This is a genomic window from Streptomyces sp. NPDC052107, from assembly GCF_040680215.1.
Lineage (GTDB): Bacteria > Actinomycetota > Actinomycetes > Streptomycetales > Streptomycetaceae > Streptomyces.
Genome location: NZ_JBFAWG010000013.1, coordinates 1 through 115,343, shown reverse-complemented (window position 1 = coordinate 115,343; position 115,343 = coordinate 1). Strand labels below are relative to the sequence as shown.

Annotated in this window: 96 protein-coding genes, 3 pseudogenes and 1 riboswitch (1 of these 100 running past the window's edge); of the genes and pseudogenes, 59 read left to right on the top strand and 40 right to left on the bottom strand. The window is 70.7% G+C overall.

What is annotated here, in order from left to right:
- Window positions 1-349 carry the start of an SWIM zinc finger family protein gene (locus tag AB0M27_RS17375; protein WP_365722537.1) on the bottom strand. It extends 1,007 nt beyond the left edge of the window, so the window shows 349 of its 1,356 coding nt (coding positions 1-349); it begins with the start codon at window positions 347-349; its stop codon lies beyond the left edge, outside the window.
- Window positions 350-481: 132 nt separating this feature from the next.
- On the opposite strand from AB0M27_RS17375, the gene AB0M27_RS17370 reads away from it, so the two are divergent.
- The 7 genes from AB0M27_RS17370 to sucD all read left to right on the top strand — a co-directional run bounded on the left by AB0M27_RS17370 (window position 482) and on the right by sucD (window position 11,303).
- Complete coding sequence (locus AB0M27_RS17370; protein WP_365722535.1) at window positions 482-1,654, top strand: AAA family ATPase; 1,173 nt, start codon at window positions 482-484, stop codon at window positions 1,652-1,654.
- On the top strand, window positions 1,651-4,467 hold the full coding sequence (locus AB0M27_RS17365; protein WP_365722533.1) for a DUF5682 family protein: 2,817 nt from the start codon (window positions 1,651-1,653) through the stop codon (window positions 4,465-4,467). The genes AB0M27_RS17370 and AB0M27_RS17365 overlap by 4 nt, the downstream gene beginning before the upstream one ends.
- Window positions 4,464-5,642: a VWA domain-containing protein gene (locus tag AB0M27_RS17360; protein ID WP_365722531.1), complete on the top strand. Its 1,179-nt coding sequence runs from the start codon at window positions 4,464-4,466 to the stop codon at window positions 5,640-5,642. Before AB0M27_RS17365 ends, AB0M27_RS17360 begins: the two co-directional genes overlap by 4 nt.
- Before the next feature lie 130 nt (window positions 5,643-5,772).
- On the top strand, window positions 5,773-6,636 hold the full coding sequence (locus AB0M27_RS17355) for a hypothetical protein (protein WP_365722529.1): 864 nt from the start codon (window positions 5,773-5,775) through the stop codon (window positions 6,634-6,636).
- Between the two features lie 206 nt (window positions 6,637-6,842).
- Window positions 6,843-8,684 (top strand): hypothetical protein, encoded by a 1,842-nt coding sequence (locus tag AB0M27_RS17350; RefSeq protein WP_365722528.1) that lies wholly within the window; start codon window positions 6,843-6,845, stop codon window positions 8,682-8,684.
- Window positions 8,685-9,208: 524 nt separating this feature from the next.
- Window positions 9,209-10,390: an ADP-forming succinate--CoA ligase subunit beta gene (gene sucC / locus AB0M27_RS17345; RefSeq protein WP_365722526.1), complete on the top strand. Its 1,182-nt coding sequence runs from the start codon at window positions 9,209-9,211 to the stop codon at window positions 10,388-10,390.
- A gap of 28 nt (window positions 10,391-10,418) precedes the next feature.
- On the top strand, window positions 10,419-11,303 hold the full coding sequence (gene sucD / locus AB0M27_RS17340; RefSeq protein WP_356302048.1) for a succinate--CoA ligase subunit alpha: 885 nt from the start codon (window positions 10,419-10,421) through the stop codon (window positions 11,301-11,303).
- A gap of 185 nt (window positions 11,304-11,488) precedes the next feature.
- Here the strand turns inward: sucD and AB0M27_RS17335 are convergent, their stop codons facing one another.
- The gene (locus AB0M27_RS17335) at window positions 11,489-12,613 is read right to left on the bottom strand and encodes a sigma factor-like helix-turn-helix DNA-binding protein (protein WP_365722524.1); all 1,125 of its coding nucleotides are present in this window, start codon (window positions 12,611-12,613) and stop codon (window positions 11,489-11,491) included.
- 96 nt (window positions 12,614-12,709) lie between these two features.
- Here AB0M27_RS17335 and AB0M27_RS17330 point away from each other — a divergent pair, with 96 nt between their 5' ends.
- Window positions 12,710-14,560 (top strand): DUF6350 family protein, encoded by a 1,851-nt coding sequence (locus tag AB0M27_RS17330; RefSeq protein ID WP_365722522.1) that lies wholly within the window; start codon window positions 12,710-12,712, stop codon window positions 14,558-14,560.
- Window positions 14,561-14,633: 73 nt separating this feature from the next.
- On the opposite strand, the gene AB0M27_RS17325 is transcribed toward AB0M27_RS17330, so the two are convergent.
- Window positions 14,634-15,500 carry a hypothetical protein gene (locus AB0M27_RS17325; RefSeq protein ID WP_365722520.1) on the bottom strand — a complete coding sequence of 289 codons (867 nt, stop codon included), beginning with the start codon at window positions 15,498-15,500 and terminating at the stop codon, window positions 14,634-14,636.
- 268 nt (window positions 15,501-15,768) lie between these two features.
- Here AB0M27_RS17325 and purN point away from each other — a divergent pair, with 268 nt between their 5' ends.
- Window positions 15,769-16,458 carry a phosphoribosylglycinamide formyltransferase gene (gene purN, locus AB0M27_RS17320; RefSeq protein WP_365722518.1) on the top strand — a complete coding sequence of 230 codons (690 nt, stop codon included), beginning with the start codon at window positions 15,769-15,771 and terminating at the stop codon, window positions 16,456-16,458.
- Window positions 16,455-18,023, top strand: a complete 1,569-nt coding sequence (purH, locus tag AB0M27_RS17315) for a bifunctional phosphoribosylaminoimidazolecarboxamide formyltransferase/IMP cyclohydrolase (RefSeq protein WP_365722516.1) — start codon at window positions 16,455-16,457, stop codon at window positions 18,021-18,023. The genes purN and purH overlap by 4 nt, the downstream gene beginning before the upstream one ends.
- Window positions 18,024-18,094: 71 nt before the next feature.
- Here purH and AB0M27_RS17310 read toward each other — a convergent pair whose 3' ends face one another.
- From AB0M27_RS17310 to AB0M27_RS17295, 4 genes are all read right to left on the bottom strand, one after another.
- Entirely contained in the window at window positions 18,095-18,577 is a 483-nt protein-coding gene (locus AB0M27_RS17310) for a hypothetical protein (RefSeq protein WP_365722514.1), read from the bottom strand.
- A 97-nt stretch (window positions 18,578-18,674) separates the two neighbouring features.
- The gene (locus AB0M27_RS17305; protein ID WP_365722512.1) at window positions 18,675-20,216 is read right to left on the bottom strand and encodes a protein kinase; all 1,542 of its coding nucleotides are present in this window, start codon (window positions 20,214-20,216) and stop codon (window positions 18,675-18,677) included.
- Window positions 20,213-20,959, bottom strand: coding sequence for an FHA domain-containing protein (locus AB0M27_RS17300; protein WP_365722510.1), 747 nt, complete (start codon window positions 20,957-20,959; stop codon window positions 20,213-20,215). Before AB0M27_RS17300 ends, AB0M27_RS17305 begins: the two co-directional genes overlap by 4 nt.
- Before the next feature lie 150 nt (window positions 20,960-21,109).
- Window positions 21,110-21,703 (bottom strand): hypothetical protein, encoded by a 594-nt coding sequence (locus tag AB0M27_RS17295; RefSeq protein ID WP_365722508.1) that lies wholly within the window; start codon window positions 21,701-21,703, stop codon window positions 21,110-21,112.
- 259 nt (window positions 21,704-21,962) lie between these two features.
- Between AB0M27_RS17295 and AB0M27_RS17290 the strand changes: the two genes are divergently transcribed.
- From AB0M27_RS17290 to AB0M27_RS17270, 5 genes are all read left to right on the top strand, one after another.
- A complete protein-coding gene (locus AB0M27_RS17290; protein WP_365722506.1) occupies window positions 21,963-22,817 on the top strand; it encodes a bifunctional methylenetetrahydrofolate dehydrogenase/methenyltetrahydrofolate cyclohydrolase in 855 nt (284 codons plus the stop codon).
- The gene (locus tag AB0M27_RS17285; protein ID WP_365722504.1) at window positions 22,807-23,268 is read left to right on the top strand and encodes a DUF3017 domain-containing protein; all 462 of its coding nucleotides are present in this window, start codon (window positions 22,807-22,809) and stop codon (window positions 23,266-23,268) included. Before AB0M27_RS17290 ends, AB0M27_RS17285 begins: the two co-directional genes overlap by 11 nt.
- Before the next feature lie 181 nt (window positions 23,269-23,449).
- A complete protein-coding gene (locus AB0M27_RS17280; RefSeq protein WP_365722502.1) occupies window positions 23,450-23,680 on the top strand; it encodes a hypothetical protein in 231 nt (76 codons plus the stop codon).
- Between the two features lie 325 nt (window positions 23,681-24,005).
- Window positions 24,006-25,355: a DUF2690 domain-containing protein gene (locus tag AB0M27_RS17275; protein ID WP_365722500.1), complete on the top strand. Its 1,350-nt coding sequence runs from the start codon at window positions 24,006-24,008 to the stop codon at window positions 25,353-25,355.
- 633 nt (window positions 25,356-25,988) lie between these two features.
- On the top strand, window positions 25,989-26,978 hold the full coding sequence (locus AB0M27_RS17270) for a malate dehydrogenase (protein WP_365722498.1): 990 nt from the start codon (window positions 25,989-25,991) through the stop codon (window positions 26,976-26,978).
- A gap of 74 nt (window positions 26,979-27,052) precedes the next feature.
- Here the strand turns inward: AB0M27_RS17270 and AB0M27_RS17265 are convergent, their stop codons facing one another.
- The 4 genes and pseudogenes from AB0M27_RS17265 to AB0M27_RS17250 form a co-directional block, all read right to left on the bottom strand.
- The gene (locus AB0M27_RS17265; RefSeq protein ID WP_365722496.1) at window positions 27,053-27,823 is read right to left on the bottom strand and encodes a hypothetical protein; all 771 of its coding nucleotides are present in this window, start codon (window positions 27,821-27,823) and stop codon (window positions 27,053-27,055) included.
- 41 nt (window positions 27,824-27,864) lie between these two features.
- A pseudogene (locus tag AB0M27_RS17260) lies at window positions 27,865-29,060 on the bottom strand (MFS transporter); the annotation flags it as partial.
- Window positions 29,061-29,214: 154 nt separating this feature from the next.
- Window positions 29,215-29,829 carry a DUF2637 domain-containing protein gene (locus AB0M27_RS17255; protein WP_365722494.1) on the bottom strand — a complete coding sequence of 205 codons (615 nt, stop codon included), beginning with the start codon at window positions 29,827-29,829 and terminating at the stop codon, window positions 29,215-29,217.
- A 22-nt stretch (window positions 29,830-29,851) separates the two neighbouring features.
- Window positions 29,852-30,031 (bottom strand): hypothetical protein, encoded by a 180-nt coding sequence (locus AB0M27_RS17250; RefSeq protein WP_365722492.1) that lies wholly within the window; start codon window positions 30,029-30,031, stop codon window positions 29,852-29,854.
- Between the two features lie 306 nt (window positions 30,032-30,337).
- Between AB0M27_RS17250 and AB0M27_RS17245 the strand changes: the two genes are divergently transcribed.
- Genes AB0M27_RS17245 through AB0M27_RS17225 form a run of 5 tightly spaced genes read left to right on the top strand, consistent with a single transcriptional unit; the run spans window position 30,338 to window position 37,411 of the window.
- The gene (locus tag AB0M27_RS17245; protein ID WP_365722490.1) at window positions 30,338-31,858 is read left to right on the top strand and encodes an aldehyde dehydrogenase family protein; all 1,521 of its coding nucleotides are present in this window, start codon (window positions 30,338-30,340) and stop codon (window positions 31,856-31,858) included.
- Between the two features lie 37 nt (window positions 31,859-31,895).
- Complete coding sequence (locus AB0M27_RS17240; protein WP_365722488.1) at window positions 31,896-33,428, top strand: GMC oxidoreductase; 1,533 nt, start codon at window positions 31,896-31,898, stop codon at window positions 33,426-33,428.
- Window positions 33,425-34,525, top strand: a complete 1,101-nt coding sequence (locus tag AB0M27_RS17235) for a glycine betaine/L-proline ABC transporter ATP-binding protein (protein ID WP_365722486.1) — start codon at window positions 33,425-33,427, stop codon at window positions 34,523-34,525. The genes AB0M27_RS17240 and AB0M27_RS17235 overlap by 4 nt, the downstream gene beginning before the upstream one ends.
- Window positions 34,525-36,450: an ABC transporter permease subunit gene (locus AB0M27_RS17230; RefSeq protein ID WP_365722484.1), complete on the top strand. Its 1,926-nt coding sequence runs from the start codon at window positions 34,525-34,527 to the stop codon at window positions 36,448-36,450. Before AB0M27_RS17235 ends, AB0M27_RS17230 begins: the two co-directional genes overlap by 1 nt.
- A 1-nt stretch (window position 36,451) precedes the next feature.
- A complete protein-coding gene (locus AB0M27_RS17225; RefSeq protein ID WP_365722482.1) occupies window positions 36,452-37,411 on the top strand; it encodes an ABC transporter substrate-binding protein in 960 nt (319 codons plus the stop codon).
- A 6-nt stretch (window positions 37,412-37,417) separates the two neighbouring features.
- Here AB0M27_RS17225 and AB0M27_RS17220 read toward each other — a convergent pair whose 3' ends face one another.
- The 3 genes from AB0M27_RS17220 to AB0M27_RS17210 all read right to left on the bottom strand — a co-directional run bounded on the left by AB0M27_RS17220 (window position 37,418) and on the right by AB0M27_RS17210 (window position 39,150).
- Window positions 37,418-38,140, bottom strand: a complete 723-nt coding sequence (locus AB0M27_RS17220) for an isocitrate lyase/phosphoenolpyruvate mutase family protein (RefSeq protein ID WP_365722480.1) — start codon at window positions 38,138-38,140, stop codon at window positions 37,418-37,420.
- A 72-nt stretch (window positions 38,141-38,212) separates the two neighbouring features.
- Complete coding sequence (locus AB0M27_RS17215; RefSeq protein WP_365722478.1) at window positions 38,213-38,656, bottom strand: carboxymuconolactone decarboxylase family protein; 444 nt, start codon at window positions 38,654-38,656, stop codon at window positions 38,213-38,215.
- On the bottom strand, window positions 38,653-39,150 hold the full coding sequence (locus AB0M27_RS17210) for a carboxymuconolactone decarboxylase family protein (protein ID WP_365722476.1): 498 nt from the start codon (window positions 39,148-39,150) through the stop codon (window positions 38,653-38,655). The genes AB0M27_RS17215 and AB0M27_RS17210 overlap by 4 nt, the downstream gene beginning before the upstream one ends.
- 47 nt (window positions 39,151-39,197) lie before the next feature.
- Between AB0M27_RS17210 and AB0M27_RS17205 the strand changes: the two genes are divergently transcribed.
- Window positions 39,198-40,619 (top strand): PLP-dependent aminotransferase family protein, encoded by a 1,422-nt coding sequence (locus AB0M27_RS17205; RefSeq protein WP_365722474.1) that lies wholly within the window; start codon window positions 39,198-39,200, stop codon window positions 40,617-40,619.
- Window positions 40,620-40,623: 4 nt separating this feature from the next.
- Here AB0M27_RS17205 and AB0M27_RS17200 read toward each other — a convergent pair whose 3' ends face one another.
- Entirely contained in the window at window positions 40,624-41,151 is a 528-nt protein-coding gene (locus tag AB0M27_RS17200; protein WP_365722472.1) for a hypothetical protein, read from the bottom strand.
- 185 nt (window positions 41,152-41,336) lie between these two features.
- Between AB0M27_RS17200 and AB0M27_RS17195 the strand changes: the two genes are divergently transcribed.
- Complete coding sequence (locus tag AB0M27_RS17195) at window positions 41,337-43,757, top strand: hypothetical protein (RefSeq protein ID WP_365722470.1); 2,421 nt, start codon at window positions 41,337-41,339, stop codon at window positions 43,755-43,757.
- 147 nt (window positions 43,758-43,904) lie between these two features.
- Here the strand turns inward: AB0M27_RS17195 and AB0M27_RS17190 are convergent, their stop codons facing one another.
- On the bottom strand, window positions 43,905-44,735 hold the full coding sequence (locus AB0M27_RS17190; protein WP_365722706.1) for a DMT family transporter: 831 nt from the start codon (window positions 44,733-44,735) through the stop codon (window positions 43,905-43,907).
- A gap of 158 nt (window positions 44,736-44,893) precedes the next feature.
- On the opposite strand from AB0M27_RS17190, the gene AB0M27_RS17185 reads away from it, so the two are divergent.
- Both AB0M27_RS17185 and AB0M27_RS17180 read left to right on the top strand, forming a co-directional pair.
- Window positions 44,894-45,241, top strand: a complete 348-nt coding sequence (locus tag AB0M27_RS17185) for a hypothetical protein (protein ID WP_365722468.1) — start codon at window positions 44,894-44,896, stop codon at window positions 45,239-45,241.
- 12 nt (window positions 45,242-45,253) lie between these two features.
- Window positions 45,254-46,438, top strand: coding sequence for a glutathionylspermidine synthase family protein (locus AB0M27_RS17180; RefSeq protein ID WP_365722466.1), 1,185 nt, complete (start codon window positions 45,254-45,256; stop codon window positions 46,436-46,438).
- Between the two features lie 11 nt (window positions 46,439-46,449).
- Here the strand turns inward: AB0M27_RS17180 and rocD are convergent, their stop codons facing one another.
- On the bottom strand, window positions 46,450-47,655 hold the full coding sequence (rocD, locus tag AB0M27_RS17175; RefSeq protein ID WP_365722464.1) for an ornithine--oxo-acid transaminase: 1,206 nt from the start codon (window positions 47,653-47,655) through the stop codon (window positions 46,450-46,452).
- A gap of 114 nt (window positions 47,656-47,769) precedes the next feature.
- A riboswitch (ZMP/ZTP riboswitch) is annotated at window positions 47,770-47,858 on the top strand.
- Window positions 47,859-47,890: 32 nt separating this feature from the next.
- On the opposite strand from rocD, the gene AB0M27_RS17170 reads away from it, so the two are divergent.
- Complete coding sequence (locus AB0M27_RS17170) at window positions 47,891-49,342, top strand: glycine hydroxymethyltransferase (protein ID WP_365722462.1); 1,452 nt, start codon at window positions 47,891-47,893, stop codon at window positions 49,340-49,342.
- Between the two features lie 45 nt (window positions 49,343-49,387).
- Here the strand turns inward: AB0M27_RS17170 and AB0M27_RS17165 are convergent, their stop codons facing one another.
- The 3 genes from AB0M27_RS17165 to AB0M27_RS17155 form a co-directional block, all read right to left on the bottom strand.
- The gene (locus AB0M27_RS17165; protein ID WP_365722460.1) at window positions 49,388-50,164 is read right to left on the bottom strand and encodes a hypothetical protein; all 777 of its coding nucleotides are present in this window, start codon (window positions 50,162-50,164) and stop codon (window positions 49,388-49,390) included.
- Between the two features lie 207 nt (window positions 50,165-50,371).
- Window positions 50,372-51,244 (bottom strand): hypothetical protein, encoded by an 873-nt coding sequence (locus tag AB0M27_RS17160; RefSeq protein WP_365722704.1) that lies wholly within the window; start codon window positions 51,242-51,244, stop codon window positions 50,372-50,374.
- A 211-nt stretch (window positions 51,245-51,455) separates the two neighbouring features.
- Window positions 51,456-52,016 carry an RNA polymerase sigma factor gene (locus AB0M27_RS17155; RefSeq protein ID WP_365722458.1) on the bottom strand — a complete coding sequence of 187 codons (561 nt, stop codon included), beginning with the start codon at window positions 52,014-52,016 and terminating at the stop codon, window positions 51,456-51,458.
- A 199-nt stretch (window positions 52,017-52,215) separates the two neighbouring features.
- Between AB0M27_RS17155 and trpS the strand changes: the two genes are divergently transcribed.
- Complete coding sequence (trpS, locus tag AB0M27_RS17150; RefSeq protein WP_365722702.1) at window positions 52,216-53,226, top strand: tryptophan--tRNA ligase; 1,011 nt, start codon at window positions 52,216-52,218, stop codon at window positions 53,224-53,226.
- A gap of 202 nt (window positions 53,227-53,428) precedes the next feature.
- Window positions 53,429-54,010, top strand: a complete 582-nt coding sequence (locus AB0M27_RS17145; RefSeq protein ID WP_365722456.1) for a 2'-5' RNA ligase family protein — start codon at window positions 53,429-53,431, stop codon at window positions 54,008-54,010.
- Window positions 54,011-54,053: 43 nt separating this feature from the next.
- Here AB0M27_RS17145 and AB0M27_RS17140 read toward each other — a convergent pair whose 3' ends face one another.
- Window positions 54,054-54,788: a decaprenylphospho-beta-D-erythro-pentofuranosid-2-ulose 2-reductase gene (locus AB0M27_RS17140; protein ID WP_365722454.1), complete on the bottom strand. Its 735-nt coding sequence runs from the start codon at window positions 54,786-54,788 to the stop codon at window positions 54,054-54,056.
- Window positions 54,789-55,106: 318 nt separating this feature from the next.
- On the opposite strand from AB0M27_RS17140, the gene AB0M27_RS17135 reads away from it, so the two are divergent.
- Window positions 55,107-56,027 carry a YihY/virulence factor BrkB family protein gene (locus AB0M27_RS17135; RefSeq protein WP_365722452.1) on the top strand — a complete coding sequence of 307 codons (921 nt, stop codon included), beginning with the start codon at window positions 55,107-55,109 and terminating at the stop codon, window positions 56,025-56,027.
- On the opposite strand, the gene AB0M27_RS17130 is transcribed toward AB0M27_RS17135, so the two are convergent.
- The gene (locus AB0M27_RS17130) at window positions 55,975-57,186 is read right to left on the bottom strand and encodes a D-alanyl-D-alanine carboxypeptidase (RefSeq protein WP_365722450.1); all 1,212 of its coding nucleotides are present in this window, start codon (window positions 57,184-57,186) and stop codon (window positions 55,975-55,977) included. The genes AB0M27_RS17135 and AB0M27_RS17130 overlap by 53 nt on opposite strands.
- 91 nt (window positions 57,187-57,277) lie before the next feature.
- Here AB0M27_RS17130 and AB0M27_RS17125 point away from each other — a divergent pair, with 91 nt between their 5' ends.
- The 3 genes from AB0M27_RS17125 (at window position 57,278) to AB0M27_RS17115 (ending at window position 60,757) form a co-directional block, all read left to right on the top strand.
- Window positions 57,278-57,517 (top strand): hypothetical protein, encoded by a 240-nt coding sequence (locus AB0M27_RS17125; RefSeq protein ID WP_365722448.1) that lies wholly within the window; start codon window positions 57,278-57,280, stop codon window positions 57,515-57,517.
- A gap of 105 nt (window positions 57,518-57,622) precedes the next feature.
- Window positions 57,623-58,951, top strand: coding sequence for a metallophosphoesterase (locus AB0M27_RS17120; protein ID WP_365722446.1), 1,329 nt, complete (start codon window positions 57,623-57,625; stop codon window positions 58,949-58,951).
- A gap of 261 nt (window positions 58,952-59,212) precedes the next feature.
- Window positions 59,213-60,757, top strand: coding sequence for an ABC transporter substrate-binding protein (locus AB0M27_RS17115; protein WP_365722444.1), 1,545 nt, complete (start codon window positions 59,213-59,215; stop codon window positions 60,755-60,757).
- Here AB0M27_RS17115 and AB0M27_RS17110 read toward each other — a convergent pair whose 3' ends face one another.
- The 9 genes and pseudogenes from AB0M27_RS17110 to AB0M27_RS17070 all read right to left on the bottom strand — a co-directional run bounded on the left by AB0M27_RS17110 (window position 60,758) and on the right by AB0M27_RS17070 (window position 67,278).
- Window positions 60,758-61,519: a TetR family transcriptional regulator gene (locus AB0M27_RS17110; RefSeq protein ID WP_365722442.1), complete on the bottom strand. Its 762-nt coding sequence runs from the start codon at window positions 61,517-61,519 to the stop codon at window positions 60,758-60,760.
- A 33-nt stretch (window positions 61,520-61,552) separates the two neighbouring features.
- Entirely contained in the window at window positions 61,553-62,062 is a 510-nt protein-coding gene (locus AB0M27_RS17105) for a DUF393 domain-containing protein (RefSeq protein WP_365722700.1), read from the bottom strand.
- A 5-nt stretch (window positions 62,063-62,067) separates the two neighbouring features.
- Window positions 62,068-62,474: pseudogene (locus AB0M27_RS17100) on the bottom strand (hypothetical protein).
- 84 nt (window positions 62,475-62,558) lie between these two features.
- The gene (locus AB0M27_RS17095) at window positions 62,559-62,969 is read right to left on the bottom strand and encodes a VOC family protein (RefSeq protein WP_365722440.1); all 411 of its coding nucleotides are present in this window, start codon (window positions 62,967-62,969) and stop codon (window positions 62,559-62,561) included.
- Window positions 62,970-63,092: 123 nt separating this feature from the next.
- Entirely contained in the window at window positions 63,093-63,872 is a 780-nt protein-coding gene (locus AB0M27_RS17090; RefSeq protein WP_365722438.1) for a succinate dehydrogenase iron-sulfur subunit, read from the bottom strand.
- Entirely contained in the window at window positions 63,872-65,626 is a 1,755-nt protein-coding gene (sdhA, locus tag AB0M27_RS17085) for a succinate dehydrogenase flavoprotein subunit (protein ID WP_365722436.1), read from the bottom strand. Before sdhA ends, AB0M27_RS17090 begins: the two co-directional genes overlap by 1 nt.
- Window positions 65,627-65,645: 19 nt before the next feature.
- Window positions 65,646-66,128: a succinate dehydrogenase hydrophobic membrane anchor subunit gene (locus AB0M27_RS17080; protein WP_365722434.1), complete on the bottom strand. Its 483-nt coding sequence runs from the start codon at window positions 66,126-66,128 to the stop codon at window positions 65,646-65,648.
- A 5-nt stretch (window positions 66,129-66,133) separates the two neighbouring features.
- The gene (gene sdhC, locus AB0M27_RS17075) at window positions 66,134-66,514 is read right to left on the bottom strand and encodes a succinate dehydrogenase, cytochrome b556 subunit (protein ID WP_076087831.1); all 381 of its coding nucleotides are present in this window, start codon (window positions 66,512-66,514) and stop codon (window positions 66,134-66,136) included.
- A gap of 191 nt (window positions 66,515-66,705) precedes the next feature.
- Window positions 66,706-67,278, bottom strand: a complete 573-nt coding sequence (locus AB0M27_RS17070; protein WP_365722432.1) for a 2-oxo-4-hydroxy-4-carboxy-5-ureidoimidazoline decarboxylase — start codon at window positions 67,276-67,278, stop codon at window positions 66,706-66,708.
- Window positions 67,279-67,486: 208 nt separating this feature from the next.
- Here AB0M27_RS17070 and AB0M27_RS17065 point away from each other — a divergent pair, with 208 nt between their 5' ends.
- From AB0M27_RS17065 to AB0M27_RS17055, 3 genes are all read left to right on the top strand, one after another.
- Entirely contained in the window at window positions 67,487-69,085 is a 1,599-nt protein-coding gene (locus AB0M27_RS17065; protein ID WP_365722698.1) for a glycoside hydrolase family 20 protein, read from the top strand.
- A 101-nt stretch (window positions 69,086-69,186) separates the two neighbouring features.
- A complete protein-coding gene (locus tag AB0M27_RS17060; RefSeq protein ID WP_365722430.1) occupies window positions 69,187-69,741 on the top strand; it encodes a hypothetical protein in 555 nt (184 codons plus the stop codon).
- Between the two features lie 145 nt (window positions 69,742-69,886).
- Window positions 69,887-70,273: a hypothetical protein gene (locus tag AB0M27_RS17055; RefSeq protein WP_365722428.1), complete on the top strand. Its 387-nt coding sequence runs from the start codon at window positions 69,887-69,889 to the stop codon at window positions 70,271-70,273.
- Window positions 70,274-70,315: 42 nt separating this feature from the next.
- On the opposite strand, the gene AB0M27_RS17050 is transcribed toward AB0M27_RS17055, so the two are convergent.
- Together AB0M27_RS17050 and AB0M27_RS17045 are read right to left on the bottom strand one after the other, a co-directional pair.
- Window positions 70,316-72,898 carry an FG-GAP-like repeat-containing protein gene (locus AB0M27_RS17050; RefSeq protein WP_365722426.1) on the bottom strand — a complete coding sequence of 861 codons (2,583 nt, stop codon included), beginning with the start codon at window positions 72,896-72,898 and terminating at the stop codon, window positions 70,316-70,318.
- A 172-nt stretch (window positions 72,899-73,070) separates the two neighbouring features.
- Window positions 73,071-73,598, bottom strand: coding sequence for a hypothetical protein (locus AB0M27_RS17045; protein ID WP_365722424.1), 528 nt, complete (start codon window positions 73,596-73,598; stop codon window positions 73,071-73,073).
- A gap of 333 nt (window positions 73,599-73,931) precedes the next feature.
- On the opposite strand from AB0M27_RS17045, the gene AB0M27_RS17040 reads away from it, so the two are divergent.
- The 10 genes from AB0M27_RS17040 (at window position 73,932) to AB0M27_RS16995 (ending at window position 90,218) form a co-directional block, all read left to right on the top strand.
- Entirely contained in the window at window positions 73,932-82,553 is an 8,622-nt protein-coding gene (locus tag AB0M27_RS17040; RefSeq protein WP_365722422.1) for a DNRLRE domain-containing protein, read from the top strand.
- A gap of 138 nt (window positions 82,554-82,691) precedes the next feature.
- Window positions 82,692-83,636, top strand: a complete 945-nt coding sequence (locus AB0M27_RS17035; RefSeq protein ID WP_365722420.1) for a hypothetical protein — start codon at window positions 82,692-82,694, stop codon at window positions 83,634-83,636.
- 70 nt (window positions 83,637-83,706) lie between these two features.
- Complete coding sequence (locus tag AB0M27_RS17030; RefSeq protein ID WP_365722418.1) at window positions 83,707-84,261, top strand: hypothetical protein; 555 nt, start codon at window positions 83,707-83,709, stop codon at window positions 84,259-84,261.
- Between the two features lie 265 nt (window positions 84,262-84,526).
- Window positions 84,527-85,408, top strand: coding sequence for a hypothetical protein (locus tag AB0M27_RS17025; protein ID WP_365722416.1), 882 nt, complete (start codon window positions 84,527-84,529; stop codon window positions 85,406-85,408).
- Between the two features lie 165 nt (window positions 85,409-85,573).
- Window positions 85,574-86,002: a hypothetical protein gene (locus AB0M27_RS17020; RefSeq protein ID WP_365722414.1), complete on the top strand. Its 429-nt coding sequence runs from the start codon at window positions 85,574-85,576 to the stop codon at window positions 86,000-86,002.
- A complete protein-coding gene (locus AB0M27_RS17015) occupies window positions 86,002-86,538 on the top strand; it encodes a hypothetical protein (protein WP_365722412.1) in 537 nt (178 codons plus the stop codon). The genes AB0M27_RS17020 and AB0M27_RS17015 overlap by 1 nt, the downstream gene beginning before the upstream one ends.
- A 124-nt stretch (window positions 86,539-86,662) precedes the next feature.
- Window positions 86,663-87,256, top strand: a complete 594-nt coding sequence (locus AB0M27_RS17010; RefSeq protein ID WP_365722410.1) for a sigma-70 family RNA polymerase sigma factor — start codon at window positions 86,663-86,665, stop codon at window positions 87,254-87,256.
- Window positions 87,257-87,405: 149 nt separating this feature from the next.
- Complete coding sequence (locus tag AB0M27_RS17005; protein ID WP_365722408.1) at window positions 87,406-88,200, top strand: hypothetical protein; 795 nt, start codon at window positions 87,406-87,408, stop codon at window positions 88,198-88,200.
- Window positions 88,201-88,479: 279 nt separating this feature from the next.
- Window positions 88,480-89,142: an RNA polymerase sigma factor gene (locus AB0M27_RS17000; protein ID WP_365722406.1), complete on the top strand. Its 663-nt coding sequence runs from the start codon at window positions 88,480-88,482 to the stop codon at window positions 89,140-89,142.
- Window positions 89,142-90,218: a hypothetical protein gene (locus tag AB0M27_RS16995; RefSeq protein WP_365722404.1), complete on the top strand. Its 1,077-nt coding sequence runs from the start codon at window positions 89,142-89,144 to the stop codon at window positions 90,216-90,218. The genes AB0M27_RS17000 and AB0M27_RS16995 overlap by 1 nt, the downstream gene beginning before the upstream one ends.
- Window positions 90,219-90,484: 266 nt before the next feature.
- On the opposite strand, the gene AB0M27_RS16990 is transcribed toward AB0M27_RS16995, so the two are convergent.
- Window positions 90,485-91,345 carry a L,D-transpeptidase family protein gene (locus AB0M27_RS16990; RefSeq protein ID WP_365722402.1) on the bottom strand — a complete coding sequence of 287 codons (861 nt, stop codon included), beginning with the start codon at window positions 91,343-91,345 and terminating at the stop codon, window positions 90,485-90,487.
- 80 nt (window positions 91,346-91,425) lie between these two features.
- Between AB0M27_RS16990 and AB0M27_RS16985 the strand changes: the two genes are divergently transcribed.
- Together AB0M27_RS16985 and leuE are read left to right on the top strand one after the other, a co-directional pair.
- Window positions 91,426-93,006: a methylmalonyl-CoA mutase family protein gene (locus AB0M27_RS16985; RefSeq protein WP_365722400.1), complete on the top strand. Its 1,581-nt coding sequence runs from the start codon at window positions 91,426-91,428 to the stop codon at window positions 93,004-93,006.
- A gap of 45 nt (window positions 93,007-93,051) precedes the next feature.
- Window positions 93,052-93,705, top strand: a complete 654-nt coding sequence (gene leuE, locus AB0M27_RS16980; protein WP_365722398.1) for a leucine efflux protein LeuE — start codon at window positions 93,052-93,054, stop codon at window positions 93,703-93,705.
- A gap of 24 nt (window positions 93,706-93,729) precedes the next feature.
- On the opposite strand, the gene AB0M27_RS16975 is transcribed toward leuE, so the two are convergent.
- Window positions 93,730-93,873 (bottom strand): hypothetical protein, encoded by a 144-nt coding sequence (locus AB0M27_RS16975; RefSeq protein WP_365722396.1) that lies wholly within the window; start codon window positions 93,871-93,873, stop codon window positions 93,730-93,732.
- An 81-nt stretch (window positions 93,874-93,954) separates the two neighbouring features.
- Between AB0M27_RS16975 and AB0M27_RS16970 the strand changes: the two genes are divergently transcribed.
- Window positions 93,955-94,605, top strand: a complete 651-nt coding sequence (locus AB0M27_RS16970) for a TetR/AcrR family transcriptional regulator C-terminal domain-containing protein (protein ID WP_365722394.1) — start codon at window positions 93,955-93,957, stop codon at window positions 94,603-94,605.
- Window positions 94,606-94,609: 4 nt separating this feature from the next.
- Here AB0M27_RS16970 and AB0M27_RS16965 read toward each other — a convergent pair whose 3' ends face one another.
- The 4 genes from AB0M27_RS16965 to AB0M27_RS16950 form a co-directional block, all read right to left on the bottom strand.
- The gene (locus AB0M27_RS16965) at window positions 94,610-95,548 is read right to left on the bottom strand and encodes a class I SAM-dependent methyltransferase (protein WP_365722392.1); all 939 of its coding nucleotides are present in this window, start codon (window positions 95,546-95,548) and stop codon (window positions 94,610-94,612) included.
- A 102-nt stretch (window positions 95,549-95,650) separates the two neighbouring features.
- Complete coding sequence (locus tag AB0M27_RS16960; RefSeq protein WP_365722390.1) at window positions 95,651-96,793, bottom strand: acyltransferase; 1,143 nt, start codon at window positions 96,791-96,793, stop codon at window positions 95,651-95,653.
- Between the two features lie 132 nt (window positions 96,794-96,925).
- The gene (locus AB0M27_RS16955; RefSeq protein ID WP_365722388.1) at window positions 96,926-98,260 is read right to left on the bottom strand and encodes an alpha-2,8-polysialyltransferase family protein; all 1,335 of its coding nucleotides are present in this window, start codon (window positions 98,258-98,260) and stop codon (window positions 96,926-96,928) included.
- On the bottom strand, window positions 98,257-99,231 hold the full coding sequence (locus tag AB0M27_RS16950; protein ID WP_365722386.1) for a glycosyltransferase family 2 protein: 975 nt from the start codon (window positions 99,229-99,231) through the stop codon (window positions 98,257-98,259). The genes AB0M27_RS16955 and AB0M27_RS16950 overlap by 4 nt, the downstream gene beginning before the upstream one ends.
- Window positions 99,232-99,429: 198 nt before the next feature.
- On the opposite strand from AB0M27_RS16950, the gene AB0M27_RS16945 reads away from it, so the two are divergent.
- Genes AB0M27_RS16945 through AB0M27_RS16930 form a run of 4 tightly spaced genes read left to right on the top strand, consistent with a single transcriptional unit; the run spans window position 99,430 to window position 104,138 of the window.
- Window positions 99,430-100,743, top strand: a complete 1,314-nt coding sequence (locus tag AB0M27_RS16945; RefSeq protein WP_365722384.1) for a DUF6716 putative glycosyltransferase — start codon at window positions 99,430-99,432, stop codon at window positions 100,741-100,743.
- 17 nt (window positions 100,744-100,760) lie between these two features.
- The gene (locus AB0M27_RS16940; RefSeq protein ID WP_365722382.1) at window positions 100,761-101,990 is read left to right on the top strand and encodes an N-acylneuraminate cytidylyltransferase; all 1,230 of its coding nucleotides are present in this window, start codon (window positions 100,761-100,763) and stop codon (window positions 101,988-101,990) included.
- A 13-nt stretch (window positions 101,991-102,003) separates the two neighbouring features.
- Window positions 102,004-102,942 carry an N-acetylneuraminate synthase family protein gene (locus AB0M27_RS16935; protein WP_365722380.1) on the top strand — a complete coding sequence of 313 codons (939 nt, stop codon included), beginning with the start codon at window positions 102,004-102,006 and terminating at the stop codon, window positions 102,940-102,942.
- 44 nt (window positions 102,943-102,986) lie between these two features.
- Window positions 102,987-104,138 carry a hypothetical protein gene (locus AB0M27_RS16930; RefSeq protein WP_365722378.1) on the top strand — a complete coding sequence of 384 codons (1,152 nt, stop codon included), beginning with the start codon at window positions 102,987-102,989 and terminating at the stop codon, window positions 104,136-104,138.
- Window positions 104,139-104,658: 520 nt separating this feature from the next.
- Here AB0M27_RS16930 and AB0M27_RS16925 read toward each other — a convergent pair.
- A complete protein-coding gene (locus AB0M27_RS16925) occupies window positions 104,659-105,324 on the bottom strand; it encodes a class I SAM-dependent methyltransferase (RefSeq protein ID WP_365722376.1) in 666 nt (221 codons plus the stop codon).
- A gap of 234 nt (window positions 105,325-105,558) precedes the next feature.
- On the opposite strand from AB0M27_RS16925, the gene AB0M27_RS16920 reads away from it, so the two are divergent.
- From AB0M27_RS16920 to AB0M27_RS16885, 8 genes and pseudogenes are all read left to right on the top strand, one after another.
- Window positions 105,559-106,794 (top strand): amidohydrolase, encoded by a 1,236-nt coding sequence (locus AB0M27_RS16920; protein ID WP_365722374.1) that lies wholly within the window; start codon window positions 105,559-105,561, stop codon window positions 106,792-106,794.
- Window positions 106,795-107,095: 301 nt separating this feature from the next.
- Window positions 107,096-108,151, top strand: a complete 1,056-nt coding sequence (locus tag AB0M27_RS16915; RefSeq protein WP_365722370.1) for a BMP family ABC transporter substrate-binding protein — start codon at window positions 107,096-107,098, stop codon at window positions 108,149-108,151.
- A gap of 235 nt (window positions 108,152-108,386) precedes the next feature.
- Entirely contained in the window at window positions 108,387-109,913 is a 1,527-nt protein-coding gene (locus AB0M27_RS16910) for an ABC transporter ATP-binding protein (protein ID WP_365722696.1), read from the top strand.
- Complete coding sequence (locus tag AB0M27_RS16905) at window positions 109,910-111,037, top strand: ABC transporter permease (protein WP_365722368.1); 1,128 nt, start codon at window positions 109,910-109,912, stop codon at window positions 111,035-111,037. Before AB0M27_RS16910 ends, AB0M27_RS16905 begins: the two co-directional genes overlap by 4 nt.
- The gene (locus AB0M27_RS16900; protein ID WP_365722366.1) at window positions 111,037-112,323 is read left to right on the top strand and encodes an ABC transporter permease; all 1,287 of its coding nucleotides are present in this window, start codon (window positions 111,037-111,039) and stop codon (window positions 112,321-112,323) included. The genes AB0M27_RS16905 and AB0M27_RS16900 overlap by 1 nt, the downstream gene beginning before the upstream one ends.
- Complete coding sequence (locus AB0M27_RS16895; RefSeq protein WP_365722364.1) at window positions 112,320-112,724, top strand: cytidine deaminase; 405 nt, start codon at window positions 112,320-112,322, stop codon at window positions 112,722-112,724. The genes AB0M27_RS16900 and AB0M27_RS16895 overlap by 4 nt, the downstream gene beginning before the upstream one ends.
- Before the next feature lie 74 nt (window positions 112,725-112,798).
- Window positions 112,799-114,082, top strand: coding sequence for a thymidine phosphorylase (locus tag AB0M27_RS16890; RefSeq protein ID WP_365722362.1), 1,284 nt, complete (start codon window positions 112,799-112,801; stop codon window positions 114,080-114,082).
- A gap of 741 nt (window positions 114,083-114,823) precedes the next feature.
- Window positions 114,824-115,257: pseudogene (locus AB0M27_RS16885) on the top strand (reverse transcriptase N-terminal domain-containing protein); the annotation flags it as partial.
- Window positions 115,258-115,343 lie beyond the last annotated feature (86 nt).

Sequence of the window (115,343 nt, the reverse complement as noted above, 5' to 3'; positions counted from 1 at the left end):
GTCTGCCCGCGAGCCACTGCTCGGCCCAGTCCGGCGGCGCCGCGGCCGCCGGCACCGAGCCGTCGCCACCCGCCCACAGCAGAAGCAGTCCGAGCGCGTGCTTGCACGGGAACTTGCGGCTTGGACAACTGCACTTGTAGGCCGGACCGGCCGCGTCGGCGAGATCGACCACCGTCTGGTACGGCCTGCTGCCACTGCCCTTGCACAGCCCCCACACCGTCCCCTCTCCACTCCCCGCCTCGGACCACGGACCGGCCGTGCCGAGCCTGCCTCCCGCTTTGCGTGACGCCGCGTCAGGCGCCAGTGACAGCACCTGCTCCGTGGTCCAGCGCACCCCCTGCTCAGTCATGTCTCCGACGGTAGGTCCCGCCACTGACAATCCGTCCGGCGCGGGCTTTTGTGCAGGTCAGAGCGATTGTCAGTGGCGTGGTGCACGGTGGATGCCAGATCCGAACCGGCCGAGCTGGAGGGGGCCTCAGCCATGTCAGCCATGCCTGCGTCTGCCACGTCCGCGTCTGCGTCCGTGCGACCGACGACCGCCGAACCGACCGATGGAGAGGGCGCGTCCGAGAGTGCTCAGGCGCTGCGCCCGCACGCCGAGCACGCCTTCGCCGCCGAACTCGCCGCACTCGCCGCGCAGGACGACCGCCCGCGCCCGGCCCGCTGGAAGATGTCGCCGTGGGCGGTGGCGACGTACCTGCTCGGCGGCACCCTGCCGGACGGCACGGTGATCACGCCCAAGTACGTGGGCCCGCGCCGGATCGTCGAGGTCGCCGTCACCACGCTCGCCACCGACCGCGCCCTGCTCCTGCTCGGCGTGCCCGGCACCGCCAAGACCTGGGTGTCGGAGCACCTGGCCGCCGCGGTCAGCGGGGACTCCACCCTGCTGGTGCAGGGCACTGCCGGCACCCCGGAGGAGGCGATCCGCTACGGCTGGAACTACGCGCAGCTGCTCGCGCACGGACCGAGCCGTGACGCCCTCGTGCCCAGCCCCGTCATGCGCGCCATGGCCGAAGGCATGACGGCCCGCGTGGAGGAGCTGACCCGTATCCCGGCCGACGTGCAGGACACGCTGATCACGATCCTGTCCGAGAAGACCCTGCCCATCCCGGAGCTGGGCCAGGAGGTCCAGGCGGTCCGCGGGTTCAACCTCATCGCCACCGCCAACGACCGGGACAGAGGGGTCAACGACCTCTCCAGCGCGCTGCGCCGCCGCTTCAACACCGTGGTGCTGCCGCTGCCGGAGAACGCCGACGCCGAGGTCGACATCGTCACGCGCCGGGTGGAGCAGATCGGCCGCTCCCTCGACCTGCCGGCCGCGCCCGACGGCATCGAGGAGATCCGCCGGGTCGTGACCGTCTTCCGCGAGCTGCGCGACGGCATCACCGCCGACGGCCGCACCAAGCTGAAGTCGCCCAGCGGCACACTGTCCACAGCCGAGGCGATCTCCGTCGTCACCAACGGCCTCGCCTTGTCCGCCCACTTCGGCGACGGCGTGCTGCGCCCGGGCGATGTCGCCGCCGGCATTCTCGGCGCCGTGGTGCGCGACCCGGCGGCCGACCGGGTCGTCTGGCAGGAGTACCTGGAGACGGTCGTCCGCGAGCGCGAGGGCTGGACGGACTTCTACCGCGCGTGCCGGGAGGTCAGTGCATGACCGACGACACCCGCTGGCCGAAGGCCCACGGCTCCGGACCGCTCCTGCTGGGCGTGCGGCACCATGGCCCCGGCTCCGCCCGCGCGGTGCGCAGCGCCCTGGACGCCGCCCGGCCCGCCGCCGTCCTGATCGAGGGCCCGCCGGAGGCCGACGCGCTGATCCCACTGGCCGCCGACCCGGACCTGCGGCCCCCGGTCGCCCTGCTCGCCCATGCCGTGGACGAGCCAGGCCGCTCGGCGTTCTGGCCGTTCGCCGAGTTCAGCCCCGAATGGGTGGCGATCCGCTGGGCCCTGGAACACGGAGTCCCGGCCCACTTCATCGACCTGCCGGCCGCGCACACGCTCGCGTGGGAGGAGGAGGGGGAGGAGAAGAGGGGCGTTCGTGCCGAGCCCGGCTCGACCGCCGGACCCGGCTCCGAGGGGACCGTGGCGGACGCGCAGCATGCCAATGCCCGCGCGGACGGCGAGGAGAGCCGGGACGCCGACGCCGGCAGGGAGGACGTCGCCGGCCGGGACGGCCATGAGAGCCGGGACGCCGATGACAACTGGGGAAGCGGCGTGCAGGTCCGGGTCGACCCGCTCGCCGTGCTCGCCGAGGCCGCCGGATACGACGACCCCGAACGCTGGTGGGAGGACGTGGTCGAGCACCGGGGCCCGGGGGAGCGGGACGCCTTCGCCCCCTTCGCCGCGCTGGAGGAGGCGATGGGCGCACTCCGCGAGCGGTACGGCGCCGGCGGGCACTCCCGGGACCTGGTCCGCGAGGCGCACATGCGACTCCGGCTGCGCGCCGCGCGCAAGGAGTTCGCCGACGAGGTGGCCGTGGTCTGCGGAGCCTGGCATGTGCCCGCGCTGCGCGAGAAGACCACGGTCACCGCCGACCGGTCCCTGCTGAAGGGGCTGCCCAAGGTCAAGGCGGACCTGACCTGGGTGCCCTGGACCCACCGCAGGCTGGCCCGGTCCAGCGGGTACGGCGCGGGCATCGACTCGCCGGGCTGGTACGGCCATCTGTTCCACGCCCCCGACCGGCCGGTCGAGCGGTGGCTGACCAAGGTGGCGCGGCTGCTGCGCGAGGAGGACCGGATCGTGTCCTCCGCCCACGTCATCGAGGCCGTCCGGCTCGCCGAGACCCTGGCGGCACTGCGCGGGCGCCCGCTGCCGGGGCTGGGCGAGACCACCGACGCGGTGCGCGCGGTGATGGGCGACGGCTCGGACGTGCCGCTGGCGCTGGTGCACGACCGGCTGGTGGTCGGGGACGTCCTCGGAGAAGTCCCGGAGTCGGCGCCCGCGGTACCGCTGCAGCGCGACCTGGCCCGGCATCAGCGTTCGCTCCGGCTCAAACCCGAGGCGCTGGAGCGCGAACTGGAGCTGGACCTGCGCGGTGACACCGACGCAGGCCGCAGCAGGTTGCTGCACCGGCTCCGGCTGCTCGGCGTCGGCTGGGGCGAGCCGGCGCGGTCACGGGGGAGCACGGGCACGTTCCGGGAGACGTGGCGGCTGCGCTGGGAGCCGGAGCTGTCCGTGCGGGTCGCGGAGGCGGGCGTGTGGGGGACGACCGTACTGGACGCGGCGCAGGCCAAGGCGGAGGCGGACGCGACGGCCGCGCGCACCCTCGCCGACGTGACCGCGCTCGCCGAGCAGTGCCTGCTCGCCGGGCTGCCGGACGCTCTCCCCGTCGTCATGCGGGTCCTCGCCGACCGGGCCGCGCTCGACGCCGACGCGGGTCATCTCGCCCAGGCCCTGCCCGCCCTGGTCCGCTCCCTGCGCTACGGCGATGTGCGCGGCACCGACACCGGCGCACTGACCGACGTCGCCGCGGGCCTTGCCGAACGCATCTTCGTCGGCCTGCCCCCGGCGTGCGCCGCGCTCGACACGGATGCGGCGGAGGAGATGCGCGGGCATGTGGACTCCGTACATACGGCGGTGGGGTTGCTGGCGGAGACGGTGGCCGCGGGGGGTGGTGGGGGCGCGGGTTCGGGCGCGGGCGGGCGTGCCGGTGTGGATGCGCGCGGTGGTGCCGATGGGGATGGCGGCGCTGTTCCTGCTGCCGGACACGGAGATCTGCGCGGCCGTTGGCGAGCGGTGCTGCGGACCTTGTCGTTGCGCGACAGCGTGCCCGGTGTGCTGCGGGGGCGGGCGGTGCGGTTGCTGTTGGACGACGGTGAGTTGGGGGCCGATGAGGCGGCACGGCTGATGGGGCTCGCGCTGTCCCCGGGGACTCCGCCGGCCGACGCCGCCGCCTGGATCGAGGGCTTCGTCGGCGGCGGGGACGGGCTGCTGCTGGTGCACGACGAGCGGCTGCTCGGTCTGGTGGACGACTGGCTGACCGGGGTCTCGGTGGAGGCGTTCACGGACGTACTGCCGCTGCTGCGCCGCACGTTCGGGGCGTACGAGCCCGGGGTGCGCAGAACGCTCGGCGAACTGGTCCGGCGCGGACCGGGAGACCCGACGGCCGCCCGGGCCGCCCACGGGGCCATGACACCCGGCTTCGCCGCCGAACCGGACACCGAGCGCGCCGACGCCGTCCTGCCGGTGCTGCGCCTGCTGCTCGGCCTGGCCGACCCGGCAGAGGGAGATCAGGCCGAGCGAGATCCGGCCGAGCCAGACCGGGCCCAGCGCGAACCGGATGAGCGGGGTGCGGCGCAGGCCGGTCCAGCGCAGGGTGACCCGGCCCCGGCCGAGCGCGAGGCGGCCGAGCGCGATACGGCGGCCCGGGGGACGGCTGGGTGGGAGATGCCCGAGTCGGGGCCGGCCGAGCCGGTCTCGGCCGGTGGGGACGCGAGCGATGACAACAGCCTTGCGGGGGTGGGGGCATGACGAGTGAGGTGATCGCGATGGCTGGCGGCGATCCGGCGCGGGAGCGGTTGCGGCGGTGGCGGTTGGTGCTCGGCGGGGACCAGGCCGACGGCACCGGATGCGCGCTGTCCGGCCAGGACGCGGCGATGGACGGCACGCTCGCCGCGCTCTACGGCAAGGGGGACAAGCCGCAGGCGGGACGGGACCGTTCGGCGGGGCTCGGTGCCTCGGCGCCGTCGGTGGCGCGCTGGCTCGGGGACATCCGCACGTACTTCCCGTCCTCCGTCGTCCAGGTCATGCAGCGCGACGCCATCGACCGGCTCGGCCTCGCCGCCCTGCTGTTGGAGCCGGAGATGCTCGAAGCGGTGGAGGCGGATGTGCACCTGGTCGGCACGCTGCTCTCGCTGAACAAGGCGATGCCGGAGACCACGAAGGAGACGGCTCGCGCGGTCGTGAGCAAGGTCGTCGAGGACCTGGAGAAGCGGCTCGCGAACCGTACGCGGGCCACCCTCACCGGCGCCCTCGACCGCAGCGCGCGGATCAGCCGCCCGCGCCACCACGACATCGACTGGAACCGCACCATCGCGGCCAACCTCAAGCACTATCTGCCCGAGTACCGCACGGTCGTGCCGGAACGGCTCGTCGGATACGGGCGGGCCGCGCAGTCCGTGAAGAAAGAGGTCGTCCTCTGCATCGACCAGTCCGGGTCGATGGCCGCGTCCGTGGTCTACGCGTCCGTGTTCGGTGCGGTCCTCGCCTCGATGCGGTCGATCAGCACCCGGCTGGTCGTCTTCGACACGGCGGTCGTCGATCTCACCGACCAGCTGGACGACCCGGTCGACGTCCTCTTCGGCACCCAGCTCGGCGGTGGCACGGACATCAACCGGGCGCTGGCCTATTGCCAGTCACAGATCACCCGGCCCGCCGAGACCGTGGTCGTGCTGATCAGCGACCTGTACGAGGGCGGCATCCGCGACGAGATGCTCAAGCGGGTGGCGGCGATGAAGGCGTCCGGGGTGCAGTTCGTGGCACTGCTCGCGCTGTCGGACGAGGGTGCGCCCGCCTACGACCGGGAGCACGCGGCGGCGCTCGCCGCGCTCGGCGCACCGGCCTTCGCCTGCACGCCCGATCTGTTCCCCGAGGTGATGGCCGCCGCACTGGAGAAGCGGCCGCTGCCGATACCGGACACCGTGTGACGCCGGACACGAAAGGGGCGAGAAAAGGGACATGACTACCCATCGGTAACAGGGGACTTGCGCGACTTCGGGCGTGCCGTGCAAGGATCGGCGGAGCCCGTGTCGTGCCGAGCCGAGGATGTCCAGCTCCTTGACCTTCCCAGCAGCCCTCCTTGGTCCCACCGTGCGCGCGCTGCGTACGGCGGCCGGGCGGCGTGCGCTCCAACTGGCGCTGCTGGTGGGCGGATTGTTCGCGCTGGGGTTCCTCTGCGGAGAACAGGCGCACGCGGCCGACGGCACCCCGGTGCCGGCGCGGGCGACACCGGTGCGGTCCGTGGGGGCCGCCGGGCACGAGGACGTTGTACGGGCGGTCCGCACGGCCACCGAGCGGGTTGCCACCCAGGCCCACACCGCCGGCGAACAGGCCGTCACCCCCGTACGCGACGTACTCACCACTGTTACGCGGACCGCCGAGTCCGTCGAGACCGTCGAGGCCACGGCAGCCCAAGCCGTGGTCGACAAGCCCCGGACCCCGGCGCCCTCCCTGCCCCTGCCCGACCTCCCTCACGGCACGGACGTCCCCGTCGATCTGACGCCGGAGCCGAAGTCCACTGCGCCCCGCCCGCAGCGGTCCAGCGGTACGGCGGCGCCCGTGCCGGCGGAGCGTCAGAAGCAGCGGCACGCCCGCGCCCAGGGCCGCACCGCCGTCGGCGCACCGGCGACGGCCGTCGTGTACGGCCCGGAGGCCGCCCCCGTGCCGCGACCCGTGGCGCTCACCGTCGCGCGCCACGGGGCCGCTGCCCTGGGCGTGCCCGGCCGGCCCGTGCCCACCGGAGACTTCGACGGCGTGCTCGATAAGCAAGCCGCCGACGGCAGCGCGTCCCGCCACGGCGACGCGCACGCCGTCACCCTCGACGACCTGGCGCCCCTGCGGCTCGTGCCCGGCGCCGCCGCGCGCGTCGACGCGCCCCGCACCCGGGACCGGCACCGGGACATCCCCGTCTTCCCCGGCTAGACAGCGGGGCCGACCTCCCCGCCACAGATCTGTCGCGCGGGGCGGAACAGGTCTGCCCGCCCGTCCGGACCCTTCCAGCGATCGTCGCTGTCAGCCGTCGAAGCTTTCACCGCGACCGGCGTCCAGAGGTCTCCGGACGGCATTCTCAGCCGCTTCCAGCCGTTTCCGGCCATTTCCGGGCCATTTCAAAGGACTTGACGCACGCAATGAACAAGAACATCCGCCGTTCGATCGTGATAGCCGCCGGTGTCACCGGGGCGTGGGCGCTCGGCTCGGCCGTCGCCAGCGCCGACGAACTGTCCTCCACATCCCTCTCCGTGCCGGACGCGGGCACCGAGGCCGCCGGCGCCACCGACAGCGTCGCCGGGACGGTCGACGGCGTTCTCACCGGCGTCCACGACACCGTCTCCGGCGTCCAGAACACCGTCTCCGACCTGACCGGCACAGCCACCGCCGGCCCCGCCGCGTCCTCCACCTCGCTCACCTCGACGGCGTCCACCGCCACCGGCACCGCCGACCCGGCCCGCCGCTACGTCGACGCCGAGGTCCCGACCGCCACGAGGATCCGCGGTGCCGAGGCCGTCAAGGGCGCCCAGGCGGCCCGCACGGCGCAGGGGCACGTCCAGGCCCACGTCCGGGCGGACGCCACGCAGGTCGCCGGCCACGCCACCCATGCGGCCGCGCACGCCGCCCCGACCGCCTCCCGGGCCATCCCGCACGCCAAGCCGCAGGACGAGATCGACTACCTCTTCGGCCCGCTCTCCTCCTTCGCACCCGAGGTGGAGGAGGCCCTGGCCGCCGCCCAGACCAGGCTCCAGGCCACGCAGGCGGCGGCCCGCCTGAAGGCGCAGGGTGTCGAGGGCGCGGTACGGACGACGGCGCGGCGGACCGTCGCGGGCGCGCAGGGGCGGACCGCCGGTGCCGCGGCCGCCGTGCGCGGTGCGGCCGCCGAGGCGACGGGCGTGGCGGAGGCCTCCGTCGCGGGTGTGCCCGCGCATGTCACCGGTACGGCCATGGGCGCCGAGCAGCGGGTCGTCGGCACGGTCCGGGCCGTGCCCGGCGTGGTCACGCCGGTGGTGGACGAGACGACCGCCGCCGCCGTCCCGCCGGTGGCCTCCGCGGCGGTGAACGGCGCCGTGCCGGTCACCGGCCAGACCGTGACGGGCGTCGTTTCCGCCGTGCACGGGGTCTCCGGGGCGCTGGGCGTCGCCGAGGGTGCCGTGACGGGTGTGTACGGGACCGCTGAGGGCGCCGTGTCCGGGGTCCACGGGGTCGCCGCGGGCGCCCTGGGCGACGTACAGCCGGTGGCGGCAGGGGTGACGGCGTACGCCGGCGGCATTCGGCCGTCCGGGCAGGTCTCGCACGACGCCACCGACGCCGTGCTGCCGCCGGTGGCCGCCGGTGCCGTGCACGGGGTCGTGCCGGTCGCCGGGCATGCCGTCGCGGACGCGGGCGCCCTCGGCCACGGCGTGGCCGGTGACGTCCGGCCCTTCGTGGGCGGTGTCGCCGGCGCCGTACCCCGGCTCGCACACGGTGTGACCACGCGGACCGGAGCCTTCGCCGAGGCCGTCACCGCCCAGGTGCCCCACTTCACGGCCGGGGTCACCGGCGCGACGGCACCGCTCACCGACGCCGCAACGTCCACGCTCACTCAGACTGCGGGCACCGCCACAGGGGCCGCGCACCAGGCGGCCGGGACCGCGCACCAGGCGGCCAGGACCGTTACGGAGGCGGTGTCGCCCGTGGCCGGCCAGGCCACCGGGACCGTGCTGCCCGGCACCGCCGGTCTGGCCCATGGCCTCGCGGGCGAGGCCGGGCCCTTCGCGGCCGGGGTCGCCGGGTCCGCGGCCGCGCCGGTCGTGCGGCAGGCCGGAGGGTTCGCCCACGACCTCCACGGCACGGTCCGGGACGCCGGCGGCGCGTTCGCCGGGCACGCCGTCGTCGGGGCCGACGAGGTCGCCCGTACGGCCGTACCGACGTATCTGCGGGACTTCCAGGAGGGGCACGGCGTGCAGGACATCACATCGGGCATCCAGTACCAGGGCTGAGTGCCCCGAACCGCTCCGCGGGGTGTCCGGCCCCGGACGGCCGAATGCCGTCGGCGTGTCCGGCCGGGGCCCCGCGGCCCGGGCGGGTGGTCCCCATTGGGGTGGGGATCAACCGCCCCGGCCCCGGCACCACCGGGGCCGCCCCAGAGGCCTCACCGGGTCAACCCCAGCCCGGTGAGGCCTCGCACATGCCCCGAAGCCACGGATCCCCCGCCGATCCGCCCCCGATCCGCCGAAGTCACGGATCCACCACCCATCCACCACCGACCCGCCGAAGCCACGCATCCGCCCCCATCCGTCGGCACGCCGTGCCAGGAAACCCGGCATCATGTGACAGGTATCACCGCTCGGGTGTGACCCTCGATTTAGGGACCCCCCGCAAGCGGCGATAACCTGCGAGACGGACATGCCGCGCGCTCGGTCACCGTGTGCGCCCCCCTTGTGACAAGCGGACGTCACGTTGCCCTTCGCGGCACGCCCACGCATCCAACGAACCGCGAGATCACTGATAGGGACGGAAGCGCGTGGACCTGTTCGAGTACCAGGCGAGGGACCTCTTCGCCAAGCACGATGTACCGGTGCTGGCCGGTGAAGTCATCGACACGCCTGAGGCGGCGCGCGAGATCACCGAGCGTCTGGGCGGCAAGTCCGTCGTCAAGGCGCAGGTGAAGGTCGGTGGTCGCGGCAAGGCCGGTGGCGTGAAGCTGGCCGCCTCCGCGGACGAGGCCGTCGCCCGCGCGACGGACATTCTCGGCATGGACATCAAGGGCCACACGGTCCACAAGGTCATGATCGCCGAGACCGCTCCGGAGATCCTCGAGGAGTACTACGTCTCCTTCCTCCTCGACCGTGCCAACCGCACCTTCCTCTCCATCGCCTCCGTCGAGGGCGGCGTGGAGATCGAGGAGGTGGCGGCCACCCGTCCGGAGGCCGTCGCCAAGACGCCGATCGACCCGATCGACGGTGTGGACGAGGCCAAGGCCCGCGAGATCGTCGCGGCCGCCAAGTTCCCGGCCGAGGTCGCGGACAAGGTCGTGAACGTCCTCGTCCGCCTGTGGGACACCTTCATCAAGGAGGACGCCCTCCTGGTCGAGGTCAACCCGCTGGCCAAGGTCGCCTCCGGCGAGGTCATCGCCCTCGACGGCAAGGTGTCGCTCGACGACAACGCCGAGTTCCGTCACCCCGACTTCGAGGAACTCCACGACAAGGCCGCGGCCAACCCGCTCGAGGCCGCCGCCAAGGAGAAGAACCTCAACTACGTCAAGCTCGACGGCGAGGTCGGCATCATCGGCAACGGCGCCGGTCTCGTCATGAGCACCCTGGACGTCGTCGCGTACGCCGGTGAGAAGCACGGCAACGTCAAGCCCGCCAACTTCCTGGACATCGGCGGTGGCGCCTCCGCCCAGGTGATGGCGAACGGCCTGGAGATCATCCTGGGCGACCCGGACGTCAAGTCCGTGTTCGTGAACGTCTTCGGTGGCATCACCGCCTGCGACGAGGTCGCCAACGGCATCGTGCAGGCCCTGAAGCTCCTGGAGGACCGCGGCGAGAAGGTCGAGAAGCCGCTCGTCGTCCGCCTCGACGGCAACAACGCCGAGCTGGGCCGGCAGATCCTCACCGACGCCAACCACCCGCTGGTGCAGCGCGTCGACACCATGGACGGCGCGGCCGACAAGGCCGCCGAGCTGGCCCACGCAGCCAAGTAAGCACTCAGGACGAGGACACCAACACACCATGGCTATCTGGCTCAACAAGGACAGCAAGGTCATCGTCCAGGGCATGACCGGCTCCACCGGCATGAAGCACACCAAGCTCATGCTCGGTGACGGCACCAACGTCGTGGGCGGCGTGAACCCGCGCAAGGCGGGTCAGACCGTGGACTTCGACGGCACCGAGGTACCCGTCTTCGGCACCGTCAAGGAGGCCATCGACAAGACCGGCGCCAACGTCTCCGTCATCTTCGTGCCGGAGAAGTTCACCAAGGACGCGGTCGTCGAGGCCATCGACGCCGAGATCCCGCTGGCCGTCGTCATCACCGAGGGCATCGCCGTGCACGACACGGCGTCCTTCTGGGCGTACGCCGGCAAGAAGGGCAACAAGACCCGCATCATCGGCCCGAACTGCCCCGGCATCATCACCCCGGGCCAGTCGAACGTCGGCATCATCCCGGGCGACATCACCAAGCCGGGCCGCATCGGCCTGGTGTCGAAGTCCGGCACGCTGACCTACCAGATGATGTACGAGCTGCGTGACATCGGCTTCTCGACCGCCGTCGGCATCGGTGGCGACCCGATCATCGGCTCCACCCACATCGACGCCCTGGCCGCGTTCCAGGACGACCCGGAGACCGAGCTCATCGTGATGATCGGTGAGATCGGCGGCGACGCCGAGGAGCGCGCGGCCGCGTTCATCAAGGAGAACGTGACCAAGCCGGTCGTCGGCTACGTCGCGGGCTTCACCGCGCCCGAGGGCAAGACCATGGGTCACGCCGGCGCCATCGTCTCCGGCTCCTCCGGCACCGCACAGGCCAAGAAGGAGGCCCTGGAGGCCGCGGGCGTCAAGGTCGGCAAGACCCCGACCGAGACGGCGAAGCTCGCCCGCGAGATCCTGGGCGGCTGAGCTTCTCAGCTGACCGTTGGTAGGCCCGTCCCGTCAGCCGGGGCGGGCCTGCCGGCGTTTCGCTTACCGCACTGCGGCTCCCCAGGGGCGCGGGGAACCGCGTGACCAGCCACCACGCACCCGCACCCGCAACGGCGAGGCACTCCCCACGGCGGGTGGCCCTGTCGCGCCCACCGGCGGTAGCCCTATCGCGCCTCCGGAACCAGCCGATCCGGCCCCTTCGCGGCAGCGCCCCGCAACTTCGCCCGCAGCGCCTGCTCCTCCCGCGACAGCGGCCCCATCACCCCCACCGGCGGAACCCCCTGCACCGCCTGTGCCGGAGCGATCGGCGCCTCATAGTGCGTCGGCGCCGACCGCATCGTGAGCGCCGTCGCGCCGATGATCGTCACCGTGAACGCGATCGCCGCCCGCGTCCAGAACGCGTTGCGGCGTTCGCCCGCCCGCCGCACCGGTTCCGGATCGGCCGCGCGCAGTCCCTCGTTCGAGGCCGGTGCCCGCAGCCGGCTATGCAGCTCGGCGGGGTCGGCCAGGGCCGGCACCTGCGCGGCCAGCGCCTCGCGGGCGTGGGTCAGCCGGTTCGCGGCGGCCGGTGTGCTCGCCTCCGTCTCCGCCGCCGTCTCCGGCAGGTCGAGGCCCACACCGTCGTACAGGACGAGCGTGCGCCGGTACGCCGGTGGCAGTGTCAGCAGGGCGCCCAGCAGCGCCCGGTCGGCCGGATCGGCGGACGGCGGCTCCGGGTGCCGGTACCGGGGCCGGAAGCCGTGCCAGGGCGAGAGCGCGTAGTCGTGTGCCACCGCCCGCACCCAGCCGCCCGGATCCCGGTCCCGGGCCACCTCGGGCCAGCGCTGCCAGGCCAGCTGGAAGGCCCGCTCCACGGCCTCGCGGGCCAGCTCGCGGCGCCCGGTGAGCAGATAGGTCTGGCGTACGAGGGCGGGGGCGCAGAACGCGTACAGCGCGTCGAAGGCCTGAGCGGGCGTCAGGGGGTCGGGGATGACGGCCGGAGGAGTCTCCCGGCCCGCCTCGGCAGCTGTCGCCCCGTCGACCACCGGCGACCCGTCGATCGTCGTCGACCCCTCGACCGCTGTCGTTCCCTCGACCACATCCTGGAGGGCGAACGTCGTCAGCAGCCTGGTGTACGTCTCGCCCTCGCTCCCGTGCGGAACGAGGCGGCCGGACTCCCACGCGCACAGTGTCGAGGGGCCGATGCCGACCTGCGCGGCGAGCTGAGCGTGCGTCAGCGACCGGGACTGGCGCAGGCGTCGGCGTTCCGTCGGCGGTGGCAGCTGACCGGCGGTGTTCTGCGGCGTCACCGTACGCCCTTCCGTACGAAAAAGCACATAAATGTATATTGAGCGACACTACGGAGGTTCGCCTGTTACGACGGGAAAGAGCGTGTCGTTGGGAGCATGGCGTGTGTGATCCAGATGACCGCTCGCCGACCGTCGATCTCGCCCTTGCTGACCCGGATGCGCAACCGCGAGCCCGGACTCGCCGCCAGCCTGCTCGGCGGCGCCGTCGCGGCCGGACTCGGATTCGGCTCGTTCGCCGTGCTGGTGATGGTCCTGTGGGTCAGCTCGCCGTATCCCGACAGCGGTCCGGGCGGCGCGCTGCACGTCGCCGGCGCGCTGTGGCTGCTGGCCCACGGTGTCGAACTGGTCCGCACCGACACGCTCTCCGGCGCGTCCATGCCGGTGGGGGTGACCCCGCTGCTGCTGCTCGTGCTGCCCGTGTGGCTGGTGTACCGGGCGGCCAGGGTCGCGGTGGACGCGCCCGCCGACGCCGACGGTCCGCCGCCGGTACCGGCGCACACGGTGTGGACGGGGGTCGTCCTCGGCTACCTCGGCGTCGGCGGCCCGGTCGCGCTGTACTGCTCGGGCGCGGAACTGCGGCCCGAGTGGCTCTGGGTGACGGTGTGTCTGCCGCTGGTGGCGGCGGGGTCGGCGGCGGCCGGGGTGTGGTCGGCGTACGGCTGTCCGCGCGAGCCGGTACTGAGCGCGCTGGCGGTGCTGCCGGGGCCGCTGCGGCGGCTGCTGTTCGGCGCGGACGAACGCGCCCGGCTGGGTACGGCCGTCCGGGCCTCCGGTGCCGCCACGGCGGTGTTCTTCGGCGGCGGGGCGCTGCTGGTCGGGGTGTCACTGGTGTGGCACGGCGGCGAGGCTCGTGCCTCCTTCTTCCAGCTGACGGAGGGATGGACGGGACGGTTCGCCGTACTGCTGCTCGGCGTCGCGCTGATCCCCAACGCGGCGTTCTGGGCCGCGTCCTACGCCCTCGGCCCCGGCTTCCTCCTCGGCGTCGGGCATCTGGTGCAACCCTTCGCCTCCGACCCGGCGCCTCTGCTGCCGCCGTTCCCCCTGCTGGCGGCGGTGCCGGACGCCGGTGCCGGGACGCCGCCGAACTGGGCGGCGGGACTGGTGCCGGTGGCGGCCGGGGTGACGGCGGGGTGGTTCGTGGCGCGCGGGGCCGTAAGACGCCCGGAGCCGGGCGCACCGGCATCGGCCCACTGGTCGGCCGGCCGCACCGCCGGGACGGTGCTGCTGACGGCGACGCTCTGTGCGGCGGCCCTCGCCCTGCTCGCCGACCTGGCCGGTGGCCCGCTGGGGGTGTCCGCGCTGGCTCGCTTCGGACCGGTGTGGTGGCAGACCGGGGGAGCGGCGGGGGTGTGGACGGCGTTGCTCGGGATGCCGGTGGCGCTGATCGTACGGGCGTGGCGGCTGTGGGGCCGGCGCACAGGTGACGGGGAGATCCCGATGCAGGGGACGGGCGTGGGGACGGGGAGCTCCGAGGCCGAGGCCAAGCTCGCGGTCAAGGGCAAGGGACCGATCAAGGGAAAGGAGTCAGCCACAGGGAAGGAACCGGGCAGGGCCAAGGAGCCGGGCAAGGGCAGGACCCCCACACCCCCATGGGCGGAGCTCGTCCCCGACGAAGAGGAGATGTACGACTTCCTCCCGGCCGACGACCCGTTCCCCGGGGACTGGCACGACGACCTGGCCCGCGCCTCACGCTGGGCGGCCCTGCGCGCGGCAGCCGCTCCCCGCGACCTGCCCGCCCCCTGGACAAGCCCCGCAGTCACTTCAGCGCCCCCGGCGGAGTCGACGCCTCCGGCGGAGTCAACAGCCCAGTCGGGGTCGACGCCCCAGAGGAAGTCAACGCCCCAGACAGAGTCGGCGCCCCCGGCAGCGCCTCGCCCGGACCTCACCGACCCGTCGCCCGGCAACCCCGGAACAACGGAACCCCCTGACACGGCAATGGCACACTGAGCCGCCGACCAGGCACCGGCACCCCACCGGACCCACCGGCGTGCCCCTGAGCCCCGGGGCGCCAGGGGGAGCCTCAGCCGTTCTTGCCCCCCAGAACCCCGCGCAGCTCCTGAGGCAGCAGTTGGTCGCAGGACTGTTTCGCCTCGTGGGTGAGGGCGTCGTTCACGCACGTGTAGTAGTCGCGGTAGACGAACTGGACCGTGAACGTCGAGGCCACCAGGGCCAGGGCCAGGGCTGCCGTGACCAGGCCGCCGATGGCCGCCGTCGCCTGGGGCCGGCCCGCCCCCGGCGGAGGCGTCGGGGTGTCCGGGTTCGCCCCGCGGGGCTTGGCGCGCAGGGCGCTGATGCCCCAGTACAGGGCCAGCACGCCCAGCAGCAGGGCCACGTACGTCCAGCTGAACAGGGCGAAGAAGACGGCCCACATGCCGGACAGCAGGGCGTAGCGCGCACGGCGCTGGGCGGGGTCGGTCGGGTCCCAGCGCATGCCGCCGGGGCCGCCCGTTCCACCGGGGCCCTGGGGGCCGCCGCCGGGCCGCTCGCCGAAGCCGCCGGGGGAGCGCCCGGGCTGGCGGTCGCTCCACTGGTCGCCCCACGGGGAGCCGCCCCCGTGACCATTCCCGTGACCGGAGCCCTGAGAGCCCTCGGGATGTCGGGGCTGCCAGGGCCGGTCCGGAGTGCCCTCGGGCGGCGGCGCGAAGGGGTTGTCGTCCTGCCGCCCGCCGCGTCCGTCACCGCCGCGACCACCGGGACCCGCAGTCCCGCCCGGACCGGCATGCCCGCCGGGACCCGCAGGCCCGTCCTGACCACCTGCACTACCGCCATGCCCACCCCGGGGAGCCTCCGGCGGCGAGGCCGGCCGCTCTCGCAGCACGGTGCCACGCTCGCCTCCCTGGGCCGGGCTCGGAGGGAACGTGAGGAGTCGCAGGCTGCGAGCGGGCATCAAAAGAGCGTCTTCCCCTAGGCGTATACGTCTGTGCATTCGGCGGTGCGTACGGCTGTGAACACGGCTGGCCGATATGAGCTTCCTCCCCCGACAACGCACCGCACGACCGCCGCGTTCCCGAGGCTGCCCTCCGTGATTCCTTGCGAACGCTACCTTCCGGCCACGCCCCCGTCCCGTGGGGGCCTTCCCGTGTGCCGGTATCGTTGCTGACGGTCGGCCGCTTCGTAGACTTCCCTGTATCGAGGGGCGTAAAGCATTCGTGCGAATGTACAAAGCTCCGGCCGGTACCGTCGCCACCCCGAGAAAGGGCCCCATCGTGGCCGCCACCCCCGCTGGCCCAGCGGTCAAGCGCCTCGTCGTGCTGGTCTCCGGATCCGGCACCAATCTGCAGGCGCTCCTGGACGAGATCGAGCGCACCGGAGCCGAGCGGTACGGCGCCCGGATCGTCGCCGTGGGGGCCGACCGCGCCGGCATCGAGGGGCTCGCCCGCGCCGAGCGGGCCGGGCTGCCGACCTTCGTGTGCAAGGTCAAGGACCACGCGAGCCGCGAGGAGTGGGATGCCGCCCTCGCCGAGGCCGTGGCCGCGTACGAGCCGGACCTCGTGGTCTCCGCCGGGTTCATGAAGATCGTCGGCAAGGAGTTCCTCGCCCGGTTCGGCGGGCGGTTCGTGAACACGCACCCCGCCCTGCTGCCCAGTTTTCCCGGAGCCCACGGCGTCCGTGACGCGCTCGCGTACGGCGCCAAGGTCACCGGCTGCACCGTCCACTTCGTCGACGACGGCGTCGACACCGGCCCGATCATCGCTCAGGGCGTGGTCGAGGTCCGGGACGAGGACGACGAGAGCGCGCTGCACGAGCGCATCAAGGAAGTCGAGCGAAGGCTGCTCGTCGAGGTCGTGGGGCGGCTCGCCCGCAACGGCCATCGCATTGAGGGACGAAAGGTAGTTATCCAGTGACCGCCACCGCCGAGAGCACCAAGCGGCCCATTCGCCGGGCGCTCGTCAGCGTCTACGACAAGACCGGGCTGGAAGACCTCGCGCGCGGGCTGCACGAGGCCGGTGTCGAGCTCGTCTCCACCGGGTCCACGGCCGGCCGGATCGCCGCCGCCGGCGTCCCCGTCACCAAGGTCGAGGAGCTGACCGGCTTCCCCGAGTGCCTGGACGGCCGGGTGAAGACCCTGCACCCGAAGGTGCACGCGGGCATCCTCGCCGACCTGCGGCTGGAGAGCCACCGGCAGCAGCTCGCCGAGCTCGGCGTGGAGCCGTTCGACCTCGTCGTCGTCAACCTCTACCCCTTCCGCGAGACGGTTGCCTCCGGCGCCTCGGACGACGAGTGCGTGGAGCAGATCGACATCGGCGGCCCGTCGATGGTCCGCGCCGCCGCCAAGAACCACCCGTCGGTCGCCGTGGTCACCAGCCCCGAGCGGTACGCCGACGTGCTCGCCGCCGTCAAGGACGGCGGCTTCGACCTCGCCGCCCGCAAGCGCCTGGCCGCCGAGGCCTTCCAGCACACGGCCGCCTACGACGTGGCCGTCGCCTCCTGGTTCGCCTCCGCCTACGCCCCGGTGGACGAGTCGCGGTTCCCCGACTTCCTCGGCGCCACCTTCGAGCGCAAGAACACCCTGCGCTACGGCGAGAACCCGCACCAGCCGGCCGCCCTGTACGTCGACGGCAGCGGCGGGCTCGCGGACGCCGAGCAGCTGCACGGCAAGGAGATGTCGTACAACAACTACACGGACACGGACGCCGCCCGCCGTGCCGCGTACGACCACGACGAGCCGTGCGTCGCGATCATCAAGCACGCCAACCCCTGCGGTATCGCGGTGGGTTCGGACGTCGCCGAGGCGCACCGCAAGGCGCACGCCTGCGACCCGGTCTCCGCGTACGGCGGTGTCATCGCCGTCAACCGGCCGGTGAGCCGGGAGATGGCCGAGCAGGTCGCGGAGATCTTCACCGAGGTCATCGTCGCCCCGGACTACGAGGGGGGGGCCCTGGAGGCCCTCGCCAAGAAGAAGAACATCCGGGTCCTGAAGGCCTCGGGCGCGCCCTGCAACCGGGTCGAGGCCAAACAGGTCGACGGCGGTGTCCTGCTCCAGGTCACCGACCGGCTCCAGGCCGACGGCGACGACCCGGCGAACTGGACGCTGGCCAGCGGCGAGGCGCTCTCCCGCGAGGAGCTCAAGGAGCTCGCCTTCGCCTGGAAGGCGTGCCGCGCGGTGAAGTCCAACGCGATCCTGCTCGCCAAGGACGGCGCCTCGGTCGGCGTCGGCATGGGCCAGGTCAACCGGGTCGACTCCTGCAAGCTGGCCGTCGAGCGGGCCGGTGAGGAGCGGGCGCGCGGCTCCTACGCCGCCTCGGACGCGTTCTTCCCCTTCCCCGACGGCCCGCAGATCCTCATCGACGCCGGTGTCCGGGCGATCGTCCAGCCGGGCGGCTCGATCCGTGACGAGCAGGTCGTGGAGGCCGCCAAGAAGGCGGGCGTGACGATGTACTTCACGGGCACGCGCCACTTCTTCCACTGACACCGCCTCGTGGACAGGCCGACGGCCTCCGGCTCTCCCCCGAGGGAGCCGGAGACCGTCGGCCTTGCCAGTCAGCAGGGGCGCAGCGACCAGATCGGGTCCCAGGTCGCCGTGCCGGCCTGGTAGGCCGTCGAGGTCCAGCGGACGCTGCCGTCCTGGTTGAAGAACCTGGCGACCGTGCCAGGCGTCTGGTTGTTGGTGAACGGGCCGTCCCCGGTCCAGTTGTTCACGGTCCAGGTCTGGCACTTGTAGAAGTCGAACTTGGTGCCCTTGACGATCATGCACAGGTGGCCGTAGGCGCAGTCCAGGTCCCTGGCGGCGACTTTGCCCTGCGGGGCCTTGGTGAGGGTCAGGCCGTCGTAGCGGACCTTGTCGGCGGAGGACGAAAGAGGCTTCGGGTGGCCCGCGAGGACCTGGTCGGCGACCTGCTGGACGCCGGTGACCCGGGTGCCGTCCGGGGCGGCGGCGGTGGCCGCGACCGTGGAGCCGGCGAGCAGGGCGGTGGCCGCGACGAGCAGTGCGGCGGGCTTGGCGATGTTCACGTGTTCCCCCATGTGAACGAACGGCGTGGTCGCTCCGCCGTGACGCTCTGGCGGAGTGGTCCCACCGTCGCAGCCGTGTCCCTGTCCCGGTACCTCGGACGTCTGAGGGTCACTTCTTACCCGGGGGCGTGTACTCCTTGAGGTAGTGGGCGACACGGGCGCAGTACTCGCGGTACTTCGGGGGAACCCCGTTCGCGGCGTTCACTTTCTTGTACGACGTCCGGTACGCGGCGGAGAGCAGCACCCGCTTGTCGCCGGGAAGGCCGGCCTTCAGATTGGGCGCCATGAAGCAGAGGTAGCGGCCCATGGCCGGGATGGAGACGGAGGGGGTGAGGGGCGGGGTGGGCGTGGCCGATGCGGGAATGCCGTCGTCGCGCATGTACCAGCGCAGGACGGCGGGGGTCCAGCGGGCGATGCCGAACTCGTGCTTGGCCGGGTCGGAGAGGTTCGGGTCGAAATCGCTCTCGGCCTTCAGCATCGCCGCCATGAGCGCGGGGGTCACGTCGGGCTCGGGACAGGCGTGGGCGGAGTCGACGATGAGCTTCCGGTACTGCACCGGGACGCCCCTGTCCGTGCGGAGTTCGGAGGCGCCGTAGGCGGCCGGGGCCTTGTCGTCCGTGCCGCCGGCGCCGTCGCCCGCCCAGGTGCTGATGCCGTAGCCGAGGGCCGCGACGGCGACGGTCGCGGCGGCCGCGCCCGCGATGGCCGCCCGCCGGCGTCCGCGGCGCGGGAACAGCCGGCGGGGCAGGCGCGGTGAACGGCCGGTGCCGGCGGCCGCCTCGACGCGGCGCAGCAGCGCCTCGGTGCCGATGCGTGCCTCGTGCGTCCGGGCCAGGCAGTCCCGCACGATCTCCCGCCAGGCGTCCGGGAGTTGGGGCGACAGGCGCAGTTCGTCGATGCCGCGCGCATAGGCGGCGGCCGCGTCCCGGCGGGCCGTCGGGGTGGCGCCGGACAGCGGGAAGGAGTCGGTGAGGACGAGATGGGCGAGCACGCCGAAGGCCCAGACGTCGGCGGACGGCCGGATCCGTCGGCCGCGTTCGCCGATCTCCGCCCACAGCAGCTCGGGCGGGGTGTAGTCGGGGGTGGAGAAGGCCGGGGTGTAGGCGTGGGTGCCCTCCAGTTCAGCGGCCATGTTGAAGTCGGCGAGCCGCGCCGAACCGTCCGCCATCAGCAGCACATTGGCCGGTTTCAGATCCCCGTGCACCCAGCCCGCCCGGTGCAACTGGGCCAGCCCCTCGCAGGTCTGGGTGAGCAGGGCGGGCCCGGCGGCCGGACGCGGCGTGTCGGCGAGCAGGGCGGACAGGGAGCCCTCGGCCCGCTCCAGGACCAGGACGGTGGCGCCGTCGAGTTCGGGGCGGTCCGGGTCGTCGACGACGAGCGACTCGTACATCCGGATCAGCCGCGGCCGTCTGAGCCGCCGGTGCAGGTCGACCTCGCGCTCGATGAGGTCGCGCAGATGGGCCAGCTGACGCGGAGTTCCGGTGCCGGTGGGCAGGAACTTCAGCGCGGCGGCAGCGGGAAGCTCCGCCGAACCGCCGGTGCGCCGGCCCGCGTAGACGCTGCCGAAGGCGCCCGTCGCGATCGGCTCGCGCACCTCCCAGGTGCCGACCCGGTAACCCAGCGGCACCGGCACGGCGTACGGCTCGGTCACCGGGCCGTACGGCTCGCGTCGGCGGCGGACAGGACGACCAGGTCGTCCTCCCGTACGAGGTCGAAGCGGAGCGCCAGGGACACCAGGGACTCCTTCTTGCCGTTGAGGCGCGGACCGGTGTCCGCGGTCTCCGGGCCGGGCTTGAGCCGCAGCTTCACCGCCAGGTAGTCGATGTTCCACTGCACCGAGGTGCGCGAGGCGGCCGGCCAGGCGGGGCGCAGCCGGTCGACGACCTGGTCGACGGTGGGCAGCGGGGCGTGCGGGTCGCCGCGCAGCCGCGGTTCGCACAGGGCGGCAAGGACGGCGAAGTAGCGCTTGGTGCGGTCGACGGAGAAGGCGGGGGCGGTGGTGTCCCCGTCCGGCCCGGCCCCCTCCGGCAGATAGTCGTGGCGCGGCGCCCACACCTCGATCGTCAGCAGGTCCCCGGCGGCGGGCAGCACGATCCGCGAGAACTCGAACGGGATGGGCGCGTCCAGCCGGCCCGGGCCGACCTTGATGTGCTCGCCGGCGCCCTCCGGGTTCTCCACCACGTACGTCTGACGCGCGGACAGGTTGCTCAGTATCCAGAACGCGCCCTGGGCGCTGAGTTCGCCGGCCCGGCGGGAGACCCCGTCGTGCGGGATCGTCAGACCGTTGCCGGACGCCCGCCCGAAGGTGAGGCGCTCGCCCGGGGCGAGCCGGATCCCGGTGCTCGGCTGCCGGTCCTCCGGGGTCGGCGGAGGTACGACGATGATGCTGTACAAGGTGCGTCTCCCCGTGCCGACGGCCACCCCGGCCGCAGCGGCCGACCCAGTCAGCCTAGGGGGACACACCAGGGCCGTGCCTCCCCTGGACGGGTGAGACACGGCCCTTGGTGTGGAAATGGCGTGAACTGTACTGCCGTGCGGGCGGGTTCAGTAGCGGGGGCGGTTGAACCAGTAGCTGCCGCCCTTGTTGGCGCAGAAGACGATGATCAGGATGCTGAGCACCAGGCTCACCAGAGCGAAGATGTTACCGCTGAGCAGGCTGAGCACGCTGAGCAGAATGACGACCGAGCCGTACACGATCGCGGAGACGCGCGCGCCCCCGCCGCCGTTCGCGAACTTGGAGCCGGTGAAGATCGCCCAGAACGCGAATCCCAGGACGATGACGCCGAGGAAGATCATCACGCCGACGCCGATGCTGGCGGCCTTGTCCGCGTCGCTCGACGAGACGGTGCTGTCCGAGGACACGATGTCCCTGATCCGGTCGGCGAACCAGGAACTGGCCACGACCATCAGCAGACCGCCGAGCGCCTGGAAGCCGCCCAGGATGTACAGGAACACCCGCGCGGCCTTCACACCGCCCGGCATCTGCGCGGGCATGGCCGGGTAGCCGTAGCCGGGCTGCTGGACCGGAGGGGCGGCCGGGTAGCCGTAGCCGGGCTGCTGGGGCTGGGACGGGTAGCCGTAGCCGGGCTGCTGGCCCTGCGGCGGGCCGTAGGGGTTGTTCGGGTCGCCGAAGCTCATGGCGGTCTTCCTCCGTTGATCCAAGTGCGGGGACGACGCGCGGCACGGTTCGGAGGAGAGTTCTACAGATGCGGTCCGTCCCCCCGGCACTGCCCGCGGCACTGTCTGCCCATCGTTCTTTAGGCGGGTCTTACTTGTCCAGACGGAATCGTGAGGTGTTGTGCAAGTGCAACATCGCTGATCATGCTGTGACATAGCGGGGAGGGCCGTGGGGCACCCGGATTGGAACCGGGGGCGGGTCATCCGCGAGGATGGGGGTATGACCGCCCAGATTCTCGATGGCAAGGCCACCGCAGCCGCGATCAAGTCCGATCTGACCGCCCGCGTGGCGGCGCTGAGGGAGAAGGGCGTCACGCCCGGCCTCGGCACGATCCTGGTCGGGGACGACCCCGGCAGCCAGAAGTACGTCGCCGGCAAACACCGCGACTGCGCGCAGGTCGGCATCGCCTCCATCCAGCGCGAGCTGCCGGCCACCGCCACCCAGGAGGAGATCGAGGCGGTCGTACGCGAGCTGAACGAGGACCCGGCCTGCACCGGCTACATCGTCCAGCTGCCGCTGCCCAAGGGCATCGACGAGAACCGCGTCCTGGAGCTGATGGACCCGGCCAAGGACGCCGACGGTCTGCACCCGATGAACCTCGGCCGGCTGGTGCTGAACGAGCCGGCCCCGCTGCCCTGCACCCCGAACGGCATCCTGACGCTGCTGCGCCGCCACGGTGTGGAGATCAAGGGCGCCGAGGTCGTGGTCGTCGGCCGCGGTGTCACCATCGGCCGGCCCATGCCGCTGCTGCTCACCCGGCGCAGCGAGAACGCCACCGTGACCCAGTGCCACACCGGCACCCGCGATCTCGCCGCGCACCTGAAGCGGGCCGACATCGTCATCGCCGCGGCCGGCTCCCCGCACCTGATCCGCGCCGAGGACGTCAAGCCGGGCGCCGCCGTCCTGGACGTCGGTGTCTCCCGCACCGCCGAGGGCAAGATCGTCGGCGATGTGCACCCGGACGTGGCCGAGGTGGCGGCCTGGATCTCCCCGAACCCCGGTGGTGTGGGCCCGATGACCCGGGCGCTGCTGCTGGTCAACGTGGTCGAGGCGGCGGAGCGCAGTGCCGGCTGAGGGCGCCCGCGCGGGGGCGGTCACCCGCGGCACGCAGAGCGCAGGGGAAGGTCCCGGGCGGAAGACCACGCACCGCTTTCCCCGCATCACCAGGGACACCGCGCGGCCCGAGGGCGGCGGCCGGGCCGCGTCCGGTGACGCCCCGGCCCCGGCGCGGCAGTGGCCCATGCTCGTGGTGCTCGGCGGGGTCGCGCTCGGCCTGCTGCTGACCGCCCTCGACATGTTCCGCGCCGGCACCCTGCTGATCGGCGCGGCCCTGCTGGCCGGCGCGGTCATGCGCTGGATACTTCCGAGCGTCGGCATGCTCGCCGTCCGCTCCCGCTTCACCGACATCGCCACCTACGGCGTGCTCGGCCTCGCGATCGTCCTGCTGGCGATGATGGCCCAGCCCCACCCGTGGCTGCAGATCCCGTTCCTCAAGGGCATCCTGCACTTCACGCTCAACCAGTAAGGGTGTTCGTGACGCCGGTGGCCCGCGCCTCCCCCGGGACGCGGGCCACCGGCGTACCCCCGTGCCCCGACGGTACGGCCGCCCACCCGGGCCCCGCCTCCACCGGCGGGCTGAACTCCCGTACCGCCTCGGGTGGTAGCCCGCGGGTCCCTGCAACTTCCGCCGTATCCCCCGCCCGCTCGTGGTGGACACGCTGATCGCGGTCGCCATGGCCGTGGTCGCCGTCCTGCTGGGGCAGGAGTCGCGGTCGCAGGGCCGGCCGGAACTCGACGCCCGCGCCTATGTCCTGGTCGCCCTCGCCCACCTGCCGGTCGCCCTGCGCGTCAAGACCCACCTCAACCGCACGATGAGCAAGCTCGACCTGGGCAGCGGGCCCAGGCGGTCGTGCTGGCGCACGAGACGGGAATGGTGACGCCGGGCGGCTGAACGGCGGCCCGCCCCCTCCCCCGATGAGGGGCGGGCCGCCGTCACAACTCAGCCTTCCCTGCCGGGAACTGCCTGTTCAACGCCTGTCCGTGCGCTGTGGCACGGAAGTGACCGTTCCGCTACCGTGTCCACGCACTGCCACATGTGTCCTCACCGTGTCGATGTCTCGACAGTTCGGGATACGTTGGGGCATGACCGGCGGCAGTGGTGCTCCCGTGCGCCCCCGGTCGGGGAACTGGGATCCCGAGTCGGCGCATCCTTGTGGGTAGCCAGGACGGGGAAATGCCGGGGGAAAGCAAGAGGGGGAAGCGATGCCTCGCTGGAAAGATCTGCCCGAGGACCTGGACCCGCAGATCAAGGAGTTCACCCAGCAGGTGCGGCGGCTCGTGGACCGCAGCGGCCTGAGCGTCGCGGCGCTCGCCGACCGCACGGGCTACAGCAAGACGTCCTGGGAGCGTTACCTGGGCGGCCGGCTGCTCGCGCCCAAGGGGGCGATCGTCGCGCTCGCCGAGGTCACGGGCACCAACCTCGTGCATCTGACCACGATGTGGGAGCTGGCCGAACGCGCCTGGAGCCGGGCCGAGATGAGGCACGACCGCACGATGGAGGCGATCCGCATCTCCCAGGCGCGCGCCGCGCTGGGGGAGTTCGGGGCGGCGGACGCGACCGGCGGCCCGTCCGGCCGCAAGGGCGGCGCCGGCGCGGCCACGGGCATCGCCGGCCCGGCCGGCGTCTCCCCGACGATCCCCACCCAGCCGACGGCCCCCGACGCCGACGCCCGGGAGGGGGCGGCGCGGGGCCGGGGGGACGGTCGTGATCGGGGCGACGGTTCCGGTCCTGGCCCAGCCGGGGGAGCGGGGCCGGGATCGGGCGACGGTGCGGCCGACGGCGCGGGCCCGGGTACGGCCGACGAAGCAGCCGTGGGTACGGCTGGCCTCGACGGCGCCGGGCGTGGCGGGACCGCGACCTCGGGCGGCAACTCCTGGGGCCTGGCCGGGTATCAGGGACCGTCCAAGGCCGGCGCCCACCCTGGCGCCGGCGCCACTGCCGCGAACGGTGTGCGGTCCGCCGGCTCGCCCGAGGGTCCCGGCTGGACCCCGACCACGCCGAACGCGTACGACGGCGGGCCACAGGAGCCCCGGCCCGCCGGCAGCGCCCCGGCCTCGGGGAACGCTGGCCAGCAGCGGGTGATCATGTTCCTGGCGGGGCTCGTCGGCGTGCTCGTCGTCATCGGCGCCGCCTTCTTCTTCACCAACCGGAACGGCGCGAAGCACGAGAACGCCGCCAAGCCGTCCCCGAGCGCCACCACGCACACGACCCCGCCGCCCGGGGTCAAGTGCACTGGCTCCGCCTGCGACGGCAAGGACGCCGAGGCCATGGGGTGCAGCGGCGACCTGGTGACCACCGCGAAGACCGCCACCATCGGCACCACCACCCTGGAGGTCCGCTACAGCAAGGCCTGCGGCACCGCCTGGGGCCGCATCACCGGGGCCGCCGAGGGCGACAAGGTCCAGGTCTCCGCCGGGAAGGCCCAGCAGACCGGCGAGACCTCCGGCGTCGGCGACACCATCGCCTACACCCCGATGGTCGCCGTGAAGAACGCGGCAGAGGCCAAGGCCTGCGCGACGCTGGCGTCCGGGCTGACGGGGTGCACCAAGTAGTACGGGTGGGTGTGCTGGACAGGGCGCGGTAAGTAGGTGGGCAGGGCGCTTCGTACGGGGGCCGGGGTGAAGGCCATGGCACCCAGAGGCGCGTCCTCCCGTCACTGTCGGCGCGGCGATTGCGTGAGGGTGGCCAGGAGCCGACGGCCGGCGCCGCGTGATCCGGCGGTGTCTGGGGCGGTCGGGCGGTGGCGGGCGTACCGGACGGCGCGGTCGAGGTAGGGCGAGTCGGGCGACGGGGTACCCCGAGCAGGGCAGACGGGACGCGGCACATCGGGCGGACGGTACCCGGCACATCGGGTGGACGGCGGGCGGAGAATCGGGAGGAGGAAATTCCGAAGGCGGGTGCATGGTGGAACGGATTCTGGGCAGGGGGCCCAGTACCCCCACGGGAGTCCGGCGATCCGGTACCCCCACCTGGCGGCCGCCTCCGTCCTCTCCCCCTCTCCCGGACGGGCGGCCGCCCCTTCGTTCATCATGTGTCCGACTTGTGGGGTGAGCCACACGGCCCTGTACGTCTCGCATACCGGATGCGCGATAGCCTGACCGCTGGATCGATCTCTTGACGCCAAGAGATCGATCATCCGCCCGGGGCAGGGACGCCCCACCGCCAGCTGTCATACGGAGAACGCCATGACCCGCACTCCCGTGAACGTCACCGTCACCGGCGCGGCCGGCCAGATCGGTTACGCCCTGCTCTTCCGCATCGCCTCCGGCCAGCTGCTCGGCGCGGACGTTCCGGTCAAGCTGCGCCTCCTGGAGATCACGCCCGCGCTCAAGGCCGCCGAGGGCACGGCCATGGAGCTGGACGACTGCGCCTTCCCGCTGCTCCAGGGCATCGACATCACCGACGACCCGAACGTCGCCTTCGACGGCGCCAACGTAGCCCTCCTGGTCGGCGCCCGCCCGCGCACCAAGGGCATGGAGCGCGGTGACCTGCTCGAGGCCAACGGCGGCATCTTCAAGCCGCAGGGCAAGGCCATCAACGACCACGCCGCGGACGACATCAAGGTCCTGGTCGTCGGCAACCCGGCCAACACCAACGCGCTCATCGCGCAGGCCGCCGCGCCGGACGTCCCGGCCGAGCGCTTCACCGCGATGACCCGCCTGGACCACAACCGCGCGCTCACGCAGCTCGCGAAGAAGACGGGTTCGACGGTCGCCGACATCAAGCGCCTGACCATCTGGGGCAACCACTCCGCCACCCAGTACCCGGACATCTTCCACGCCACGGTCGCCGGCAAGAACGCCGCCGAGGTCGTGAACGACGAGAAGTGGCTGGCCGAGGACTTCATTCCGACCGTCGCCAAGCGCGGTGCCGCGATCATCGAGGCCCGGGGTGCCTCGTCGGCCGCCTCCGCCGCCAACGCCGCCATCGACCACGTGTACACCTGGGTCAACGGCACCGCCGAGGGCGACTGGGCCTCCATGGGCATCCCGTCGGACGGCTCCTACGGCGTCCCGGAGGGCCTGATCTCCTCCTTCCCGGTCACCACCAAGGACGGCAAGTACGAGATCGTCCAGGGCCTGGACATCAACGAGTTCTCCCGCGCCCGCATCGACGCCTCCGTCAAGGAGCTCGAGGAGGAGCGCGAGGCGGTTCGCTCCCTGGGCCTCATCTGAGCCTGGTGCCCCCGCGCCTTCGAGCCCGCACGGTCCTGCCGTGCGGGCTCGCGTACATCTTGTCGCCCTCGCCGTCAGCCGCTCAGCATCCAGTCCAGCGCCGACGTGTCCACCGACGCGTTCGGGGACGGGGTGGCCGAGGGTACCGGCTTGTCCCAGTCCGTGAGGAGGGACACCCAGGCGACGCCCTTGCCCTTCTCGGTGAGCTTGATCGGGTAGGGCTTGCCCTGCGTCGCGACGTACTCCGCGAGTGCGGTGCCGTGCGCGTCCCGGCCGGTGAGCCGCACGGCCTTCATGCCGTTGACGGTCGTCGTGCCGTCCTTCCGCTCGTCGAGCACCTTCTGGTTGCTCTGGACCCGCTGGTAGACCTTCAGGTCGCACACCCGGGAGAAGTCGCCGAACAGTTTCACGAGCACCGGGTCGTCGTTCGTGCCGTGGACGTAGCGGTTGTTCACGAGGTGTGCCGCCCTGGTCCCCGCGTTGCCCGGGAACTGGGACTTCCAGTACGTCGCGTCGGGCTTCACCCACACCTGGTCGCCCCGCCTGACCAACTGCACGCTGCCCTTGCGGCCGAGGGCGCCGGAGCCGGTGCAGTTGGCGTCCCGGTCGAGGCGCAGGTCCAGGGCACTGACGGCGTCGCCCTCCGAGGCGGCCGGTCCGGAGTCCTTGAGTATCAGATGTACGGAATGGGCGGAGCGGTAGGCCTGGATCGCCAGGTGCGCGATCTCTCGCGGGGACTTCTTCTCGACGCCGTTGTCGCCGTCACTGCCCGAGGCCCAGGTGGACGCGGCGCACAGCAACACGACGCTTGTTCCCACCGCGGTCACGAAGAGTCTTCTGGTCATCGCCGCCTCCACGGACCCAGAGAACTCAGGTATCCCACTTGTCACCCTATCTTCTGGAATTTCTCCTCGCGCGTGGTGGCGGAGTGGCGCCTGGCAAGGTCCCGCTGAGCGGATCGGCTGCCACCGTCGTAGCCCGCGACCACCAGCGCCGTCACCGCCAGCACCACCAGGGCGACCGTGCGCAGCGCCGGCCCCATGCCATGGAGCAGGTCCGCGTGGCCGGACAGCACCGTGCCGGTGACGGGGTGACGACGCCGATGGTCAGGGCCGGCATGGACAGTCCGGCGCCAGCCGAGATGACCAGGAGCCAGCAGACGAACAGCGCGTACGGCGTGCCCGCGTCGGCCGTGGACGCGCCGAGCGGACCCAGGCCGATGAGGGCGAGACCGGCGCCGATGACCGCGTGGGGGCGGTCCGCCCAGTGGGTGGCCAGCTTCTGGGCGACGGCCGTCCCGAACACCAGCGGCATGATCGCCACACCGGTGACGGCCGGGCCGAAGCCCTTCACGTCCTGCAGGTACTGCGAGTTGACGAAGAACAGGGCGAAGAGACCGAAGAAGCCGGTGGCCGTGCCGAGGGACGCCGACCGCAGTCGCGCGGAGTGGAAGACACGCGGGTCGAAAAGCGGGGCCGCCGACCGGAGGGCGTGCACCGTGAAGCCGGCGATCAGCAGCGCGCCCGCTGCGAAGGCGCCGAGGATGCGGGCGGAGATCCAGCCGTAGGCCGGGCCCTCGATGATGCCGAACAGGAGCGCGACCAGGCCCGCGGTGAGCAGCAGGGTGCCGAGCGGGTCGGGGTTGCCGTGGGCGGGGCGTTCGGTGCGCGGGACGGTCACCGCGACGGCCGCTGTCAGCACGGCCGCCAGCGGGACCATGACCGCGAACAGGGCGCGCCAGGTGAGGAACTGGCCGGCCAGGCCGCCGCCCAGGTTGCCCGCCGCGCCCCCGAGGCCGATCGACAGCGTCCAGGCGCCCATCGGGCGGGCCCGGTGCTCGGGCGTGGACAGCTGCATGAGGATCGACAGGGTGGCCGGTGTGATCAGCGCGGCTCCGGCGCCGGACAGGCCTCGCCCGGCTATCAGGACGGCCGGGCCGGCCGCGAGCGCGCTGGTGGCGGCGCCCGTCGCGAACAGTGCGAGCCCGGTGAGCAGGGCGCCCTTGCGGCCGTACCGGTCGCCGAGCGCGCCGGCCGGGATGAGCAGGCCCGCGAAGACGATGACGTAGGCGTCGACCGTCCAGAAACCGGTTGAAGCGGCGGAAGGCGGCCACGTCCTCGGCCGGGACCCGGGTTCTTTGACTCCGGTCAAAGGTTTCCATTCTTTGACCGGAGTCAGAGACCTCTGCCGCGTCCATGGCACCGCCGATGTGCGTTCATGGCACCGCGAGCCGGCTTCATGGTGCGGAGTTCGGCGGATCGTTGTGGTCGGCGTGCCGGGGGCGGCTCCTGGTCGAGATCTGGCCGACGAGCTCCCAGAAGCACACCAGAGCGGTGACCGGCGGGATCCCGAAGATCACTAACGACAGCAGCGCGTGGGACGAGTGGCTGACGCACAGCGCCACGGCCATCGCGGATGCGGCCAGCACCACGCACCAGGAGCGCCGCGCACTCCGGCGCTGAGCGGTGGCCCGTACGACGGAGAGGGCGGCCACGAACCATGGCCCGTACACCATCAGCGGCCAGCACTGCGCCAATCTCGTCGGCAGCACCGACGAGGCGATCCCGCGCAGCTGCCCGTAGGAATAGCAGACGGACCAGCCCAGCATGCACACCGCGCACAGCGAGACCGTCGCGATCAGCAGCGTGATGTGGGTGACGCGTCGGCCGCCGTCGAGCAGATGGGACTCCTGACGGAGCCGTCGGCGGCTGCTCCTGCGCGGGGACGGAATGTCCAGCGGGGTGGTGACCGGGCTCACGCTGGTCGGCGCGGACAGTATCTGGGCCAGTTCTTCGACCGGGTCCCAGTCGTTCGACGCGATGTCCGGTTCCGGGACGCTCCAGGTGTCCATCGATTTACCTCCTTACCTCGCCTCAGGAAGCCCGGTACAAATCTGCCATCGTCCGCCGATATTCATTTTCCATGGTGTTGATTCTCTTCAGGAAATCATCAAGCAGGTCCGAGCATGACGTGAGGTCCACATCACCGCTCCAGCGGAGCGCGGTCGTCGGATGATCCTCTGCTGTGTGCCAGTCCAATCGCGTCACGGTCACCTAACGAGGGTCACCGGAGGCGGGCTTTGGGGCATTCGGGCGAATACGCATGACCTGAAGGGGGGTCTTTTAAGTGCGTGTTGACGCACGCTTGAAGGAGTTGTGAATACGCAGGAAATTACATTCCGTGAATTCTGGAATTAAATGATCTCTGCTCGCCTTGTGGTGGTTCCGGTGTGATGCCGCGCACTTTCGGCCATTGATTGCGCATGCGATGTGTGAGTCCTGGGCAGGCGGCGACGGTCCCCGAGCGTGACATGCGTGTGACACAGGGGCACGGATCAGGAACGGAAGGCAACACCGATCATGGCGGACAGAACGGCACGACAGGCCCAGGCGACCATCCACGCGGGAGGCGAGTGGCTGGAAGCGATCTCCGGCGCGACGCGCGAGGTCCTCGACCCCGCGGACGCCCGGCCGTTCGACGTGGTCGCGGAGGGCGACGAGAAGGACGCCGAGCGCGCGGTGGCCGCGGCCCGGCAGGCCTTCGACCACGGACCCTGGCCGCAGACCCCGGTCGCCGAACGCGCCGCCCTGCTGCGCCGCGTCGCCGGCCTCCTCGTGCAGGGCCGCGAGGCACTCGGCCTGCTGGAGAGCCGGGACGCGGGCAAGACCGTCGAGGAGGGCCGGATCGACATCGACTGTGTCGCCGACGCCTTCCGCTACTTCGCCGACCTGGTGGCCTCCGAGGCGCCGGGCCGGGTCGTGGACGCGGGTTCCCGCGACATCCACAGCGTCGTCGTGCACGAGCCGGTCGGCGTCTGTGCGCTGATCACCCCCTGGAACTACCCGCTCCTCCAGGCCAGTTGGAAGATCGCCCCGGCGCTCGCCGCCGGCAACACCTTCGTGATCAAACCCAGCGAGATCACCCCGATGACCACCGTCGCGCTGATCGAGCTGCTGGCGGAGGCCGGTCTGCCCGCCGGGGTGGCCAACATCGTCACCGGCCCCGGCCACACCGTCGGCGCCCGGCTCGCCGAGCACCCAGACGTCGACCTGGTCTCCTTCACCGGTGGCCTGGTCAGCGGCACCAAGGTGGCCCAGGCCGCCGCCCCGACCGTGAAGAAGGTCGCCCTCGAACTCGGCGGCAAGAACCCCAACGTCGTCTTCGCCGACGCCTGCGCCACCGAGGAAGGCTTCGACACCGCCGTCGACCAGGCCCTCAACGCCGCCTTCATCCACAGCGGCCAGGTCTGCTCGGCCGGCGCCCGGCTCATCGTCGAGGAATCCATCAGGGACCGCTTCGTCGGTGAACTCGCCCGGCGCGCACAGAAGATCAGACTCGGCCGCGGCACCGAGAACGGCGTCGAGTGCGGCCCGCTCGTCTCCGAGCAGCAGCGCGCCAAGGTCGAGGCGTACGTCGCCTCCGCGCTCGCCGAGGGCGCCGTACTGCGCTGCGGGGGCAAGCGGCCGAAGCCGTCACCGCAGCGCCCCGAGGCCGGCTACTTCTACGAGCCGACCGTCCTCGACGCCTGCCACCGCGAGATGCGGGTCGTCCGCGAGGAGGTCTTCGGCCCGGTCCTCACCGTCGAGACCTTCCGCACCGAGGAGGAGGCCGTCTTCCTCGCCAACGACACCGAGTACGGCCTCGCCGGCGCCGTTTGGACCACCGACGCGGGCCGGGCCCGCCGCGTCGCCGGCCGGCTGCGCCACGGCACCGTCTGGATCAACGACTTCCACCCCTACCTGCCACAGGCGGAGTGGGGTGGCTTCGGCAAGAGCGGCACCGGCCGCGAGCTGGGGCCCGCCGGACTCGCCGAGTACCGGGAGACCAAGCACGTCTACCAGAACCTCGCGCCGAGGCCGGTGCGCTGGTTCGCAGGCTGAGTCCCTCTTTTTCCGCACCCCCTGGAGTAGTACCCCCATGTCCCCCACCCCCCACGTCTACGACTACGTCGTCATCGGCGGCGGCACGGCGGGCTCCGTCATCGCCTCCCGCCTCACCGAGAACCCGGACGTCACCGTCGCCGTCATCGAGGGCGGCCCGAGCGACGTCGGCCGCGACGACGTCCTCACGCTGCGCCGCTGGATGGGCCTGCTCGGCGGCGACCTCGACTACGACTACCCGACGGTGGAGCAGCCCCGCGGCAACTCCCACATCCGGCACAGCCGCGCGCGCGTCCTCGGCGGCTGCTCCTCCCACAACACCCTCATCTCCTTCAAGCCGCTGCCGTCCGACTGGGACGAGTGGGAGGAGGCCGGCGCCAAGGGTTGGGGCGCCGTCCCCATGGAGGCCTACTGCGCCCGCCTGAAGAACAACATCGTCTCCGTCGACGAGAAGGACCGGAACGCCATCGCCCGCGACTTCGTCGACGCCGCCCAGGCCGCGCTCGGCGTTCCCCGCGTCGAGGGCTTCAACAAGAAGCCGTTCACCGAGGGCGTCGGTTTCTTCGACCTCGCCTACCACCCGGAGGACAACAAGCGTTCCTCGGCGTCGGTGGCGTACCTGCACCCGGTGATGGACGAGCGCCCGAACCTGACGATTCTGCTGGAGACCTGGGCGTACGAGCTGGAGCTCACCGGGGGCCGGGCCGAGGGCGTGCACGTGCGCACCGAAGACGGTGATGAGCTGCTGATCCGCGCCCGCAACGAGGTGATTCTTTGCGCCGGCGCCGTGGACTCGCCCCGCCTGCTGCTGCACTCGGGCATCGGCCCCCGCAAGGACCTGGAAGAGCTGGGCATCCCCGTCGTCCACGACCTGCCGGGCGTCGGCGAGAACCTGCTGGACCACCCCGAGTCGGTCATCGTCTGGGAGACCCACGGCCCGATCCCGGAGAACTCCGCGATGGACTCCGACGCGGGCCTGTTCGTGCGCCGCGACCCCGAACACGCGGGCCCGGACCTGATGTTCCACTTCTACCAGATCCCGTTCACGGACAACCCGGAGCGGCTCGGCTACGAGCGCCCCTCGTACGGCGTCTCGATGACCCCGAACATCCCCAAGCCGAAGAGCCGCGGCCGCCTCTACCTCACCAGCGCCGACCCGTCCGTCAAGCCCGCCCTCGACTTCCGCTACTTCACCGACGAGGACGACTACGACGGCCGGACCCTCGTCGACGGCATCCGCGTCGCCCGTGAGATCGCCAGGACCGAGCCGCTCGCGAGCTGGCTCAAGCGTGAGGTGTGCCCCGGCCCCGAGATCCAGGACGACGCCGAACTCGGCGAGTACGCCCGCAAGGTCGCGCACACCGTCTACCACCCGGCCGGCACCTGCAAGATGGGCGCCGCCGACGACGAACTCGCCGTAGTGGACCCGGAGCTGAGGATCCGCGGCCTCGACGGCATCCGCATCGCCGACGCGTCCGTCTTCCCCACCATGACCGCCGTGAACCCGATGATTGGGGTGCTCATGGTCGGGGAGAGGGCCGTCGACCTGATCGGAGGTGACGCCCGATGACCCCCACCGTCCCCACCCGCAAGCCGCCCACCGCCGATACCCCCGTCTTCTCCGTCTCCGGCCTGTGGAAGGTCTTCGGCCCCAAGCCGCAGCGGATCCCCGGCGACCCCGAACTCGGCGCCCTCGACCCCGCCGACCTGCGCGCCCGCACGGGCTGTACGGCGGCCGTCCGCGACGTCTCCTTCGACGTCCGCAAGGGCGAGGTCTTCGTGGTCATGGGCCTGTCGGGCTCCGGCAAGTCCACGCTCGTCCGCTGCCTGACCCGCCTGATCGAACCGACGGCGGGCACGATCTCCATCGACGGCGAGGACGTCCGCGCGATGGACAGGACCCGCCTGCGCGAACTGCGCCGGCACCGGGCCGCCATGGTCTTCCAGCACTTCGGCCTGCTCCCGCACCGCACGGTCCTGGACAACGTGGCGTACGGCCTGGAGATCCAGGGCGTCGGCAAGGCCGAGCGGCGCGAACGGGCCGCCGAGGTCGTCGCCAAGGTCGGCCTCGAAGGCATGGAACACCGCCGCCCCGCCCAGCTCTCCGGCGGCCAGCGCCAGCGCGTGGGTCTCGCACGGGCACTGGCGGTCGACCCCGAGGTGCTGCTGTTCGACGAGCCGTTCAGCGCCCTCGACCCGCTCATCCGCCGCGACATGCAGGACGAGGTGGCCCGCCTGCACCGCGAGGAGGGCCGCACGATGGTCTTCATCACCCACGACCTGTCCGAGGCCCTCAAGCTGGGCGACCGCATCGCCCTGATGCGTGACGGCAAGGTCGTCCAACTGGGCACCCCGGAGCAGATCGTGGGCTCCCCGGCCGACGACTACGTCCGCGAGTTCGTCCGCGATGTGCCGCGCGAGCAGGTGATGACGGTGCGTACGGCCATGAAGCCGGGTGCCTGCGGCGGCCCGGAGCACCCGGGCGCCCTCACCCCGGACGCAGTGGTGGCGGACGCGATCAGGACCGTGGCCGAGCTCGGCACACCGGCGTGCGTGCTGGAGAACGGCACCTGCATCGGGACCGTGGACCACGAGCTGCTGCTGGACGTCGTAGCCGGCATGGACGTGTGCATACCCGGTCCCCGCACCAGCCCGGAGGCCGTCTGATGGCAACGCTCAGTCTCCCGACCTTCAGTACCGCCGAACCCCGCCTCCTGAAGAGCCGTACCGCGGGCAAACTCCTCGTGCTCGCGCTCGTCACCGCCGTACTCCTGCCCCTGCTCCACGGCGGATCATGGCCTCACCACCTGACCGTCGGCCTGGACAAACCCCTCACCAGCGCCAGCAACTGGGTGGTGGACAACCGGGACAGCCACCCCCTGTTCCTCTACTTCTTCGGCTACATCAGCAACGCGGTCGTCCTCTCCGTACGCGCCGTCTACCTCACCCTGCTCGCCGCGGGCTGGACCGGCGTCACCGCGTTCGGCGCGCTGATCGCCTGGCGCGTCGCCGGCCCCCGCCTGGCCGCCGGCACGGCACTCGCCTTCCTCGGCTGCGGCGCCCTCGGCATGTGGGTGCCGACCATGCAGACCCTCGCACTCATGGTCGTAGCCGTCCTCGCCTCCGTGGTCGTCGGCGCGCTCCTCGGCCTCGCCGCCGGCCTGTCCGACCGCCTGGACCGCGCCCTGCGCCCGGTCCTGGACACCATGCAGGTGCTCCCGGCCTTCGCCTACCTCCTCCCCGTCGTCCTGGTCTTCGGCATCGGCGTCCCCGCGGCCGTGCTCGCCACCGTCGTGTACGCGGCCCCGCCGATGGCCCGCCTCACCGCGCTCGGCCTGCACGGCGCCGACCCCGAAGTCCTGGAGGCCGTGGAGTCGCTCGGCGCGACCCGCCGCCAGCGGCTGCTGACCGCCCGGATCCCGCTGGCCCGGGGCGAACTCCTCCTCGGCCTCAACCAGACGATCATGATGGCGCTGTCCATGGCCGTCATCGCCTCGGTCATCGGCGCCGGCGGCCTCGGTGACCGCGTCTACCAAGCGCTCGGATCCGTCGACGTCGGCCAGGCCCTCGCCGCCGGTATCCCGATCGTGCTGCTGGCGATCGTCCTGGACCGCGTGACCGCGGCGGCAGGCGCCGGCACCACGCGCCCGAAGACCATCGGCTGGGTCTACGCCCTCGCCGGCACCGTGGCCGTCGCCCTGGCCGCCCGGCTCCTCGGCCGCCTCGACTGGCCCGCCGGCTGGACCCTGAACATCGCCGAACCGGTCAACCGCGCCGTCGACTGGATGACCAACCACCTCTACTCCGGCATCCCGGTCATCGGCGGTACGGCCGACTGGGCGGGCCACTTCACCACCTGGATCCTGGACCCCGTACGCGGCGGACTGCAGTGGCTGCCCTGGTGGTCGGTGCTGCTGATCGTCGCCGCCCTGGCCTGGTCGATCGGCACCTGGCGCACTGCCCTGACCGCCGTCCTCGCCATGGCCGCGATCGGCGTCCTCGGGGTCTGGCAGCCGGCCCTCGACACGCTCTCCCAGGTGCTCGCGGCCGTCGCCGTCACCCTGGTCCTCGGGTTCGCCACCGGCATCGCCGCCGCCCGCAGCGACCGCGTCGAACGCGCCCTGCGCCCGCTCCTGGACGTGTTCCAGACCATGCCCCAGTTCGTGTACCTGATCCCGGTCGTCGCCCTGTTCGGCGTCGGCCGCGCCCCCGCCGTCGCCGCGGCCGTCGTCTACGCGCTGCCCGCCGTCGTCCGGATCACCGCGCAGGGCCTGCGCCAGGTCGATCCGGCCGCGCTGGAGTCCGCGCGCTCGCTCGGCGCGACCGGCCGGCAGCAGCTGTGGCAGGTCCAGCTCCCGCTCGCCAAGCGGTCGCTGCTGCTCGCCGTCAACCAGGGCGTGGTCCTGGTCCTCGCCGTCGTCATCATCGGCGGCCTGGTCGGCGGTGGCGCCCTCGGCTACAACGTCGCCTTCGGCCTCGCCCAGGGCGACCTGGCGACCGGCCTGGTGGCCGGTGCCGCGATCGTCTGCCTGGGCCTGATGCTCGACCGGGTGACCCAGCCGACCGAGCGACGCACGAAGAAGGGAGCGTGACATGCGACTCCGTACGACCCTCACGGTGACCGCCGGGGCGTCCGCGCTCGCACTGCTCACCGGCTGCGGCGCCGCCGACATGACCAAGCAGGCCAGCCCGTTCGCGAACGCCCGGGGTTCGAAGACCGTCACCCTGTCCGTGCAGTCCTGGGTGGGCGCGCAGTCCAACGTCGCCGTCGCCCAGTACCTCCTGGAGCACAAGCTGGGCTACCGCGTCGACACCGTCCAGGTCGACGAGGTGCCCGCCTGGGACGCGCTCAGCCAGGGCAGGGTCGACGCCATCCTGGAGGACTGGGGCCACCCGGACCAGGAGAAGCGGTACGTCGAGGACAAGAAGACGATCGCGCGGGGCGGCGGCCTCGGGGTGACCGGTCACATCGGCTGGTTCGTGCCGACGTACCTGGCCAAGCAGCACCCCGACATCACCGACTGGAAGAACCTCAACAAGTACGCCTCCCTCTTCCGCACCGCGGAGAGCGGCGGCAAGGGCCAGCTGATGGACGGCTCCCCGTCGTACGTCACCAACGACAAAGCCCTGGTGAACAACCTGAAGCTGGACTACCAGGTCGTCTTCGCCGGCTCCGAGGCCGCCCAGATCACCCAGATGAAACAGTTCGCCAAGGCGAAGAAGCCCTTCCTGACCTACTGGTACGCCCCCCAGTGGCTGTTCAAGAAGGTCCCCATGACGGAGGTGAAGCTGCCGCCGTACAAGGACGGCTGCGACGCGGACACGACGAAGGTCGCCTGCGCCTACCCGCACACCCCGCTGCAGAAGTACCTCAACGCCGGTTTCGCCAAGTCGGGCGGAGAGGCGGCGGCCTTCCTGAAGAAGTTCCGGTGGACGACCGAGGACCAGAACGAGGTCTCCCTGATGATCGCCGACCAGAAGCTGTCGCCCCAGGACGCGGCCAAGAAGTGGGTGGACAGCCATCCCGACGTGTGGAAAAGGTGGCTGTCCTGAACCCCTTCAGCCCTTGAGGGTGACGGCGATGTCCCGGACCGCCGCGATGGCCCGCCGCTGCAGTCCCGATCCGAACGTGACGCGGTTGGCCCCGAGTTCGCCGAGTGCGGCGGGCGTGGGGCCCTCGCCGTCCAGCCGGGCCAGCGCGTTCAGCGGGCCCTGGATCCCGGCCCGCAGCAGGGGCAGTACGCCTGCGGGGGCGAGGATCGGATAGATGCAGTCCGCGCCCGCCGCGACGTACAACGCGGCCCGCTCGATGGCCCGGTCGGGGTCCTTGTCGCCGTGCACGAAGGTGTCGACGCGGGCGTTGACGAACAGCCGGTCGGCGGCGGCCGAGCGGACCTCGGCGAGGAACTCGGCGTGCTCGTGCCGGTCCTTCAGGACACCGTTTTGCGAGTCCTCGAGGTTGCAGCCGACGGCACCGGCTTCCAGCAGCCGCTCCACGATCTCCTTGGGCGCGAGCCCGTACCCGCTCTCGATGTCCGCCGACACCGGCACGTCCACCGCCCGCGCGATCCGGGCGACCGCGGCGAACATCTCGTCGGCCGGAGTGGCCCCGTCCGCGTACCCGAGCGCGGCGGCCACCCCGGCGCTCGGCGTGGCCAGCGCCGGGAACCCGGCCTCCACCAAGGCCCGCGCACTGGCCGCGTCCCAGGGGCCGGGCAGGACCAGCGGATCACCCTGGGCACGCCGCAGATGCAGCGTGCGGAACACGTCCACCTTGCTCACGACCGGTAGCCTCCCGTTTTTTTCACGACCGGTCCCCCGTCTTGTTCACGGCTGATGACCTCCGGTCCAGTTCTACGGCTGATAACCCCCGGGAGGGACACGGCGACCGACCATCAGCCGGTTCCAGCCGTTGATGACGGTGACCAGGCCGATGAGATGGGCGAGTTCGGCCTCGGCGAAGTGCTTGGCGGCCGTCTCGTACACCTCGGCCGGCACAAAACCCTCGGTCAGCACGGTGACCGCCTCGGTCAGCGCGAGCGCGGCCCGCTCCCGCTCGCTGTAGAGGTCCTCGGTCTCCTCCCAGGCGTTCAGGAGCTGGATCCGGTCCTCCGACTCGCCGTTCTTCCGGGCTGCCCGGAGGTGCATGTCGATGCAGAACGCGCAGTGGTTGATCTGCGAGGCGCGGATCATCACCAGCTCGGCGAGGACCGGATCACCGAGCCCCTGCTTCGCGGCCGCGCCGAGCGCGGACATCGCCCGGCCGACGTTGGGGTCCAGCAGCTGGGTACGGCTCACTTGTGCTGCCCCGGCTGGTAGTGGCCGGGCACCGCGCGGGTGGTGACACCGAACCGGTTCCACGCGTTGATCACCGTGATCGCGGCGATCAGCTGGGCCAGCTCGGCCTCCTCGAAGTGCTTGGCCGCCTTCTCGTACACGTCGTCCGGCACGAAGCCCTCGGTCAGCACGGTGATCGCCTCGGTCAGCTCGATCGCCGCCAGTTCCTTCGCGGTGTAGAAGTGTTTCGACTCCTCCCACGCGCTGAGCTGCACGATCCGCTGGACGCTCTCGCCGGCCGCCAGCGCGTCCTTGGTGTGCATGTCCAGGCACAGGGCGCAGTGGTTGATCTGCGAGGCGCGGATCTTCACCAGCTCATACAGCGTGGGGTCCAGGCCCTGCCTGGCCGCCGCGTCGAGCCGGATCATGGCCTTGTAGACGTCGGGCGCCAGCTGGGCCCAATGCATCCGGGGTGCGTGTTCGGGGACGTACTCAACGGTTTCCTCAGTGCTCATGTCCTCGACCCTAGAAGTCAGGCAGCCCAGGAGTATGGTCCATTTCCATGGAGGAATCCTGGGCCACTCTGGGCGTCGATCTGCACCTCGAACCGGCCGGCTCCGGCGGGCTGCGCCGGGGCCTGACCGACGCCCTGCGCGAGGCCGTCCGCACCGGCCGCCTCGGCCCCGGCACCCGGCTGCCCTCCTCCCGCTCCCTCGCCGCCGACCTCGGCATCGCCCGCAACACCGTCGCCGAGGCCTACGCGGACCTGGTGGCGGAGGGCTGGCTCACCGCCCGGCAGGGCTCGGGCACCCGGGTGGCGGAAGGGGCCGCGGCCGTCCCGCCGTCCGGTACGACCCCGACGGGGATGCCCGGCAGGACGGTGGCCCCGCGCCGCGGGGAGCCGGCCCGTCCGGCGTACAGCCTCGTCCCCGGCATCCCCGACCTCGCCGCCTTCCCTCGCGCCGCATGGCTCAAGGCCGCCCGCCGCGCCCTCACCACCGCCCCGTACCACGCCCTCGGCTACGGCGACCCGCGAGGCCACGCCGAACTGCGCACCGCCCTGGCCGGCTATCTCGCCCGGGTACGCGGTGTCCGCACCCACCCGGAGCGGGTGCTGATCACCTCCGGTTTCGCCCACGCGCTGCGCCTCACCGGCACCCTGCTGCGGGCACGCGGGGTGCGGACGGTGGCGGTCGAGTCGTACGGCCTCGACGTGTACCGGGGCCTGCTCCAGCGGTCCGCACTGGCCACACCGGCCCTTCCGTACGACGAACTAGGCACCGACACAAGGGCGTTGAGCGGAGAGGGCGCGGTCCTGCTGACCCCGGCCCACCAGTTCCCCATGGGCACGCCCCTGCACCCCGACCGGCGGGCCGCCGTGATCGACTGGGCGCGGCGCACCGGCGGCCTGATCCTGGAGGACGACTACGACGGCGAGTTCCGCTACGACCGCCAGCCCGTCGGCGCCCTCCAGGGCCTCGACCCCGACCGCGTGATCTACTTCGGCACCGCCAGCAAGGCCCTCGCCCCCGGACTGCGACTGGGCTGGATGGTGCTGCCACCGTCCCTGGCGGAGGAGGCGGTCTCGGCCAAGGGCGGCACCGACACCGTGGGGGTGCTCGAACAGCTCACCCTCGCCGAGTTCATCACGTCCGGCGCGTACGACCGCCACATCCGCTCCTCCCGCCTGCGCTACCGGCGCCGTCGTGACGCCCTCGCCGCCGCCGTCTCCGCCCGCGCCCCCGAGGTGACGGTCACCGGCGTCGCCGCCGGCCTGCACGCGGTGCTGCGCTTGCCGGCAGGCATGGAACAGTCCGTGATCGAGGCCGCGACCTGGCAGGGCCTGGCCCTGCACGGCCTCGCCTTCCACCGCCATCCGGAGGCTGTCGCCGAGCCGTTGGACGCGCTGGTCGTGGGGTACGCGACACCGCCGGACAGTGCGTGGGCGGGGGCGCTGGAGGCGTTGTGCCGGGTCTTGCCGTAGCAGGTCAGGTGTCCGAGGGAAGCCAGGGACCGAGGTCGTCGCGCCATCCCTCGAAGTGCTCCAGGGCGACGCTCAGATGGGAGTTCTCCGCCCGGTAGAGGGCGCCGATGATCTGGTGCGGATCGACGGTCGGGAGAAGGGACTCGCCCTCCTCTTCCGACGCGGCGACGGCTTCGGTCTCCTGCTCGGTGAGCCGGTCGTACGGGTAGGTCAGGGACGGGCACGACCGTTCCCGGCTGGGGCAGGGAGTGTCGGGCGGCCACACCCAGACCGCGTCGTGCTGCCGTACGAGGACTTCGCCCAGATACCAGGCAACCGCCCGCAGGAACGGGCCTCGCCGGTCGTCGTACTGCTCCTCCCAGGTGGCGTAGCGGTCCAGGACGAGGCGTTCGAGGCGGGGGAGGGAGGCTGGGGAGACGTCCCACCGGCCGCCGGTCCGTTCGGCTAGGGCCATGAAATCGGCGCGGGCGGTGTCCAGCCAGGCGTTCAGATGTGGGTTGTTCCGGTAGGAAGGGGCGTCGATGGGGCGCATGCCCGGCACTCTACGACCGGCGGGTGCGGCAAGTTGTGGTGATCCTGTGTGCGGGGCGAGTTGACGGGGGCGTGTCAACCGGCCCGGTGCGTAGGGTGAGCGCTCCTGCGGCGCCACACATGCAACGGGGGCCCCTGGCGCCGTACGAGAACCCACATCGCGTGGGCTCCCAGTGGAGAAGTCTCGTGACTCAACAGATACTTGCGCCCCATCGGCGGGTGTGGGCGCGCGCCGTACTGGCCTTAACCGCGGCCGGTGTTCTGACCCTGACCGGACTGCCCGGCCTGCCAGGCGATGCCGCGTACGCGGCCAAGGGCAAGCGCTGCGACAGCCTGCCCGATGTCACCGCGACGAAGCCGGGCACGAACAACCTGCCGTGGGACCGCGACATCCACGTCCGCGCCCCGGGCGACTGGGACTCCTACCCCTTCGACGCCCCGCGGCAGACCTTCGACGGCCTGACGCTGCCAGGGGATGCGGAGAACCCGACCGAGGAGCAGATCAAGCAACGCGACGCGTTCCTCGACAAGTTCGACAAGCCCTACACGAAGTACCCGGAGAACAGCGAGGAGCGTGCCTTCGCCCGCTACAAGAAGTACCTCGCCGACAATCAGGGCAAGACGCCGAAGTACTCGACGTTCTCGAAGTGGCTCTCGGACGGCTACATCCTGCCGCACAACAACAACAAGCGCGGCGCCGCGTTCGAGACGAAGGTGATCAACGATCTCGGCCTGGTCGGCGAGGACTGGCTGTGCCAGGAAGAGATCGAGATCAAGGACAAGGACGGCAAGACCGTCATGGTCAAGGACCCCAAGACCGGCCGGATGAAGCCGCTGGTCCGCAAGTTCGATGCCGTCAACTACAAGACGGGCCAGTTCCTGGAGTTCAAGGCGGGCCCGGGACGTGACACCGGGCAGGACTTCGCGAACCAGAAGTTCCTGGAGGACCCCCGCTTCAACAACGGGAAGATCGCCTACGTCAACGGCCAGTCCAAGGACTCCGCCACCACCAAGTACCTCGGCCGCATGGCCGACGCCTACAAGGACGCGAGCGGCCAGTCCCGCGTGCGGGCGTACGAGCACCTGTCCACCGACATCCCCAGGTACAAGTCCGTCAGCTACAAGAACGTGTCGGGCTCGACGCTTCCGGACCCGAACTTCGCCGCGAACGGCGACAACCGGGCCGCCGGCGGAGCCTCCCGCACCATCGGCCGGTCGCCGGCCACCCCGCTCGACATGGAGAAGCAGCTCCAGCGCATCGGGAAGAACGGAGCTTCCAACTTCGGCGTGCGCGGGCCGGGCGGAGTGGACTTCTCCACCCTCGACCTCTCTTACGTCGGCAAGCCCGTCAAGGGCAAGGGCCTGCCCTACGCCTTCTCCGCGAACAGGATCCAGGACGAGAGCAAGGACTACGGCTGGGGAGGCAAGGCCAAGGCCCAGCTGATCTCCGACTCCTTCTTCACCTGGCTCGCACTCACCCCGGACAAGTTCTGGGTCAACCTCAACCCGGACCAGCCCGACACGATCATGGACAGGACGTTCGGCAAGACCGACGCCGGTCGCGTCCTGCTGGAGGCCGACCTCCAGATGAAGCACGACTACGCCAAGGACGTCGACCCTCGCAAGGACCCGGGCAAGAAGTACTGGGACGCCATGCAGGCCGCCGGGCTCGACTGCGGCGACACCATCCGCCTGTGGATCACGCCCAAGACCGCCAAGGTCCGCGCCGACGACGACGGCCTCTACATCCTCGACACGCCGCTGAAGGTCAACGTCGCCCACATCGAGCGCAAGACCCCCGACCCCAACGGCACGTGCACCCTGACCAAGGCCCAGCAGACCACTGCGAACAACCTGCTCAAGCAGTACATCATCCCCGGCGTCGAGGAGAAGGTGAACACCGCCACCCAGTACGCCGACCTGCGCCGCGTCTACAGCGCCCGCGTCGCCGCCGAGTACGTCCGTCAGCAGGACGCGCAGAAGGCCACCGACTACCACTCCGTCATCAACAGCGGCAACGTCACCCGGTGGCCGCTGCGCGCACCCAACGCCAAGTGGACGCCGAAGAAGACCTGGGACGAGTACATGGTCTCCTTCACCAAGGGCGACTACTCCTACCCCTGCCAGTTCGGCGGCCAGCAGAAGATGTGTGTCATGGGCGGCGTCGACTTCGGCAAGGCCCCCCGCCGCAACGTCACCCGCGTCGAGTTCCAGGTCGAGCATCCGCACCTGAAGAAGACGACCGAGATCGCCACTCAGGCCCAGGCGGAAAGCGCCGACAACCCGAAGCTGGCCCTCCTCGGCGGCGGCACCGAGTCCACCGGCACCGGCGGCGGGGACAACCCGACCCCGGCCCCCACGCACACCAGCACGCCCACCCACCAGCCCACCACGCCCCCAACCGGCCGCAGCCCGGCCCCGGGATACTCCACCCCCGCGGGAGGACACACACCGCCCGCCTCCCCGCCCACCGATGACGACAAGGGCGGCGGCCTCGCCAGCACCGGAACCCGGGTGCTCGGCGTCGCCGGGATCGCCGCCGCACTCCTCGCGGCCGGAACCGGCCTGCTCTGGTTCAAGCGCCGCCGTACCACCGGCGAGAGGTAAGGCCCCGAGCCGACCGGCCCGGCACCCGCGAGGCCCCCACCCGGAGGATTTCTCCGGGTGGGGGCCTCGCCCATCTCGCCGCAAGGGCTAACAGGAGGTCATGTCCGGCCCGGTCTTCGGAGAGGAACCTGCCCGAGGGAGGCGACCTCAGCCTTCCTCGGCCACCACCGGCGCCTCCCCGAACCGCGCCAGCGCCATCGCCCCCACCACGGCCACCACGAACCCCAGGACCGCCAGCCAGGTCAGCCCCTCCCGCGTACGGTCTCCCAGCCACACCACCCCCACCGCCGCGGGCCCGATCGTCTCCCCGATCACCATCCCGGCGGTCGCGCTGGTCACCGAGCCCCGCTGAAGAGCCGACGTCAGCAACATGAACGCGGCGCCGCCCCCGATCAGCAGCGCGTAGGTCGCCGGGTTGGTCAACAGATCCAGAGGCGCCAGGCTATCGATCAGCCGGACCGATACCTCCACCACCCCGAACCCGAACCCGGCCCCGAGCCCGAGCGCCAGCGCCCGCCCCGGACCGGACAGCCGCCCGCCCACGAGGGCGAGCAGCAGCATCCCGACCGCCACGGCGAGCATCACGTACCCCAACGCGTCGGAGCCGCTCTCCTTGCCCTCCGGACCGGACGACAGCCCGAGCATCGCCAGCCCGGCACACACCACGGCCACCGCGCTCCACTCCGTGCCGCTCAGCCTCACCCCCAGCAGGCGCGCCGCCACCACCGCGGTCACCGCCAGACTCGACGCCAGGGCCGCGCTGACCGCATAGATCGGCAGGGACCGCAGCGCCGCGATCTGGAACAGGAAACCGAGCCCGTCCAGCGCCAGTCCGGCCAGATACCGCCACTGTCTGAGCGCCCGCAGCAGCAGGGCCGCCTCGCCGCCGGCCCCGTCCGTGCCCGCCGCCCGCGCGGCCACCGCCTGCAACACCGTCGCGGTGCCGAAGCAAACCGCCGCGCCAAGGGCGCACACCATTCCAAAGACCACAAAGGGACTCTAGGAGACGGCCGATCCGGCCACCCCCTGTAGCCTGCGCTCTTACCGTTCTCTAGGCTGACCGCCGGCATCAGGCACATGGAGACGTCCACGGACACGTTTGTGGGCACACTCACGGACACGGGGGATACACCAACATGGCTGACACCCGGCGACGGTTGCGCTCCGGCACGGTCGTCCTCGGCGGCATGGGCCTGCTGGCCGCCGCCCTCACCGCCTGCTCCTCCGACCCGGACAAGCGCTGCGTCGACCGCGACAGCTACAACTACGCCAAGGGCTACAAGGTCGTCTCCGGCAAGAACTGCAAGACCTCCTCCCTCAAGACCTCGGTGAACGGCGGCTGGTACTACGGCGGCAAGAAGAAGGGCTCCTGGGTGAGCGGCGGCTCCTTCACCAAGCCCCACAAGAGCTCCGGCGGCTCCTCCGGCGGAACCGGAGTCCACCGTGGCGGCTTCGGCGGCGGCCACCACAGCTCCGGCGGCTGACCGGCACCGACCATGGAACGCCGTACCACCATCCCCCGCCCCGGCTGGCAGCAGACCGTCGAGGAGCAGGGGCTCGTCTACCCCCTCACCCGCCACGCCGACGGCTCCCTGCGCCCCTACTGGGACGAGAGCGCCTACTACGTCTTCACCCTGGACGAGATCGAGGCGCTGGAGGAGACCGTCGAGGAACTGCACCACATGTGCCTCGCGGCCGCCGAGCACATCGTGGCGAAGGACCGGCTCGCCGGCCTCGGCATCACCGACCCCGGCGTCGCCGCCGCCGTCACCGAGGCCTGGCGTCGCCGCATCGAACTCCCCTCCGTCTACGGCCGGTTCGACCTCCGCTACGACGGCACCGGCCCGGCCAAGCTGCTGGAGTACAACGCCGACACCCCGACCTCACTGGTGGAGGCCGCCTCGCCCCAGTGGTTCTGGATGGAGGACCGCTTCCCCGGCGCCGACCAGTGGAACTCCCTGCACGAACGCCTCGTCGAGGCCTGGCGGACCCAGGCCGCACTCCTGCCTCCCGGCAGCCCGCTGCACTTCGCGCACTCCTCGGCCGACGAGCTCGGGGAGGACCTGATGACGGTCGCCTATCTGAAGGAGACCGCCGAGCAGGCCGGCCTCGACACCGACTGGCTGTCCATGGAGGAGATCGGCTGGGACACCCTCTCCGGCCGCTTCGTCGACAACCAACTCCGTTTCATCCGCAGCATCTTCAAGCTCTACCCCTGGGAGTGGCTCACCACCGACGCCTTCGGCGGGCACGTCCTGGACACCCTCGACAACGGCGGGGGCACCGGCAGCACCCTGTGGATCGAACCCGCCTGGAAGATGCTGCTCAGCAACAAGGCCCTGCTGGCGATCCTCTGGGAGCTGTACCCCGGCCACCCCAACCTCCTTCCCGCCTACCTCGACGGCCCCCATGAGCTGGCCTCCGCACCCGGCTACGTCGCCAAACCCCTGCTCGGCCGCGAGGGCGAGGGCGTCACCGTGCACCAGCCGGGGGCCCCGGCCGTACTCCGCGACGAGCCCTGCTGCTACCAGCAGCTCGCCCCGCTGCCTGCCTTCGACGGCAACCATGTCGTCCTCGGCGCCTGGGTCGTCCAGAACGAGCCGGCCGGCCTCGGCATCCGTGAGTCCTCCGGTCTGATCACCGACGAGTACGCCCGCTTCCTGCCCCATGTGATCCTCTAGCGCGCCTCCTCTCAGCCGCTCAGCACCGCCCGGAACTGCTCCAGCCCCCAGTCCAGGTCCTCCTCGCTGATCACCAACGGCGGAGCGATCCGTACGGTGGCGCTGTGGGTGTCCTTCACCAGCACCCCGCGGTCCATCAGCCGCTCCGAGACCTCCCTCGCCGTGCCGGCCTTCCGCGCGATGTCCACGCCCGCCCACAGCCCACGCCCGCGCACCGCCGTCACCGCGCCCGTGTCCGGCAACGCCCCAAGTGCCCGGTGCATCCGCTCGCCCAGCTCGGCCGCCCGGGCCTGGAACTCGCCCGTGCGCAGCATCGCGATCACCTCCAGCGCCACCGCGCAGGCCAGCGGATTCCCGCCGAACGTCGAGCCGTGCTCGTTCGGCCGGAACACCCCGAGCACCTCCGCGCTCGACACCACCGCCGACACCGGCACGATCCCGCCGCCCAGCGCCTTGCCCAGCACATACATGTCCGGGACCACCCCCTCGTGCTCGCACGCGAAGGTCCGCCCGGTGCGGCCGAGACCCGACTGGACCTCGTCGGCGACGAAGAGCACGTTCCGCTCGCGGGTCAGCTCCCGGACAGCGGGGAGATAGCCGGCGGGCGGCACGATCACCCCGTTCTCGCCCTGGATCGGCTCCAGCAGCACCGCCACGGTGTTCTCCGTCAGCGCCTGACGCATCGCCGTCAGATCGCCGTACGGCACGATCTCGAAGCCAGGCGTGTAGGGCCCGAAGTCCGCCCGGGCCTCCGGGTCGGTGGAGAAGCTGATGATCGTCGTCGTACGCCCGTGGAAGTTGCCGCCCGCGACCACGATCTTCGCCATCTCCCCGGGCACCCCCTTCACCCGGTACCCCCACTTCCGGGCCGTCTTCACCGCGCTCTCCACCGCCTCCGCGCCGGTGTTCACGGGCAGCACCATCTCCATCCCGCACAGCTCGGCCAGCTCCGTGCAGAACGCCGCGAACCGGTCGTGCAGAAAGGCGCGGGACGTCAGCGTCACCCGCTCCAGCTGAGCCTTCGCCGCCTCGATCAGCCGCCGGTTGCCGTGCCCGAAGTTCAGCGCCGAGTAACCGGCCAGCAGATCCAGATACCGCCGCCCTTCCACATCCGTCATCCACGCCCCCTCCGCCGTGGCCACGACGACCGGCAGCGGACGGTAGGTGGGGGCACAGTGCGCCTCGGCGGCGCTGATGAGGTCTTCTGCAGTGGTCATGGCCTCTCCCGGATCCGACGAGAACACTTCGGGAACACGACGGTGACCTCCTTCCTATCGTCGCTCGCATGGTGGACGCGGGACCTGCGCCGTCCGGCTCGCCCGGTAGGCTGATCAGCGGGCCGTGACTGGCGCGCTTGGGATGGGACGGACCATCGGGGAGCGGCCCCAACGGGAAAGTGCCGTGCGCCTGGGCCGAACGTGAACGCTGTACGCACACCGTCCGGAGGTCCTCATGCCAGAGCAGCAGCCCCTCTCCACCGAGTCCACCGCCTTCCGAGCCGCCCTCGATGTCATCCGCGCCGTCGAACCGCGTGTCGCCGACGCGATCGGCCAGGAGGTCGCCGACCAGCGCGAGATGCTCAAGCTGATCGCCTCCGAGAACTACGCCTCCCCGGCCACCCTGCTGGCGATGGGCAACTGGTTCAGCGACAAGTACGCCGAGGGCACCGTCGGCCGTCGCTTCTACGCCGGCTGCCGCAACGTCGACACCGTGGAGGCCCTGGCCGCCGAGCACGCCCGCGAGCTCTTCGGCGCCCGCCACGCCTACGTCCAGCCGCACTCCGGCATCGACGCCAACCTCGTCGCCTTCTGGGCCGTCCTCGCCGACCGGGTCGAAGCCCCCTTCCTGGAGAAGACCGGCGCCCGCCAGGTCAACGACCTCTCCGAGGCCGACTGGGCCGAGCTGCGCCAGGCCTTCGGCAACCAGCGCATGCTCGGCATGTCCCTGGACGCCGGCGGCCACCTCACCCACGGCTTCCGCCCGAACATCTCCGGCAAGATGTTCGACCAGCGCTCCTACGGCACCGACCCGGCCACCGGCCTCATCGACTACGAGGCCCTGCGCGCCCAGGCCCGCGAGTTCAAGCCGCTGATCATCGTCGCCGGCTACTCTGCCTACCCGCGGCTGGTGAACTTCCGGATCATGCGCGAGATCGCCGACGAGGTCGGGGCGACCCTGATGGTGGACATGGCCCACTTCGCGGGCCTCGTCGCCGGCAAGGTCCTCACCGGCGACTTCGACCCGGTCCCGCACGCCCAGATCGTCACCACCACCACCCACAAGTCGCTGCGCGGCCCGCGCGGCGGCATGGTGCTGTGCGACGACTCCCTCAAGGACCAGGTCGACCGCGGCTGCCCGATGGTCCTCGGTGGCCCGCTGCCGCACGTCATGGCCGCCAAGGCCGTCGCCCTCGCCGAGGCGCGGCAGCCCGCCTTCCAGGGCTACGCCCAGCGCATCGTCGACAACTCCCGCGCCCTGGCCGAAGGCCTCATGCGGCGCGGCGCCACCCTGGTGACCGGCGGCACGGACAACCACCTCAACCTGATCGATGTCGCCACCTCCTACGGTCTCACCGGCCGCCAGGCCGAGGCCGCCCTGCTGGATTCCGGCATCGTCACCAACCGCAACGCCATCCCGGCCGACCCCAACGGCGCCTGGTACACCTCCGGCATCCGCATCGGCACCCCCGCCCTGACCACCCGGGGTCTGGGCACCGCCGAGATGGACGAGGTCGCCGGCCTCATCGACCGCGTCCTCACCACCACCGAGCCGGGCACCACCAAGTCGGGTGCCCCCTCCAAGGCGGCCCACGTCCTCGACCCCAAGATCGCGGACGAGATCTCCCACCGGGCGACCGACCTCGTGGCCGGCTTCCCGCTCTACCCCGAGATCGACCTCGGCTGACCGCTCCGGCGGGGGCTCACCCGGCGGGGGCTCACCCGATGAGGCTCACAGATCGATCAGCTCCTGACGAGGCTCCTCTCGCGGCGGCCCGGCACTGCGCCGAGCCGCCGCGCGGCGTATGAGGACACCGCCCGGCCCCAAGACGAGCGCCAGTACCGCCCCGGCCGCCGCACCCGGCCCCGCCCACCACCAGCCACTGCCCACGCCCCCACTCGCCGCCTCGACCCCACTGTGCCCCGGCCGTCCCGCGCCCGGTGTCTGCGCCGCCGGACCTGCCGTGACCACCGAGCCCGCCGTGCTGCCTGCCGCGCCCGGCATGACCGACTGCCACGGCGCCGGGAACAGGCCCGCGTAGCCGGTGTCGGTGGTGCGGGGTCCCATCACGCCCAACTTCTTCAGCAGAGCGCGCAGTTGCGAGGGATGGCCGGCGCGGTGCCAGAAACCGTTCAGGGAATCGGGGACGTCGGCCGCCGTGTGGATCCAGACGTCCCGTGGCCGTGAGTCGATGACGAAGACCCGGTCCACCCGCCAGGGCGCTATGTCGTGCACGAGCCAGGTGATATTGATCTGCCGGGCACTGTCCACGTCCGCCTCCGGCGGCTTCTCCGGTGTGCCCTTGTTCTCCGGGCCGAGCAGACGCTGCAACGTGTCGTACTCCTTGTCGGTGAAATACAGCGCGTGGGTCTCCCCGCTCTCCGGCGAGGCCACCAGCACGCTGGTCGGCCCACCTGCCATCGCCGTCGGTGCTCCCCACAGCAGGAGCGCGAACATCGCCACCAACATCCCGGCCAGCACGGCCAGTTCCCCGCGGCCGCCCCTCATCACCCGAACCATCTGCCACCCCCGGCTGTCCGAACCCCGTGCGGCCCGCCCGCGAGCCGCGTGTCACTTCTGGTACACCGCCCGGGCCGCCGGGGTTCCCACTCCGCGCACGATTTCCAGCGATTGGCGGTTGCGTTCCACCAACTCCCGGAGAACCCCCAGGTCAACGCGGTGCAGAGGCCCAGGCAGGTGGAACATGTCTGCCAATCACCTGGTGCATGAGGGGCGTTCAGTGGGGGTGGCCGACTTCGAGCCCGTCCCGGCCGGCGACCGTGCGATCCGTACCGCCTCCGCCCTCGACAACAGCCCCTCCAGCCGCAGTGTCACCCGGCCGGCGACGGTCCCGTGGGTCCACAGCAGCGTCGGCCCGGCCGTCCGCCCTTGCTCGGTGAAGGTGTGTCCGGCCGCGTCCACCAGCCGCACGCTCAGCCGGTGCGGGCGCGCGAACCACAGGGCGTACTCGACCTGTCCGTCCGCCGACGGCTGTTCGCCCAGCGGCACCCACTGCGGCTGCTCACGCACCGTCTTCACGAACGTGGGATCCAGCTCCGCCCGGAACTCGTCCAGCCGGACCGTGCGCCCGCGCTTCCGCCAGCACAGCCCGAGCACCGCACGCTCCCGCTGCTCCCCGGACGCCGTGACCGCGTCCGGCACCCCCAGCGCGGCCGGCACGAGCGGCTCGAACCCGGCCCGGTCCGCCGCCTGCGCAAGGGACAGCGAAGGCCCGCAGCCCGGCACCCGCGCACCCGGCGACGGCACCGCCGAGGGGTCGTAACGCACCTCGACCCCGCCGAAGTCGAACCAGTCGACGACCGTCGCCCGCACCGGTGGGGTGAGCGCGAGCACGGCCAGCAGACCGCACAGGGCCGCCGTCAGCGACCGCCGGCGCAGCCGCGCCCAGCGCCGCAGCGCCCGCAGCCGGTCGGCCGCACCGGGCGGCTCGGGCACCGGGACCGGCACCCGCTCGGCCAGTATCTGCCCCAGTACCCGCTCGACCATCGTCTCCGCGCCCAGCTCGTCACCGGCCCCACCCCCGGACACCTCCAGGGCCCGGCCCAGCGCCCGCAACTCCTCCGGCAACCGAGCACCGACGCTCCGGCTGCCGCCCCCGTCGCACCGCTCGCCCCGGCCCCGCCGACGCGACCCCCCGAAGCCCGCACCGCCCCGGCCCCCGGCACCCTCGTCCACCTCTCGCTCTCGGCGCTCGAATTCCTGCCGCTCTCGGCCCTGGCCTTCCTCTCGCTCCCGGCCCTCACCGTCCCCCTCGTACCGCTCATCAGGAGAACCTTGTTCACTCACGGTCATCACCCCCTCCCCGGGGCTGGAAATCGGGTAGGAGACGGCTCAGCTTGCGTAGGGCGCGGTTCAGGCGGGACTTGATCGTGCCTCGCGGCCAGCCCAGGGCCTGGGCGGTCTCGGACTCGTCCATCTCCAGGAGATAGCGGTAGGTGACGACCAGACGGTGCTCCTCGCTCAGCTGCTCCAGGGCGGACAGGAGTGCCGCGCGGCGTTCCGTCTCCAGCGTGGCCACCGCCGGGTCCGCCGATTCCGGTATCAGCGGCTCCGCCTCGGCGAAGGCCGCCTCCCGGCCGGCGAGCGTCCGCTGCCGTGCCGCCGTACGCACCGTGTTCCTCGTCTCATTGGCCACGATCGCCAGCAGCCACGGCCTGAACGACGCGCCGTCCCGGAACCGGCCCAGCGAGCAGTACGCCTTGACGAAGGCCTGCTGCACCACGTCCTCCGCGTCCGCCCCCGCGCCGAGCGCGGCGGCCGCCCTGAGCGCGATGCCCGTGTGGGCCCGCACCAGCTCCGCGTACGCCTCCGGCTCTCCGGCGCGCACGCGAGCGATCACCGCGGCCTCATCGACGATGCGGCCCCCCTCCCGCGTTCTCACATCTCTGTTACACCGCGCGAGACGATTCGGTTCCCACCTGTTTCCGACCTGTCGGCGACCCGTTCCGGATCGGCGCCCCGGACCTGAGAGAATGGTGCACATGGCCAACGACCGCCCGCCCGTCGCCCAGCACCACCCTCAAGGGAATGGCTTCGCCATGCCGAGCAGTCTGCGCGTGCTCTCCGGCATCCAGCCCACCGCCGGCTCGTTCCACCTCGGCAACTACCTCGGCGCCGTCCGTCAGTGGGTGGCCCTGCAGGAGTCCCACGACGCGTTCTACATGGTCGTCGACCTGCACGCGATCACGGTCCCGCAGGACCCGAAGGAGCTGCTGGCCAACACCCGGCTCGCCGCCGCGCAGCTGCTGGCCGCCGGCCTGGACCCGGACCGCTGCACCCTCTTCGTCCAGAGCCATGTCCCCGAGCACGCCCAGCTCGCCTGGATCATGAACTGCCTCACCGGCTTCGGTGAGGCCAGCCGCATGACCCAGTTCAAGGACAAGTCCGCCAAGCAGGGCGCCGACCGCGCCTCCGTCGGCCTGTTCACGTACCCGATCCTCCAGGTCGCCGACATCCTGCTGTACCAGGCGAACGAGGTGCCGGTCGGCGAGGACCAGCGCCAGCACATCGAGCTGACCCGCGACCTGGCCGAGCGCTTCAACGGTCGCTTCGGGCAGACGTTCACGATCCCGTCGCCGTACATCCTCAAGGAGACGGCGAAGATCTACGACCTGCAGGACCCGTCGATCAAGATGAGCAAGTCGGCGTCCACGCCGAAGGGCCTCATCAACCTCCTCGACGAGCCGAAGACCACCGCCAAGAAGGTCAAGAGCGCCGTCACCGACACCGACACCGTGATCCGCTACGACGCGGAGAACAAGCCGGGCGTGTCGAACCTCCTCACCATCTACTCCACGCTCACCGGCAAGTCGATCGCCGAGCTGGAGCGGGAGTACGAGGGCAAGATGTACGGCGCCCTCAAGACCGATCTCGCCGAGGTCATGGTCGAGTTCGTGACGCCGTTCCGGGAGCGCACGCAGCAGTACCTCGACGACTCCGAGACGCTCGACTCGATCCTGGCCAAGGGTGCGGAGAAGGCGCGCGCGGTCGCCGCGGAGACGCTCGCGCAGGCCTACGAGCGGGTGGGTTTCCTGCCGGCGAAGCACTGACACGCGTCGGCGGAGCACTGAGAAGCACGGACCGGCGCTGCGGCGCACGACCGTACACACGTCCGAGTGGGCAGAGCGCTGCACATCACTTCTGCTGCGCCTGCCCACAGGACATCCATAGCCGTACAGTCGATAGCCGACGGCCCGAACGTGACGAAACGGGACGGCCGAGAAAACGACAGACGCGACGACAGGAGACGACGTGGGGACCGTAACGATCGGCGTGTCGATCGCGGTCCCGGAGCCTCTCGGCAGCCTGCTCCAGGAGCGGCGCGCGGGCTTCGGCGACGCCGCGGCTCACGGCATCCCCACGCACGTCACCCTGCTGCCGCCGACCGAGATCGACGAGAGCGAGCTGCCGGCGGTCGAGGCGCACCTCACCGAGGTGGCCGCGGGCGGGAGGCCGTTCCCGATGCGGCTGTCCGGCACGGGCACGTTCCGTCCGCTGTCCCCGGTGGTCTACGTCCGTGTCGTCCAGGGCGCCGAGGACTGCAACCTGCTGCAGCAGCGGGTGCGGGACGCCTCGGGGCCGGTGGCCCGCGAGTTGCAGTTCCCGTACCACCCGCATGTCACCGTCGCGCACGGCATCGACGAGGCGGCGATGGACCGCGCCTTCGAGGAACTGGCCGGTTTCGACGCGCAGTGGCCCTGTACGGGGTTCGCGCTCTATGAGCAGGGCGCGGACGGAGTGTGGCGCAAGTTGCGGGAGTACACGTTCGGGGGATCCGTGGTGCCGTCGCAGGCCGGTGCGCTCCGTGGGGTGGGCCGTAGCGCGGTGTCGTAGCGGTGAGGTCTGTCGTCCGGCGGCCGCGGCCGCATCGTGGTCGCTAAAGAGGCAGCCGTCGGAACAGTGCCCTCGGCGTGTGCCGCAGCGCCGACATCACCAGCCGTAGCGCGCCCGGCACCCACACCACCTCCGAGCGTCTGCGCAACCCCAGTTCGATCGCCGTCGCCACCGCCTCCTGGGTCGTCGAAAGCGGTCCCTCGCCTCGGACGTAACCGGGCCGTACGACCATGACGTGCACGCCCGTGCCGTGCAGCGCGTCGCCGAGGCCCTGGGCGAAGGTGTCGAGGCCGGCCTTGCTGGAGCCGTAGATGAAGTCGGTGCGGCGGGCCCGCTCGCCGGCGACGGAGGACAGGATCACGAGGGAGCCGTGTCCCTGGGTCTGCAGGGCGCGGCCGGCGACCAGGCCGGCGGAGACGGCTCCGGTGTAGTTGGTCTGGGCTACCTGGACGGCGCGTACCGGCTCCCGTTCGTCGTGGGCCTGGTCGCCGAGGATGCCGAAGGCGAGCAGCACCAGGTCGATGTCGTCCTCGGCGAAGACCTTGCCGAGGACGGTCTCGTGGGACGCGGGGTCGAGGGCGTCGAAGGCGACGGTGCGGACGTCCGCGCCGAGTGCGCGCAGGCTCTCGGCGGCCTGTTCCAGGGCCGGTGAGGGACGGCCGGCCAGCCACACCGTGCGGGTGCGGCGGGCGATCAGCCGGCGCGCCGTGGCCAGCGCGATCTCGGACGTGCCACCGAGGACGAGCAGGGACCGGGGGAGACCGAAGGCGTCCTTCACGTCAGCTCCTGTGGATCCAGAGGGAGATCTAGAGGTCGGGTCGGCAGGAGAGATCGGAGACGACCCCTCCGCCCGGGCGCCGCCACGCACGCGTACCCGCGCTGAGGGCGTTGCGCGGGGTGTGCGTGACGTACGCCGTTTTCACTGGAAGCAGCTCCTGGTTCGGCCGCGGGCGGAGGACGGAAACCGTGTCTCCAGGCATGTCGGTGACCGTATCGTCCCTATATGAGGGATTAGTTACTGAACATTCGCCCGCTCCACACAATGGGTGATTAGTGGGATGTCTTACGAGCGCGCAGTCACGGGCAGGAGTGGATCATGGACTGGCTGAAGAGACTCCCCGGCATCGGACCGCTCGTGGTGCGGCTGATGCAGACGCACGCGTGGCACTGCTACGAACGGCTGGACCGGGTGAAGTGGACGCGGCTGGCCGCCGCCATGACGTTCATCAGCTTCGTGGCGCTGTTCCCGCTGCTCACCCTGGTCGCGGCGGTCAGCGCCGCCACGCTCAGCCCGGCCCGGCAGAAGACCGTCGAGCACAAGATCGCCGAGCAGTTTCCCGGCGTCCTCTCCAGCCGGCTGGATCTCACCTCGCTCGTCCACAACGCCGGCACCGTCGGTGTCATCGCGGGCGCCGTGCTGCTGTTCATCGGCATCGGATGGGTCGGCCAGACGCGGGACTGTCTGCGCGCGGTGTGGGAGCTGCCGGACCAGGAGCAGAATCCGGTGGTGGCCAAGGCCAAGGACGCCGGCATCCTTCTCGGCCTCGGCGGGGCCCTGCTGATCACGCTCGCCGCGTCCACGCTCGCCTCGGCCGCCGTCGGAGTCGTGTCGCGCAACCTCGGCCTGGCCGAGCACGGTTGGGGCAGTGCGCTGCTGCGGATCGCCGCGTTCGTCGTCGCCGTGCTCGCCGCCTTCCTCGTCCTGCTCTACGTCCTGACCCTGCTGCCCGGTGTCGAGCCGCCGCGCCGTCGCCTGGTGGTGGCGGCACTGCTCGGCGCGGTCGGCTTCGAACTGCTGAAACTGCTGCTCAGCAGCTATATCCAGGGAGTCGCCGCGAAGAGCATGTACGGCGCGTTCGGCGTCCCGGTCGCGCTGCTGCTGTGGATCAACTTCACTGCGAAACTCGTGCTGTTCTGCGCCTCCTGGACGGCGACGAACAGTTCGGAGGCCGAAGCCGCCGAGGTCACGGACGCGACCGACGGCGCATCAGGTCCGGCAGCGGCCACCGGCGATTGATCAGGAACGCGGCGCCCGCGAGTACCACCAGTGCGCCGCCCGCGATGGCCGCGGCGGTGCCGATGCCGGAGCCGGAGTCGGCGGTGGCACCGGCCACCGGCTTCACGCCGGATCCGGCCTTCCCCGCGGAGGCGCTGGGTTCCGGGCTCGGCAGCGCACTCTTCGGCGGCACCAGCTCACCCACCGGCTTGACCTTGCCGGCCGCCTGGAAGCCCCAGTCGAACAGCTTGGCCGTCTCCTTGTAGACCTCGTTGTGCTCGGGCTTCTCCGGATGCATCACCGTGACGAGCAGCACCCGGCCCTTGCGCTCGGCGACTCCGGTGAAGGTGGCACCCGCGTTGGTGGTGTTGCCGTTCTTCACACCCGCGATGCCCTGGTAGACGGGCACGTCGGTGTCACCGCTCAGCAGCCGGTTGGTGTTGCGGATCTCGCCCGACTCGAACTTGGCGCTGACGGTCGAGCAGTACTCGCGGAAGTCCTTCTTCTGCAGTCCGGACCGGGCGAACAGCGCGAGGTCGTACGCCGACGACAGCTGGCCGGGCTCGTCGTAGCCGTCGGGCGAGACCACGTGCGTGTCCTGGGCCTGCAGTTCGTCGGCGTGGTCCTGCATGTCCTTGACGGTCTGCGGGACGCCCTCGTTCATCGCGGACAGCACGTGCACGGCGTCGTTGCCCGAGCGCAGGAAGACCCCGAGCCACAGGTCGTGGACCGAGTAGGTGTGTCCCTCCTTTATCCCGACGACGCTGGAGCCGATGCCCATGCCCGCGAGGTCGGACGGCACCACCTTGTGCTTCTCCTCCTTCGGGAAGCGGGGCAGCAGGGTGTCCGCGAACAGCATCTTCAGCGTGCTCGCCGGGGGCAGCCGCCAGTGTGCGTTGTGCGCGGCGAGCACCTCGCCGGACTCGGCGTCGGTGACGATCCAGGAGCGCGCGGTGAGGTCCTTCGGCAGGACCGGGACACCCGGCGCGAGATTGACCTGAGTGCCGGGCTGCCCCAGCCGGGCGCCGCCCACGGCCGACATGCGGGCCGGGGGCGTGGCCGTCGGGCTCGCCGACGGGCCGGGGGCGGCGAGCGCGGCGGGGGCGGTGACGGACAGGGACAACAGGGTGGCGGAGGTGACCAGCAGCGATCGCCCGCCGATCTTCTTCGGTGCAGACACGGTCTTGAACGTACCTTTTGTCGGCTGTGAAATCCCATGACCCACCTCACCCCGGACACGGAACCGGTCGGCGAACGGCAATACTGGTCGCATGAAGCTCAGCCGCCCGGTCTCCTGGTTCCTGCTCGCCTTCGGGGTGTGGTCCTGGGTCATCTGGGTCACTTTCGTCAAGAACCTGGTCAAGGACAGCAGCGGGCTCGCCTTCGACGACGGTCACCCGACCGCGTACTTCTGGGTGCACCTGCTGCTGGCGGTCGTTTCCTTCGTATTGGGGACGGTCATCGGGGTCATCGGGTTGCGCGGACTGCGCGCACTGCGCCGCGCGTCATAGCGGCCCGCACCCTAGCGGTCAGCACGCCACAGCCGCTCGCACAGCCGCTCGTACGTCATAGCCGTCCGCGTCACAGCCGTACGTCACGACAGGGGTCCGGTCGGGTTGGTCATCGTCCTCGCGCTCGTCGCCGTCGCCGTCCTGGCCGTCGTGGCGGGCCTGCACTGGTACGTCTGGCGGCGCCTGGTCCGCGACACCACGCGCGGTCCCGGCCCGGCCCGCCGCGTCGGCACGGTGCTCTTCGTCGCCGGCCCGGTCCTGATGGTCGCGGCCCTGGTCACGGAGCGCTCCGGCGCCCCCTTCTGGCTCCAGCGCACCCTGGCCTGGCCCGGCTTCCTGTGGATGGTCCTCGCCCTGTACCTGCTGCTGGCGGTCCTGGTGGGAGAGGCGGTACGCCCCCTGCTCCGCCGCCCCCTGCACCGCCGGCGCCAACCGAGCGCGAACCCCGTGGAGCCACCCCTCAGCCGACCGAGCGAGAACCCCGTCGGGTCACTTCTCGGCCGACCGAGTCGGGTGGTGGCTGAGCGAAGTCCGGGGTACCAAGGGGCGGAGCCCCCTGGTACGGCCACCGCGGCGCTGGACACTCGAGAGGTACCGGACACCGAAGAACCCACCCGCCGCCTCTTCGTATCCAGAGTCGTGGCCGGCGCGGCCGCAACCGCCGCCGCGGCGACCGTCGGCTACGGAACCTACGGAGTACTCCGCGGCCCGCGTGTGAAACACGTCACCGTCCCCCTGGCCAAGCTCCCCCGAGCAGCGCACGGTTTCCGTGTCGCGGTCGTCAGCGACATCCACCTGGGGCCGATCCTCGGCCGTGACTTCGCGCAGAAGGTCGTCGACACCGTCAACGCCACCCAGCCCGACCTGATCGCGGTCGTCGGCGACCTGGTGGACGGCAGCGTCAAGGACCTCGGCCCGGCCGCCGCGCCCCTCGCCCGGCTCAGGGCGCGGCACGGCGCCTACTTCGTCACCGGCAACCACGAGTACTTCTCCGGCGCCGAGCAGTGGGTGGCCGAAGTGCGAGCCCTCGGCCTGCACCCGCTGGAGAACGCCCGCACCGAGCTGCCGTACTTCGACCTGGCCGGAGTGAACGACCTCCAGGGCGAGAGCGAGGGTCACGGCCCGGACTTCGGCAAGGCCCTCGGCGACCGGGACACGGCACGCGCGTGCGTGCTGCTCGCCCACCAGCCGGTGCAGATCCACGAGGCCGTCCGGTACGGCGTCGATCTCCAGCTCTCCGGTCACACCCACGGCGGCCAGCTCTGGCCCGGCAACCTCCTCGCGGCCGCCGCCAACCCGACCGTCGCAGGCCTCGACCGCTACGGCGACACCCAGCTGTACGTCACCCGGGGCGCCGGCGCCTGGGGCCCGCCCACCCGCGTGGGGGCGCCATCGGACGTGACGGTGATCGAACTGGCCGCCACGCGCGCGTAAGCCGCACCCACACCCGAACCACCCATGCCCGAGCCGCACCACCCCCTGACCGGAACCGCTCCCACGCCTGTGAAGACGCTGTGAAATCCGGGGGAAACAACGCCTCGGTAAGTTCTTTCCCCAATGGTCAGAAAGCCCTTCCCCCAGGCGAAACCCGTGTGATTAGGTGAGCCGCGCCACTAGGGGAGTGGCGAATTCGTGCTGGCCAGGGGTAGGGCCTTTGAAGGGCCTGGGGAGGGCACCACCATGCGATCTGCTCGCATGCGCGTTCTCGTGACACTGCTCGTGCTCGCGATCGTGGGAATCGGCGGCTGGCAACTTCTGCCGTCGCAGGGAAACAAGAACAAGACCATCGCGGTCGGTACGACGGACGCCGTCACGGACCTCGATCCGGCGGGCGCCTACGACGCCGGGTCCTGGGCCCTGTTCAGCAATGTCTTCCAGTCGCTGCTGACATTCGAGCCGGGCGGCGTCGAGCCGGTCCCGGACGCGGCGAAGAGCTGCGCCTTCCAGGGCAGCGGCCTGCGGACGTACCAGTGCACGCTGCGCTCCGGGATCACCTTCCCGAGCGGGCGCACGATGACGGCCGAGGACGTGAAGTACTCCTTCGACCGGGTCAAGAAGATCAACTCCGATGTCGGCCCGTCGTCGCTGTTCTCCACGCTCGCCTCGGTGACCGCCGACAGCGCGACGACCGTCACCTTCCATCTGTCGTCCGCGGACGCCACCTGGCCGCTGAAGGTCGCCACGGGCGCCGGGGCGATCGTGGACAAGGACAAGTACCCGGCCGACTCCCTGCGCGGCGGCACCGCCGTCGACGGCACCGGCCCGTACACCCTGACGTCGTACACCAAGAACCAGATGGCCGTACTCCAGCCCAACGGCCACTACCAGGGCTACCTCAGCGGTGCCGGCCGCCCGATCGAGCTGCGCTACTACGCGGACTCCGCGAAGCTCGACAGCGCCTGGAAGGCGGGGCAGGTCGACGTCGCCACCCGGGAGCTGCCGCCGGGCGTGCTCTCCGCGCTGAACCCGAGCGACCCCAACAAGCGGGTCACCGAGTCCGACAGCGCCGAGACCCGCAACCTGTACCTCAACACCCGCGCCAACTCTCCTCTGCACGACGTGCGGGTGCGCCGCGCGATGGCCTGGCTGGTCAACCGCGAGCAGCTCGCCTCGGCGGTCTACGAGGGCACGGTGGACCCGCTGTACTCGCTGATCCCGACCGGCATCACCGGCCACACCACGTCGTTCTTCGACGACTACCCGACGCAGAGCGCGAAGAAGGCGCGGGCGCTGCTCACCCAGGCCGGGGTGAGGCTGCCCGTCCGGTTCACCTTCGGCTACGGCAAGAACCGGGGCGTGGGTGAGCAGGAGGCCGCGGCGCTGAAGCAGCAGCTGGAGGCCGGCGGCCTGTTCAAGGTGGACGTCCAGGGGTACGAGTGGACCGACTTCCAGAAGCGCTGGGCCACCGGGAAGATGGACGCGTGGGCGGTCGGCTGGGTGCCCGACTATCCCGACCCGGACACCTTCGGCGCCGCGCTCGTCGGCACCGGCTCCACGATGAGCACCGGATACAGCAACAAGCTGGTCGACCATCTCATCCTGGACAGCCAGCAGTACTCCGACCGCAGCCGGGCCGCGAACGACTTCAAGGACATCCAGGCGGACGTCGCCCAGGACGTCCCGCTGATCCCGCTGTGGCAGCGCAAGGAGTATGTGGTCAGCATCGAGGACGTGGGCGGCAGCCAGTATCTGGACGACGGCACGGGCGTCTTCCGCCTGTGGCGTCTGAACTGGATCTGATCAGCCGGCCTTCTCGTCGCGCCCCTTGGTTCCCCTGGTCCGGGGATCCGGCAGTGCCTTCGTCATGCCGGGCAGGAAGTCCGTGAACAGCTCATGGACCTCCAGGACCAGGGGGCGCAGCACGCGTAAGCGGGCGAGCGCCACCCCGCGGGCGGTCAGCCGGGCCCCGCGCCGGGCCAGCCGGTAACTGCGCTCGCGCCCTTCCGTCCGGTCGAAGATCCAGTACAGGACCAGCCCCATCTGGGAGAGCCACATCAACTCCGGGAGCACGTCCCGCAGTTCGGGGGCGACCTTGGACTTCGAGCCCGCCAGCACCTCGCGGTGGACGGCGATGGCCTGCTCGCGGGCGTGCTCGCTCTCCGGGGAGAAGGGGCTGAGCGGGCTGTCGGGGTCGGCGGCGTTCTTGAAGAACTGCACGGCGAACTCGTGGTAGGGCCGGGCGATGTCGAGCCAGACGGTCAGCACGCCCGCGAGTCGTGCCTCCAGGTCGGTCTCCCGGTCCAGGACCTCGCGGACCGCTCTCTGGTGCTCGGCGGCGATCCGGTCGTAGAAGCCCTGGATCAGGTGTTCCTTGCCCTCGAAGTAGTAGTAGGCGTTGCCGACAGAGACCCCGGCCTCCTTGGCGATGGCCCGCATGGTGGTCTTGTCGTACCCGCGCTCCTGGAACAACCGCATCGCGGTCTCCAGGATCAGCGCGCGGGTCTGCTCGGACTTGCTGCTGGGGGAGCCGGCCGTCTCGGGGCCGTCGTTCTTCGCGGGCACGGTAGAAGAGCCTAACGAGTACGACCCAAGGGTCTAACCGGTGGCGCAGGTCCCGCCGGAGCAGGAGGGCGGCTCGTGGCTCCAGCCGGTGTCCTGTCGGTAGACCCACCCGTCCTGCCGCCGGTAGACCGTCCCGCCCCAGTTCCAGCCGGCGTCGCGCCGCTGCGCACCCCGCCACTTCGCCGCCGCCAGCACCGCACCGCGGGCGAGCCGGGCGCCGGAGGGGGTGCTCAGCCGGTGGGCGAGGGGCCGGTGCTCGCGCAGGGCCCACAGGACGACGATCCAGGCGCGGGAGCCCCGGTAGACCTGGCCGGAGTCGCCGACGACGGTCACCTCGTCGAGCGTGGCGGCGTGGTCGAGCCCGGGGAAGCGGGTGCGGGCCCGGTCCGAGCCGGCCGGCACCAGTTCCAGCGGCACCAGCTGCGGCTGCCGTACCAGCCAGCCGCGCAGATGGGTGCACAGTCCGCACTCGGCGTCGTACAGGACGGTGAGCCGGCGGACCGGGACGCCCCCCGTGACGCCCCGGTCCTGAGTGGTGGTCACGGCGGTCACGCCCCGGCCACCGGGGCGATCCACTCCTGCGGGTCGACCGGGGGCCGCTCCTCGCGCTCCATGATCCCGCGCCGGCGGATCCGGTTGAGCACGTACACGTTGCCAGGTGCATCACGCCGAGCACCAGCAGGACCACGCCCAGCTTGGTCGACAGGGCCTCGAAGATGCCACGGGTGTCCTCGATCGTCTCGTCCCCGCTCAGGTACAGCGCCACGAAGCCGAGGTTGACCAGGTAGAAGCCGACGACCAGAAGGTGGTTGACGGCGTCCGCGAGCTTCTCGTTGCCGCGCAGTACGTCGGCCAGGAAGATCCGGCCGTTGCGGCTGAGCGTGCGGGCCACCCAGATGGTCAGCGCGATGCTGACGACCAGGTAGATGACGTAGGCGATGACCGTGCGGTCCATGCCTCCACCCCTTCTTGAACGCGTTCAAAACGCTGACAGGGGTGACTGTAGACCTGTTTTTGAACATGTTCAACTCAACGGCGCTCAGGTTCTGCGCCCCAGCTCCGGGCGTTTGCTGTAGTCCGTGAACCCGAGGACGTTGCCCCACGGGTCGGCGATCTCCACGGTCCAGCCGGTGGCCACCGGGAGCACCTCGTCCAGCGGCGTGATACCGGCGGCGGCCAGCTCCCGCGCCGCCGCCCGCGCGTCCGGCACCTCCAGCCAGATGCGCGGCGAGGGCCACGGCGGCGACCGGTGCCCCAGCGTCTCCTCGGCGCGCAGCAGGATCCCGGGGGTCTCCTTGCCGACCTTCAGCAGGGCGATCCCGCCCTCGTCGAACCGGAACTCGACACTGAAGCCGGCCCGCTCGTAGAACCCGACGGCCTCGCCGAGGTCGCCGACGGGGAGCAGCACGTTGTCGAAACCGAGCAGTTCGTACGACTCATCGTCTGACATGTCGTCACATTAGAACCGTCGAGCGGCGAAATGCGACAAAAACGCCCGAGGGTCCTACTTCCAAACGCTCGGAAGCAGGGCCCTCGGGCCGATTCGGCGGAGCCGGGAGGACCGGCGGACGGATCAGTAGCGACGCGTGATCAGCGCGCGCTTCACTTCCTGGATCGCCTTGGTGACCTCGATACCGCGAGGGCAGGCGTCGGTGCAGTTGAAGGTCGTACGGCAACGCCACACGCCGTCACGGTCGTTCAGGATCTCCAGGCGCTGCTCGCCCGCCTCGTCACGGCTGTCGAAGATGAAGCGGTGGGCGTTCACGATCGCGGCCGGACCGAAGTACTGGCCGTCGTTCCAGAACACCGGGCAGGACGACGTGCACGCGGCGCACAGGATGCACTTGGTGGTGTCGTCGAAGCGCTCGCGGTCCTCGGGGGACTGCAGCCGCTCACGGGTCGGCTCGTTCGTGTCCTTGGTGACCAGGAACGGCATGACGTCCCGGTACGCCTGGAAGAACGGCTCCATGTCCACGACCAGGTCCTTCAGGACCGTCAGGCCCTTGATGGGCTCGATCGTGATCGGCTTCTCGGGGTTGATGTCCTTGATCAGCGTCTTGCAGGCAAGGCGGTTCTTGCCGTTGATCCGCATCGCGTCCGAGCCGCAGATGCCGTGCGCGCACGAGCGGCGGAAGGTGAGGGTGCCGTCGATGTCCCACTTGATCTTGTGGAGGCCGTCGAGGACACGCTCCTTCGGGTCGATCTCCAGCTGGAAGTCTTCCCAGGCCGCCTCGGCCGAGACCTCCGGGTTGAACCGGCGGACCCGGAAGGTGACCGTGATGTAGGGGGAGTCGGCGAAACCGGGCTCGGGCTTGCCGGCCGCCTCTTCCTTGTCCAGAACAGGGGTAGCCATCAGTACTTACGCTCCATCGGCTGGTAGCGGGTCTGGACGACCGGCTTGTAGTCGAGACGGACGGTTTCCGAGCCGTCGGCGCCGACCTCGCGGTACGCCATGGTGTGGCGCATGAAGTTGACGTCGTCGCGGTTCGGGTAGTCCTCGCGGTAGTGACCGCCGCGGGACTCCTTGCGGGCCAGCGCCGAGACGGCCATGACCTCGGCCAGGTCCAGCAGGTTGCCCAGCTCGATGGCCTCCAGCAGGTCGGTGTTGAACCGCTTGCCCTTGTCCTGGATCGCCACGTTCTTGTAGCGCTCGCGCAGCTCGGCGATCTTCTCGACGGCCGTCTTGATCGTCTGCTCGGTGCGGAACACCATGACGTTGGCGTCCATGGTCTCCTGCAGCTCGCGGCGCAGGGTGCCCACGCGCTCGTTTCCGGTGGAGTTGCGCAGCCGCTCGATCTGCTCGACGACGAGGGACTCCGGGTTCTCCGGCAGCTCGACGTACTCCGCCGTGTGGGCGTACTCGGCGGCGGCGATGCCCGCGCGGCGGCCGAAGACGTTGATGTCCAGCAGCGAGTTGGTGCCGAGGCGGTTGGCGCCGTGCACGGAGACACAGGCGACCTCGCCGGCCGCGTACAGACCCGGGACGACGGTGGTGTTGTCCGCCAGGACCTCACCCTCGACGTTGGTCGGGATGCCGCCCATCGCGTAGTGCGCGGTCGGCTGGATCGGGATCGGGTCCGTGTACGGCTCGATACCGAGGTAGGTGCGCGCGAACTCGGTGATGTCCGGGAGCTTGGCGTCCAGCTGCTCCGGCGGCAGGTGGGTCAGGTCGAGGTAGACGTGGTCGCCCTCGGGACCACAGCCGCGGCCCTCGCGGATCTCCGTGTAGATGGAGCGGGACACGACGTCACGGGACGCCAGGTCCTTCATGACGGGAGCGTACTTCTCCATGAAGCGCTCGCCGTCCTTGTTGCGCAGGATGCCGCCCTCACCACGGGCGCCCTCGGTGAGCAGGATGCCCATGCGCCAGATGCCGGTCGGGTGGAACTGGAAGAACTCCATGTCCTCCAGCGGCAGACCGCGGCGGTAGACGGCGGCCTGGCCGTCACCGGTGAGGGTGTGCGCGTTGGAGGTCACCTTGAAGAACTTGCCGCAGCCGCCGGAGGCGTAGATGACGGCCTTCGCCTGGAAGATGTGGATCTCGCCGGTCGCCAGCTCGTAGGCCACCACACCGGCGGACCTCTTGACGCCGTCGACCTCGGTGATCAGCTGGTCCAGGACGTAGAACTCGTTGAAGAACTCCACGCCTTCCTTGACGCAGTTCTGGTACAGCGTCTGGAGGATCATGTGGCCGGTGCGGTCCGCGGCGTAGCAGGACCGGCGGACCGGCGCCTCGCCGTGGTTGCGGGAGTGACCGCCGAAGCGGCGCTGGTCGATCGTCCCGCCCGGCGTCCGGTTGAACGGCAGGCCCATCTTCTCCAGGTCGAGGACGGCGTCGATGGCCTCCTTCGCCAGGATCTCGGCGGCGTCCTGGTCGACCAGGTAGTCACCGCCCTTGACCGTGTCGAAGGTGTGCCACTCCCAGTTGTCCTCCTCCACGTTGGCGAGCGCGGCGGCCATACCGCCCTGCGCGGCGCCCGTGTGGGAGCGGGTGGGGTAGAGCTTGGTCAGCACGGCGGTGCGGCTGCGCTTCGTCGCCTCGATGGCGGCGCGCATGCCCGCGCCACCGGCGCCGACGATGACGGTGTCGTACTTGTGGATCTTCATGATTCTCGCAGCCCCGTGCCTAGCGGATGTTCGGGTCGAAGGTGAAGATCACCAGCGTGCCCAGCAGGATGGTCCACACCGTGGCGGTGTACAGCAGGGCCTTCAGCCACATGCGGGAGGCCGGACGCTCGGCGTAGTCGTTGATGACCATGCGCAGGCCGTTGGCGCCGTGCAGCATCGCGAGCCACAGCATCAGCAGGTCCCAGACCTGCCACCAGGGGGAGGCCCAGCGGCCGGCCACGAAGGCGAAGCCGATCTTGGAGACGCCGCCGTCCAGCACGAGCTGGATGAGCAGGTGGCCGATGACCAGGATGACCAGCACGACGCCGGACAGGCGCATGAACAGCCAGGCCGCCAGCTCGAAGTTGCCCCGGGTCGACTTGGGGGACTTCTTGGTGCGCTTGCGCGGCGCCTCGATCAGCGGGGCCGGGTTGTCGACGTTGTAGACGGGGGCACCCTCGACGGGGCCGACGCCGGGCGCGGTGGTTTCAGTCGTGGACATCGGCGTCAGCTCCCAAACAGAACGCGGGCGGCGTGGCCGAGGACCGGGTAGATCGCGCCGGCCATCAGGACGACCCAGACACCCATCACGGTCCAGAACATCTGCTTCTGGTAGCGCGGGCCCTTCGACCAGAAGTCGACGGCGATGACGCGCAGGCCGTTGAGCGCGTGGAAGAGGATGGCGGCGACGAGGCCGTACTCCAGCAGCGCGACGATCGGCGTCTTGTACGTGGCTACGACCTTGTCGTAGTCCTCGGGGGAGACACGCACGAGAGCGGTGTCCAGTACGTGAACGAACAGGAAGAAGAAAATGAGGACGCCGGTGACTCGGTGAGCCACCCAGGACCACATTCCTTCCCGGCCGCGGTACAGCGTTCCAGCCGGCACGGAAGAACCCTCCGGGAGCGGGGACTAGGGCCGCGCCGGCTTCACTGTCGGTCGGGCCCGGCCGGGTACGGTCCACCGGCCCTCTGCATCGTAGCGAGACGCTGCGCCGTGCTTTACGGGGGGCCTACCTTGTGTGATCAAATTGGCACCGGATGGGGGAGCGGAAGCGGCTACTGGGGTAGTGTGTACCCCTATTTGCCGTGGGCGGGTGCGTTGTGGCTGGTCGCGCCCCGCGGCGGAGCCGCTGATCGATGTGGCCTCGCGCCCCTCAGGAGGACCAGCAGCCGTTCGCTCGCAAGGCGCCGCAGTTCGTCCGCCGCTATCACCCGTTCCTCCTCGGGATCGTTTGTCAATCGTGATCGCATCGCCTCGAGGATCCGGTCGAGGGATTCGTCCGGGTGGGTGTCGCCCAAGTAGATGACGAACGCATGCCCGAACCTCGCCTCGTAGGCCGCGTGGGCCGCGCTCAGGGCCATGTGGGCGGCCGAGTACGCGTCCTCGGGCAGGTCGGGAAGGGTTTCTCCCGCCAGGGCCTCCGACAGGTCGCTCGGTGACAGGTCGTACGCCGCCTCGTCCGCCGCGGCCAGGAGGGAGTCCAGGTCGGGGTAGGGGCGGTGGTCCGCGACGCGGTGGGACCAGCGCGGGCTGTGCAGGCAGTGGAGCAGCAGCGCGCGTGCCTCGTCGGCGGGTGCCGCGTTGAAGGCGTCGAGGGGCTTGGGGAGATACGGGAGGCGGTGGGCGGGCAGCGTGGGTCCTCGCGTCACATGTGGCGTGGCAGGGGATGCTGTGAAAGGTGTGTCGTCAGGTTATCGAGAGTGGTCACTGTGTGTCCGCGTGGTACCTGAAATTCACCCGGACGGGAGAGTTTCGGAGCGTCTCGATGACGAGCGGCGTGCCAATCGGTCGTACGTTGGCAGAGTGACCCAGCACAAGCACCGGGCTCCGGCGCAGCAGGTGATACGGAAGCGGGCGATGGTGGCCGCCGCGGTCGTCGGGACCGTCGCGCTCGGCACGGGTGTCGGCGTGTGGGCCTCGTCGGGCGGGGGCGGCGGGAGCCAGGAAGGGGGCGCGCGGCAGCCGTCGTCCGGCCGGGCGGCCGGCAGCGGGACGGCCACGCCCTCGGCGAGTCCGACGCCCAGCCGGGCCTATCCGCTGTCCCAGGCGCCGCGCACGATCCCCGCGGTGCGCTCCCACACCCCGGCGAGCGGGCCGGGCTGGAAGCCGCAGAAGGCGGACCGGGTGGTGATCAGCGACGGGGAACTGGCCGACGAGGGCCGGCTGATCGCCGGGGAGCTGGGGCTGACCTACGCCGGGGAGAAGGACGACGTGCGGGCGGGGGACGTCCGGCTGGCGCTCGGTGGCGGGGGCGGGAACCAGGAGTCGTACACCATGACCGTCCGCTCGGGGCGGGTCGACATCAGCGGCCCCGGCGAGGCAGGCGTCTTCTACGGCACCCGGACCCTCAAGCAGGAGGTCCACGGCGGAGGTACGGCCCCGGAGGGGGTCGTACGGGACGAGCCGGCCAAGCCGGTGCGCGGGTTCAATCTGGACATCGCGCGCAAGCCGTACTCGGAGTCCTGGATCGAGGACCGGATCCGGGAGCTGGGGGACCTGAAGTTCAACGAGCTGGGGCTGCACATCTCCGACGACCAGGCGTTCCGGATCGAGTCCAGCACCCACCCCGAGATCGTCGCCACGGACCATCTGACCAAGGCGCAGGTCCAGCGGATCGTGGACCTGGCGAACAGCCGGTACATCACCGTCGTGCCCGAGATCGACTCGCCGGGGCATCTGGGCGCCGTCCTCGCCGCCCACCCCGACCTCCAGCTGCGCAACGCGAGCGGCATCGCCACCAAGGGCGCGATCGACATCTCCAAGCCCGCCTCCGCGAAGCTCGTGGACGATCTGCTGAACGAGTACGCGGGGCTGTTCACCGGTAACCAGTGGCACCTGGGCGGCGACGAGTACCAGGCGCTGACCGTGAAGGACCCGCAGGCCTCCTATCCGCAGCTCGCGGCCGCCGCCCGGCAGAAGTACGGCTCCGGCGGCACGGTCGCCGACCTCACCACCGGCTGGCTCAACGACCGCGCCGACACCGTCCGCGCGCACGACAAGACCATGCGGGCCTGGAACGACGGCTTCTATCGCGGTACGTCGGTGCAGGCGGCCAAGGACCTGCAGGTCGCCTACTGGACCGGCAAGGAGATCGGTGCCCGGCAGCCCGTGGAGTATCTGAGCGCGGGCCGCAAGGTGATCAACTACAACGACGAGTTCCTCTACTACGTCCTCGGCCAGCCGCAGACCTTCGTCTATCCGACCGGACAGCGGATCTACGAGCAGTGGAACCCGCGGGTGCTGCGCGGCACGACCGCCGTACCGGCGAGGTACGACGGCCAGATCCTCGGCGGGTCGTTCGCGGTCTGGGGCGACTTCCCGAACGCGCAGACCGAGGCCCAGGTCGCGGCCGGCATCCGGATGCCCCTGCGGGCCACCGCCCAGAAGCTGTGGGACCCGCGCACGCCCGCGATGTCCTGGACCGACTTCCGCGATCTGGCGAACCGGCTGGGCTGACTTGGCCGAAAACCTCTGCTGTGACACTCCCGCGCCGTATCACGCAGTAAAGGGAAGTGCGGGCTCCGTAACGGTCGGCGCCCCGGCGAGGGAGACATTTCATGAGCCTGGTGGAACGGATCGCACAGGCCGACGAACGCGGACTGGCCGCCAGCGGGCTGGCTTGTTTGGATCGGTGCCTGCCCCTGCTCGGCGCCGACGACGAACTGCTGCGGCCGCTGTGGGCGAGTCTTGCCGACGGCTCCGGCTGGGGTGCGGGCCTGGAGAAGGCGCGGGCGGCGCTCGGTGCCGGGCAGCCGGAGGACGAGGCCGCGCTGCTCGTCCGGCGCATGCTGGACGCGGCCCCGGCCGAGCGCACCGCCGACGCGCTACGCCCCTGGGCCGACGCCTGCTCGGTCGCCGCCCTGCGCATCCACCGGCTGCTGGACCCGGCGGCGGACGGTACGCCGGCCGCCGAGGGGCTCGACGCCGGGCGGGCGGGGGACACGGCGGATCTGCCTCCGCTGGTCGCGGCGGAGCTGCGGCGGCAGGCGGCGGTGCTGGATCTCCTGGCCGAGCACGGTTCCCATGGCCTGCGCCGTGCACTGGATCTGTCGATCGAGGGGCGGCGCGTGCTGCGCGCGGTGGTGTCGCGACGGGCGCGCACCGGGGCCTGAGAGGCCCAAACCCCCTTGTGTGCGCGAGTCCTGTGAGTGTCCCGGGGTGGACGTGGGGTAGTCTTGCGACGGTTGCCGAAACGTTTCGAAATGCGGTGACGGTCGCCTCGTCCCGCTCGCTATTCCCTATGTGACAGCCCAGTACGTGACAGCACATCAGGAGACCAGGCCGCACGCCGCGGCGAAGCCCGTGCGGTGGGCCTCGGACGCCGTGGCGACCATGCGCGAGGGCGCCCGGGTCCGGCTCGACTACTCGGCGCAGAGTCTGTGGCGGGTGGACCGGATGATCGAGGACATCCGGTGCGAGGGACCGCCGTACGCCGCCGTCGAGAGCGTGCTGCGCGGCTTCGGCGCCTACGCCGGTGAGGTGATCGTCCGGCAGAGCGGCGCCGAGTGGTGGGCGACCGGGGGCGAGCACTGGGTGCGCACCCCCGACGGCCGGCTCTGGGACCCCATCGAGGAGGCCCGGCGCGCCTACGACGGCAACGGCTCGCTGCGCCTGCTGTGCCGGGACGCGACCGGCTCCCGCTGACCGGCCGGGGCCCGCACGCGCGGCGGGCCCCGGCCGGGAGCGTCACGGCGTCAGGTTCGTGCCCAGGGCCGCGTCCGTCGGCGTACCGAGGGCGGACTTGCTGAGCACCGCAGTCTGGGAGTAGCCGAGGCCCGTGCTGTTGCTCGGCAGGTACATCAGGATGCCGTCGCCGCCGTCCTCGCCGCCCACGCCGAACGTCAGGTCGGCTCGCCCGTACCCGGACAGGTCGGTGAGCGACACCGCCGTACCGAGCTGGTCGCCGCTCTCGGTGGAGCCGGGGACGCCCGAGGTGTCCTGCGAGACCGCGATCGCGCCGGTCCCGGTGATGCCGGTGGAGCTGCCCTTGAGGAGGATCGCCTGGCCGGCGTTGGAGCGGTTCACGGCGTCGCGGGTGATGTCCTCGTTGGGCACGCCGGTCAGCACGTCGGGGTAGCCGTCGCCGTTGTAGTCGCCGGCGGAGACCGACCAGCCCATGGCGTCGCCGTCCTCTGCGGCACCCGGCACCCCGGTGGTGTCCTGGGTGATCGTCCTCATGCCGGTGGTGGTGAAGCCGGTGGAGGAGCCGAGCAGCATGGTCACCTGGCCGCCCTTGTAGGCGCCGGACTCCGAGGTGTACGGCTGGCCGATGACGATGTCGTCGTAGCCGTCGGCGTTGAAGTCGGCCGAGGCGATGGACCGGCCGCCCTTGACGCTGAGCACGCCCGCCTTGGTCAGCCCGCTCGCCGAGCCCGCGAACCGGACAACCCGCGAAACGCCGCCCGTGTCACGGTAGTTGAGGGCGACATCGGTGTATCCGTCCCGGTTGAAGTCGCCGGTCGCGGCGTCCAAGTAGGCGACGGAACCGGTGGCCGTGGTCAGCGGGCCGGAGGTGGTGGCACCACCGGTCAGCCGGACGTTCCAGTTGCCGCCCGCGCCCGTGCCGGCCGAGAACAGGTCCGCCTTGCCGTCGCCGTTGAAGTCGCCGACCGCGACCGTGGAGCCGAGCTTGGCACCGGTCGCCGTGACGCTGCCCGAGGTGGTGTACGAGAAACCGGTGTTGAGGGCCGGGCCGTACATCACCGTCACCTGGCCCCGGTCGGCGTGGCCGCTGGTGTCGTCCTCGCCGGGGGAGCCGATCGCGAGGTCGGCGTACCCGTCGCCGTTCACGTCGCCCCAGGCGGTCGCGGCACCGAAGTTGTCACCGGACTCGGTGGAGCCGGGCACGCCCGCGCTGTTCTGCGTGAGCGTCGTCTTCCTGGCCGTCACCGGGCCGTTCACGCCGCCCGGCACGACCGTCACCGAGTTGGTCTTCGGGGTGCCGGCGACCAGGTCGGGCAGGCCGTCCCGGTCGACGTCCGAGGTCGGCAGGGCGTGCGAGATGCCCGGGGCCTTGGCGAGCGTGGCGATCAGCGACAGCTTCTTGTGGAGGTTGTCGCCGGGGCACAGCGTGGAGTTGGTGTCCCGGTGGCCGAAGACCCGCGGCAGCGTGATCTGCTGCCCCTGGTCGATCAGGTTGCCGTCCTGGCCCTTGGGGCTGCCCGAGGTCAGCGTGACCTTGCCGGTCGGGTCGATGCCGTACATCCCGAACTTCCACGCCACGATCCGGGCGATGGAGTCCAGCGCGGCCCGCGAGGGCCGGGCGGTCATGTAGTTGCCGATGTAGGAGACGCCGACCGTGTTCGTGTTGAACCCGATGTCGTGCGCGCCGACGACCGGCAGGTCCATCCCGCCGCTGCGGCCCTCGAAGGTCTGCCCGCAGCGGTCGACGACGAAGTTGTAGCCGATGTCGTAGTAACCGCGGGCGAAGTGCTCCTGCTGGATGGTGCGCATCCGGGCCCGGGAGTCGGCGCAGGACAGCGTGTTGTCGCTGTCGACGCCGGTGTGGTGGATGACGGCGGCCTTGATCTCGGTGCCGTAGCCCGGCGTGCCGTCGTAGTCGGTGGAGGCGCCCCACTCGGCCTGCGTGATGATCGGCGGCTTGGCGACCGTGGAGGGCCGCGGGGCCGGGACCGTGCTGCTCGGGGAGGGGGAGGCGGACGTCGACGCCGAGTCCGTCGGCGTCGGTGAGGTGGTCGCCGGATCGGTCGCCGTCGGCGTCTGCGTCGGCGTGTCCGTCGGCGAGGGGGACGCCGGGTCGGTCGCCGTCGGCGTGACGTCCGCAGCGAACGCGGCCGGCTGCGGGCTGCCCGCCGGGTCGGTGCCCGGGTCGAGGAGCCTGACGTCCATGCCGGCCGGCTGGCCGCCCGCCTCGGTGCCGTCGGCGTTCACCACACGCACCTGGACGCCGTCGGCGTCACCGGTCCACAGTGAGGCCGTACCGCCCCGCGCGGCACCGGCACGCCGCGCCTCCGCGCCGTCGGCCTGGTACGGGTCCTCCGGCAGCTCCTGCCATCCGGACCACTTGCCGCTCTCCAGGTCGCGGGTGCGTACCTCCGGCGTGCCCTTGGCCTTCGCGTGGGCGTCGTCCCAGGTCAGCAGTAGCGCGCTGAACCGGTCGGTGTCCTTCTGACCGAGCCCCTCGCGGCCCGAGCCCCGGCCTTCGAGCTTCAGCGTGCGGACCGCCGCCTTGCGGCTCTGTCCCTTGCCGTCGGACTGCGCCGCCGGGTCCGCCATCGCGTACGTGACGATTCCGGCAACGCTCAGCACGACGGCTCCGGCCGTCAGCCACGCCCGTCTCCTCAGGCTGAGCGGTTTGTACGCACGGGTACTTCGAGGACTCACTGACCCACCCCTGAACGAAGAACACGACGGCATCACCAGTCACGGGTGCCACTTGCACACAGCGCATCGGTCCGGCCGGACATCTCCCGGGGCCTTCTCATCCGGCGGCCCCGGTCTGCCGCGGCGTCGCAGAAGGAAGTTCGGCCTGGCAGGTGGCGCGCCCGAACTTGCCGAAGGCGGAGGCGGTCTGGACGTGCCTGCCGCGTACGGCGAGCGAGCAGCTGGCCTGGCCTCCCTTCGCGCCGAGCGTGATGGACACCAGCGGCGGCCTGCCGAGCGGTACCTGGACGGTCTTTTTCCAGGGCAGCGCGACGGCATGGTCGACGGTCGCGGTCCCGGTCTCGCTGCGGCCCTGGTAGGCGATGTCGGCGGTGCCCTCGCCGGTCACCTCGTACGTCACGGCGGCGGTCGGGACGCGCGGCTTGCCCGGTTCGTCACCGGTGCCGGTGCCGAGCACGCCGTAGAGGACGAGCCCGCCGCAGGCGGCGAGCAGAGCGGCTCCGATGAACAGGCCGGTGCGATCAAGGCGGTTGCGCGCGGGGGTATCGGCTTCGGATTTCGTGCCGGTGTCCTCGGTCTCGGTTCCGGTGCCGTCCGCCGCGATTTCCCGTTCTTCAACGCCCATGAAAAGTCCCTTTTGGTTCGACGGATCGGAATTCGCGTACCTGCACCGGAATTCCAGGATCCGGGGTCTTATACAGGACGGGTCAGGGGGGTCGCCAGTGTGCGGACAAACCGGGCGCCCATTTCGGTCGATGGGTGAACTGTCTGAAATAGGAAGTCACTTGACGTGCAGTCAGTCGCCGGATTAGAACCGCCGCGCCGCTACGTCTGGCCTGCTTCTCATGGGGATGGCCAGCCGTTTCCGGTCGATGTGTGCGACAGCTGAGAACAGGAAAGGGTTGCAGTGAAACCCAGATTGGGCAGGCTTATCGCGTGCCTTGTGGTATCCGCGGTGGTGACTACCGCGCTGCCGCAGGTCGCGTATGCGGCAACCGGCTCGGACGACGGTGACGACAAGGGAATTGTCGATTCCGTCAAGGGCTGGTTCCGAGACGACGATCACCATCTCGCCGATCCGCCGTCCCACGACGAGCTGGGCGTGGCCGAACGGCAGAAGCTGCCGAAGGGCAGGAACGCCCCGAAGGCCAGGCGGGTCAAGGAGCTGACGGGCAAGCGCACGCCGAACACGCGGTTCTGGCGGATGTCCGACGGCCGTGTCCAGGCCGAGGTGTCCGCGGTCCCGACGTCCTACCGGGACGCGCGGACGAAGTCCTGGAAGGACATCGACACCCAGGTGCGGGCGTCGGGGGTCAAGGGCTTCACGTACGCCAACACCACGAATTCCGCGAGCAGTTACTTCGGCTCCGACCGCGATCGACTGGTGTCGTTCCGGACGGCGGGTGGCGGGCAGTCGGTCACCTTCGGGCCGGCCGGTGGCGGGTCCGGGCGTCTGAAGCCGGTGGCTCAGGGCGGCACCGTCACGTACAAGGATGCGGTCTCGGGTGCGGATCTGGCGTACGAGGTCGGTCCGGGGCGGGTGAAGGAGAACATCGTCCTGGCCCAGCGGCCCACGGGTCCGGTGTCGTTCACCTTCATCCTCCACGCCAAGGGGCTGACGCCGAAGGCGGGCAAGGACGGTTCGATCGGCTTCTACGGCGAGACGAAGAACCCCGTTCTGGTGATCCCGCCGGCGTTCATGACGGACGCGCGCAAGAACGCCACCTTCCCTTACGGGTTCGCGCATAGCTCCGCGGTGCGGCAGAAGCTGACCCGGGACGGCAAGGGCTGGAAGCTGACGGTCACGCCGGATGCGAAGTGGCTGGCGGCGAAGGCCCGGCAGTACCCGGTCACGATCGATCCGACGCTGACGCTGTCGCCGACTCCGTCGCAGTCGCAGGACACCATGGTGCTGGCCTCCTCGCCGGGTTCGAACTTCGACGGGAACTGGCGGTTGTCGGCGGGTCTGGACTCCACCGGGTCCGCGGCCCGCGCGCTGCTGAAGTTCGGCCTGTCCAGCGTGCCCGCCGGCACCCAGCTCGATGACGCGCGCCTCCAGCTGTACTACGACCAGACGCACACCGGTGTGGCCGGCGGCTCTCCGGTGACGCTGGGCGCCTACCGGGCCACCGGCCCGTGGACCGCCTCGGACGCGACGTGGAACAGCACCAACGGCCTGGTGGGTGAGCTGTCCGGATCGACCACCCAGGTCGATGAAGGCGACGCGGGGACGACGGCGGCGGTGGGTGCGTGGCCGGCCTCCTCGAACACGGCGTTCACGCAGTACGCGGTCAATCAGGACTACGTGTACAACAAGGACACGGTCGCGGGTGACACGTATACGTGGCAGCCGAAGATCCCTGAGGACGGCACCTACCAGGTCGACGCCCATGTGATTCCGGCCGCCGACCGCTCGACCGCGGCGCCCTACACCGTCACCTACGACGGTGGTACCCGCTCGTACACGGTGGACCAGAAGACGGGCACCGGCGGTATCTGGAAGCCGCTCGGTGCGCTGCCCTTCAAGGCGGGCACGGCCGGCAAGGTCGTCCTCGGCGACGGTCCGGCTTCGGCGTCGACCGCGGTGATCGCGGATGCGGTGCGGTTCGCCAAGGCGGGCACGGTTCAGATGCCGTACTCCACCTACAACAAGTGGCACTCCTTCTCGGTGAAGGACACCGTGCAGTCCTGGCTGGACGGCACGACCACGAACAACGGTTTCATCGTCAAGGTGACCGACGAGAGTTCCACCGCCCCCCGCGGCGGCCCCCGTTATGAGGCCTCGGAGTTCGGTTACGGCGGTGAGAGCGCGAACTACCCGCGTCTGGTTCTGACCTACGGCCGACCCGGTGTCGACCTGGATGTGCCGACGACGATCCACGACACGGGTGCCGAACTGCACTGGTCTGCGTACGCGGACCCGTCCACGGCGAGCGGTGACGACATCGTCGAGTACCAGGTGCACCGCAGCGTCTTCCAGACGTTCACCCCGTCGGCGTCCACCCTGGTCGCCCCGGTCGCGCCCGGTACCACCAGCTACACGGACACCTCGGCGACGCCGACCCCGGCCGACAGCGCGGACCCGTTCGGGCGTGCCTACTACTACATGGTCGCGGTCAAGACGAAGGACGGAAAGGTGACTCCGGCGCCGACGCAGCTCGTGCGGCTACCGAAGGCCGGCCGGACCACCAAGGTCTTCGAGGCGGCACAGGACACGACCCTGTCGTCCACGGAGTCGACCACCGCTCATGACACGATCACCGACGGTATTCCGCAGAACTGGCTGACCGTCGGCAACAACTCCGCCGCGTATGGCAAGACCCGTGCGCTGCTGAAGTTCCCGGCCCTGGACATCCCCACCACGGCACGCGTCCTGGACGCCAACGTACGGCTGTGGGGCGCCCAGACCACCACCAGCAGCACCGGCGCGGTCTATGAACTGCACGCGCTGAACCGGGACTTCGACGAGGCGACGGCCACCTGGAACAAGGCCGACGCGAGCACGAGCTGGACCACGTCCGGTGGTGACTTCGGGGCGACCGTCTCGGACACCGTGCCCGCGCTCAGCAACGACCCCGCGCGGCACGACTGGAACGCCACCTCGCTCGCCCAGAGCTGGGTCAGCACCCCGACCGCCAACCGGGCGGTGCTGATCAAGACGCAGAACGAGGCGTCCTCGCAGGAGCGGACCGTCTTCCTCTCCTCGGAGGCCCCCGAGCAGCGGCTGCGTCCGAGGATGACGGTCACTTACATCGACTCCACGACGGACTCGACGTACTACGCCCCGCAGACGCCGGCGCGGATGACGCCGAACTCCACGTACACGGTCGATCTCACCCTGACCAACACCACCAACAGCACCTGGACCGCGGCGGACCAGGTCCTGTCCTACAAGTGGAGCCTGCCCGACGGCACGGACGCCACGACCGGCGGCAACCAGCTGCAGACGGCGCTGCCCAAGGACGTCGTCCCCGGTGACACCGTCACCGTGCAGGCTCAGGTGAAGACGCCGATCAACTCGGACAACGGCAACAAACGCACCGACTACGTGCTCAGCTGGGACGTCTACAACAAGACGGCCGGCACCTGGCTCTCGGATGCCGGCACGGGCGGCATCCCGGCGCTGAAGCAGAACGTGGCGGTGGAGGACTCGACGTCGGACACGCTGGGGCTGGAGAAGTTCTACGCCTACACCGGCAAGAACACCGGCGCCGGCTCCACGCTGATGAACAACCTCGCGTCCGGCAACAGCGTGTGGTCGTACAACGCGTTCACCAACCCCGGCCGCGGCCTGACGACGTTCGCCCGCTTCGCCTACAACTCCCAGGACACCAGCGACACGGTGTTGGGCGCGGGCTGGTCGGCGCAGCTGGCCGGGCCGATCCGGCTGGGCGCGCCGCTGGACTTCCATCCCAACCCCAACCCGACGGAGATCCGTCTGCCCGACGGTGACGGCACCACGCACGTCTTCACCAAGCAGGCCGACGGCAGCTGGAAGGCCCCCGCGGGCGTCCACTACCAGATCACCATGAAGGCGGGCCTGGACTGCACCCCGGACAAGGACCCGGTCCCGGACGCCTGGACCCTGCTGCGTGCGGACGGCACGCGGTTCCTCTTCGGCTGCGACGGCTATCTGACGTCCATCGTGGACAAGAACGGCAACACGCAGACGTACACGTACGAGGAGCGCAAGTCCAACAACAAGCCGACCAAGTTCCTCACCTACATCACCGACCCGGCCGGCCGGCAGTCGCTCACGGTCGACTACTACAAGAAGGGCGACGCGTCGTACGACTACATCGACGACACGGGCGCCAAGGTCACGGGCAACAACCTGACCAACTCCAAGATCTACGACCACATCAAGTCCATTACGGACATCTCGGGGTCCGTCTCGGGGCTGCCGGTCCGCAAGGTCTCCTTCTACTACACGACGAAGGGTCTGCTCGGTCGGTTCACCGACGGTGACGGCTCGTCCCAGCCGAAGGTCTTCAAGTTCACCTACGACGCCACGCAGGGCAACAAGAACGTCAAGCTGGTCGAGGCCACGGACCCGCGGGGTCATGGCACGCAGCTGGCGTACTACGCGCCGCAGACCGGTGACGACCCGAAGTACCACTGGTCGACGAAGACCATCACCGACCGTCTCGGCGGTGACACCGGCTTCGCCTACGCGGCGGACACGACGACCACGAAGTTCACCGACACCACGGTGACGGACGCCGAGTCGCACGCCACGAAGTACGTCACGGACGACTTCGGCCGCCCGGTCCAGACGACCAACACCAAGTCCCAGAACACCGAGCTGGGCTGGGACGCGGACAACAACGTCACCTATTTGGAGGAGGACAACGGGGCCAAGACCGCGTACTGCTACGACCAGAAGACGGGTTACCCGCTCTGGCAGCGCGACGCGGAGAACAACAAGGCGGGCGTGCCCGACCAGACGTCCACGTGTGTGCCGGACAGCTCCAAGTGGCCTGCCAGCGCGTCGACGTACGAGTACCAGACCCGCGCCGACGGCTACGCCGCGGACCTGTTCCGCAAGACCTCACCCGAGGGCCGCGCCTGGCAGTTCGGCTACGACAGCTTCGGCAACCTGAAGACGGTCACGGACCCCAAGGGTGTCGCGACCCCGTCGGTCCCGGACGACTACACCACCAAGTACGACTACGACGCCTACGGTGAGCTGACCAAGGCGACCGACGCCAACGGCAACCCGACGACGTACAGCGAGTTCGGGCCGACCGGTTACCCGGCGACGATCACCGACGCGAAGGCCTTCGCGACCCGGTTCGTCTACGACGATCGCGGCCAGGTCACCCAGGTCACCGACGCCAACAGCAAGGTGACCACGCAGACGTACGACGTGTTCGGGCGTCCGCTGGTCAACACCGTGCCCAAGGACACGGGCGTTGTGATCACGTCCCCGGCTCCGGTGTACGACGAGAACGACAACGTCACGAAGTCGACGGCGCCCAACGGCGCGGTGTCGACGGCGGTGTACGACGACGCGGACCAGGTCACCTCGGCGACGGCGCCGGCCAACAACCAGACCGCCCCGCGGACGTCGACCTACACCTACGACAAGGTCGGCAACCTGAAGACGACGACCGAGCCCAAGGGCACGGCGACGACGACGGACACGACCGACTACGTCACGACCAACTCCTACGACGAGATCTACCAGCTGACGTCCGTGGTCAACGCCCACCAGGACAAGGTCAGTTACGAGTACGACACCGTCGGCAACGTCACCAAGGTCATCGACCCGAAGAAGAACGCCACCGCCGACACGACCGACTACACGACCAAGACGGACTACGACCTGGACCACCGGGTCACGACCGCCACGGACGCGGCCGGCAAGACCACCAAGAAGGGCTACGACAAGGACGGTCTGGTCATCTCGGCGACGGACGCCGAGAACAACACGACCACGATCACGTACGACGAGCGCGGCAAGCAGACCGAGGTCAAGGTCCCGCACGACGGCACGTCGACCATCACGTACCGCTCGACGAAGTACGAGTACGACCAGGTCGGCAACACCACCAAGGTGCTCACGCCGCGGGCGACGGCCGCCGGTTCCAGCGACGCCTTCACCCAGCGCACTGAATACGACGAGCTGAACCGCCCGGTCAGGCAGTACCAGCCCTACGACCCGGCGGACTCCCGCTACAACGACCCGAACGTCTACACGGAGACGACGTACGACAAGGTGGGCCAGGTCGCCAAGACCTCCCTGCCGCCGTCGGACGGCGAGACGGTCCGCAACGACACCACCTACAGCTATTTCGACAACGGCTGGGTGCGGTCCGCCACGGACCCGTGGGACATCGTCGCCACGTACGAGTACAACGACCTGGGCCAGCAGACCAAGCGGACGCTGACCTCGGCGGGCGGTTCCTCGGACCGCACGATGACGTGGGACTACTACCCGGACGGTTCGCTGAAGTCCCGTGCGGACGACGGCGTACCGGCGGGCAGGTCGGTCGTCCTGGTGGACAACTCCGACACCCAGAACACCTCCAGGACCGGCACCTGGACCTCCGGTGACCTCACCGGCCAGCAGGGTTACAACCACGAGACCCACGCGGCCGGCACCGGCACGGACGCCTACACGTGGACGCTCAACATCCCCAAGGACGGCACGTACGCCGCGTACGTGAAGTTCCCGCAGGTGACGGGCGCCGCGACGACGGCCAGGTACACCGTGACCCACGACGGCGGGACGACGGACAAGACGGTCAACCAGACGTCGAACCCCGGCACCTGGGTCTCGCTCGGCTCCTTCGCCTTCAAGCAGGGCAACGCGGCGAAGCTCCAGCTGTTCCAGAACAGCGGCGGAGTCGTGGTCGCGGACGCCGTCAAGCTCGTCCGTGACACCAGCGGCGACCCGGCGGACACGGAGAAGGACAACTTCACCTACTCCTACGACCTCAACGGCAACCTGACGACGATCGACGACACCTCGTCGACCGCGAAGATCGACAACTACGCCATCACCTACACGGGCCTCAACCAGGTCCGGAAGGTGACCGAGAACCTGGCCGGCCAGGAGAAGAAGTCCACGTCGTACACATACGACGCGAACAGCCTGCTCGACACGATCACGCACCCGGACCAGTTCTCCAAGTACACGTACGACCTGCGCGACCTGGTGCAGACGGTCTCGGTCGGCAAGACGCCCACGGACGCCTCGCCGAAGGTGACCTCGTACACCTACACCGACCGCGGCCAGAAGCTGAAGGAGACCAAGGCCAACGGCAACACGGTCGACTACACGTACTACCTCGACGCGGCGCTGAAGACGTCGGCGGAGAAGAAGCCCAACGGCACTCTCGTCTCCTCGCACACCTACGCCTACGACCCCAACGGGAACAAGGCGCAGGACGTCGCGAAGAAGATGAACGCCGACGACCACACGTCGTACCTGTCGTCGACGACGGACTACACCTACGACCCGGCCGACCGCCTGGCGAAGTCGGTGAAGACGGGCAACGGCGCGGGCACCGAGACATACGTCCACGACAACAACGCGAACGTCATCAGCCAGACGGTGGGAGGCACCACCAGCACCTACAACTACGACCGCAACCGCCTGCTGACCGCCACGATCGGTGGTTCCACCGCCGACTACAACTACGACCCGTTCGGCCGCCAGGAGTCGGTCACCTCGGGCGGGCTGGTCATCTCCCGGAGCGTGTACGACGGCTTCGACCACGTCGTCGAGTCCCAGAAGATGGACTCCACCGGCGCGCTGAAGTCGACCACCTACACCTTCGACCCGCTCGACCGCACCCTCTCGGAGACCGCCGACGGCAAGACGACGAACTTCGAATACCTGGGCCTGTCGAACGAGGTCCTGGACGAGAAGGTCGCCGGCACGCTGACCAAGTCGTACCAGTACAGCCCGTGGGGCGAGCGCCTGTCGCAGGTCACGTACAACAGCGACGGCACGACCGAGGACGGCTACTACGGCTACAACAGCCACACCGACGTCGAGACCCTCACGGACAAGAACGGCGACACCAAGGCGACGTACGGCTACACGGCCTACGGCTCCGACGACAAGTCCGAGTTCACCGGCATCGACAAGCCGAACGCCGGCGACCCCACGAAGGAGGCGTACAACCCCTACCGCTTCAACGCCAAGCGCTGGGACGCCAAGTCGGGCACGTACGACATGGGCTTCCGCGACTACGACCCGGGCCTGAACCGCTTCACGACGCGGGACATGTACGACGGTGCCCTCGCCGACATGGATCTCGGAACCGACCCGTTCACCAGCAACCGGTACGCCTTCGCCGGGGGCAACCCTGTATCGGGCATCGAAATCGACGGTCATACGTCGGTCGATGCCCTGTGTGACGGCGTCCCCGGTTGCAATGCCGTGACCAGCGGTCGTGTCGAGGCGACGGAAGAAGCGAAGAAGAAGGGGCGCGCCGGTGAAGAACTGGCCGCCGACCGGATTCGGCACGACGCCGCTGTGCAGGCCATGGCGGCCTTTCTGCGAGCTCAGTATGCGCAGATACCTGATGTGCAGGTGCTCACGGAGTACTACATTCCGGGCGCCCAGCGCAAGAACGGCAAGGGTGGCCGCGCCGACATCGTTCTGATCTGGGGCGACGACATGTTCGTCTGGGAGATGAAGTCGGTGAAAACCGCCGAGGAGGACGGCCCGGCCACACTCGATCGGTACATCAACGCGATGCGCAAGATCGAGGAGAAGAAGACGTTCGGCAGGACCGTGCAGCGCGGCTGGGAACTTCCGCAGATCGCGACCATGGACCCGTTGAACGTCAGGCAGCAACTGGTCGCTCAGTCGACACGTACGCGGCCTGGTTCGACGCGCACCAGCGCCAAGTTCCAAGGTGTGGTCGGCTGGTGGACGCGTAGGCAGCAGACCAGGGCTCCCAGGGGAATGGAACCCGTGACGGTGCCCGCGCCGCTCACGATTCAGGCCTGGCAGCCGACACCTGAGCAGCAGAAGCGAATCGCCTGGGGCGCGATCGCCACGGGCACGCTTTACGTGTTCGGCAAGATGCTGACCGATCCCTTCGGAGTGAGTGGCTGATGCGCCTTTGGGGACCTCGGCAAGGAAACTGATCCGCAAGTGACCGCGGGCCATTGGGCCCGATAGGATGCGCGGCGGGGCGGGCGGAGAACTTCCGGCGCCCCGCCGCGTAACCGTTCTGATCCTCGGGTGAATGCAATGGATGCCTTCGTGTCGATCAATTCCTCCCTGAGTCATGGCTTGGTGGCAGAACTCACCGTCTACGGGGAGGAGCGGTCGGACCTGGTCTCGGCTGCGCTCGGTTGGCTTACGGACGGTGTGGCGCAAGCTGCCACGCATGACGAGGTGAACCGCCTTGCGCCGAGGCCGGCCGTGTCGGATGCGGGCTACTCCCATGTGCGGCAATGCCTGCGGAAATCGACTCCGGGGAGTACCTGGGGATTTGTGTCGGTCTCCCCTCAAGGGTCCCTCGATGTTCTGTACAACCCGTATGGTCCGGAAGTGGTTCCCTGGCTCGGCAGCCGCCTCGAGGAGTCGCCTGAATCCATCGCGATCGACATCGGAGAATTCTTGGCGGACGGCGAGACGGGGAACCCGATCATTCGGCTTTCGGTCTCTTTCGACGAGGAACTCCCGAACTATGTGAAGCTTTCCTGCCATGTCGACGAAGCAATGCTGACCGGCACTGCCACCGCGCGGGACGAAGATGCGCGCCTGCGGGACCTGATCCTGTGGGCGTGCATGCGATACAACGTTGTTTTCGGGCACTTCTCGTACGACCGCCCCGGGGGCGCGACCGAACTCGAGCGCTACTTGCGAGGGCCGGCGCGAGTGCCGTCACGGAACACGCCGGAGTGGCGTGTTCGCCTCCGGGGTTACTCCTGGCTGATGGTGGTCTCCGGTGACATCGCCGAGCGGCTCGGAGGCGCGGAAGCTCTCCGGTCCTCCGGAGCCTTCGACTCGGTCTTCGCGCTTCCGAACGGCTCCCTGCTGCTCCAGGCCACCCCTTCGTTCCAGCAGTATCGGGGCGAGGCCGTCAGGGCGGTGCGCGATGCGGTACGCGGCGTACTCGTCGAGGGTGAACTGCGCGGCCCGTCTCCGGCCCCAGGACAACCCCCCACGCACATGGTGGTCTTCGAGTGATCAGGCTGGTCGGCCCGGCCTCCTTCCGGCCGCGTGTCGACAAGGTGTCATGCCCGGGTGGGGGTCAGGAGTGACAGACGACGTGCTGAGGGTCGAGGAGTTGGAGGCCGCGCTTCCGGCGATGACACGGTGGCGTGTGCCTGGGGGGCGCAACGTGGACTGGGCCGCCCTTGAGGAGGGCCTCGGGACGGCGCTGCCCTCGGACTTCCGTGCTCTGGCGGAGGCGTACCCGGTGCTGGTCATCGACGACTTCCTGAGCGTGTCCGTTCCCCGGCCCGGCACCGAGGAGTTGTGGGCGTCCGAGGCCAAGGAGGACGAGGTCCTTCAGGATCTGTACGACATGGGCGACACCGAGGGTTACGTTCCCTTCCCGCAGCCGGGAGGCCTGATCGGCTGGGCGTCGTCCTATTCGGGCGACGACTTCTACTGGAAGACGAGCCCCGCCGACCCGGACGCATGGCCGGTGGTCGTCCGCACGGACAACGCCGAGTGGTTCGAGTTCCCGGCCGGCGCCGTCGAGTTCCTGACCGGCGTGTACGGGCGCACCATCGATGTGCCGGGCATGCCCGGGAACTTCCCCAGCGACGACCCGCGGGTGCTGGGCCTGAGCGACAGCGTCGACTGATCGGCGACTGATCCGCAGGCACATGTGAGCTGCGTGGAAGCTAACACGACTCACAATCGCACGTCTATTCCAAAGACATGTGGTGCAAAAGGGTCATAGTGGCTGTCGTGGCCTAGTGTGCTGCCTCTTGTGGATCGGGTTGGTTGATCCCGTTTCGTCCGGGCGCTCGCCGTGTCGTCGGCGGGTGCTGTATACCGGGCCTCCTTCGAACTCCGCGCCCCCGAAGGGTTGTCTCGTGCTGTCCGGAATCCGCAGACCTTTCCGCTTGAGTGGCCGCCGCGCCCTCGGTGCCGCGTTGGCCGTGGTCGCCCTGGCTGTGTCGGGATGCTCCGCGCAGGAGGAGAAGCAGGCGTCGGTCGAGCCGTCCGCCGCCGTGACGACCGGGGCGACGGGGGCGGCGCACTCCACCCACGCGTCCGCTCCGCCGCCGAAGACCGCCGCCGATTTCGTCGCCCGTGCCCGGCAGGCGCTGGCCGCCGAGAAGGGGTGGACGTTCGAGCTGCGCGGCAGCGAGTCCGCCACCATGCGGGGGCAGGCGCCGTCCGGTGCCGGCTACACCGCGACCGTGCACCGCACCACCGACCCCGTCGCCCTCCGGCAGACCGGAACGGTCACCACCAGCAAGGGGGAGCGCAAGCCGCAGGCGGTGTACGTCGTCGGGGGCACGGGTTACGTCAAGGACGCCGGTGAGGGGTGGAAGAAGGGGCCGTTGTCCGACCCGGACATCGCCGACGCCGTCGAGGACCCGGTCGCCGACCTGGACGCGTTCGCGGTGTACGCCAGGAGTGCGACGGTGAGTCGTACGGGTGACGGGACTGTGCGGCTGGAAGTCAGCGCCTCCGGCTGGCAGTTGACCGCCGCCCGCAGTCGTCCCGCACTCCGGCGGGCGGTGCGGGAGGTAGAGCCCACGCTGGCGCAGTTGCGGGGCGCCGGGGTGACGGCGGCCGACAGCCAGATCACGCTCACCGCCTTCACCGAGACCTGGGACCTGGACGCGGCGCACGGCTACCGGCCCGCGTCCCACCGCTTCGCCTTCACGTTCCTCGTGCCCTACCGGGGCGGGGACATCACGGTGAAGCAGGAAGTGCGCGCCGGCAACCGTGGGTTGTTCGCCGGTCACGTGGCGTTGCCGTCCGGTGCGCAGTGACTGGTCGGACGCACAGCACGGTAAGAAGGTTGTGTTTCCGGTGTGAACTTCTCTGTGGTGATTGACACTCCGGTGAGCCGTGATGTTGGAGAAGTGAATTCCGCTTGGTGAAGGGGGGAGTTGGGTCCCTGCTTCCCCTGAGCCGAGCGAAGGGGGAACGGTGTCATGGGTGGAGTGGACACACGGCCGTACGCGGAGGAGATGCGTGCCCGCGCGGCGGCCTTCGTCGCACGTGTCACCGCCCGCAACCGGCTGCCGCTGGACTACTCCGAGCGCAGCCTGCGGGTCGTGGACTTCCTGATCGACGGGCTGCGCAAGGGCGGCGCCGACCGCGAGCGGGCGTGCGAGGCGCTGTTCGGGCTGGGGGCGTACGTCGGAGAGGTGCTCGTGCGCCGCGCGGGGGCGGTGTGGGTGGACTTCGACGCCGCCCAGCGTGCCTATTTCGGCCAGCCCATCGGCGTACGCATGCCGGACGGACGCGTGTGGAACCCCCTGGGCAAGGTCGTCAACCGCTTCGAGTCGGGCGAATCCGAGGAATCCCTGCAGCTGTTCTATCTGAAGCTGCACGGGCGGGCGCGCCGAGCCGCCGTCTGATGGCCGGCCGGGAGATCGTCGACGTCGCGTACGGCGAGGGATGGGACTCCGGGCGCGAAGTCGCGCTCGGGCCGATCGACGCCGCAACGGCGGCCGCACGGGACGCCGCGGGGCAGCCGTACGCGGTGGTGCTGCGACAGCAGGGCAACCCCGGGGTGGTCGTCGCGCATGTGGCCTGGGAGTGCCACTACCTCGGGCTGTGGGTGTACGACGCGCGGGGGCGGCGGTTCCTGGAGACGGACCTGCGGCGCCTGGCGGAGGACCGGCTGTTCCTCTGTCACCAGCGCGGCTGGGCGTACACGGACGATGGGACGGCCGAGTTCGCGGCGGACGCCGGGCGGGTGACGACACGGCTGCGGCCGGACGGAGGCGGTACGCGGATCGTCGAATCCCGCGGTGACAAGGGCGGCTCGTTGCAGACGGCGGCGGATGTGCCCGAGGTGACCGGGGCGCTGGTCCGCCGTAAACCCCCAGTACCCGACGTACGTTGGTTCCGCCGCCGCGTGGGCAACCGGCGGGATGGCCAAGGGCTGTGACAAATCTGTGAGCCTCGGCGCTGATCACCGTGGGACATGGCCCACATGAGGCCGTGTCGCACGACGTGGATTCGCTGCGAGCGCGGGCACGGGTCCCGCCGCCGGGTACGGACGAGGACGGTTCTTGGGCCAGGGAGGGGAACGCCGGCGCCCGCAGCCGCGGGACGGGGAGCTGGGCGAGGCAGTGGCGCGGGCCCAGGACGGCGACGAGACCGCCTTCGCGGTGGCCTACCGGATCGTGCAGCCCGGCCTGCTCGGCTATCTGCGGGGCCTGGTCGGCGAGGACGCCGAGGACGTGGCGTCCGAGGCCTGGCTGGAGATCGCCCGCGACCTGGGCCGGTTCAAGGGAGACGGCGCCGGCTTCCGCGGCTGGACCGCGACGATCGCCCGGCACCGCGCCCTGGACCATCTGCGCCGCCGGCGGGTACGGCCCCAGGCCGCCCCGCTGGAACAGGACGCACTGGAGCTGCCCGGCCGGCTCGACACCCATGACCAGGCCCTGGAGTCGCTGTCCACCGCACGGGCGCTGGAGCTGGTGCACAGCCTGCCGCGCGACCAGGCCGAGGCCGTGCTGCTCCGGGTGGTCGTCGGCCTCGACGGCCCGGCCGCCGCACACGTCCTCGGCAAGCGCCCCGGCGCCGTCCGCACGGCCGCGCACCGCGGGCTGAAACGTCTCGCCCGGCAACTGGGCGGCCAGGACCCGGCGGACGAGGTGTGACGGACGGCGGCACCCGGACGCCGGGGGAGTCGAAATGAACGGCGCCGACCGAGAGCCGTATGGATACGGGAGCGCCGACGGTTCCGGAGCCGGTACGAGGTCCGGGAGGCGGTATGTCTCCGGCGCACCGGACGAGGACGGGAACGGGCATGGGTGAACGGCACAGCGGCGACGGTCCCTTCCGCCGCCGGCGTGCGCACCCCGGCGGCACCCTCTCCGCACCGGACCACGCCCACGGGGGCCATTACTACGGGGGCCGGGCCGACGAGGACCGCGCGGACTCCGGATTCGAAGCGCGGCTCGGTGCCGCCCTGCGTGCCGACGGCGTCGACACCGAGGCCGAGCGCCGGGCCGTGGCCGCCTTCCGCGCCGCCCGCGCGACGCAGACTTCCCGAACCCGCACCCGGCGACGGGACGACTGGCGGCCCGCCACACCGAGGCGTGCCCGGCTGTCGCTGAAGTCCACGCTCTCGGTGGTACTCGTGAGCCTCACCCTGGGCGGTGTCGCCTTCGCGGCGATCGACGCCGCATCCGGCACCGACGGCCGCCCCGGCACCTCGCGGCCCGCCCACCCGCCGACGAGAACCCCGAATCGGCCGACCGCTCCCGGCACGTCCGCCGGAGCCGCCGGCGCGGGGTCCGGCGCCCCGGCCACGCGCCCGCACCCTCCGGCCACCGCCCGGGACACCGTGGCCCACTGCCGTACCTACGAGCGGGCCGGTGACCGGGGTGGTGCCCTGGACTCGACGGCCTGGCAGCGGCTCGTCAGGGCGGCGGGCGGCGAGGACGAGGTCCCGGTCTACTGCGCCGCCCAAGTGGCGGCCGCCCAGGGGAAGAAGGCCGACAACAGTGGCAATTCCCCCAAGGTGGGGCAGACTGCCACCACTGATAACAGTGGCAGAAATGGTGGCAATTCTGATCGTAAGGTCCCGGGGGAGAAGTAATCCTCGTCACCCGGGCGTCCCGCGAGAGGCAACGGCCGGGGCCGCCACCCCCCACAGGAGAGGCCCCGGCCGTCGCGCGGTCGGACCGCGTGCGGCCCGTACCCTCTACAGCGCCGTGCGTGCTGTTTCTGTCACACCCGGCCACCGCCGACCCTCACCCTGCGCACATCCGCACCCGGTCACGAGTTAGTTGCATCTTCTACGGACATGGACGGGGAACGGTTTGACGCCGTAACGTGCCTTTCGCGCCGACCGGGAACCAGGCGTAAAGGGAGTGCGGTGCTGGGGGACGACGCGGAGCTGACCGCCGCGGTGCGTGCGGCACAGGACGGAGACGAGACCGCGTTCCGTACGGTGTACCGTGCCGTGCATCCACGGCTGCTCGGATACGTACGCACGCTGGTCGCCGATCCGGACGCCGAGGACGTGGCGTCCGAGGCCTGGCTGCAGATCGCCCGCGACCTCGACCGGTTCAGCGGAGACGCCGACCGCTTCCGCGGCTGGGCCGCCCGAATAGCCCGCAACCGCGCCCTGGACCACATACGCATGCGCGGCCGCCGCCCCGCCATAGGCGGCGACGAGACGGAACTGACCGGCCGGGCCGCCGAGTCCGACACGGCCGGCGAGGCCATCGAGGCCCTGACCACCGACAGCACCCTCTCCCTCATCGCACGGCTGCCGCAGGACCAGGCCGAGGCGGTCGTCCTGCGCGTCGTCGTCGGCCTCGACGCCAAGAGCGCCGCCGAGACCCTCGGCAAACGCGCCGGTGCGGTGCGCACCGCGGCACACCGCGGCCTGAAGCGGCTCGCGGAACTGCTCGGCGACGATCCGGAAGCGGCGGGCGTGCTCGACGCTCTCCCGCCCCAGCGAGAACCGCGCGGTCGCGCGGTGTCGTCCGCAACTGTGACGGATACGCGTGCGCGGACGCAGAAGGACATGTGATGGCCGACGAGCAGTACAAGTGGCTGAACCGTGAGACGGCGGAACGTCTGCTGCGCGGTGAGTCGCTGGAAGCCGTCGACGCCTCCACCCGTGACCAGGCCGCACGCCTCTCCCGGGCGCTCGGCGCACTGACCGCGCAGACGGCCCCCGCCGCCGGTGAACTCCCCGGCGAACAGGCCGCCCTGGCGGCGTTCCGCAAGGCCCGCGAGGCCGCCGGCACCGAACGCACCGCCGTCGGCCGGGCCGACGGCACCTCCGGCCTGCCCGTGCCCGGCAGCGACGCGGGCCTGGTCCGCATCGGCGCCCCGGACCATACCGGAATCCCGCTCCGCCGCCCCCGCTGGGCCCGCCCGGTGCGGCTGGCGCTCGCCGCGGTGGTGGCCGTGGGCACGGTCGGCGGAGTCGCCATGGCGGCCGGGACCGGGATGCTGGGCACACCGTTCGGGCCCGAGCGCCCCCGCCCCGCCACCTCCGTCTCCACCGGCCCGAGCTCCGGAGCGCCGCTCGCCTCGGTCCCGCAGGGCACCCCGGGTGCGACTGCGGGGCCCGGCGCGCCGAGCGGCAGCGCGGGCGCGCGCCGCGGCGGGGCCTCCGGCGAGGCCGTGGGACCGGACGACCGCACCGACAAGGGCACCGGCGACCCCTCCGGCACGCCCGGGTCCCGGTGGAAGGACGCGACCTCGGCGTGCCGGGACATCCGGGACGGCAAGGAACTGACCGCCGGGCGCCGGCGCGCCTTGGAGAACCTGGCGGGCGGCAGCGCCCGGGTGAGCCGGTACTGCAAGGTCGTCCTGGCCACCGCCGACTCGGTCGACGGCGCGACGAGCGGCGGCAAGGGCGACGAGAACGGCAACAAGGGCAAGGGCAACGGGAACAACCAGGGCGGCGACGAGGAAGGCAACCCCGGCCGGGGCGGCGACGTTCACCACGGCGAGGGCGGCGACGGTCACCCCGGCAAGGGCCGGCACGGTGACGCTGCCACGCCCGCTCCCACGGCCTTCGCTCCGTCCCACCCCGCCCGGACGACCGGCACCACTCTGGGCCCGACGCCGAGCCCGACGTACAGCACGCTCTGATCCGGCAGGCCGCGCGGAGGCCCGCGTCCTCTGATCCGGCGGTGCCGTTCCACCCCCTCCAACCCCTCTGACCTGCGCTTTCGTTGGCCGCGAAAAATACTTCGCGCGGGGTGTGACGTTTTTGGAGCCCGGGACGCAGTACTGAGTGAGCCGACTGGTCATCGGCCGTCGCACCGAGCCGGGGTTCCCCCCGTACCCACGGCTCGTGCACCTGGCGCGGGCGGGACACGTTCCCCCGGTCCCGCCCGCGCCCCGCAAATCCCGCGTCACCAGTGGACGACGACCTTGTCGCTCACCCGCACCTGAGCGAACAACTGCTGGATCGCGGCCTCGTCCCGGACGTTCACGCACCCGTGCGAAGCTCCCGCGTATCCGCGCGCCGCGAAGTCGTAGGAGTAGTGCACGGCCTGGCCGCCGCTGAAGAACATCGCGTACGGCATCGGCGAGTGGTAGAGCGTCGACACCCAGTCCCGCGCCTTCCAGTAGACGTAGAACACACCCTCCCGGGTCGGCGTGTACTGCGCCCCGAACCGCACCGCCGTCGTCGAGAGCGTCCGCCCGTCGACCATCCAGCGCAGCGTCCGTGTCGTCTTGTCGATGCACAGCACGCGTCCGGTCATACAACGCGGGTCGGGCGCGCCGGCCGGCTGACCGCCCATCAGGAACAGCTCCCACTTGCCCGGTGTGTGGGTCATCCCGACCAGCCGCTGCCAGGTGACGGTGTCCGTCCGCCCGGTCTGCGGCAGCCCGCGCTTGCCCTGGAAGCCCCGCACGGCCCGCTCGGTCAGATGGTCGTACGAGCCCGTCGGCCCGTCGAACAGCCAGTCCAGCTGACGCAGCCGGGCCTGCAGCTCCCGTACGCCCGCCCCGCTGTCGCCGCGCGAGTACAGCACCCGGGGAGCGGGCGCGGCCGGCTGCTCCGTTCGGGTGGGATGTGCCGGGCCACTTCTGGGGGTCTGTCCCTGTGCCTGTCCTGGAGTCCGCTCCGGAGTCCGTCCCCGGGTCGGGACGTGCGCCGGTGCCCGGGCCTTGCCGTCGGCGTTCGTGGGCTGGACGGTGCAGCCGCAGAGGGCGGCCAGGGCGGCGGCGGAGGCGAGCAGAGCGGCGGGTCTTCCCGAGATCCTCATGCAGGAGATGCTTCCCAGCGTGACCGCGGCCGAACGACGGGGCATGGTGAGGGGTGACAGGACGCACCCCGGAGGCATCCATGACGCGTGAGTCGGAGTCCGGACTGCCCATCGAGCCGGTCTACGGGCCGCAGGACCTGCAGGGCTGGAACCCGGACGGGAAACTGGGCGAACCGGGCACGTACCCCTTCACCCGCGGGGTCTACCCGACCATGTACACCGGCCGCCCCTGGACCATGCGCCAGTACGCCGGCTTCGGCACCGCCGCCGAATCGAACGCCCGCTACCGGCAGCTGATCGCCCACGGCACCACGGGCCTGTCGGTCGCCTTCGACCTGCCCACCCAGATGGGCCACGACTCCGACGCGCCCCTCGCGCACGGCGAGGTCGGCAAGGTGGGCGTGGCGATCGACTCGATCGAGGACATGCGGCTGCTGTTCGACGGCATCCCGCTCGACCAGGTGTCGACCTCGATGACGATCAACGCCCCGGCCGCCCTCCTGCTGCTGCTCTACCAGCTGGTGGCGGAGGAGCAGGGGGCGCGCGCCGACCAGCTGACGGGCACGATCCAGAACGACGTGCTAAAGGAGTACATCGCGCGGGGGACGTACATCTTCCCGCCGAAGCCCTCCCTGCGGCTGACGGCGGACATCTTCAAGTACTGCACCGCAGAGATCCCGAAGTGGAACACGATCTCGATCTCCGGCTACCACATGGCCGAGGCCGGGGCATCGCCCGTTCAGGAGATCGCCTTCACCCTGGCGGACGCCATCGAGTACGTCCGTACGGCGGTCGCGGCCGGCATGTCCGTCGACGACTTCGCGCCCCGCCTGTCCTTCTTCTTCGTGGCCCGTACCACGCTTCTGGAGGAGGTCGCCAAGTTCCGTGCCGCCCGCAGGATCTGGGCCAGGGTGATGCGGGAGGAGTTCGGCGCCCGGAATCCGAAGTCCCTGATGCTCCGTTTCCACACCCAGACGGCGGGCGTCCAGCTGACGGCACAGCAGCCGGAGGTGAACCTGGTCCGAGTCGCCGTCCAGGCCCTGGCCGCGGTGCTGGGCGGCACCCAGTCCCTGCACACCAACTCCTTCGACGAGGCGATCGCGCTGCCGACCGACAAGTCCGCCCGTCTGGCCCTGCGCACCCAGCAGGTGCTGGCGCACGAGACGGACGTGACGGCGACGGTCGACCCCTTCGCGGGGTCGTACGCGGTGGAGCGGATGACGGACGACGTCGAGGAGGCGGCCGTCGATCTGATGCGGCGGGTCGAGGACCTGGGCGGGGCGGTCGCCGCGATCGAGCGGGGCTTCCAGAAGGCGGAGATCGAGCAGAACGCGTACCGGATCGCCCAGGAGACGGACTCCGGCGACCGGGTGGTCGTGGGCGTCAACCGCTTCCAGCTGGACGAGGAGGAGCCGTACGAGCCCCTGCGCGTCGACCCCGCCATCGAGGCCCGCCAGGCCGAACGCCTGGACAAGCTCCGGGCCGAGCGGGACCAGCGGGCGGTGGACTCGGCACTGGACGCGTTGCGGAAGGCGGCGGAGGGGGAGGACAACGTCCTGTACCCGATGAAGGAGGCGCTGCGGGGGCGGGCGACGGTGGGGGAGGTGTGCAACGCGCTGCGGGGCGTCTGGGGCGCGTACGAGCCGTCGGACGTGTTCTGACCGCCCCGGACCGGACTGTCGTACCCCCGTGCGACACTCCTTTCCATGTTCGGCGTCATCGACCTTCCCTCCTATCTGGCAGGACTCGTCCTGATCGTCCTGCTGCCCGGGCCCAACTCCCTCTATGTCCTCTCCGTGGCCGCCCGGCGCGGCGTGCGGGCCGGTTACACCGCTGCCGCCGGCGTGTGGTGCGGGGACACCGTGCTGATGACGCTCTCCGCCGCCGGAGTCGCCTCGCTGCTCAAGGCCAACGCCGTGCTGTTCGGGATCGTGAAGTACGCCGGTGCCGGATATCTGAGCTGGCTGGCGATCGGGATGCTGCGGGCCGCCTGGCAGATGTGGCGCACCCGGAGAGAGCAGGCGGCCGTGGCGGAGGACACCTCATCCGGCACCGGATATGAGCGGCCCTTCCGGCGGGCGCTCGTCGTCAGTCTCTTCAACCCCAAGGCGATCCTGTTCTTCGTCGCCTTCTTCGTGCAGTTCGTCGACCCGGACTACGCCTATCCCGGCCTGTCCTTCGTCGTCCTCGGCACCTTCGCCCAGCTGGCGAGCTTCCTCTACCTCAGCGCGCTGATATTCAGCGGCACGCGTCTCGCTGCCGCGTTCCGGCGCCGCAAGCGGCTGTCGGCGACGGCCACTTCGATGGCGGGCGCGCTGTTCCTCGGGTTCGCGGTGAAGCTGACGCTGGCCAGCGCCTGAGCCGCCGGCAGCAGGTGGCCGCGGTCACCCCGCCGCGAAGGCTTCCGTCCGTGCCGCGTACGCGTGCAGGCCCTCCGTCGTCCCGCCCGCCCAGCCCACATGGCCGTCCAGGCGGACGAGGAAGACGCCCGGGCCGTACGACTCCGGCGCCGTCGGGAACGCGCGCACGCCGGTGACCGGGGCCTGTGCGCCCAGCAGCGTCCAGCGCGGGCCCCGGAGAGTGCCCTTAACGCTGTAAAGCTGTCAAGTGTGAGCCTCGAGAAACGCGCCCCCCTGGACCGCCGACGCGTCGCCGGCACCGCCCTGCGGCTGCTGAACGAGGTCGGCCTGGACGGCCTGACCCTGCGCGCCATCGCCAGCGAACTGGACGTCAAGGCGCCCGCGCTGTACTGGCACTTCAAGGACAAGCAGGCGCTGCTGGACGAGATGGCGACGGAGATGTGCCGGCGGATGGTCGCCGGCACTGCGCTCGACCCCGCCGACAGCTGGCAGGAGCGGCTGCTCAGGGCGAACCGAGGACTGCGGGCCGCGTTGCTCGGCTACCGCGACGGCGCCAGGGTGTTCAGTGGCTCACGCTTCACGGGTACGGAGCACGCCCCCGCGCAGGAGGCGAACCTGCGGCTGCTGACGGAGGCCGGCCTCACCCTCGCCCAGGCCGTCCACGCGGGCCGTACGGCCAACGCGTACACCGTCGGCTTCGTCATCGAGGAGCAGGGCGTGCAACCCCTCCCGGGCGAGCGCCGGGAGGGGTACGACGTCGAGGAACGTGCCGGGCGCCTGGCCGACTGCCCGCTCGCCGCCGAGGCCGGGAAGCTGCTCTTCGACGGGTACGACGAGCAGTTCGAGGAGGGGCTGGCGCTCGTGATCGCGGGTGTCGGGGCGCGGTACGGGATCAGCTGACCGATCAGCCGACCGGCCGGCGCCTGGCCGCGCGCGCGTTGCGGATCGCCCGCGTGACCACCGGCGGCAGCAGGTCGACGGCGACCCGGCGGACCCGGCTCGCGCTGCGGCGGGGCGCGGGCCGGACCGGTGCGGGAGCGGACGCCGGGGTCTCCTGCGGAACCGGCTGCGGCTGAGCCGCCTTCGCGTGCTTGGAGGCCGGGAATTCCGGCGCCCGCATGCCCTTGGACTTCAACCGGACGATCCGGTGCCCGGCGGCCTCCTGGACGCTCAGGTGGCAGTCGGACCGCTCCCGCACCATGGCCAGCAGCTCCTGCTGGATCGGCTCCGGGTCGCCCCAGGTGCCGTAGAGCTTCTGGGTGCTCAGGCAGATGGGGCGCAGGCCGCGGTTGAGCACGGCCTCCCAGGTGGCGATGGAGACTCCTGGGGTGTGCTCGGAGCGGAAGTCGTCCAGGACGACGATCCCGTCCGGGAGCAGCAGATCCCGGGCGGCTCCTATGTCGCCGTGCACGTGCTCGTACAGGTGCGAGGCGTCGATGTGCACGAACCGGCAGGAGCGCGGCTCGACCTCGCCGGGCACGACCGAGCTGGGGCCCTGCAGCACGCGGGGGAGCTCGTCGTGGAAGGAGAGGTAGTTCTCCTCGAAGACGCGCCGGGTCAGCGCGCTGTACGACTTCGTGGACTCGGCCTGGTTGGCGTCGTCCGGGGCGTCGCCCTCGAAGAGGTCGCACACGGTGTATCGCTCGCCCGGCCGCTGGTGCCGGCCGACGAAGATCGCGCTCTTGCCCATGTAGACCCCGACTTCCAGCAGATCACCTCGCATTTCCGTGGTTTCCTGCCGGTTCAGGAACCAGTCGAAGAGCAACTGGTCGAGGACCGGGAACCAGCCGGGCACGTCGTCCAGACGATGGGGCTGTTGCGTCGTTTCCTGGATGGTGGCCATGCGGGGTGGGCACTCCCTCGGTACGGCGTCTGTGGGATCCCTGCGGAAAGCCTGTGAGGGCCGGGTGGCAAGGGCTCTACGGTGCCTGCCCGAGGGTCCGGTTCAAAACCCAAGACGAGATGAACGACTGACCAACTTCCGCCCCTTCAGCGCCCGCTTCAGGCGCGGGCCGAACGGCGTCTCCACGAACCGGTGGATCAGCCAGGCGAGCAGCAGCATGGAGACCACCGTCACCATGAGCGTCGGCCACGCGGGCAGGCCGAGCCCCCGGTGCAGCACCCGGATGACGAACCAGCCGAGGTGCTCATGGACCAGGTAGAACGGGTACGTCAGCGCGCCGGCCGTGACCAGCCAGGACCAGGAGGCCCAGCGCGTCCAGCCCAGTGCCACGGCGGCGACGGCCGCGAAGGCGACGGTGACGATCAGGACGACGACGTAGGGGTCACGGTGCGGGTGCGGGCCCCACAGGCCGCGGGTGGCCTCGCTCTGGGCGAGCAGCCAGGACATCGCGACGATGCCCCACGCGAGCAGGTCGCCGCCGAAGCGGTGGATCAGGTACAGCGCCAGACCGCCGACGAAGAACGGGGCGTACTCGGGCATGACCACCTGGTTCAGCAGCTCGTTGCCGGACGAGTGGCACAGCACGGCCGCCAGGGTCCACACGCACGCGAACAGCGTCACCCGGCGGTGGGTCACCCCGCGCAGGACGACGAGCAGCGCGAACAGCGCGTAGAAGCGGACCTCGACCCACAGAGTCCAGCACACGCCCAGCACGCGGGTCGCGCCCATCGGCTGCTGGAGCATCGTCAGGTTGACCAGGAACTCGTCGAGACGGACCGGGTGGACGACGACGGGCAGGGCGAGCGACGCCCCCGTGATCAGGAACAGGGCCACCCAGTAGGCGGGGTAGAGGCGCGCGACACGGGAGCGGAAGAAGTCGCCGAGGGTGCGGCCCCAGCTGCTCATGCAGATCACGAAACCGCTGATGACGAAGAAGAACTGCACACCGAGATTGCCGTAGACGGCGGCTCGGGACAGCGTCGGGAAGAGGTGGTCCGGACTCCCGTGCCAGGACGCGGAGACCGAGCCGCCGCGGCCGGTGTAGTGGTAGAGGCAGACCATCAGCGCGGCGACGAGCCGCAGACCGTCCAGGGCGAGCAGGCGGCTCCGGGGCCTGGAGACGGGGGCCGTTCCGGCGGTGGGCGGAGCGGGAACGGCGGCGAGGGTGGGGGTTGAAACAGCCATGGTGCTCGGCGCCTACCCGAACAAACGCCGATCATCTCGGTACTTTGTGTGAAAGTACCTAAAATGAGCGCATAGTTGGGTTGACGTTCAGGTAAACGAGGAGGGCGGGCCCATCGCTGGGCCCGCCTCGCCTCAGCGTCGTACGGAGTTGCGCAGGCTGCGTGCCTTCTTGGCCACGCGGCGGACCGTCGCGCTGCGCGGGATGAACGCCAGCTGGGCGGGCACCCCGCCGGGCAGAGCCAGCGAGGACAGGCGCCGGCGCTTGAAGTAGCGCATCGTCTGCTGGTTGAGGTTCCGCGCCAGCCAGGTCTCGGCCTGCGCGCGCAGCCTCGGGTAGATCTTCGGCTGCATCGCGAAGCCCACCGCGCGGATCAGCGCGCCGAGCGCCTCCACGTCCATGCCGGCGCGCTGCTCGGTCACCGCGGCACGATTGCCGAGGTCGGGCAGCAGCGCGTCGACGATCGTCACCGGGACGCGGTTGCTGTTCTCGTACGGCGTCAGCTGCTCCAGCAGCAGCTCGGTGCCGATGCGGGCGACCGGCAGGCCGTAGAGGGCCTGCGCCGTGAGCAGGGCGGTGGAGAAGCAGCCGACGACCAGCGCGGGACGCATCCGCTGGTACAGCACCTCGGCGAGGACCGGGGTGTCGAGCACGGTCAGCTCGACCTTCAGCCGCTCCGCCTCCTGCTCCAGCAGCCGGGTGAAGCGGGCCGGCGCGGACGGGTGCGGCTTGAACACCACCTTGGTGTGCCCGAGCGCGGCCGCGCCCTTCAGCATCCGCACATGCAGGTGCTCCTCCTGCTCGGCGGTGAGGATGTCCAGCGCGGACAGATACTGGCCGAGCAGCAGCGCGGGCTCCTCGATGTCCGGCAACTCGGCGCCGGACGGGGCGAGTTCGGCGAGGACCTTGGTGAAGGCGGACGTCTGCAGCACCTCGCCGGGCACGCCGAACTCGGTCAGCAGCAGCGGCTTCAGGCCCGGCACCAGGTCCAGGTGGAGCACCCGGTCCACGCGGGTGCCGACCAGCGGGTCGATCTTGTTGCGGGTGGGGCCGTAGCTCATCAGACCGTCGGCGTAGACCGTCACCGGAGCGCCGGTGAAGATCTGCGCGAGCGCCAGGGACGGGTTGACCTGGATCGACTCGACGGCCAGCTCCACGTCGTCGTCGCCCAGTCGCCACTCGTGACGCAGGAAGCGTTCCCACAGCGGCAGGTCGTCGCCGCGCGGCGCCCAGCCGCCCGGGTGGAACGGGAAGATGGTCTCGTTGTACGAGATCACCTCGTCGAACCGGTCGCGCAGCTTCTCGAAGCCGGGCGCCTCGTCCAGCGCGGGCGTGGTCTCGGGCGTGGCCGCGTTGTTGCACACCAGCAGGATCCGCCGGTCGGCCGGGCGGAAGCAGCCGGAGTCCAGGGCGGCGGCGAGCGTGGCCGTGCCGTACAGCGTCGACGCCTGGAAGATCTGGGTGGTCACGCGGCGGCCCCCGCGGCGGGACGGCGGCGCAGCCGGCGCAGCTTGGTGGCGCGCTGGAGGTCCATGGAGTCCAGCGCCTCGTCCAGTACGTCCTGCGGCATGCGGCGCAGGGCCGCGGCACTCATGGATTTCAGTTTCTTCGCCACCGCGGGCTCGAACCTTTCGATGGATCCCAGATGATGGGAAATGATGGCGCAATAGGTGCGGACGGCCTTCGGCAGCAGCTGGTCGGCGTCCCGGTCCTGGGCGGTTTCCGTGATGACCTGGTCGAACGCGCGAATGAAATCGAGCTGCCGGACATCGCCGATCTGGGTGAGCGAGGAAGCGACTCCGCGCCGGTAGAACACCCCGAGCATGCTGACCGCGGCGAAGGATTCCGCCTCCCGGTGCAGCTTCCAGATCCACGGCCGGTCCTCGGCCGTGCGCAGTCCGTGGGTGAAGTGCAGCAGCCCCTTGTCCACGAGTCGGCGGTGGTAGGCGCCCGCCCACGCGTACGCGTAGTCGACGGACGTGGACCTGTCGGCGGGCAGGATCGCCTCCCGCGGGTCCATCACCACGTTCCGCCGGCCGACGGGCACCCGGTTCACCGTGCGTGACCGCGCGGTGCACTGCACATGGTCGGTGCGGATGAAGTCGCAGCCCAGCTCCTCCATGGCGGCGACCAGCTGCGGGAAGTAGCCGGGAGCGAGCCAGTCGTCGCCGTCCAGGAAGGTCAGGTACTCGCCGCGCGCCCGGTCGATGCCGGTGTTGCGGGCGGTCGCCAGCCCTCCGTTCTGCTCGTGCCGGACGTAGACCGCTCCGGGCAGCTCGCGCTCCGCGCGCGCGAGAATCTCTGGTGTCCCGTCGCGGGAACAGTCGTCGACGAGAATGAATTCGAAGTCCTCACGCGCGTTCGCCTTCAGGCTCCTGAGCGTGTCGGGCGCGTATTGCTGCACGTTGTAGAACGGCACGATGACGGAGAGCTTGACCACGTCAGGGACGTTAGGCGGAAGCCCGTCATTCGTCTTGACTGTCTGCTTGATACTGGGTGAACGGCACGTGGCGAAGCTGTGAACCAGGCTTTTTTCCTGTGCTCTCACGGCCTGATTCGCCATTCGGCGATGTGCTGTTAACCGTTTGTTGTATTCGGGTTGGGCGGAACCTCGAAATGGCTTCCTAGCGTCTTCGGCGTGCCAGCAAGTGCTACGAAGTCCCTGCGGGTCGCCGTCCTCGCCGATTCGGACACCCGGTGGAAGTGGGGCGCGCTCACCGCGCAACGCCTCGCTCCCGCGGACGCCGAGATCCGGCTCGACGGCTACCTCCTGCGGGGGCGCGCCACCCCGACAGCCCGCCAGCTGAAAGAGGTCGGCGTCCGGGCGGACTCGCTCCGCGAGGTCACCGGCGTCGAGTTCCTGCGTGCCATGGGTGAGTCGTCGTACGACGTCCTCATCCTCGCGCTCGTCGGCGGCGGCGTCCAGGCCATGCTGCACGGACTGCGCGCCACCTGGGCGGGCGCCGGCGAGCGTCCCGTCGTCGTCACCGGGTACGTCGGTGTCGTCTACGAGAAGCTCGCCGACGGCCTGCTGCTGCGGCACGGCGCGGACCTCGTCCTCGCCAACTCCCGGCACGACGCGGACCGGTTCCGGGCCGTGTACGAGGGCGTGGGCGCCGACGCCTCCTCGGTCACCGAGGTCGCGCTGCCCTTCCTCGGCGGGGCGCCGTACACCGGTGAACACGAGCCGTACACCGTCGTGTTCGCGGCCCAGCCGTCCGTCCCGGACAGCCGCAAGGACCGTACGTACCTGCTCGACCGGCTGATCGAGCACGCCCGGAAGCACCCCGAGCGCGAGGTGCTGCTGAAGCTGCGCTCCAAGCCGGGCGAACACACCACCCACATCGAGGAGCTGCCGTACCAGAAGCTGGCGCAGGGCAAGGACCTGCCCGCCAACTTCCGCCTGGTGTATGGCCACATGGGCGAGGTGCTGGACCGCACCGACCTGCTGGTCACGGTCAGCTCCACGGCCGCCCTTGAGGCCCTGCACCGCCGCATCCCCACGGTGATCCTGACCGACCTGGGCGTGCGCGAGGTGCTCGGCAACCACCACTTCACCGGCTCCGGGTGCCTCGCCTCCTGGGACCAGCTCGACGCCGGGCACCGGCCGGTGCCGGACGCGGAGTGGGTGGCCCGGCAGGGCGTCGCCGCCGACGGCACCTACGCCACGGCCTTCGACACCGCCCGCGAACGCATCGCCAGGCTGCTCGACCGCCCCGGCGGCCTGCCGCCCCTGAACCCCTACTACACCCCCGAGACCGCGCCCGGCTATCTGCCCGGCATCCTCGCCCGGCACCACCTCGGCCCCGACGGCGTCCCGCTGCCCGGCGCGCCGGCCGCCGACAAGGAGCCCGGACCGGTCCGCCAGATCGTGCGCCGTGCCGCGCGTGGCGCCTACCGCCACGGCGTGCAGCGGGTCGCTCCGGTGATCCGCCGGATGGGGGAGCTGTGACCATCCAAGGAGACCCCATGTCCAACCCGGAAGCGGGCCAAGGCGCGACGGTGCGCCGGGTGCTCGCGGTGATTCCCGCGCGCGGCGGCTCCAAGGGCGTGCCCGCGAAGAACCTCGCGCCCGTCGGCGGGGTCCCGCTGGTGGCGCGCGCGGTGCGCGAGTGCCGGGCGACCCGGCTGGTGACCGACGTTGTCGTCTCCACCGACGACCAGGCCATCGCCGCCGCCGCCCGGGAGGCAGGCGCCGAGGTCGTGCTGCGGCCCGCCGCCATCGCCGGGGACACGGCGACCTCCGAGGCCGCGGTCCTGCACGCCATGGACGCCCACGAGGCGCTGCACGGCGCACCGGTCGACGTGGTCCTGCTCGTGCAGTGCACCAGCCCCTTCATCGTCCGCGAGGACATCGACGGGGTGGCCGGCGCGGTCGTCGAGAACGGCGCGGACACGGCGGTGACCGTGGCCCCGTTCCACGGCTTCATCTGGCGCGAGGCCGACGCGGAGACCGAGGGCGGGGTGGGCGTCAACCACGACAAGTCCTACCGCCCGCGCCGCCAGGACCGCCCCCAGGACTTCCTGGAGACCGGCGCCGCCTACGCGATGGACGCGGCAGGTTTCCGCAAGCACCAGCACCGCTTCTTCGGCCGTACGGAACTCGTCCGCACCGACCCCGCCCGGGTCCTGGAGATCGACGACCCGCACGACCTCGCCCGGGCCCGCGCCCTGGCGCCCCTCTTCGACGCGGACCGTCCCGGTTCGCTGCCGACCGCCGACGACATCGACGCGGTCGTACTGGACTTCGACGGCACCCAGACCGACGACCGGGTGCTGATCGACTCCGACGGACGGGAGTTCGTCTCCGTGCACCGCGGCGACGGACTCGGCATCGCGGCCCTCCGCAGGAGCGGCCTGAAGATGCTGATCCTGTCCACGGAACAGAACCCTGTGGTCGCCGCCCGCGCCCGGAAGCTCAAGCTCCCGGTGCTGCACGGCATCGACCGCAAGGACCTCGCCCTCAAGCAGTGGTGCGAGGAGCAGGGCATCGCGCCGGAGCGCGTGCTCTACGTCGGCAACGACGTCAACGACCTGCCGTGCTTCGCCCTCGTCGGCTGGCCCGTGGCGGTCGCGAGCGCCCACGACGTCGTACGCGGCGCCGCACGCGCGGTCACCACCGTGCCTGGCGGTGACGGCGCGATCCGAGAGATCGCCAGCTGGATCCTCGGCCCCTCTCTCGATTCCCTCCCCAAGTAAGGACATCTCCCTGATGAGCACCAACTCCCGTCTGCGTACGTTCGGTTCCCGCGAGGTCGGCCCCGGAAAGCCCGTCTACATCTGCGGCGAGATCGGCATCAACCACAACGGTGAGCTGGAGAACGCCTTCAAGCTGATCGACGTGGCCGCCGAGGCCGGCTGCGACGCGGTCAAGTTCCAGAAGCGCACCCCGGAGATCTGCACCCCGCGCGACCAGTGGGACATCGAGCGCGACACCCCCTGGGGCCGGATGACCTACATCGACTACCGCCACCGGGTGGAGTTCGGTGAGGACGAGTACCGCCAGATCGACGAGTACTGCAAGGAGAAGGGGATCGACTGGTTCGCCTCCCCGTGGGACACCGAGGCCGTCGCCTTCCTGGAGAAGTTCGACCTGCCGGCCCACAAGGTGGCCTCCGCCTCCCTGACCGACGACGAGCTGCTGCGCGCGCTGCGTGCCACCGGCCGCACGGTCATCCTCTCCACGGGCATGTCGACCCCGAAGCAGATCCGCCACGCGGTCGAGGTCCTGGGCAGCGACAACATCCTCATGTGCCACGCCACCTCCACCTACCCGGCCAAGGCCGAGGAGCTGAACCTCCGCGTGATCAACACGCTGGAGAAGGAGTACCCGAACGTCCCGATCGGCTACTCCGGCCACGAGACCGGCCTGCAGACGACGCTGGCGGCGGTGGCGCTGGGCGCCGTGTTCGTCGAGCGTCACATCACCCTCGACCGCGCCATGTGGGGCTCCGACCAGGCCGCCTCCGTCGAGCCGCAGGGCCTCACGCGCCTCGTCCGTGACATCCGCACCATCGAGGCCTCCCTCGGCGACGGCGTCAAGAAGGTCTACGACTCCGAGCTCGGCCCGATGAAGAAGCTGCGCCGCGTCGCCGGTGCCGTCGCCGAGGCGGAGATCGCGGCCGCGGCCGGCGAGCCGGTCACCGTCTGAGCACTGGCCTCTTGATTCCCTTAGGACGGGACGGTCGTACGCCGATGAGCCCCCGCGCCGGTCGAGCCGGCCACCCTCCCCGCACGCTCGCCTTCGTGGAGAGCCCGGTCCAGCTGCTCAACGTGCTGGAGTGGGCGCATCTGCACGGCCTGCGCGGAGCGGAGCCGGACCCGCTGCCGTCCGTGCCCGCACAGGTGCGGCGGACGGTGGCCGGCGACCTCCCACGGACCGGCGCGGACCTCACGGTGGTCGTCCTGTCCCCGACCGACCCCATGACCCGGGGCCAGCTGCGCCGCATGGCGGACCTGGCCCGGGACGAGGGGTACCGGGTGCGCTGGGAGGAGGCGCGGGGCGGCCCGGCCGCGCCCTTCTCGACGATCGGCGGCCTGGCGGGCGCGCTCCGCCGGGCCGACCGGATCGTGATGGGCGACCCGTTCTCACGGTATGTGCAGTTGCTGTTGACGATCACGCGGGCGAAGGACCTGGTCGTGGTCGACGACGGCACGGCGACGATGGAGTTCGTCGCCCAGCTGGCCCACGGCGAGCGGCTGGTCCGCTGGCACCGCAAGGGCGGCCGCCCGGGGGCGCGCGATCTGCTGTTCGCCCCCGTGTCGTCCTCGGCCCGGCGCCGGCTGACGCCGAGCGCGCGCCGCAGGGTCGAGGTCTTCTCCTCCATGCCGGTGACGGAGACCCCGGACGGGGTGACGGTCACGGCCAACGACTTCTCCTGGACCCGCGCCCGCTTCGGGCCCCCGCGCATCACCAAGGGGGCCGACATGGTGGGGACGTCCCTGGTGGAGACAGGGGTCGTGGACGATGACGCCTATCTGGGGGCGGTCCGTCACCTGGCCAAGACGCACGGTGCGACGCGCTATTTCGCGCACCGCAGGGAGAGCACGGACAAGCTCCACCGCCTGGCCGCCGAGACCGGCCTGGAGATAGTCCGCCCGGATCTCCCCCTGGAGCTGATCGCCCGCCGGGGCCCGATCGGCCGTACGATCCTCAGCTTCCCGTCGACCGTCGTCCACACCCTGCCGCTGGCCCTGGCGGGCACGGGGGTACGGGTGGCGGTGTGCGACATCGACCCCGCCTGGCTCACGGAGAACGCGTCACCGCGAGCGCAGAGCTTCCTGTCGGGCGTGACGGGCACGGCCCGGGACGTGCACCGTCTGACGGCGGTCACGCGGTTGGCTTAGGGGGCGGCGACCGGCTGGGCGGGCGGGGTGAGGTCCCGCACGGTGAGGTCCGGAGGCCGGCGTGAGCATGTGGCCGTGGGGCCACCCGCTTCTTCGGCCGGTGTCGTGCTTCCGCGAGCCGAGTCGAGGGCGCTGCGTCCCGCTGCTCTCCACTCCGCGTCGCCTTCGGCGATGGCCCATCGGTGCGCGGCTCGGCGGAGTCGGGCCCTTGGGTCGGCTGCGTTCGCGCCCCGCGCCGCAGAGGGCGCGGGGCACGCTTCGCATGCACGCCGGGTGGGCTCGGCGGCTGCGGGAGGTGGGCGGACTGCCGGGAGTGGAGTTGATGGTCGTGAGCCGGCGGGGGTGAGCCGGCGGGGGGATTGGCGGATTCGTTCCGCGCGCCTGTCTGCCGCTGTCGGCTGACCTGCGGCTTTGCTGCAGGGGGCTGGTACAGATCCGCCAATCGGGGGTCGGGCGGTCAGCCGCTCGGGGACACCGGGGCGCTCGTGGTGTCGGCAGCCACGTAGGTCACCAGGTCGGCTCACACTCGGGGGTCGGGCTTGCGGGCCAGTACGAATGCCCGGGATCGGGTCTCCTCGCCGGTCGGTTCCCGGCGCACCGTCGCCACCAGTTCCAGGCCGGCCTCCGTCAGTACCGCGGTGAGCTGCTCCGGGGTGCGCCAGTAGTAGTCCAGGTCGATCTCGTGGCCGAAGCGCTCCGGGAGGTGCAGGTGGCCGGGTGCGCCGGCGGTCTGGAAGGCGAGGAGGGCGTGGCCGCCGGGCTGGAGGGTGCGGTGGAATTCCGCGCAGGCCGCCGGCAGGTGGGCGTCCGGGACGTGGATCGTCGAGTACAGGGCGAGGATGCCGCCCAGGGTGGCGTCCGGCAGGTCCAGGGACGTCATGGAACCGGTGTGGAAGCGCAGTCGGGGGTAGGTGTCGCGGGCCAGCGCCACCATGGCGGGGGAGATGTCGACGCCGAAGGCCGGGACGCCCAGCCCGTCGAGGAGCGCGGTGACATGGCCGGGGCCGCTGCCCAGGTCGGCCACGGGGGCCGTGCCGTGCCTGGTGACCAGCTCGGCGAAGGCGGTGATCACGGTGCGGTCCAGAGGATGCCAGCCGCCGGCGGGGAACTGGGCGGCGTAATCCTTGGCGATCGCGTCGTAGGAGGTGCGGGTCGTCTGCAGGAAGGTCTCGGTCGCGTCCGTCACGGGCCCGGACCCTACCGGCCGGGGGTGCGGGGCGGGGTCCGGTTCGTGGACATGACGCGCGTGAGTGTGGGGAGGCGTGGTATGCGTGGAAGGAGAAACAGAGGTTTTACCCATCCGTGTCCGTCGCCATGCGTCCGCCGGTCAGATTTTCTTCCCCCAAACGGGCTGAACTTTTGTTGATCGAGGGGTAGTTGACCAGCCGGGCGTCCTACCCTTCAGAGGGTGAAGCAATTGATGTCCCTAGAGTCCGAGGCCGGCCTCGCGGGGGATGTGCTCCCCGGCGCGCTGAGCGAAGCCCTGCACGCCGAACTCGTCGCCTTCCGTCGCGACTTGCACATGCACCCTGAGCTGGGCAATCAGGAGTTCCGTACGACCGCCGCGATCAAGGAGCGGCTGGAGCTGGCCGGGCTTCGGCCCCGGGTGCTCGCCAAGGGAACCGGACTCGTCTGTGACATCGGTCTGACGGAGGGTGAACGGCCGGCCGTACCACTGCTGGCCCTGCGCGCGGACATCGACGCCCTGCCCATCCCGGACACGAAGAGTGACTGCTCGTACCGGTCGACCGTGCCCGACCGGGCGCATGCGTGCGGGCACGACGTGCACACGACCGTCGTGCTCGGCGCCGGGCTCGTGCTCGCCGACCTGCACGCCAAGGGCCTGCTGTCCCGGCCGGTGCGGCTGCTCTTCCAGCCCGCCGAGGAGGTGCTGCCCGGTGGCGCGCTGGACGCCATCGAGGACGGGGCGCTGAAGGGGGTCGAGCGGATCCTCGCGGTGCACTGCGACCCCCGCGTCGACGCAGGGAAGATCGGGCTGCGGCACGGTGCGATCACGAGCGCCTGCGACCGGCTGGAGATCGCCCTGGACGGGCCCGGCGGGCACACCGCCCGGCCGCATCTGACCACCGACCTCGTCACCGCCGCCGCCCGGGTCGCCGTCGACGTGCCCGCGCTGATCGCCCGCCGCGTCGACACCCGGGCCGGGCTGGCGCTGACCTGGGGGCGGATCGAGTCGGGGCACGCCCCGAACGTGATCCCGCAGCACGCCGAGCTGTCCGGGACCTTGCGCTGCCTGGACCTGGATGCCTGGCGGCAGGCCCCCGACATCGTGCACGCGGCCATCGACGAGGTCGCCACCATGCACCGCGCCAAGTCCGAGATCACCTATGTGCGCGGGGTGCCGCCCGTCGTCAACGACCGGGAGTCGACCGAGCTGCTGCGCCGGGCGATGGCGGCGCGCCGCGGCCGGGACTCGGTCGAGAGCACCGAGCAGAGCCTCGGCGGCGAGGACTTCTCCTGGTACCTGGAGCACGTACCCGGCGCCATGGCCCGGCTCGGCGTCCGCAAGCCCGGCGAGCGCACCGTACGCGATCTTCACCAGGGCGACTTCGACGCCGACGAGCACGCGATCACGGTCGGCGTGGAAATGTTCACGGCGGCGGCCTTCCTGGAGCCGAACGACGTACAGGGCTGAGCAGGGCGGCCCCGGGGGCGCCCCCGAGACGGGAGCCCGGGGGCCTTCGCCCTGGCCGGCGCAACACACTCGTAAGCCATTCGTGCACGCTGTGCAACACGGCCATGAGAGGACGGGGAGACCGAGTTCAGATGCTGTTTGCCTCGAATCGATAACGGCTTCGCGAGAGGGTTTTTTGCGACATCTACGCGCGTTACGATGCCGCGAAGCCGACGCCGCCGGGGCGTTTCGGCTCGAGCACTGGCATGGTGCTCACATCAAGCGCCGACACGGCGCTCAGGTCAGGTGAAGGAGCCTTCCCGTGCGCCGGGTAGCCAAGCTTTCCGCTGCGTGCTTTGCGACCGCAGCTCTCGCCGTGACTGCCACCGCGTGTGGCAGCACGTCCTCCGACAACAACGCCTCGCCGTCCTCCTCGGGTGGCGGCAAGGGCATCAAGATCGGCCTCGCCTACGACGTCGGCGGCCGTGGTGACCGTTCCTTCAACGACTCCGCCGCGCGCGGTGCCGACAAGGCCGAGAAGGAGTTCGGCGGCTCCATCAAGGAGCTGACCGCCAAGACCTCCGACACCGAGGCCGACCGCGAGCAGCGGCTGTCGGACCTGGCCCAGGCTGGCTACAACCCGATCGTGGCGGTCGGTTTCTCCTACGCCACGGCCGTGGAGAAGGTCTCGAAGCAGTACCCGAAGGCCAGCTTCGGCATCGTCGACTCGGTCGTGAACGCGCCCAACGCCGACAGCATCACCTTCACCGAGGAGCAGGGCTCCTACCTCGCCGGTGTCGCCGCGGCGCTGAAGACCAAGGCGAAGCACGTCGGCTTCGTCGGCGGTGTCGACACCCCGCTGATCAAGAAGTTCGAGGCGGGTTACGTCCAGGGCGTCCACGACACCGACCCGAAGGTCAAGGTCGACGTCCAGTACCTGAGCCACGGCACCGACCTGTCCGGCTTCTCCAGCCCCGACAAGGGCAAGGAGGCAGCGCAGGGCATGCTGGACAACGGCGCCGACGTCGTCTACACGGCGGCCGGCTCCTCCGGCAACGGCGCGATCGAGGCCGTCAGCGGCAAGAAGGGCGCCTGGGCCATCGGCGTGGACTCGGACCAGTACAACATCCCGGGTCTGGCCAAGTACAAGAACGCGATCCTGACCTCCATGGTCAAGAACGTCGACGTCGGTGTGTACGACTTCATCAAGTCCGTCCACGACGGCAAGCCGCTGACCGGCAACAACGTCTACTCGCTGGACAAGGACGGTGTCTCGCTGGCCACCAGTGGTGGCTTCATCAGCGACATCCAGCCCAAGCTGGACGCGGCGAAGAAGAAGATCGTCGACGGTCAGATCAAGGTCAAGACGACCCCGTGACCCGATCGGTACGGCCGGACCGTCGACCCGACGGTCCGGCCGTACCGTGGGACTTGAGGCTCGGCGCTGGGGCGCCTTCCGGGGCCCCCGCCGAGCCATAACAATGTGTCAACTCTACGCGTGTAGCGCGGAGTTGCCGCGCTAGCGTCGCCGACGCCCGCCACCTCCCCCATGCAGCCCCTTTCCTCGAGGAGAGTGCGCCATCAACGCGTCCAGCCCTCCCGCTGCCGTCGAACTGCGCGGCATCACCAAGCGCTTCCCCGGCGTCGTCGCCAACCGCGACATCGACATCACGGTCCGCACGGGCACCGTCCACGCCCTGTGCGGTGAGAACGGCGCCGGCAAGTCCACCCTGATGAAGATCCTCTACGGCATGCAGCAGCCGGACGAGGGCACCATCACGGTGGACTGCGAACAGGTCACCTTCCACAACCCCGGCGACGCCATCGCCCGCGGCATCGGCATGGTGCACCAGCACTTCATGCTCGCCGACAACCTCACCGTGCTGGAGAACGTCGTCCTCGGCGCGGAGAAGCTGTACGGCATCGGCAACAAGGCCCGCACCAAGATCAAGGAGATCTCGGACGCGTACGGCCTGAACGTCCGTCCGGACGTGCTGGTGGAGGAGCTGGGCGTCGCCGACCGCCAGCGCGTGGAGATCCTCAAGGTCCTCTACCGCGGCGCCAGGACACTCATCCTCGACGAGCCGACGGCCGTGCTCGTGCCGCAGGAGGTCGACGCGCTCTTCGACAACCTGCGCGAGCTGAAGTCCGAGGGCCTCACCGTCATCTTCATCTCCCACAAGCTGGGCGAGGTGCTGTCGGTCGCCGACGAGATCACCGTCATCCGGCGCGGCACCACCGTCGGCACGGTCTCGCCGCGGGGCACCACCCCCAAGCAGCTCGCCGAGCTGATGGTCGGCGCCGAGCTGCCCACCCCGGAGACCGCGGAGTCCACCGTCACGGACGTCCCGATGCTGAAGGTGGAGGGGCTGCACCTCGCGCAGACCGACCTCGAGGGCATCGAGCGGATCATCCTGGACCAGATCTCCTTCACCATCCACAAGGGCGAGGTCCTCGGCATCGCCGGTGTGGAGGGCAACGGCCAGTCCGAACTGGTCGAGGCGATCATGGGCATGCGCCACCCGGACGCCGGCGTCGTCACGCTCGACGGCACCGACATCTCCAACACCCCGACCCGCGACCGCCGCGAGGCCGGCATCGGCTACATCCCCGAGGACCGCCACCGCCACGGCCTGCTGCTGGAAGCCCCGCTGTGGGAGAACCGCATCCTCGGTCACGTCAGTGAGAAGCCCAACTCCCGCGGCCAGCTCCTCGACATCAAGGGGGCCCGCGCCGACACCGAGCGGATCGTGCAGGCGTACGACGTCCGCACCCCAGGTATCGACGTGACCGCGGCCTCGCTGTCCGGCGGCAACCAGCAGAAGCTGATCGTCGGCCGCGAGATGAGCCACGACCCCAAGCTGCTCATCGCCGCCCACCCCACCCGCGGTGTGGACGTCGGCGCGCAGGCGGCCATCTGGGACTACATCCGCGAGGCCCGCCGCGAGGGACTGGCCGTCCTGCTGATCTCCGCGGACCTGGACGAGCTGATCGGGCTCTCCGACACCCTGCGGGTGATGTACCGCGGCCGCCTGGTCGCCGACGCCGACCCCGCCACCATCACCCCCGAAGAGCTGGGCTCCGCCATGACGGGTGCGGCCACTGGCCACCTGGAGCACACAGAGGACGACGAGCGATGAACAAGCTGACCTCACGGATCGACAAGGAGCGGCTGCTCCTCGGCCTCGCCGCGCCGGTGCTCGCGGTCATCGCCGCGCTCGTCGTCACCGCCCTGGTGATCCTCGCGACCGGCAAGAACCCCGGCGACGCGTTCAGCGACATGATGACCTACGGCTTCGCCAGCGACAGCCAGGTCTACATCCTGAACAAGGCGACGACGTACTACCTCGCGGGTGTCTCGGTCGCCATCGGCTTCCGGATGAACCTGTTCAACATCGGTGTCGACGGCCAGTACCGGCTCGCCGCGTTCTTCGCCGCCGTCCTCGGCGGGGCGCTGACCGTGCCCGGCTGGATCGCCATCCCGCTGATCCTCATCTGCGCCATGGCGACCGGCGCCCTGTGGGCGGCCATCGCCGGCGTCCTGAAGGTGACGCGAGGCGTCAGCGAGGTCATCTCGACCATCATGCTGAACTCGATCGCCACCGCGATCATCGCCTACCTGCTGCAGCCCGGAAAGCTGGCCCAGCTGGAACAGGGCGGCACCGTCGTCTCCACCAAGCCACTGCCGTCGTCCTCGTACTTCTTCAGCATCAACACCGGTCCGGCCGGGCAGCTGTGGGGCTTCATCTTCATCGCCGTGGCCGTGGGTGTCGCGTACTGGTTCGTGCTCGGCCGCACCCGGTTCGGCTTCGACCTGCGCACCGTCGGCCAGTCCGAGAGCGCGGCCTCCGCGAGCGGTGTGTCCGTGAAGAAGATGATCGCGACCAGCATGATCATCTCGGGTGCGGTGGCCGGTCTGATCGGCATGCCGACCCTGCTCAACGACTCCTACGCGTTCAGCAACGACTTCCCGGTCGGCATCGGCTTCACCGGCATCGCCATCGCGCTGCTCGGCCGCAACCACCCGATCGGCATCGCGCTCGGCGCGCTGCTCTGGGGCTTCCTGGAGCGCACCACCAACCACCTGGAGTTCCAGGGCTACGACAAGGAGATCCTCGGCGTCATCCAGGGCGTCATCGTCCTGTGCGTCGTGATCGCCTACGAGGTCGTACGCCGCTACGGCCTCAAGCGCCAGCAGCAGAAGGTCGGCGCCGAACTCGCCGCCCAGCCCGCCGCCCCGACGAAGAAGCAGGAGGTGGCGTGATGACTGCCACGATGACCGACACGCCGCCGCCCGCGGCGCCCAAGGCGGCGGGCGCGCCGCAGCGCTCGGGCCGCTCCTTCGGCCAGATCCTCCTGTTCGTCGCGGGTGCGCTGCTGCTCCTGGCCGCGGTCCGCCTGATCACCGGCTCCAACCAGCTGGACTCCGCCGGGCAGGTCAGCGCCGCGCTCGGCCTCGCCGTGCCGATCGGCCTCGCCGGCCTCGCGGGCCTGTGGTCCGAGCGGTCCGGTGTGGTCAACATCGGCCTCGAGGGCATGATGATCCTCGGCACCTTCGGCGCCGGCTGGGTCGGCTGGCAGTCCAGCCCCTGGCTCGGCCTGCTGTGCGGCATCGGCTTCGGTGTCCTCGGCGGCCTGCTGCACGCCGTCGCCACCGTCACCTTCGGCGTCGACCACATCGTCTCCGGTGTCGCGATCAACCTGCTCGCGCTCGGTGCCACCCAGTACCTCGCCAAGCTGTTCTTCGCGGGCGGCAGCGCGGCCGACGCGGGCGGCAACCCCAAGCAGTCCCCGCCGGTCGACTCGCTGCCGCAGGTCACCGTGCCCGGCCTCTCCGACGGCCTCTCCTCGATCGAGAAGCACCACTGGTTCCTGGTCTCCGACCTCGCCGGCATCATCGGCGGTCTGATCACCAACCTGTCCGTGATCACGATCCTGGCCGCGGTGCTGTTCGTCGGCAGCTGGTGGCTGCTGTGGCGCACCCCGTTCGGTCTGCGGCTGCGCTCCTGCGGCGAGAACCCGACCGCTGCCGAGTCCCTCGGAGTCAACGTCTACAAGTACAAGTACGCGGCCGTCGCCGTCTCCGGCGGCCTCGCCGGCCTGGGCGGCGCCTTCCTGGCGCTGGTCACCTCGCACACCTACCTGGAGGGCCAGACCGGTGGCCGCGGTTACATCGGTCTCGCGGCGATGATCTTCGGCAACTGGCGTCCGGGCGGCCTCGCGATGGGCGCGGGCCTGTTCGGCTACTCCGACGCCCTGCAGCTGCGCAACGGCGGCACGACCGTGCACGCGCTGCTGCTCCTGCTGGTCATCCTGCTCGTCGCCCTGGCAGGCTGGAAGCTGTACCGCACGTCGCTGTGGCAGGGCGCGATCAGCCTGATCGTGGCCGCGCTGGTGCTGCTCTGGTACCTGGTCACCGACGAGGTCCCGAGCGACTTCGTCGGTGCCACGCCGTACGTCGTCACCCTGCTGGTGCTGTCGCTGTCGGCGCAGCGCCTGCGGATGCCGAAGGCGGACGGTATGCGCTACCGGAAGGGTCAGGGCAAGTGACCGAGGAAACCGCCGGGTTCGACTGGGAGGCGCTGCGAGAGGTGGCGCGTGAGGCGATGTCCCACGCGTACGCCCCCTACTCCGGCTTCCCCGTCGGCGTGGCGGCCCGGGTCGACGACGGCCGCACGGTCACCGGCTGCAACGTGGAGAACGCCTCCTACGGCATCGGCCTGTGCGCCGAGTGCGGCCTGGTCTCCGACCTGCAGCGCACGGGCGGCGGCCGCCTCACGCACTTCACCTGCGTGGACGGCAAGGGCGGCCTGCTCGTGCCGTGCGGCCGCTGCCGTCAGCTGCTGTACGAGTTCGGCGGCCCGGACCTCCTCCTGGACACCCCCGCGGGCGTCCTCACGCTCTCCGAGATGCTGCCCCAGGCCTTCGGCCCGGACCATCTCACCAAGTAAGTCCCGTACGGCCCCCCTGTCCCGCTCGCAGGGGGGCCGCACACTTCGCACCTCCCGGAAGGAAGCCACCAGCCATGGCCATGGACGCCATCTCCGTGATCCGCACCAAGCGGGACCGCGGCGAGCTGACCGACGAGCAGATCGACTGGGTCATCGACGCGTACACCCGCGGCGAGGTCGCCGACGAGCAGATGTCCGCGCTCGCCATGGCGATCCTGCTCAACGGCATGAACCGCCGTGAGATCGCCCGCTGGACGGCGGCCATGATCGCCTCCGGCGAGCGCATGGACTTCTCGGCCCTGTCCCGCCCGACGGCGGACAAGCACTCGACGGGCGGCGTCGGCGACAAGATCACCCTGCCGCTGGCCCCGCTGGTGGCGGCGTGCGGCGCGGCCGTCCCGCAGCTCTCCGGCCGGGGCCTCGGCCACACCGGCGGCACGCTGGACAAGCTGGAGTCGATCCCCGGCTGGCGGGCCCTGCTCTCCAACGAGGAGATGCTGAACGTCCTGGACACCACGGGCGCGGTGATCTGCGCGGCGGGCGACGGCCTGGCCCCGGCGGACAAGAAGCTGTACGCGCTGCGGGACGTGACGGGCACGGTGGAGGCGATCCCGCTCATCGCCTCCTCGATCATGTCGAAGAAGATCGCCGAGGGCACGGGCTCCCTGGTCCTCGACGTGAAGGTGGGCAGCGGCGCCTTCATGAAGACGCTGGACGACGCCCGCGAACTGGCGACCACGATGGTCGGCCTCGGCACCGACCACGGCGTGAAGACGGTGGCGCTCCTGACGGACATGTCGACCCCGCTGGGCCTGACGGCCGGCAACGCGCTCGAGGTCCGCGAGTCGGTGGAGGTCCTGGCGGGCGGCGGCCCCGCGGACGTGGTCGAGCTGACCATCGCCCTGGCCGGCGAGATGCTCGAAGCGGCCGGCATCAAGGACGCCGACCCGGCGAAGGCCCTGGCCGACGGCTCGGCGATGGACGTCTGGCGCCGCATGATCGCGGCCCAGGGCGGCGACCCGGACGCCGTGCTGCCCACGTCGAAGGAGCAGCACGTGATCAAGGCGCCGTCCTCGGGTGTCCTGACCCGTCTGGACGCCTACGGCATCGGCATCGCCGCCTGGCGCCTGGGCGCCGGTCGCGCCCGCAAGGAGGACCCGGTGCAGGCGGCGGCGGGCGTCGAGATGCACGCCAAGCCAGGCGACACCGTGCAGGAGGGCCAGCCCCTGCTGACGCTGCACACCGACACCCCGGAGCGCTTCGAGTACGCGCTGCAGGCGGTGGAGGGTTCCTACGACATCGCGGCGCCGGGCACTGACTTCACGCCGTCGCCGGTGGTGCTGGAACGTATCGCCTGACCAGGTAGTTCCTCGTTCGAGTGAAGGGGACCGGTGGACCTCCACCGGTCCCCTTCGGAATGCTGGGATCGGTGACGCACCGATAGGAGACCGCCAGTGCGACACGAAGTCGCTCCACCCAAGGGGGTGACCCGCAGGAGGAAAGAAGGACATGAGCAGGTCATCCCGGACCAGTGTCCAAGGTCCGTCCCCACTTCCGCATGCGTCGCTGGCAACGGCGGGGTGTGAAGCCGGAAGCGCAAGCCCAAGAGCGGCATGGCCATCGAGCCGCAACAGGTGAGGGGAAGGCCGGACGGGCTAATGAGAATGAACCCTTGACGAAGTCCCGTAACTCCATAGCCGCGTCGATGGTGAGCAGTCGGCGGTAGTAGGCCCTGGCGCGGAAGAGCGCACGACGACCCCGGAGGATTGGCGCCGAAGGGGGAGGACACCGTCGGGCCCGGGATTAAGAGGGAGCCCACCCCGGTCGCATCTTGTGGGAGTGGAACGTGGAAACCCCGTTGGAGTCCGGGAGCGATCCCGGTAAGCCGGAGGTAACGAAGGACCAAGCCTCCAGCGGGACAGGATGATCCGAGAAGCGAACGCCGACAGGGCGAAAGCCCAGAGGAAAAGGAAGCGGAAACCTCAGCCGTGTCCCATAACTCGTCGGATACGAGGCGATGCCCCGACCCGAAAGGGAGCCCACGCGGATCAGGTAGGCCCGTGAAGAAGAACTGCGAAGAACCCCGAACCGAAGGGCAAGTGGGATGCCGAAGGCAGGTGTGGCAGTGACCGCTATGGCGACGCTGTCTCCCACGACGGCGAACGGACCGGAGGACTACGCCCAGACCTGGCACAGCATCGACTGGGCCACGGCGGAGGCGTCGGTACGGCGACTGAGGCAGCGCATCTTCACAGCCGCGCAGGAAGGGGACCTGAAGAAGGTCCGGAACTTGCAGAAGCTCATGCTGCGGTCCCACTCGAACACGCTCGTGAGCGTGAAGCGGGTGACGCAGCAGAGCACAGGCCGTCGGACGGCCGGGATCGACCAGGAACGCGCGCTCACTCCGATCGCGCGAGGGCGGCAGGCTGCTGAGATCACAGCGGAACGCTCGCCTGGAAAGCCCCTGCCCGTCCGGCGTGTGTACATTCCCAAAGCCAACGGAAAGCAGCGCCCCTTGGGTATTCCGACGGTCACGGCATAGTGCCGCGTCGTCCAAGCAGTCCTTGGGTTCCCTGGCGGTGACTCATCCGTTCCACGCGCTGAGTGGTCAGCGGCTGG

Excerpts from the sequence above, each read along its gene's own strand:
- AB0M27_RS17370 (WP_365722535.1), top strand. The coding sequence starts at position 482 with ATGTCAGCCATGCCTGCGTCTGCCACGTCCGCGTCTGCGTCCGTGCGA.
- AB0M27_RS17365 (WP_365722533.1), top strand. The coding sequence starts at position 1,651 with ATGACCGACGACACCCGCTGGCCGAAGGCCCACGGCTCCGGACCGCTC.
- AB0M27_RS17360 (WP_365722531.1), top strand. The coding sequence starts at position 4,464 with ATGACGAGTGAGGTGATCGCGATGGCTGGCGGCGATCCGGCGCGGGAG.
- AB0M27_RS17350 (WP_365722528.1), top strand. The coding sequence starts at position 6,843 with ATGAACAAGAACATCCGCCGTTCGATCGTGATAGCCGCCGGTGTCACC.
- sucD (WP_356302048.1), top strand. The coding sequence starts at position 10,419 with ATGGCTATCTGGCTCAACAAGGACAGCAAGGTCATCGTCCAGGGCATG.
- AB0M27_RS17330 (WP_365722522.1), top strand. The coding sequence starts at position 12,710 with ATGGCGTGTGTGATCCAGATGACCGCTCGCCGACCGTCGATCTCGCCC.
- AB0M27_RS17325 (WP_365722520.1), bottom strand. The coding sequence starts at position 15,500 with ATGCCCGCTCGCAGCCTGCGACTCCTCACGTTCCCTCCGAGCCCGGCC.
- purN (WP_365722518.1), top strand. The coding sequence starts at position 15,769 with ATGTACAAAGCTCCGGCCGGTACCGTCGCCACCCCGAGAAAGGGCCCC.
- AB0M27_RS17310 (WP_365722514.1), bottom strand. The coding sequence starts at position 18,577 with ATGGGGGAACACGTGAACATCGCCAAGCCCGCCGCACTGCTCGTCGCG.
- AB0M27_RS17295 (WP_365722508.1), bottom strand. The coding sequence starts at position 21,703 with ATGAGCTTCGGCGACCCGAACAACCCCTACGGCCCGCCGCAGGGCCAG.
- AB0M27_RS17290 (WP_365722506.1), top strand. The coding sequence starts at position 21,963 with ATGACCGCCCAGATTCTCGATGGCAAGGCCACCGCAGCCGCGATCAAG.
- AB0M27_RS17275 (WP_365722500.1), top strand. The coding sequence starts at position 24,006 with ATGCCTCGCTGGAAAGATCTGCCCGAGGACCTGGACCCGCAGATCAAG.
- AB0M27_RS17270 (WP_365722498.1), top strand. The coding sequence starts at position 25,989 with ATGACCCGCACTCCCGTGAACGTCACCGTCACCGGCGCGGCCGGCCAG.
- AB0M27_RS17265 (WP_365722496.1), bottom strand. The coding sequence starts at position 27,823 with ATGACCAGAAGACTCTTCGTGACCGCGGTGGGAACAAGCGTCGTGTTG.
- AB0M27_RS17255 (WP_365722494.1), bottom strand. The coding sequence starts at position 29,829 with ATGGACACCTGGAGCGTCCCGGAACCGGACATCGCGTCGAACGACTGG.
- AB0M27_RS17245 (WP_365722490.1), top strand. The coding sequence starts at position 30,338 with ATGGCGGACAGAACGGCACGACAGGCCCAGGCGACCATCCACGCGGGA.
- AB0M27_RS17240 (WP_365722488.1), top strand. The coding sequence starts at position 31,896 with ATGTCCCCCACCCCCCACGTCTACGACTACGTCGTCATCGGCGGCGGC.
- AB0M27_RS17235 (WP_365722486.1), top strand. The coding sequence starts at position 33,425 with ATGACCCCCACCGTCCCCACCCGCAAGCCGCCCACCGCCGATACCCCC.
- AB0M27_RS17230 (WP_365722484.1), top strand. The coding sequence starts at position 34,525 with ATGGCAACGCTCAGTCTCCCGACCTTCAGTACCGCCGAACCCCGCCTC.
- AB0M27_RS17225 (WP_365722482.1), top strand. The coding sequence starts at position 36,452 with ATGCGACTCCGTACGACCCTCACGGTGACCGCCGGGGCGTCCGCGCTC.
- AB0M27_RS17210 (WP_365722476.1), bottom strand. The coding sequence starts at position 39,150 with ATGAGCACTGAGGAAACCGTTGAGTACGTCCCCGAACACGCACCCCGG.
- AB0M27_RS17205 (WP_365722474.1), top strand. The coding sequence starts at position 39,198 with ATGGAGGAATCCTGGGCCACTCTGGGCGTCGATCTGCACCTCGAACCG.
- AB0M27_RS17200 (WP_365722472.1), bottom strand. The coding sequence starts at position 41,151 with ATGCGCCCCATCGACGCCCCTTCCTACCGGAACAACCCACATCTGAAC.
- AB0M27_RS17190 (WP_365722706.1), bottom strand. The coding sequence starts at position 44,735 with ATGGTGTGCGCCCTTGGCGCGGCGGTTTGCTTCGGCACCGCGACGGTG.
- AB0M27_RS17185 (WP_365722468.1), top strand. The coding sequence starts at position 44,894 with ATGGCTGACACCCGGCGACGGTTGCGCTCCGGCACGGTCGTCCTCGGC.
- AB0M27_RS17180 (WP_365722466.1), top strand. The coding sequence starts at position 45,254 with ATGGAACGCCGTACCACCATCCCCCGCCCCGGCTGGCAGCAGACCGTC.
- rocD (WP_365722464.1), bottom strand. The coding sequence starts at position 47,655 with ATGACCACTGCAGAAGACCTCATCAGCGCCGCCGAGGCGCACTGTGCC.
- AB0M27_RS17170 (WP_365722462.1), top strand. The coding sequence starts at position 47,891 with ATGCCAGAGCAGCAGCCCCTCTCCACCGAGTCCACCGCCTTCCGAGCC.
- AB0M27_RS17165 (WP_365722460.1), bottom strand. The coding sequence starts at position 50,164 with ATGAGGGGCGGCCGCGGGGAACTGGCCGTGCTGGCCGGGATGTTGGTG.
- trpS (WP_365722702.1), top strand. The coding sequence starts at position 52,216 with ATGCCGAGCAGTCTGCGCGTGCTCTCCGGCATCCAGCCCACCGCCGGC.
- AB0M27_RS17135 (WP_365722452.1), top strand. The coding sequence starts at position 55,107 with ATGGACTGGCTGAAGAGACTCCCCGGCATCGGACCGCTCGTGGTGCGG.
- AB0M27_RS17125 (WP_365722448.1), top strand. The coding sequence starts at position 57,278 with ATGAAGCTCAGCCGCCCGGTCTCCTGGTTCCTGCTCGCCTTCGGGGTG.
- AB0M27_RS17115 (WP_365722444.1), top strand. The coding sequence starts at position 59,213 with ATGCGCGTTCTCGTGACACTGCTCGTGCTCGCGATCGTGGGAATCGGC.
- AB0M27_RS17095 (WP_365722440.1), bottom strand. The coding sequence starts at position 62,969 with ATGTCAGACGATGAGTCGTACGAACTGCTCGGTTTCGACAACGTGCTG.
- AB0M27_RS17090 (WP_365722438.1), bottom strand. The coding sequence starts at position 63,872 with ATGGCTACCCCTGTTCTGGACAAGGAAGAGGCGGCCGGCAAGCCCGAG.
- sdhA (WP_365722436.1), bottom strand. The coding sequence starts at position 65,626 with ATGAAGATCCACAAGTACGACACCGTCATCGTCGGCGCCGGTGGCGCG.
- AB0M27_RS17080 (WP_365722434.1), bottom strand. The coding sequence starts at position 66,128 with ATGTCCACGACTGAAACCACCGCGCCCGGCGTCGGCCCCGTCGAGGGT.
- AB0M27_RS17065 (WP_365722698.1), top strand. The coding sequence starts at position 67,487 with ATGGTGGCCGCCGCGGTCGTCGGGACCGTCGCGCTCGGCACGGGTGTC.
- AB0M27_RS17060 (WP_365722430.1), top strand. The coding sequence starts at position 69,187 with ATGAGCCTGGTGGAACGGATCGCACAGGCCGACGAACGCGGACTGGCC.
- AB0M27_RS17045 (WP_365722424.1), bottom strand. The coding sequence starts at position 73,598 with ATGGGCGTTGAAGAACGGGAAATCGCGGCGGACGGCACCGGAACCGAG.
- AB0M27_RS17035 (WP_365722420.1), top strand. The coding sequence starts at position 82,692 with ATGGATGCCTTCGTGTCGATCAATTCCTCCCTGAGTCATGGCTTGGTG.
- AB0M27_RS17020 (WP_365722414.1), top strand. The coding sequence starts at position 85,574 with ATGGGTGGAGTGGACACACGGCCGTACGCGGAGGAGATGCGTGCCCGC.
- AB0M27_RS17015 (WP_365722412.1), top strand. The coding sequence starts at position 86,002 with ATGGCCGGCCGGGAGATCGTCGACGTCGCGTACGGCGAGGGATGGGAC.
- AB0M27_RS17005 (WP_365722408.1), top strand. The coding sequence starts at position 87,406 with ATGGGTGAACGGCACAGCGGCGACGGTCCCTTCCGCCGCCGGCGTGCG.
- AB0M27_RS16995 (WP_365722404.1), top strand. The coding sequence starts at position 89,142 with ATGGCCGACGAGCAGTACAAGTGGCTGAACCGTGAGACGGCGGAACGT.
- AB0M27_RS16990 (WP_365722402.1), bottom strand. The coding sequence starts at position 91,345 with ATGAGGATCTCGGGAAGACCCGCCGCTCTGCTCGCCTCCGCCGCCGCC.
- AB0M27_RS16985 (WP_365722400.1), top strand. The coding sequence starts at position 91,426 with ATGACGCGTGAGTCGGAGTCCGGACTGCCCATCGAGCCGGTCTACGGG.
- leuE (WP_365722398.1), top strand. The coding sequence starts at position 93,052 with ATGTTCGGCGTCATCGACCTTCCCTCCTATCTGGCAGGACTCGTCCTG.
- AB0M27_RS16965 (WP_365722392.1), bottom strand. The coding sequence starts at position 95,548 with ATGGCCACCATCCAGGAAACGACGCAACAGCCCCATCGTCTGGACGAC.
- AB0M27_RS16960 (WP_365722390.1), bottom strand. The coding sequence starts at position 96,793 with ATGGCTGTTTCAACCCCCACCCTCGCCGCCGTTCCCGCTCCGCCCACC.
- AB0M27_RS16940 (WP_365722382.1), top strand. The coding sequence starts at position 100,761 with ATGTCCAACCCGGAAGCGGGCCAAGGCGCGACGGTGCGCCGGGTGCTC.
- AB0M27_RS16935 (WP_365722380.1), top strand. The coding sequence starts at position 102,004 with ATGAGCACCAACTCCCGTCTGCGTACGTTCGGTTCCCGCGAGGTCGGC.
- AB0M27_RS16930 (WP_365722378.1), top strand. The coding sequence starts at position 102,987 with ATGAGCCCCCGCGCCGGTCGAGCCGGCCACCCTCCCCGCACGCTCGCC.
- AB0M27_RS16920 (WP_365722374.1), top strand. The coding sequence starts at position 105,559 with ATGTCCCTAGAGTCCGAGGCCGGCCTCGCGGGGGATGTGCTCCCCGGC.
- AB0M27_RS16905 (WP_365722368.1), top strand. The coding sequence starts at position 109,910 with ATGAACAAGCTGACCTCACGGATCGACAAGGAGCGGCTGCTCCTCGGC.
- AB0M27_RS16900 (WP_365722366.1), top strand. The coding sequence starts at position 111,037 with ATGACTGCCACGATGACCGACACGCCGCCGCCCGCGGCGCCCAAGGCG.
- AB0M27_RS16890 (WP_365722362.1), top strand. The coding sequence starts at position 112,799 with ATGGCCATGGACGCCATCTCCGTGATCCGCACCAAGCGGGACCGCGGC.